At 63.0% G+C, this 112,363-nt stretch carries 116 protein-coding genes, 3 tRNA genes and 1 pseudogene (2 of these 120 running past the window's edge); 80 read left to right on the plus strand and 40 right to left on the minus strand.

Annotation, left to right across the window (positions count from 1 at the left end):
* Positions 1-2,116: the 3' portion of a serine/threonine protein kinase gene (locus tag OTERR_RS06210; RefSeq protein ID WP_054622521.1), read on the plus strand. 275 nt of this gene lie to the left of the window's left edge; 2,116 of the gene's 2,391 nt are visible here — the last part of the coding sequence; its start codon lies beyond the left edge, outside the window; the stop codon is at positions 2,114-2,116.
* Between the two features lie 23 nt (positions 2,117-2,139).
* On the opposite strand, the gene OTERR_RS06215 is transcribed toward OTERR_RS06210, so the two are convergent.
* Positions 2,140-3,036 carry a LysR family transcriptional regulator gene (locus tag OTERR_RS06215; protein WP_149425165.1) on the minus strand — a complete coding sequence of 299 codons (897 nt, stop codon included), beginning with the start codon at positions 3,034-3,036 and terminating at the stop codon, positions 2,140-2,142.
* A gap of 183 nt (positions 3,037-3,219) precedes the next feature.
* Here OTERR_RS06215 and OTERR_RS06220 point away from each other — a divergent pair, with 183 nt between their 5' ends.
* Positions 3,220-4,191, plus strand: coding sequence for a DMT family transporter (locus tag OTERR_RS06220; RefSeq protein ID WP_149425166.1), 972 nt, complete (start codon positions 3,220-3,222; stop codon positions 4,189-4,191).
* 62 nt (positions 4,192-4,253) lie between these two features.
* Positions 4,254-4,457: a tautomerase family protein gene (locus tag OTERR_RS06225; RefSeq protein ID WP_054622523.1), complete on the plus strand. Its 204-nt coding sequence runs from the start codon at positions 4,254-4,256 to the stop codon at positions 4,455-4,457.
* A 212-nt stretch (positions 4,458-4,669) separates the two neighbouring features.
* Here the strand turns inward: OTERR_RS06225 and mdtD are convergent, their stop codons facing one another.
* Both mdtD and OTERR_RS06235 read right to left on the minus strand, forming a co-directional pair.
* Complete coding sequence (mdtD, locus tag OTERR_RS06230) at positions 4,670-6,097, minus strand: multidrug transporter subunit MdtD (protein ID WP_149425167.1); 1,428 nt, start codon at positions 6,095-6,097, stop codon at positions 4,670-4,672.
* Positions 6,098-6,314: 217 nt separating this feature from the next.
* On the minus strand, positions 6,315-7,136 hold the full coding sequence (locus OTERR_RS06235; RefSeq protein ID WP_054622545.1) for an outer membrane protein assembly factor BamD: 822 nt from the start codon (positions 7,134-7,136) through the stop codon (positions 6,315-6,317).
* Positions 7,137-7,416: 280 nt separating this feature from the next.
* Between OTERR_RS06235 and rluD the strand changes: the two genes are divergently transcribed.
* The 3 genes from rluD (at position 7,417) to OTERR_RS06250 (ending at position 9,921) form a co-directional block, all read left to right on the plus strand.
* On the plus strand, positions 7,417-8,283 hold the full coding sequence (gene rluD, locus OTERR_RS06240) for a 23S rRNA pseudouridine(1911/1915/1917) synthase RluD (RefSeq protein ID WP_246154467.1): 867 nt from the start codon (positions 7,417-7,419) through the stop codon (positions 8,281-8,283).
* Positions 8,264-9,055, plus strand: coding sequence for a peptidoglycan editing factor PgeF (gene pgeF, locus OTERR_RS06245; RefSeq protein ID WP_246154360.1), 792 nt, complete (start codon positions 8,264-8,266; stop codon positions 9,053-9,055). The genes rluD and pgeF overlap by 20 nt, the downstream gene beginning before the upstream one ends.
* Positions 9,056-9,123: 68 nt before the next feature.
* Positions 9,124-9,921 carry a ZIP family metal transporter gene (locus OTERR_RS06250; RefSeq protein WP_054622525.1) on the plus strand — a complete coding sequence of 266 codons (798 nt, stop codon included), beginning with the start codon at positions 9,124-9,126 and terminating at the stop codon, positions 9,919-9,921.
* Between the two features lie 152 nt (positions 9,922-10,073).
* On the opposite strand, the gene OTERR_RS06255 is transcribed toward OTERR_RS06250, so the two are convergent.
* Positions 10,074-10,316 carry a hypothetical protein gene (locus tag OTERR_RS06255; protein ID WP_149425170.1) on the minus strand — a complete coding sequence of 81 codons (243 nt, stop codon included), beginning with the start codon at positions 10,314-10,316 and terminating at the stop codon, positions 10,074-10,076.
* Between the two features lie 286 nt (positions 10,317-10,602).
* Here OTERR_RS06255 and phaC point away from each other — a divergent pair, with 286 nt between their 5' ends.
* From phaC to OTERR_RS06285, 6 genes are all read left to right on the plus strand, one after another.
* Entirely contained in the window at positions 10,603-12,306 is a 1,704-nt protein-coding gene (gene phaC / locus OTERR_RS06260; protein ID WP_425466031.1) for a class I poly(R)-hydroxyalkanoic acid synthase, read from the plus strand.
* A 146-nt stretch (positions 12,307-12,452) separates the two neighbouring features.
* Positions 12,453-13,196, plus strand: a complete 744-nt coding sequence (phbB, locus tag OTERR_RS06265) for a beta-ketoacyl-ACP reductase (protein ID WP_149425171.1) — start codon at positions 12,453-12,455, stop codon at positions 13,194-13,196.
* A gap of 223 nt (positions 13,197-13,419) precedes the next feature.
* Positions 13,420-14,034 carry a polyhydroxyalkanoate synthesis repressor PhaR gene (gene phaR / locus OTERR_RS06270; RefSeq protein ID WP_054620537.1) on the plus strand — a complete coding sequence of 205 codons (615 nt, stop codon included), beginning with the start codon at positions 13,420-13,422 and terminating at the stop codon, positions 14,032-14,034.
* A gap of 3 nt (positions 14,035-14,037) precedes the next feature.
* Positions 14,038-15,387: a 30S ribosomal protein S12 methylthiotransferase RimO gene (gene rimO / locus OTERR_RS06275; RefSeq protein ID WP_246154365.1), complete on the plus strand. Its 1,350-nt coding sequence runs from the start codon at positions 14,038-14,040 to the stop codon at positions 15,385-15,387.
* Positions 15,388-15,599: 212 nt separating this feature from the next.
* On the plus strand, positions 15,600-16,589 hold the full coding sequence (locus OTERR_RS06280) for a patatin-like phospholipase family protein (RefSeq protein WP_149425172.1): 990 nt from the start codon (positions 15,600-15,602) through the stop codon (positions 16,587-16,589).
* A complete protein-coding gene (locus OTERR_RS06285; RefSeq protein ID WP_149425173.1) occupies positions 16,586-18,004 on the plus strand; it encodes an FAD-binding oxidoreductase in 1,419 nt (472 codons plus the stop codon). Before OTERR_RS06280 ends, OTERR_RS06285 begins: the two co-directional genes overlap by 4 nt.
* 105 nt (positions 18,005-18,109) lie before the next feature.
* Here OTERR_RS06285 and OTERR_RS06290 read toward each other — a convergent pair whose 3' ends face one another.
* Entirely contained in the window at positions 18,110-19,270 is a 1,161-nt protein-coding gene (locus OTERR_RS06290; RefSeq protein ID WP_149425174.1) for an NnrS family protein, read from the minus strand.
* Between the two features lie 246 nt (positions 19,271-19,516).
* On the opposite strand from OTERR_RS06290, the gene OTERR_RS06295 reads away from it, so the two are divergent.
* Positions 19,517-19,777, plus strand: coding sequence for a DUF2325 domain-containing protein (locus OTERR_RS06295; RefSeq protein WP_082396677.1), 261 nt, complete (start codon positions 19,517-19,519; stop codon positions 19,775-19,777).
* 124 nt (positions 19,778-19,901) lie between these two features.
* Entirely contained in the window at positions 19,902-20,156 is a 255-nt protein-coding gene (locus tag OTERR_RS06300; RefSeq protein WP_054620540.1) for a hypothetical protein, read from the plus strand.
* A gap of 15 nt (positions 20,157-20,171) precedes the next feature.
* Here the strand turns inward: OTERR_RS06300 and hslO are convergent, their stop codons facing one another.
* The 5 genes from hslO to OTERR_RS06325 all read right to left on the minus strand — a co-directional run bounded on the left by hslO (position 20,172) and on the right by OTERR_RS06325 (position 29,631).
* The gene (gene hslO, locus OTERR_RS06305; protein WP_246154368.1) at positions 20,172-21,107 is read right to left on the minus strand and encodes an Hsp33 family molecular chaperone HslO; all 936 of its coding nucleotides are present in this window, start codon (positions 21,105-21,107) and stop codon (positions 20,172-20,174) included.
* Between the two features lie 29 nt (positions 21,108-21,136).
* Entirely contained in the window at positions 21,137-21,490 is a 354-nt protein-coding gene (locus OTERR_RS06310) for an ArsC family reductase (protein ID WP_149425176.1), read from the minus strand.
* Between the two features lie 149 nt (positions 21,491-21,639).
* Positions 21,640-23,994, minus strand: a complete 2,355-nt coding sequence (locus OTERR_RS06315) for a Tex family protein (protein WP_149425177.1) — start codon at positions 23,992-23,994, stop codon at positions 21,640-21,642.
* 166 nt (positions 23,995-24,160) lie between these two features.
* A complete protein-coding gene (locus tag OTERR_RS06320) occupies positions 24,161-26,494 on the minus strand; it encodes a GGDEF/EAL domain-containing response regulator (protein WP_149425178.1) in 2,334 nt (777 codons plus the stop codon).
* Entirely contained in the window at positions 26,491-29,631 is a 3,141-nt protein-coding gene (locus tag OTERR_RS06325) for a PAS domain S-box protein (RefSeq protein ID WP_149425179.1), read from the minus strand. Before OTERR_RS06325 ends, OTERR_RS06320 begins: the two co-directional genes overlap by 4 nt.
* A gap of 158 nt (positions 29,632-29,789) precedes the next feature.
* On the opposite strand from OTERR_RS06325, the gene fliW reads away from it, so the two are divergent.
* Positions 29,790-30,224, plus strand: a complete 435-nt coding sequence (gene fliW / locus OTERR_RS06330) for a flagellar assembly protein FliW (RefSeq protein WP_149425180.1) — start codon at positions 29,790-29,792, stop codon at positions 30,222-30,224.
* A 111-nt stretch (positions 30,225-30,335) separates the two neighbouring features.
* Here the strand turns inward: fliW and OTERR_RS06335 are convergent, their stop codons facing one another.
* Both OTERR_RS06335 and gcvH read right to left on the minus strand, forming a co-directional pair.
* Complete coding sequence (locus OTERR_RS06335; RefSeq protein WP_149425181.1) at positions 30,336-30,860, minus strand: gamma carbonic anhydrase family protein; 525 nt, start codon at positions 30,858-30,860, stop codon at positions 30,336-30,338.
* Positions 30,861-30,884: 24 nt separating this feature from the next.
* Entirely contained in the window at positions 30,885-31,262 is a 378-nt protein-coding gene (gene gcvH, locus OTERR_RS06340) for a glycine cleavage system protein GcvH (protein ID WP_054620551.1), read from the minus strand.
* Between the two features lie 202 nt (positions 31,263-31,464).
* Between gcvH and OTERR_RS06345 the strand changes: the two genes are divergently transcribed.
* From OTERR_RS06345 to pnp, 16 genes are all read left to right on the plus strand, one after another.
* Positions 31,465-31,683: a (2Fe-2S)-binding protein gene (locus OTERR_RS06345; protein ID WP_246154371.1), complete on the plus strand. Its 219-nt coding sequence runs from the start codon at positions 31,465-31,467 to the stop codon at positions 31,681-31,683.
* Between the two features lie 85 nt (positions 31,684-31,768).
* Positions 31,769-32,242, plus strand: a complete 474-nt coding sequence (gene bfr, locus OTERR_RS06350; protein ID WP_054620553.1) for a bacterioferritin — start codon at positions 31,769-31,771, stop codon at positions 32,240-32,242.
* A 109-nt stretch (positions 32,243-32,351) separates the two neighbouring features.
* The gene (locus OTERR_RS06355) at positions 32,352-33,266 is read left to right on the plus strand and encodes a 3',5'-nucleoside bisphosphate phosphatase (protein ID WP_342780115.1); all 915 of its coding nucleotides are present in this window, start codon (positions 32,352-32,354) and stop codon (positions 33,264-33,266) included.
* 20 nt (positions 33,267-33,286) lie between these two features.
* Positions 33,287-33,919: an L-threonylcarbamoyladenylate synthase gene (locus OTERR_RS06360; protein ID WP_149425182.1), complete on the plus strand. Its 633-nt coding sequence runs from the start codon at positions 33,287-33,289 to the stop codon at positions 33,917-33,919.
* Positions 33,920-34,000: 81 nt separating this feature from the next.
* Positions 34,001-34,666, plus strand: coding sequence for a site-2 protease family protein (locus OTERR_RS06365; RefSeq protein ID WP_149426453.1), 666 nt, complete (start codon positions 34,001-34,003; stop codon positions 34,664-34,666).
* 35 nt (positions 34,667-34,701) lie between these two features.
* A complete protein-coding gene (locus OTERR_RS06370; RefSeq protein ID WP_149425183.1) occupies positions 34,702-35,904 on the plus strand; it encodes a tryptophan--tRNA ligase in 1,203 nt (400 codons plus the stop codon).
* A 99-nt stretch (positions 35,905-36,003) separates the two neighbouring features.
* A complete protein-coding gene (locus OTERR_RS06375; protein ID WP_149426454.1) occupies positions 36,004-36,861 on the plus strand; it encodes a segregation and condensation protein A in 858 nt (285 codons plus the stop codon).
* A complete protein-coding gene (gene scpB, locus OTERR_RS06380; protein WP_054620558.1) occupies positions 36,818-37,423 on the plus strand; it encodes an SMC-Scp complex subunit ScpB in 606 nt (201 codons plus the stop codon). The genes OTERR_RS06375 and scpB overlap by 44 nt, the downstream gene beginning before the upstream one ends.
* 340 nt (positions 37,424-37,763) lie before the next feature.
* Positions 37,764-38,801, plus strand: coding sequence for a 23S rRNA pseudouridine(2605) synthase RluB (gene rluB, locus OTERR_RS06385; RefSeq protein WP_246154376.1), 1,038 nt, complete (start codon positions 37,764-37,766; stop codon positions 38,799-38,801).
* 227 nt (positions 38,802-39,028) lie between these two features.
* Positions 39,029-39,469 (plus strand): ribosome maturation factor RimP, encoded by a 441-nt coding sequence (gene rimP / locus OTERR_RS06390; protein ID WP_054620560.1) that lies wholly within the window; start codon positions 39,029-39,031, stop codon positions 39,467-39,469.
* Positions 39,470-39,492: 23 nt separating this feature from the next.
* On the plus strand, positions 39,493-40,965 hold the full coding sequence (nusA, locus tag OTERR_RS06395) for a transcription termination factor NusA (protein WP_054620561.1): 1,473 nt from the start codon (positions 39,493-39,495) through the stop codon (positions 40,963-40,965).
* 19 nt (positions 40,966-40,984) lie between these two features.
* Complete coding sequence (gene infB, locus OTERR_RS06400; protein ID WP_149425185.1) at positions 40,985-43,822, plus strand: translation initiation factor IF-2; 2,838 nt, start codon at positions 40,985-40,987, stop codon at positions 43,820-43,822.
* Between the two features lie 105 nt (positions 43,823-43,927).
* Positions 43,928-44,326 (plus strand): 30S ribosome-binding factor RbfA, encoded by a 399-nt coding sequence (gene rbfA / locus OTERR_RS06405; protein ID WP_054620563.1) that lies wholly within the window; start codon positions 43,928-43,930, stop codon positions 44,324-44,326.
* Entirely contained in the window at positions 44,327-45,259 is a 933-nt protein-coding gene (truB, locus tag OTERR_RS06410) for a tRNA pseudouridine(55) synthase TruB (protein ID WP_054620564.1), read from the plus strand.
* A gap of 158 nt (positions 45,260-45,417) precedes the next feature.
* Entirely contained in the window at positions 45,418-45,687 is a 270-nt protein-coding gene (gene rpsO, locus OTERR_RS06415) for a 30S ribosomal protein S15 (protein ID WP_054620565.1), read from the plus strand.
* Positions 45,688-45,882: 195 nt separating this feature from the next.
* Positions 45,883-47,985 (plus strand): polyribonucleotide nucleotidyltransferase, encoded by a 2,103-nt coding sequence (gene pnp, locus OTERR_RS06420; RefSeq protein ID WP_149425186.1) that lies wholly within the window; start codon positions 45,883-45,885, stop codon positions 47,983-47,985.
* Positions 47,986-48,147: 162 nt separating this feature from the next.
* Here the strand turns inward: pnp and dksA are convergent, their stop codons facing one another.
* A complete protein-coding gene (dksA, locus tag OTERR_RS06425) occupies positions 48,148-48,573 on the minus strand; it encodes an RNA polymerase-binding protein DksA (RefSeq protein WP_054620567.1) in 426 nt (141 codons plus the stop codon).
* A 175-nt stretch (positions 48,574-48,748) separates the two neighbouring features.
* Here dksA and OTERR_RS06430 point away from each other — a divergent pair.
* From OTERR_RS06430 to OTERR_RS06440, 3 genes are all read left to right on the plus strand, one after another.
* Positions 48,749-48,825: transfer RNA gene (locus tag OTERR_RS06430), tRNA-Pro, on the plus strand.
* A gap of 22 nt (positions 48,826-48,847) precedes the next feature.
* Positions 48,848-48,924: transfer RNA gene (locus OTERR_RS06435), tRNA-Arg, on the plus strand.
* Positions 48,925-48,934: 10 nt separating this feature from the next.
* A tRNA-His gene (locus OTERR_RS06440) sits at positions 48,935-49,010 on the plus strand.
* Between the two features lie 98 nt (positions 49,011-49,108).
* On the opposite strand, the gene OTERR_RS06445 is transcribed toward OTERR_RS06440, so the two are convergent.
* The 17 genes from OTERR_RS06445 to OTERR_RS06525 form a co-directional block, all read right to left on the minus strand.
* A complete protein-coding gene (locus OTERR_RS06445; RefSeq protein WP_149425187.1) occupies positions 49,109-50,236 on the minus strand; it encodes a tyrosine-type recombinase/integrase in 1,128 nt (375 codons plus the stop codon).
* Positions 50,237-50,238: 2 nt separating this feature from the next.
* Positions 50,239-50,463, minus strand: a complete 225-nt coding sequence (locus OTERR_RS16705) for a DUF4224 domain-containing protein (RefSeq protein ID WP_223116007.1) — start codon at positions 50,461-50,463, stop codon at positions 50,239-50,241.
* A gap of 97 nt (positions 50,464-50,560) precedes the next feature.
* Entirely contained in the window at positions 50,561-51,481 is a 921-nt protein-coding gene (locus tag OTERR_RS06455) for a hypothetical protein (protein WP_149425188.1), read from the minus strand.
* On the minus strand, positions 51,481-51,720 hold the full coding sequence (locus OTERR_RS06460) for a hypothetical protein (RefSeq protein ID WP_149425189.1): 240 nt from the start codon (positions 51,718-51,720) through the stop codon (positions 51,481-51,483). The genes OTERR_RS06455 and OTERR_RS06460 overlap by 1 nt, the downstream gene beginning before the upstream one ends.
* Positions 51,717-51,953 (minus strand): hypothetical protein, encoded by a 237-nt coding sequence (locus tag OTERR_RS06465; RefSeq protein ID WP_149425190.1) that lies wholly within the window; start codon positions 51,951-51,953, stop codon positions 51,717-51,719. Before OTERR_RS06465 ends, OTERR_RS06460 begins: the two co-directional genes overlap by 4 nt.
* Entirely contained in the window at positions 51,953-52,927 is a 975-nt protein-coding gene (locus tag OTERR_RS06470; RefSeq protein ID WP_149425191.1) for a recombination-associated protein RdgC, read from the minus strand. The genes OTERR_RS06465 and OTERR_RS06470 overlap by 1 nt, the downstream gene beginning before the upstream one ends.
* A gap of 2 nt (positions 52,928-52,929) precedes the next feature.
* A complete protein-coding gene (locus tag OTERR_RS06475) occupies positions 52,930-53,340 on the minus strand; it encodes a hypothetical protein (RefSeq protein ID WP_149425192.1) in 411 nt (136 codons plus the stop codon).
* Positions 53,337-53,810, minus strand: coding sequence for a hypothetical protein (locus OTERR_RS06480; protein WP_149425193.1), 474 nt, complete (start codon positions 53,808-53,810; stop codon positions 53,337-53,339). Before OTERR_RS06480 ends, OTERR_RS06475 begins: the two co-directional genes overlap by 4 nt.
* A complete protein-coding gene (locus OTERR_RS06485; protein ID WP_149425194.1) occupies positions 53,807-54,208 on the minus strand; it encodes a hypothetical protein in 402 nt (133 codons plus the stop codon). Before OTERR_RS06485 ends, OTERR_RS06480 begins: the two co-directional genes overlap by 4 nt.
* 101 nt (positions 54,209-54,309) lie before the next feature.
* Complete coding sequence (locus OTERR_RS06490) at positions 54,310-54,609, minus strand: hypothetical protein (protein WP_149425195.1); 300 nt, start codon at positions 54,607-54,609, stop codon at positions 54,310-54,312.
* Positions 54,603-54,836, minus strand: coding sequence for a hypothetical protein (locus OTERR_RS06495; protein WP_149425196.1), 234 nt, complete (start codon positions 54,834-54,836; stop codon positions 54,603-54,605). The genes OTERR_RS06490 and OTERR_RS06495 overlap by 7 nt, the downstream gene beginning before the upstream one ends.
* Positions 54,833-55,132 carry a helix-turn-helix domain-containing protein gene (locus tag OTERR_RS06500; RefSeq protein WP_149425197.1) on the minus strand — a complete coding sequence of 100 codons (300 nt, stop codon included), beginning with the start codon at positions 55,130-55,132 and terminating at the stop codon, positions 54,833-54,835. The genes OTERR_RS06495 and OTERR_RS06500 overlap by 4 nt, the downstream gene beginning before the upstream one ends.
* Before the next feature lie 2 nt (positions 55,133-55,134).
* Positions 55,135-55,761, minus strand: coding sequence for a lambda exonuclease family protein (locus tag OTERR_RS06505; RefSeq protein ID WP_149425198.1), 627 nt, complete (start codon positions 55,759-55,761; stop codon positions 55,135-55,137).
* Positions 55,754-56,545: a phage recombination protein Bet gene (gene bet / locus OTERR_RS16640; RefSeq protein ID WP_149425199.1), complete on the minus strand. Its 792-nt coding sequence runs from the start codon at positions 56,543-56,545 to the stop codon at positions 55,754-55,756. Before bet ends, OTERR_RS06505 begins: the two co-directional genes overlap by 8 nt.
* 84 nt (positions 56,546-56,629) lie before the next feature.
* The gene (locus OTERR_RS06515; protein ID WP_149425200.1) at positions 56,630-56,887 is read right to left on the minus strand and encodes a hypothetical protein; all 258 of its coding nucleotides are present in this window, start codon (positions 56,885-56,887) and stop codon (positions 56,630-56,632) included.
* A gap of 822 nt (positions 56,888-57,709) precedes the next feature.
* Complete coding sequence (locus tag OTERR_RS06520; protein ID WP_149425201.1) at positions 57,710-58,111, minus strand: hypothetical protein; 402 nt, start codon at positions 58,109-58,111, stop codon at positions 57,710-57,712.
* Positions 58,112-58,171: 60 nt separating this feature from the next.
* Complete coding sequence (locus OTERR_RS06525; protein WP_149425202.1) at positions 58,172-58,948, minus strand: LexA family transcriptional regulator; 777 nt, start codon at positions 58,946-58,948, stop codon at positions 58,172-58,174.
* 104 nt (positions 58,949-59,052) lie between these two features.
* Here OTERR_RS06525 and OTERR_RS06530 point away from each other — a divergent pair, with 104 nt between their 5' ends.
* The 14 genes from OTERR_RS06530 to OTERR_RS06590 all read left to right on the plus strand — a co-directional run bounded on the left by OTERR_RS06530 (position 59,053) and on the right by OTERR_RS06590 (position 67,821).
* Positions 59,053-59,265 carry a helix-turn-helix domain-containing protein gene (locus OTERR_RS06530; RefSeq protein ID WP_149425203.1) on the plus strand — a complete coding sequence of 71 codons (213 nt, stop codon included), beginning with the start codon at positions 59,053-59,055 and terminating at the stop codon, positions 59,263-59,265.
* On the plus strand, positions 59,265-59,585 hold the full coding sequence (locus OTERR_RS06535; RefSeq protein WP_149425204.1) for a hypothetical protein: 321 nt from the start codon (positions 59,265-59,267) through the stop codon (positions 59,583-59,585). The genes OTERR_RS06530 and OTERR_RS06535 overlap by 1 nt, the downstream gene beginning before the upstream one ends.
* Entirely contained in the window at positions 59,566-60,024 is a 459-nt protein-coding gene (locus OTERR_RS06540; protein ID WP_223116008.1) for a RuvC family protein, read from the plus strand. Before OTERR_RS06535 ends, OTERR_RS06540 begins: the two co-directional genes overlap by 20 nt.
* Positions 60,021-61,595 (plus strand): DNA cytosine methyltransferase, encoded by a 1,575-nt coding sequence (locus OTERR_RS06545; protein WP_149425205.1) that lies wholly within the window; start codon positions 60,021-60,023, stop codon positions 61,593-61,595. The genes OTERR_RS06540 and OTERR_RS06545 overlap by 4 nt, the downstream gene beginning before the upstream one ends.
* On the plus strand, positions 61,588-62,076 hold the full coding sequence (locus tag OTERR_RS06550) for a hypothetical protein (RefSeq protein WP_149425206.1): 489 nt from the start codon (positions 61,588-61,590) through the stop codon (positions 62,074-62,076). Before OTERR_RS06545 ends, OTERR_RS06550 begins: the two co-directional genes overlap by 8 nt.
* Positions 62,073-62,594: a hypothetical protein gene (locus tag OTERR_RS06555; protein WP_149425207.1), complete on the plus strand. Its 522-nt coding sequence runs from the start codon at positions 62,073-62,075 to the stop codon at positions 62,592-62,594. The genes OTERR_RS06550 and OTERR_RS06555 overlap by 4 nt, the downstream gene beginning before the upstream one ends.
* The gene (locus OTERR_RS06560; protein WP_223116009.1) at positions 62,557-63,060 is read left to right on the plus strand and encodes a hypothetical protein; all 504 of its coding nucleotides are present in this window, start codon (positions 62,557-62,559) and stop codon (positions 63,058-63,060) included. The genes OTERR_RS06555 and OTERR_RS06560 overlap by 38 nt, the downstream gene beginning before the upstream one ends.
* A 47-nt stretch (positions 63,061-63,107) precedes the next feature.
* Complete coding sequence (locus tag OTERR_RS06565; protein ID WP_223116010.1) at positions 63,108-64,547, plus strand: DNA methyltransferase; 1,440 nt, start codon at positions 63,108-63,110, stop codon at positions 64,545-64,547.
* Positions 64,540-65,466: a hypothetical protein gene (locus OTERR_RS06570; protein ID WP_149425208.1), complete on the plus strand. Its 927-nt coding sequence runs from the start codon at positions 64,540-64,542 to the stop codon at positions 65,464-65,466. Before OTERR_RS06565 ends, OTERR_RS06570 begins: the two co-directional genes overlap by 8 nt.
* Positions 65,463-66,113 carry a DUF6475 domain-containing protein gene (locus OTERR_RS06575; protein WP_149425209.1) on the plus strand — a complete coding sequence of 217 codons (651 nt, stop codon included), beginning with the start codon at positions 65,463-65,465 and terminating at the stop codon, positions 66,111-66,113. The genes OTERR_RS06570 and OTERR_RS06575 overlap by 4 nt, the downstream gene beginning before the upstream one ends.
* Before the next feature lie 86 nt (positions 66,114-66,199).
* On the plus strand, positions 66,200-66,322 hold the full coding sequence (locus tag OTERR_RS16555) for a DUF7696 family protein (RefSeq protein WP_425466032.1): 123 nt from the start codon (positions 66,200-66,202) through the stop codon (positions 66,320-66,322).
* On the plus strand, positions 66,322-66,582 hold the full coding sequence (locus OTERR_RS06580; protein ID WP_149425210.1) for a hypothetical protein: 261 nt from the start codon (positions 66,322-66,324) through the stop codon (positions 66,580-66,582). Before OTERR_RS16555 ends, OTERR_RS06580 begins: the two co-directional genes overlap by 1 nt.
* A gap of 79 nt (positions 66,583-66,661) precedes the next feature.
* Entirely contained in the window at positions 66,662-67,546 is an 885-nt protein-coding gene (locus OTERR_RS16140) for a Gp49 family protein (RefSeq protein ID WP_223116011.1), read from the plus strand.
* Positions 67,543-67,821 (plus strand): hypothetical protein, encoded by a 279-nt coding sequence (locus OTERR_RS06590; protein ID WP_149425211.1) that lies wholly within the window; start codon positions 67,543-67,545, stop codon positions 67,819-67,821. The genes OTERR_RS16140 and OTERR_RS06590 overlap by 4 nt, the downstream gene beginning before the upstream one ends.
* Positions 67,822-67,853: 32 nt before the next feature.
* Here the strand turns inward: OTERR_RS06590 and OTERR_RS06595 are convergent, their stop codons facing one another.
* Genes OTERR_RS06595 through OTERR_RS06605 form a run of 3 tightly spaced genes read right to left on the minus strand, consistent with a single transcriptional unit; the run spans position 67,854 to position 68,736 of the window.
* On the minus strand, positions 67,854-68,051 hold the full coding sequence (locus tag OTERR_RS06595; RefSeq protein ID WP_149425212.1) for a hypothetical protein: 198 nt from the start codon (positions 68,049-68,051) through the stop codon (positions 67,854-67,856).
* 38 nt (positions 68,052-68,089) lie between these two features.
* Positions 68,090-68,353: a hypothetical protein gene (locus tag OTERR_RS06600; RefSeq protein WP_149425213.1), complete on the minus strand. Its 264-nt coding sequence runs from the start codon at positions 68,351-68,353 to the stop codon at positions 68,090-68,092.
* A 44-nt stretch (positions 68,354-68,397) separates the two neighbouring features.
* Positions 68,398-68,736, minus strand: a complete 339-nt coding sequence (locus tag OTERR_RS06605; RefSeq protein WP_149425214.1) for a hypothetical protein — start codon at positions 68,734-68,736, stop codon at positions 68,398-68,400.
* Positions 68,737-68,850: 114 nt separating this feature from the next.
* Here OTERR_RS06605 and OTERR_RS06610 point away from each other — a divergent pair, with 114 nt between their 5' ends.
* Genes OTERR_RS06610 through OTERR_RS15990 form a run of 4 tightly spaced genes read left to right on the plus strand, consistent with a single transcriptional unit; the run spans position 68,851 to position 73,738 of the window.
* Entirely contained in the window at positions 68,851-69,627 is a 777-nt protein-coding gene (locus OTERR_RS06610) for a hypothetical protein (RefSeq protein WP_223116012.1), read from the plus strand.
* A gap of 3 nt (positions 69,628-69,630) precedes the next feature.
* Positions 69,631-71,256, plus strand: a complete 1,626-nt coding sequence (locus OTERR_RS06615; protein WP_149425215.1) for a terminase — start codon at positions 69,631-69,633, stop codon at positions 71,254-71,256.
* The gene (locus tag OTERR_RS06620; RefSeq protein ID WP_223116013.1) at positions 71,253-73,565 is read left to right on the plus strand and encodes a portal protein; all 2,313 of its coding nucleotides are present in this window, start codon (positions 71,253-71,255) and stop codon (positions 73,563-73,565) included. Before OTERR_RS06615 ends, OTERR_RS06620 begins: the two co-directional genes overlap by 4 nt.
* The gene (locus OTERR_RS15990) at positions 73,562-73,738 is read left to right on the plus strand and encodes a hypothetical protein (protein WP_187775322.1); all 177 of its coding nucleotides are present in this window, start codon (positions 73,562-73,564) and stop codon (positions 73,736-73,738) included. Before OTERR_RS06620 ends, OTERR_RS15990 begins: the two co-directional genes overlap by 4 nt.
* A gap of 250 nt (positions 73,739-73,988) precedes the next feature.
* Here the strand turns inward: OTERR_RS15990 and OTERR_RS06625 are convergent, their stop codons facing one another.
* The 3 genes and pseudogenes from OTERR_RS06625 to OTERR_RS16325 all read right to left on the minus strand — a co-directional run.
* Positions 73,989-74,471: a PIN domain-containing protein gene (locus OTERR_RS06625; protein ID WP_149425216.1), complete on the minus strand. Its 483-nt coding sequence runs from the start codon at positions 74,469-74,471 to the stop codon at positions 73,989-73,991.
* Positions 74,468-74,767 carry a hypothetical protein gene (locus OTERR_RS06630; RefSeq protein WP_149425217.1) on the minus strand — a complete coding sequence of 100 codons (300 nt, stop codon included), beginning with the start codon at positions 74,765-74,767 and terminating at the stop codon, positions 74,468-74,470. The genes OTERR_RS06625 and OTERR_RS06630 overlap by 4 nt, the downstream gene beginning before the upstream one ends.
* A 316-nt stretch (positions 74,768-75,083) precedes the next feature.
* A pseudogene (locus tag OTERR_RS16325) lies at positions 75,084-75,212 on the minus strand (exodeoxyribonuclease III); the annotation flags it as partial.
* A gap of 167 nt (positions 75,213-75,379) precedes the next feature.
* On the opposite strand from OTERR_RS16325, the gene OTERR_RS06640 reads away from it, so the two are divergent.
* The 8 genes from OTERR_RS06640 (at position 75,380) to OTERR_RS06675 (ending at position 84,542) form a co-directional block, all read left to right on the plus strand.
* Positions 75,380-76,450 (plus strand): hypothetical protein, encoded by a 1,071-nt coding sequence (locus OTERR_RS06640; protein WP_149425218.1) that lies wholly within the window; start codon positions 75,380-75,382, stop codon positions 76,448-76,450.
* Between the two features lie 16 nt (positions 76,451-76,466).
* Positions 76,467-77,759 carry a phage capsid family protein gene (locus tag OTERR_RS06645; RefSeq protein WP_149425219.1) on the plus strand — a complete coding sequence of 431 codons (1,293 nt, stop codon included), beginning with the start codon at positions 76,467-76,469 and terminating at the stop codon, positions 77,757-77,759.
* 80 nt (positions 77,760-77,839) lie between these two features.
* Positions 77,840-78,316 (plus strand): hypothetical protein, encoded by a 477-nt coding sequence (locus OTERR_RS06650; RefSeq protein ID WP_149425220.1) that lies wholly within the window; start codon positions 77,840-77,842, stop codon positions 78,314-78,316.
* A gap of 73 nt (positions 78,317-78,389) precedes the next feature.
* Positions 78,390-79,211 (plus strand): RyR domain-containing protein, encoded by an 822-nt coding sequence (locus OTERR_RS06655; RefSeq protein ID WP_149425221.1) that lies wholly within the window; start codon positions 78,390-78,392, stop codon positions 79,209-79,211.
* Positions 79,208-79,876 (plus strand): phage adaptor protein, encoded by a 669-nt coding sequence (locus OTERR_RS06660; protein ID WP_149425222.1) that lies wholly within the window; start codon positions 79,208-79,210, stop codon positions 79,874-79,876. Before OTERR_RS06655 ends, OTERR_RS06660 begins: the two co-directional genes overlap by 4 nt.
* The gene (locus tag OTERR_RS06665; protein ID WP_149425223.1) at positions 79,873-81,543 is read left to right on the plus strand and encodes a hypothetical protein; all 1,671 of its coding nucleotides are present in this window, start codon (positions 79,873-79,875) and stop codon (positions 81,541-81,543) included. The genes OTERR_RS06660 and OTERR_RS06665 overlap by 4 nt, the downstream gene beginning before the upstream one ends.
* Positions 81,543-83,483, plus strand: a complete 1,941-nt coding sequence (locus tag OTERR_RS06670) for a hypothetical protein (RefSeq protein WP_149425224.1) — start codon at positions 81,543-81,545, stop codon at positions 83,481-83,483. Before OTERR_RS06665 ends, OTERR_RS06670 begins: the two co-directional genes overlap by 1 nt.
* Before the next feature lie 9 nt (positions 83,484-83,492).
* Positions 83,493-84,542, plus strand: coding sequence for a hypothetical protein (locus tag OTERR_RS06675; protein ID WP_149425225.1), 1,050 nt, complete (start codon positions 83,493-83,495; stop codon positions 84,540-84,542).
* A 1,016-nt stretch (positions 84,543-85,558) separates the two neighbouring features.
* On the opposite strand, the gene OTERR_RS06685 is transcribed toward OTERR_RS06675, so the two are convergent.
* Complete coding sequence (locus tag OTERR_RS06685; protein WP_149425226.1) at positions 85,559-87,133, minus strand: hypothetical protein; 1,575 nt, start codon at positions 87,131-87,133, stop codon at positions 85,559-85,561.
* Between the two features lie 231 nt (positions 87,134-87,364).
* Here OTERR_RS06685 and OTERR_RS06690 point away from each other — a divergent pair, with 231 nt between their 5' ends.
* The 3 genes from OTERR_RS06690 to OTERR_RS06700 all read left to right on the plus strand — a co-directional run bounded on the left by OTERR_RS06690 (position 87,365) and on the right by OTERR_RS06700 (position 89,929).
* Entirely contained in the window at positions 87,365-87,859 is a 495-nt protein-coding gene (locus OTERR_RS06690; protein ID WP_149425227.1) for a thermonuclease family protein, read from the plus strand.
* Between the two features lie 66 nt (positions 87,860-87,925).
* On the plus strand, positions 87,926-88,921 hold the full coding sequence (locus OTERR_RS06695; RefSeq protein ID WP_223116014.1) for a ParB N-terminal domain-containing protein: 996 nt from the start codon (positions 87,926-87,928) through the stop codon (positions 88,919-88,921).
* A gap of 87 nt (positions 88,922-89,008) precedes the next feature.
* Positions 89,009-89,929, plus strand: a complete 921-nt coding sequence (locus OTERR_RS06700) for a hypothetical protein (protein WP_149425228.1) — start codon at positions 89,009-89,011, stop codon at positions 89,927-89,929.
* Here OTERR_RS06700 and OTERR_RS06705 read toward each other — a convergent pair.
* A complete protein-coding gene (locus tag OTERR_RS06705) occupies positions 89,926-90,912 on the minus strand; it encodes a DNA cytosine methyltransferase (protein ID WP_342780116.1) in 987 nt (328 codons plus the stop codon). The genes OTERR_RS06700 and OTERR_RS06705 overlap by 4 nt on opposite strands.
* A gap of 248 nt (positions 90,913-91,160) precedes the next feature.
* On the opposite strand from OTERR_RS06705, the gene OTERR_RS06710 reads away from it, so the two are divergent.
* The gene (locus OTERR_RS06710; protein ID WP_149425230.1) at positions 91,161-91,523 is read left to right on the plus strand and encodes a hypothetical protein; all 363 of its coding nucleotides are present in this window, start codon (positions 91,161-91,163) and stop codon (positions 91,521-91,523) included.
* A gap of 1 nt (position 91,524) precedes the next feature.
* Here the strand turns inward: OTERR_RS06710 and OTERR_RS06715 are convergent, their stop codons facing one another.
* On the minus strand, positions 91,525-92,196 hold the full coding sequence (locus OTERR_RS06715) for an NYN domain-containing protein (protein WP_149425231.1): 672 nt from the start codon (positions 92,194-92,196) through the stop codon (positions 91,525-91,527).
* Between the two features lie 414 nt (positions 92,197-92,610).
* Here OTERR_RS06715 and OTERR_RS06720 point away from each other — a divergent pair, with 414 nt between their 5' ends.
* The 14 genes from OTERR_RS06720 to OTERR_RS06785 all read left to right on the plus strand — a co-directional run bounded on the left by OTERR_RS06720 (position 92,611) and on the right by OTERR_RS06785 (position 110,379).
* Entirely contained in the window at positions 92,611-95,397 is a 2,787-nt protein-coding gene (locus OTERR_RS06720) for a hypothetical protein (RefSeq protein WP_149425232.1), read from the plus strand.
* The gene (locus OTERR_RS06725; RefSeq protein WP_149425233.1) at positions 95,388-95,876 is read left to right on the plus strand and encodes a ferritin; all 489 of its coding nucleotides are present in this window, start codon (positions 95,388-95,390) and stop codon (positions 95,874-95,876) included. Before OTERR_RS06720 ends, OTERR_RS06725 begins: the two co-directional genes overlap by 10 nt.
* Positions 95,873-102,697 carry a PLxRFG domain-containing protein gene (locus OTERR_RS16145; protein WP_223116015.1) on the plus strand — a complete coding sequence of 2,275 codons (6,825 nt, stop codon included), beginning with the start codon at positions 95,873-95,875 and terminating at the stop codon, positions 102,695-102,697. Before OTERR_RS06725 ends, OTERR_RS16145 begins: the two co-directional genes overlap by 4 nt.
* Positions 102,698-102,750: 53 nt before the next feature.
* Positions 102,751-103,110, plus strand: a complete 360-nt coding sequence (locus OTERR_RS06735) for a hypothetical protein (RefSeq protein ID WP_149425234.1) — start codon at positions 102,751-102,753, stop codon at positions 103,108-103,110.
* On the plus strand, positions 103,103-103,579 hold the full coding sequence (locus OTERR_RS06740; RefSeq protein ID WP_149425235.1) for a hypothetical protein: 477 nt from the start codon (positions 103,103-103,105) through the stop codon (positions 103,577-103,579). The genes OTERR_RS06735 and OTERR_RS06740 overlap by 8 nt, the downstream gene beginning before the upstream one ends.
* A gap of 12 nt (positions 103,580-103,591) precedes the next feature.
* A complete protein-coding gene (locus OTERR_RS06745) occupies positions 103,592-104,197 on the plus strand; it encodes a hypothetical protein (protein WP_246154379.1) in 606 nt (201 codons plus the stop codon).
* A gap of 14 nt (positions 104,198-104,211) precedes the next feature.
* Positions 104,212-104,670 (plus strand): hypothetical protein, encoded by a 459-nt coding sequence (locus tag OTERR_RS06750; RefSeq protein ID WP_149425236.1) that lies wholly within the window; start codon positions 104,212-104,214, stop codon positions 104,668-104,670.
* 112 nt (positions 104,671-104,782) lie between these two features.
* Positions 104,783-106,927 (plus strand): SPRY domain-containing protein, encoded by a 2,145-nt coding sequence (locus OTERR_RS06755; RefSeq protein WP_149425237.1) that lies wholly within the window; start codon positions 104,783-104,785, stop codon positions 106,925-106,927.
* Positions 106,928-106,936: 9 nt separating this feature from the next.
* On the plus strand, positions 106,937-107,320 hold the full coding sequence (locus tag OTERR_RS06760) for a hypothetical protein (RefSeq protein ID WP_149425238.1): 384 nt from the start codon (positions 106,937-106,939) through the stop codon (positions 107,318-107,320).
* 3 nt (positions 107,321-107,323) lie between these two features.
* On the plus strand, positions 107,324-107,965 hold the full coding sequence (locus OTERR_RS06765; RefSeq protein WP_149425239.1) for a hypothetical protein: 642 nt from the start codon (positions 107,324-107,326) through the stop codon (positions 107,963-107,965).
* Between the two features lie 71 nt (positions 107,966-108,036).
* On the plus strand, positions 108,037-109,002 hold the full coding sequence (locus tag OTERR_RS06770; RefSeq protein ID WP_149425240.1) for a WD40 repeat domain-containing protein: 966 nt from the start codon (positions 108,037-108,039) through the stop codon (positions 109,000-109,002).
* Between the two features lie 96 nt (positions 109,003-109,098).
* Positions 109,099-109,356, plus strand: coding sequence for an HP1 family phage holin (locus tag OTERR_RS06775; RefSeq protein WP_149425241.1), 258 nt, complete (start codon positions 109,099-109,101; stop codon positions 109,354-109,356).
* Positions 109,357-109,381: 25 nt separating this feature from the next.
* A complete protein-coding gene (locus OTERR_RS06780; RefSeq protein ID WP_149425242.1) occupies positions 109,382-109,885 on the plus strand; it encodes a glycoside hydrolase family protein in 504 nt (167 codons plus the stop codon).
* Positions 109,882-110,379 carry a hypothetical protein gene (locus tag OTERR_RS06785; RefSeq protein ID WP_149425243.1) on the plus strand — a complete coding sequence of 166 codons (498 nt, stop codon included), beginning with the start codon at positions 109,882-109,884 and terminating at the stop codon, positions 110,377-110,379. Before OTERR_RS06780 ends, OTERR_RS06785 begins: the two co-directional genes overlap by 4 nt.
* Here the strand turns inward: OTERR_RS06785 and OTERR_RS06790 are convergent.
* Entirely contained in the window at positions 110,369-111,037 is a 669-nt protein-coding gene (locus OTERR_RS06790; protein WP_149425244.1) for an SOS response-associated peptidase, read from the minus strand. The genes OTERR_RS06785 and OTERR_RS06790 overlap by 11 nt on opposite strands.
* 61 nt (positions 111,038-111,098) lie before the next feature.
* Between OTERR_RS06790 and OTERR_RS06795 the strand changes: the two genes are divergently transcribed.
* Together OTERR_RS06795 and OTERR_RS06800 are read left to right on the plus strand one after the other, a co-directional pair.
* Positions 111,099-111,587: a LexA family protein gene (locus OTERR_RS06795; RefSeq protein ID WP_149425245.1), complete on the plus strand. Its 489-nt coding sequence runs from the start codon at positions 111,099-111,101 to the stop codon at positions 111,585-111,587.
* 3 nt (positions 111,588-111,590) lie between these two features.
* Positions 111,591-112,363 carry the 5' portion of a Y-family DNA polymerase gene (locus OTERR_RS06800; protein WP_149425246.1) on the plus strand. The gene runs 520 nt beyond the window's last position, so only the first 773 of its 1,293 coding nucleotides appear in the window; its start codon is at positions 111,591-111,593; the stop codon falls past the right edge of the window.

Here is a 112,363-nt window from a genome sequence, read left to right on the forward strand (position 1 = left end):
CCTGACCCGGCTGATAGCGGAAAAAGGCGCCATGTCGGCGCCCAAGGCGGCGGCCCTGATCCGCGCCGTGCTCGACGCCGTGGCCCATGCCCACGAGGCCGGGGTGATCCACCGGGATCTGAAACCGTCGAATATCCTGGTGGACGACAAGGGTACGCCCCGGGTCATGGACTTCGGCATCGCCATGCGCGCCGACGCCGCCCGCGACGGCAGCCTGAGTGGTACGCCGGCCTACATGGCGCCGGAATACATCACCGAGCGCAACGTGTCTCCAAGAGTGGACGTGTTTGCCGCCGGCCTGATTCTTTTCGAGCTGCTCACCGGCTTTCGCGCCTTCCAGGGCGTCGATCTGAACCGGGTGATGGAGCGCATCTGCCACGACGACCTGCGCCTGCCCGATAGCGTGACGGTGGATGAGCGCCTGGCCGACATCCTTTATCGGGCCACGGCGCGCAACCCGGGCGACCGCTACGAATCGGCCGCCGCCTTCCGTCAGGCCCTGGATGCCTACCTGTCGCCGGAATCGGAAGCTGCCGCCGCGGCGGATGCCAAGCAAAGCACCCTGGATTTCCTGCTGCGCCGGATGCGCCACAAGAGCGACTTTCCGGCCCTGTCCGAATCGGTGTCGGCGATCAACAAGATCGCCGATTCGGAAAAGGAAAGCGTGGCAAAGCTGTCCTCCACCATCCTCAAGGACTTCTCCCTCACCAACAAGATCCTGCGTCTGGTGAATTCGGCGGCCTACCGTACCGCCGGCGGCGGCAACATCAGCACCGTGTCGCGGGCGGTGATCGTGCTGGGCTTCGACGCGGTGCGCAACATCGCCGTCACCGTGTTGCTCTTCGAGCACCTGCAAAACAAGGCCAACGCCCAGCAGCTCAAGGAAGAATTCCTGCGCGCCAACCTGGCCGCCATCATCGCCCGGGACATCGCCCACCACCGGCCCGAAGTGGCCGGCCACAAGGAAGTGGAGCAGGCTTTCATCTGCGCCATGTTCCATAACCTGGGGCGCTTGCTCACCCAGTACTACTTCCCCGAGGAAAGCGACGAGATCAAGAAGTCCATGCAGCAGCAGGGCATTTCCGAGGAGGCGGCGTCGATCAAGGTGCTGGGCCTGTCCTACGAGGAGCTGGGCATCGGCGTGGCCCGCAACTGGGGCTTTCCCAACCTCATCGTCGGCAGCATGCGCTCCCTGCCGCCGGGCAGCGTGCGCCGGCCGAGCGCGGCGGAAGACCGGCTGCGGGTGCTCTCGGCCTATTCCAACGAAATCTGCAACGTCATTGCCGCCACGCCGCCGGAAAAGCGCCAGAGCGAGTTGCGCAAGGTGGCGGCCCGCTTCGCCGCCGGCATCGATCTGGACGACAAGGCGGTCAAGGAAACCCTGGAGCGTTCCTTCATCCAGGTGGCCGAATTCGCCTCGATCATCCGCCTCAACCTGCAGCAGACCATGTTCGGTCGCCAGATCCGCGCCTGGAGCGGCGGTACCGTCGGCAACGGCGAAACGGTCACCGAGCTGGGCACCCTGCCCGGGGCGGTGCTGGCCGACAACGCGGTGCTGCCCGACGGGGACGGGGGCGACGGCCAGGCCTACAACGCGGCCAATGCCCAGGCCATCCTCACCGCCGGCATCCAGGACATCTCCAACACCCTGGTGGAGGATTTCAAGCTCAACGACGTGCTGCGCATCATCCTGGAAACCATGTACCGGGCCATGGGCTTCAAGCGCGTCATCCTGTCGATCAAGGACGCCCGCACCGGCATGATGCAGGGCCGTTACGGTTTCGGCCCCGACGCCACCGAAGTGGCCAAGGCTTTCCGCTTCCAGGTGGGCAAGCATCCGGACATCTTCCAGGCGGCCCTGAGCAACGGCGTGGATATCCTCATCACCGATACCGAGGACCCGAAGATCGCCCCGCGCATTCCAGAATGGTTCCACAAGGCCATCTCGGCTCGCACCTTCGTCATCTTTCCCCTCAACATCCGCCACAATCCGGTGGCGATGATCTATGCCGACAAGGACCAGGCCGGCGATATCGTCATTCCGGAAAAGGAACTGTCCCTGCTGCGCACCCTGCGCAACCAGGCGGTGCTGGCGATCAAGCAGTCGGTGGGTTAAGGCGCGGGACGCTTGCCGCGGGCTCAGGCCACGGCGGCCAGCCGGGGCGCCGGAGGCGGGGCGAGCAGGGCCTCGGCCATGGCATCCACCGCCGGGTGGGGGATGCCATTGCGCCGGATCAGCACGGTGGTGCTGCGCCCCAGGTGGGGCGGCAGGGGGTGGGCCGACACGCTGTTGCCGCTGGGCAGGCTGGCCAGCAGGCTGCGCGGGGCCAGGGCGATGCCCATGCCCGAGGCGACGCAGCCGAGCATGGCGTGGTAGGACGACAGCTCCACCACCCGTTCCGGCACCACGGGCACCGGGGCTGACACCGCCAGCCATTGCTCCAGCTTTTGCCGGTAGGCGCAGCTCGGCTCGAAGGTGAGCAGGGTGCGGGTGCGCACGTCCCGGGCGTCGGCAATCGGCGGGTGGCAGGCGGCGGCCACAATCACCAATTCTTCCTCGAATACCGGCACCGCGTTGAGGCGCAGATCCTCCACCGGGCCGCTCACCAGGGCGCAGTCCAGGGTGCCGTCGAGCACCTCGGCGATCAGCCGGCCGGTGGGGCCGGTACGCAGTTCGAGCTGGACGCCGGGATGGCGGCCGTGGAAGTCGGCCAGCCGGGGCGGCAGGCGGGCGGCTGCCGTGCTTTCCATGGACCCCAGGCGCAGCCGACCCCGGGGGGTGCGGTCGCTCACCGCGGCCCGGGCTTCGCTGGCCAGGTTGAGCAGCCGTTCGGCGTAGTCCACCAGCACCTGGCCGGCGGGGGAGGGGGCCATGCGCCGTCCTTCGCGGATGAACAGATCCACCCCCAGGCTTTCTTCGAGCTGCTGGATGCGCGTGGTGACGTTGGACTGGACCCGGTGCAACTGAGTCGCCGCCCGGGTGACGCCGCCTTCGCGGACCACGGTGAGGAAGATGTTCAGGTCGTCTAGGTCCATGACGAAAATCTCAAAACGGGATAGATCTGTTCATATTAATTCATTTTACGTGAACGACAATCCCACCTAGGCTACGCACCTGACACGACCGCCAAGACGCCGTTAAGACCACTGTTCCCCGACCCCAACCCAGGTTCCGCCCCTAATCCCGGCGTGGCACCAAGCACCGACGAGAGCCCGACCATGGCCCAACCTTCCGCAACCCCCGCCGCCGGCGCCTACACCCACGCCGGGGCGTCCCACCGCGCCGGCTACCTGGCGGCCATTGGCACCGTGGCGATCTGGACCGGCTTCATCCTGGTCTCGCGCCTGGGCGGCAAGAGCGCCCTGACCGGCTTCGACATCCTGGCCCTGCGCCTGGGCACGGCGGCGCTGCTGCTGTTCCTCTTCGCCGCCCGGCTGCCGGCCGAGGCCTGGGCCAACAAGCGCCTGTGGATTCTGGCCGGCATCGGCGGCGTTGGCTTTGGCGTGCTGGCCTATTCCGGCTTCAAGAGCGTGCCGGCGGCCCACGGGGCGATCCTCATTCCCGGCATGCAGCCCTTTCTGGCGGCGGTGCTGTCCTGGTGGCTGGCCGGTGAGAAGCCCTCGGCGCCGCGCATGGCGGGCTACGCCTGCATCGCCGCCGGGGTGAGCCTGGTAGCGGTGCCGATCCTCTCGGGCAACTCGGCCAACTGGTCTCCGGCCATGCTTGCCGGCGACGGGCTGGTGTTCGCCGCGTCCCTGACCTGGGCGGTGTTCGGCATGCTGGCCAAGCGCTGGGGGTTCGAGCCCTGGCTGCTGACCCGCTTCATCGCCATCGGCTCGGCCATCCTTTACCTGCCGGTGTACGTCCTGTTCCTGCCCAAGGCCCTCGATGCGGTGCCTTGGTCCACCCTGGTGGTCCAGGCCCTCTACCAGGGGATCGGTCCGGCCATTCTGGCCATGGTGCTGTACCTGCGGGCGGTGTCGATCCTCGGTCCCTCCCGGGTGGCGGCCCTGATCGCCCTGGTGCCGGTGCTGGCCGGCCTGCTGGCGGTGCCCTTGCTCGACGAGCCGCTTACCGTCTGGCTCGCCGCCGGCCTCCTGTCCGTGTCCCTCGGCGCCTTCCTGGCCTCCCGGCCCCTGCCGACCCCCGCCCCGGTCGCCGGGACGACCCCCGCCTCGGCCCGGGCCTGAGGGGCGGGCAGCGCCCGAAATCCCTTTCTTTTTCCCACCACTCCTACCCTGCGAGAACGACCATGCCCTACGTCAATATCAAGATCACCAACGAGAACGTCACCCCGGAAAAGAAGGCGGCCCTGATTGCCGGCGCCACCAAGCTGCTGCAGGACGTGATGGGCAAGAACCCGGCCACCACGGTGGTGGTGATCGACGAGGTGAATACCGACAACTGGGGCATCGGCGGCGAGACCGTCACGGTGCGCCGGCAGCGCGGCCAGTAGTTTTCCCCTTGCCTGGGCAACAGCAACGCCCCGCATGTCGGGGCGTTGCTGTTTGTGGTGCGGCGGATTTGGGGGTTTTGTGAGGTGGGTGGCTGGAAGGCCGCGCCAGTCATAGATCTTCAAGGTGGTGTCGCCAAGATCAAGCATTGGCGCGGCTTTCCATGCGGCATGCCTGGAACTCGGCTACTGGCGCGGAGTTTGGCTCGGTGCCATTACAGATCGGCCCCCGCGTGACGATCTCCGGGGCGGCGGGCCGTGCCGGGGGCGAGTTGCCAGAAGATTGCCGCCGACAGGGTGGTCATGACGCCCATGACGACGAAGGTGGCCTGGAAGGCCTGGCGGGGTGCGTCGTGGCCCGTCGCGGCGAACAGGTCGGAGAATATGTCGAGGATGGCGCCGGCGCAGGCCACCCCCATGCTCATCGCCAGCATCATCACCATCGACAGCAGGCTGTTGCCGCTGCTCGCCAGGGTGCTGTCCAGGTCCTTGAGGGTGACCGTGTTCATGGCGGTGAACTGGGCCGAGTTGGCCATGCCGAAGATGACCAGCTGCACCAAACGCAGCCAGGTGGGCTGCTCCGGCGAAATCCAGGCGAAGCTGGCCATGGCGATGCCGAGCAGGAAGGTGTTGACCACCAGCACACGGCGATAGCCGAGGCGGTGGATGAGGGGCGTGATCAGGCGCTTGGTGAAAATGCCCGCCAGGGCGACGGGAATGAGCATCAGGCCGGACTGGCTCGGGCTGTAATCGAGGCTGATCTGGAGCAGCAGCGGCACCAGGTAGGGCATGCTGCCGCTGCCCAGCCGGGCAAACAGGTTGCCGAGCAAGCCAACGCTGAAGGTGGGCACGTGGAACAGCCGGGGGGGAAAGAGTGGCTGGGCCTGGCGGGGGGCGCGTAGCCAGTAGGTGGTGAGGGCGGCAAAACCGGCCACCAGCATTACCAGCACGGTGGCGCGGCGCATGCCCAGTTCCGACACCCCGTCCAGGGCCAGTGACACCAGCACCATGCCCAGGGCGAGCAGCAGGTAGCCGGGCAGGTCGAAGCGATCCGGCGAGCGCCCCTGGCTGTCGGGCATCACCGCCAGGGTGGCAAAAAAACCGACCAGGCCGACGGGCACGTTGATGAGAAAGATCCAGTGCCAGGACACCGCTTCGGCCAGCCAGCCGCCCAGGGGCGGGCCGAGCAAGGGGCCGATCAGGCCGGGCATGGTGACGAAGCTCATGGCCGGCAGGAAGCGCTCGCCGGGAAAGGCGCGCAGCACGGCCAGCCGGCCCACCGGCAGGAGCAAGGCCCCGCCCAGGCCCTGGATCACCCGGGCCGCCACCAATAGGGGAAGGTTCTGCGCCAGGGCGCACAGCAGCGATCCGGCCACGAACAGCACGATGGCGCCGAGAAAGGTCCGCCGCGTGCCGAAACGGTCGGCCAGCCAGCCCGAGGCGGGAATCAGCATGGCCATGGTCAGGGCGTAGGAAATCACCACCGACTGCATGCGCAGCGGGCTTTCCCCCAGGCTGACCGCCATGGCCGGCAGCGCCGTGTTGACGATGGTGGCGTCCAGGGTCTGCATGAAAAAACCGATGGCCACCAGCCAGAGGAGCAGACGCGAGGCGTGGTGAGGTGGGGTGGCGGGAGAGGTCATGGGCGGCATGGTGCGAGTGGAGATGCCCCGATGGCGGCGTGCGGTACAGGCAAGCCCGGAGGGACCGAGACGTTTCATGGGACCGTGGGGCAGGTGCCGGGTTCGACGTCTCGCGGGTCTGCAACGTCCCCAAATGAAAAATCCCCCAGGCAATGAACCGGGGGGATTGGCGTGACGCGGAGGTCGACCTAAGCCTGGAATGCCGGCTGTTGGCGGCTTACCACAGCTTCCACCAGGGTTCCTTGCGGTCCAGGCCTCGCGCGTAATAGACGCTGTTGGGGAAGTTCTTCTTCATGATCCGCTCGGCGTCGTCGCGCAGATCGTTCATGCCCATGTTGTCGTAGCCCTTGACCATTATGAACAGGGCTTCCTCGGTGATCGGTGCTTCCGGATAGTTGATCACCGCCGACTGGGCCCGGTTGACCGCCGCCAGATAAGCACCACGCTTCATGTAGTAGCGGGCGACATGGACCTCGTTGGAGGCCATGGCGTTTACCAGATAGCGCATGCGCAGCACCGCATCCTTGGAGTACTTGCTCTCGGGGAAGCGGGTGACCAGCTGGCGGTAGGTGTCGAAGGCCTCACGCATGCCCTTGGGGTCGCGCTCGGTCTCGTCCTGCATGCTGACGTAAGCCATCACGCCCAGGTCGTCGTTGAAGTTGGCTAGCCCCTTCAGGTAATACATGTAATCGACGTTGGGGTGGCTGGGGTGCAGCTTGATGAAGCGGTCGCAGGCGGCGATGGCGGATGCCTGCTCGCCGGTCTTGAAGTACGCGTAGGCGACCTCGATCTGGGCTTGCTGGGCGTAGCGGCCGTAGGGGTAGCGGGCTTCGAGCTTTTCGAACAGCTTGATGGCCTTGTCCCAGGCGCCGTCAGCCATGGAGTCCTTGGCTTCGCTATAGAGCTTGTTGGCCGACCAGCCAAGGGTTTCGTCCTTGACCTCGGGGAGCAGGCCGCAACCGGCCGTCAGGCTCGCCACGGCAACCAGGGCGATAGCCGCCATCCGGGCCAGGGGTTTTGTCGTTACACTCCGGGCCATGTGTTCCACGCGTTCCACTAAATTGAGCCTTTCCGAGAATTCCCGAGTACCGGCGACCGTCGATGCGGTCGAAACCGGCCAGCCGATTGATGATCGCGGCGATTATAGCGCAGCCAATGGCGCTGCCCCGTTCATTGCCGAGGATGACGATGATGCGCTGGAGCCGGACGATGGGGGGCTGTTCCCGCCCGTCGCCGCCGCTCGCAACCTTGCTCCGGCTGCCCCGTTGGTGATTCCGGCGGAATGCGCCGGGCTGCGTCTCGATCAAGCCTTGGCCAAGATGCTGCCCCAGCATTCCCGCGCCCGCCTGCAAGGCTGGATCCGCGATGGACTGGTCAGCCTGGACGGTGCGCCGGTGAGCGAGCCCAAGCGCAAGGTGCGCAGCGGCGAGACGGTGCTGCTGGCCGAGGTGCCTCTGCCCGAACAGCAGGCCTTTGCCGCCGAGGCGATCGCCCTCGATGTGGTGTTCGAAGACGAGCATCTGCTGGTGATCAACAAGCCGGCCGGTCTGGTGGTCCATCCCGCCGCCGGCAACTGGAGCGGCACCTTGCTCAACGCTCTGCTGTACCGCTATCCCGGCGCCGCCCTGTTGCCCCGGGCCGGGATTGTCCATCGCCTGGACAAAGACACCTCCGGATTGATGGTGGTGGCGAAAACCCTGGAGGCCCAGACCGATCTGGTGCGCCAACTGCAGGCCCGCACGGTCAAGCGCCAGTATGCCGCCTTGGCCAAGGGGGGCATCGCCGGCGGTGGCACGGTCAATGCGCCAATCGGCCGCCACCCTAGCCAGCGCATCAAGATGGCGGTGGTGCCTGGGGGAAAGCCGGCGGTGACCCATTACCGGGTGGTCGAGCAGCTCCCCGGGGCGACCTTGGTCGAGTGTTCTCTGGAAACCGGGCGGACCCACCAGATCCGCGTCCATCTGGCCCATATCGGTCATCCCCTGGTGGGAGACCCGGTTTATGGCAGCGGCCAGGGCAAGGCCGTCCTGCCGGCGGCGGCCCTGGCCTTCCCCCGTCAGGCCCTGCACGCCTGGCGCCTGGGTTTGCTCCACCCGGCCAGCGGCCAGGCCCAGGCGTGGGAAGCGCCGCTCCCCGATGATTTTTCCCAGCTGCTGGAGGCGCTTCGTGGCAACGACAAAACCTGATCTGGCAACCTCGTCTGGCGGGAATCCCCTCGATCTGCTGGTTCCGGACTGGCCCGCCCCGCCTGGCGTGCGAGCCTTTCAGACAACCCGGGAGGGTGGTGTCAGCCTGCCGCCCTTTACCAGTCTCAACCTGGGGGACCACGTGGAGGACGATCCGGCGGCGGTAGCGGCCAACCGGGGCCGGATCGAAGCCCTGCTACCGGCCAAACCCCTGTGGCTAAAGCAGGTCCATGGCATCCGCGTCGCCGATGCCGGACGCGATGTTCCCGGGTGCGAGGCGGACGCCGTGGTGGCGCGTACCCGGGAGGCGGTGGCGGTGATCATGACCGCCGATTGTCTGCCGGTACTGTTCTGCAATACCGCCGGCAGTGTGGTGGCGGCGGCCCATGCTGGCTGGCGTGGCTTGGCCGGTGGGGTGCTGGAAGCTACCCTGGCGGCCATGGCGGTGCGCCCCAGCGAGGTGTTGGCCTGGTTGGGGCCGGCCATCGGCCCCCGAGCATTTGAGGTGGGAGATGAGGTGCGAAGGGCGTTCGTTGCCCAGCATGCCCGGGCGGCTGCCGCGTTCCACCCGCTGCTCGGCAGCGACGACGCCCCTGTGCCGGGCAAATGGCTGGCCGATATCTACGCCCTGGCGCGTCTGCGCCTGGCATCCGCCGGGGTGGAGCAGGTGTTTGGCGGTGCCTGGTGCACCCATTCCCAGAGCGATCGTTTCTTTTCCTACCGGCGCGAGGCCCGCACCGGGCGCATGGGCAGCTTCATCTGGCTGACGTAAGCAGGTAAGGGTCAGAGAGCGGCAAGCATGGGGGGTATAATCGCCCCCTTTTGCTTTTGACCCCTACCATGTCTCCCCTGGGCTGGATTCTTACCCTGAGCTTTGCCGGTGGCGTTCTGTCGGTGATCGCGGCGGCTCTCATCGGCCTCGGGACGCGGGCGTCTGCGGTTCCCCACCTGATTTCCTACGCCATCGGGGCCCTGCTGGGCGCCGTTTTCCTGGAAATCCTGCCCCACGCCATCGAGAATGCGCAGAACGTGCACAATCTGGCGGCCACCGTGCTGGGCGGCATCCTGCTGTTCTTCATTCTGGAAAAACTGGTGCTGTGGCGCCATTGTCATGGCCATGCCACCGGCCACGACTGCGAGGCCCACGAGCCGGCACTCGCCTCCCACGGTCATGGCCATGACCACGGCCGTTCGGGCCTGCTGATCCTGATCGGCGACACCTTTCACAATTTCGTCGATGGCATCCTGATTGCTGCGGCTTTTCTGGAAAACCCGTCGGTAGGCCTGGTCACGGCCTTCGCCATCATCGCCCACGAGATTCCCCAGGAGCTGGGTGATTTCGTCGTGCTGATCCACTCCGGTTACAGCCGCACCAAGGCGTTGCTGTTCAACGTCCTGTCCGGGGTGGCGACCATGATCGGCGCCCTGCTTGCCTACTACGCCCTGTCGTCGGTCCAGGAGTGGGTTCCGTCCCTGCTGGCCCTGGCGGCAGCGAGCATGCTCTATGTGGCGGTGGCCGACCTCATCCCCGGCTTGCACCGTCGGCCGGAGATCAAGGCCACCGTGCAGCAGGTGCTATTGATCGGCGCGGGCATCGGTTCCATTGCCTTGGTGCGCATCTTCGTCGACCACGGCTGAGACCCGGCGGCGGGCGGGGTAGCCCTGCCCAGCGCTGCGTTGCAGACTGCTCGCCCCAAGACGCCACTGCAACATTCGCCCCACCGGCCCGCCTTCGGGCCGGTCCTTCTTTTGGTCGAGTGCAGCTGCCTGGCTGGAAAGAGGTCAGGCCCTCAGGCCCGATCCTCCGTGGTCTCGTCTGGAGTGGGGGCTTGGGCCGTCCGCTCGGCCATCATTTCCTGGTAGCGGCGGCGTTGCCGGCGTACCTTGCTGCCGGCGAAATACAGGATCAGGCCGCAGGGGAGGGCACCGAAGAGCAGGAAGGTCATGATGCCGCCAACCACGCTGGGTTCGGTGAAAGCAGCCAGGGTGGCGACGTACAGCCATCCGATGACGATGATGAGGGTGACAGGCATCCGCGGACAGTCGGTGTGATCGGTGGAAAATGAGCCCGGGACATGGGCGGGGGACGCAAGGTCGAATGGTGTGTGTGCGCCGGGCCAATGAATGATTATAGCCGCCCCGGTTGCCCCGTCCGTGGCTCCAGTTGTGGCTTCCGGCCTTTTGTCTCGTTTTCCGGACGATTCCCATTGACACGCTTCGGGGCGGCTATGCAGAATGAAAATCCTGCCCCGCACCACCGTGCGGGCCATCTGCCGGAGCGTACCGATGTTCAAAGGGCCGGAAGGTTTCTCGTTTTCCATGCCGCAGTTTCTCCAGTGGAGCCAGACGGCAACGCAGCAATTGCAGGCCCTGCTGGCGTCCCAATCGACAGGGGGGGCTGAAGGTGCGGGGGCTCCTCCCCGCTGGCCCGAGGCCGAAGCGCTGACGGCCTTGCAGAAAGAACACCTGGAACGCCACGGGCGTCTGTGGCAATCCATGCTGGCGGCTTCCGCCGGCAAACCCGAGGAAGCACCCTACCGGGTCGAGCCTGAGCCTGGCGACCGGCGCTTTGCAGCGCCCGAATGGGCGGAAAGCCCAATCTTCGATTATCTGCGCCAGGCTTATCTGCTCAATGCCCGTTATGTCCGCGAGCTGGTTGAACTGGTGCCGACCGAGGATGAGAAGGCCAAGAACAAGTTGCGTTTTCTGGCGCGCCAGTACGCCGACGCCCTGGCCCCGTCCAACTTTGCCGCCACTAATCCGGAATTCGTCAAGCAGGCGTTGGCCACCAAGGGAGCCAGCATCACCACCGGCATCCAGAACCTGATTGCCGATCTGGAGAAGGGGCGGATCTCGATGACCGACGAGTCGGTCTTCGAGGTGGGCAAGAACATCGCCACCAGCGAGGGCAGTGTCGTCTTCGAGAACGAGCTGATCCAGCTGATCCAGTACAAGCCCCTGACCGCCAAGGTGGCCAAGCGGCCCTTGCTGATCGTGCCGCCCTGCATCAACAAGTACTACATCCTCGACCTGCAGCCGGACAACTCCCTGGTGCGCTTCGCCGTCGAGCAGGGCCACACGGTCTTCCTCGTTTCCTGGCGCAATCCCAAGGCCGAGCTGGGGCACTACTCGTGGAACGACTATCTGGAGCAAGGCCCCATCGCCGCGATCGGCGCGGTGCGCGATATCGCCAAGGTGCGGGAATTCAACGTGCTCGGCTTCTGCGTCGGTGGCACCCTGCTGACGTCGGCCCTGGCCGTGCTCAAGGCCCGGGGTGAAAATCCGGCCACGTCGCTGACCCTGCTCACCACCTTCCTCGACTTCTCCGATACCGGGGACCTGGCCCACTTCGTGGACGACCGGCTGATCTCCACCTGGGAGGCCACCATCGGCCGCGGTGGCCTGCTTTCTGCCCGGGAGCTGTCCACCACCTTCTCGGCCCTGCGTCCCAACGACCTGATCTGGAACTACGTCGCCAACAACTACCTGAAGGGGCAGAAACCGGCGGCCTTCGACTTGCTCTACTGGAACAGCGATTCCACCAACCTGCCGGGTCCCATGGCCTGCTGGTACCTGCGCAACATGTACCGGGACAACGCCCTGCGCGTGCCTGGCAAGCTGGAGATGTGCGGGGTCAAGGTGGACTTGGCCAAGCTCGACATGCCGGTCTATCTCCTGGCGACCCGGGAGGATCACATCGTCCCCTGGCAGTCGGCTTTTCAGAGCACCCGCTTGCTGGCCGGGCCGAAGCGCTTCGTGTTGGGGGCGTCGGGTCACATCGCCGGGGTTGTCAACCCGGCGTCAAAAAACAAGCGTAGCTTCTGGAAGAACGACGATCTTAGCGCTGACGCTCAGGGTTGGCTGGCCGGTGCCACTGAGTACAAGGGCAGTTGGTGGCTCGACTGGGCTGCCTGGCTGGAAGACTTCAAGGGGGGCGAAAAGGCCGCACCGAAAAAGGCTGGCGGCAACGGCTACGCCGAGATCGAGCCGGCGCCTGGACGCTATGTGAAGGAAAAAGCCTAGCCGGTCGTACGGTGCGGTTCGGGCCGCTACTTGGTGGCGCCGCTGGCTTGGTGCCGGCAGGGCATGCAGTATCGAAGGTTCCCCCAAGGAGCCTGGAAAAGAAGTAACGAAGACGGGATGAACCTACAACCAAGGAAGGAAATGTAATGACGCAACGCATCGCACTTGTCACCGGCGCCATGGGCGGGATCGGCTCGGCGGTTTGCCAGGAACTGGCGAAGGCGGGCTACAAGGTGGCGGCGAACTACCACCCGCAGTTCGACAATCCGGACGAGTGGCTCAAGGAACAGGCCGAGGCCGGGTTCAAGGATTTCGTGCCGGTGGCCGGCGACGTGTCCGACTATGAGTCGTGCAAGGCCATGGTGGCCGAGGTGGAAGCCAAGCTGGGCCCGGTGGACATCCTGGTGAACAACGCCGGCATCACCCGGGACAAGTTCTTCGCCAAGATGGAAAAGGGCCAGTGGGATGCGGTGATCAACACCAACCTGAACAGCCTGTTCAACGTCACCCACCAGGTGTCGGCGAAGATGGCCGAGCGGGGCTGGGGCCGGATCATCAACATTTCCTCGGTCAATGGTGTCAAGGGCCAGGCCGGCCAGTCCAACTACTCGGCCGCCAAGGCCGGCGTGATCGGCTTCACCAAGGCCCTGGCCCAGGAACTGGCGGCCAAGGGCGTGACGGTCAATGCCATCGCCCCGGGCTACATCGCCACCAAGATGGTCATGGCCATCAAGCCGGAAATCCTCCAGACCATCGTCGATTCCGTGCCGATGAAGCGCCTGGGCAAGCCCGAGGAAATCGGCGGCCTGTGTGCCTATCTGGCCTCCGACATGGCCGGCTTCGTCACCGGCGCCACCATCAACATCAACGGCGGGCTGTACTACCAGTAAGCCTGTCGATGTGTTTTTGCTGTACCGCAAAAGTCCCGCTCCGGCGGGGCTTTTGCTTTGTGTATAATTCGTTAATCACGCTGGTCGCGCTGATCGACCTGAAAACGGTCGGCTTCCTGACGTCATCTGCCGCCTTTTGCGCGGTGGCCGCCGGAATGTCGATGGGCCTTCGCCCCGGGTTCGTCACCGCCTGATTCTTCCTCCCCCTCCCGGAGCCCGCCTAATGTCGGACCAGACTCGACTGATCAAGAAGTACCCCAACCGGCGTCTCTACGACACCAAGACCAGTGCCTACATTACCCTGGCCGACGTCAAGGATCTGGTGCTGCGCTTCGAGGAATTCAAGGTGGTGGATGCCAAGGCCGGCGACGACCTGACCCGCAGCATCCTGCTGCAGATCATCCTGGAAGAGGAAACCGGCGGTGTGCCGATCTTCTCCACCGAACTGCTGGCCCAGATGATTCGCTTCTATGGCAACTCCATGCAGGCGATGCTGAGCAAGTACCTGGAAACCAACATGAAGGCTTTTGTCGATTTCCAGGGCAAGGTGCAGGAACAGTCGCGCTCGATGTACGGCGACAACAACCAGATGCAGTCCGACATGTGGGCCCAGTTCCTCAATTTCCAGGGCCCGGCCATGCAGAGCATGATGTCGGCCTACATGGACCAGAGCAAGAAGATGTTCCACCAGATGCAGGCGCAGATCGAGAGCCAGACGCGGAACATGTTTACCGGTGGCTTTCCGTTTCCCGGCACCCCTGGTGCATCGGGTGCTCCCGCCGCCGGCAACACTCCGGGCAACAAGCCCGATGGCAAGAAAACCGAAAAAGCAGGATAGAACGTGAGCAACGAGCAGAATTCCGGCATCATCATTCCGGCCGGCGCGGCACCCCGCGTCGGCTTTGTTTCTCTTGGCTGCCCCAAGGCGGGTAGCGACGCGGAACAGATCCTTACCAAGCTGCGCGCCGAGGGCTACGAGATTGCCCCGACCTACGACGGCGCCGACCTGGTGATCGTCAACACCTGCGGCTTCATCGACGCGGCGGTGGAAGAGTCCCTGGACGCCATCGGCGAGGCCCTGTCCGAAAACGGCAAGGTGATCGTCACCGGCTGTCTCGGCGCCAAGGGCGACATCGTCCAGACCACCCACCCGTCGGTGCTGGCGGTGACCGGCCCCCACGCTGCCGACGAAGTGATGGGCCACGTGCACACCCACCTGCCCAAGCCCCACGATCCCTACGTGGATCTGGTTCCTCCGGCCGGTGTGCGCCTGACCCCGGACCACTTCGCCTACCTGAAGATTTCCGAGGGCTGCAACCACAGCTGCACCTTCTGCATCATCCCATCCCTGCGCGGCCCTCTGGTGTCGCGCCCGATCGGCGACGTGTTGAAGGAAGCCGAGGCCCTGGCCGAATCCGGGGTCAAGGAGCTGCTGATCATCTCCCAGGACACCAGCGCCTACGGCGTCGATGTGAAGTACCGCACCGGCTTCTGGGGTGGCCGCCCGGTCAAGACCCGCCTCAAGGAACTGTGCGAGGCCCTGGGCGAACTGGGCATCTGGGTACGCCTGCACTACGTGTACCCATACCCCAGCGTGGACGATCTGATTCCGCTGATGGCCGAGGGCAAGATCCTGCCCTACCTGGACATCCCCTTCCAGCATGCCAGCCCGCGCATCCTCAAGGCCATGCGCCGCCCGGCCTCGGCCGAGAACGTGCTGGAGCGCATCGCCAAGTGGCGTTCGATCTGCCCGGACATCACCATCCGCTCCACCTTCATCACCGGCTTCCCCGGCGAGACCGACGAGGACTTCGAGCAATTGCTCCAGTTCCTGGAAACCGCCCGCCTCGACCGGGTCGGCTGCTTCCCCTATTCGCCGGTGGAGGGCGCCGAGGCCAACGAGCTGGCCGGCCTGCCGCCCCTGGAAGTGCGCGAGGAGCGCCGCCAGGTGCTGATGGAAGTCCAGGCCGACATCTCCGCCGAAAAGCTGGCGGCCAAGATCGACCGGGAAATGACCGTGCTGGTGGATGCGGTGGACGACGACGGCACCCTGGCCCGCTCCGCCGGCGAGGCGCCGGAAATCGACGGCCTGGTGATCCTGGACGGCTTCCACGACGCTGAGCCCGGCGACTTCATTCAGGTGCGCATCGTCGACTCCGACGAACACGACCTGTACGCCGAGCCTATTTAAGCGGCCCCCCGCTATGGGAGTGCTCCGGTGCCTACTGCGTACCGGACATCTCCCCGAGGCACTGCCCGGAACTCCGCGCCAGTCGTGGCTTTCCGGGCAGTGCCTTTTTTTACGTCCCGATTTTTTCGAGTGCAATCGCCCGCGGGTAACGTCAGCGGTGCGCTGCCCAGATCCTCTCCCCGCCTTGCGCGAGCTGTGGCACGATGGTCGGCATGAACGCCCCGGTTTTGTCTTCCTCTGCGCCGCCCCTGGGCGACTCGCCCCGCAGCGCTACCCGGCCGCGCATCGGCGTGGCCCTGGGCTCCGGTTCCGCCCGGGGTTGGTCCCATATCGGCGTGCTGCATGCCCTGGACGAGGCCGGTCTGTCGCCCGACGTCATCTGCGGCACCTCCATCGGTGCCTTCGTCGGGGCGGCGGCAGCCTCCGGCGAGCTGGTCAAGCTCGAGCACTGGGTCCGCTCCCTGACCTGGAAGGGTGTGCTCGGCTTTTTCGATGTGTCCCTTACCGGTGGGCTGCTCAAGGGCGAGAAGATCATCCAGTTCTTCTCCGAACATTTCATCGACCGGGATATCCATACCTTGCCGGTGGCTTTCGCCTGCGTTGCCACCGACCTCGCCAACGGCCGGGAAATCTGGTTCCGCGACGGCAGCGTCGCCGATGCAGTCCGGGCCTCGATGGCCTTGCCGGGCCTGTTCGCCCCCAAGTACCACAACGGCCGCTGGCTGGTGGACGGGGGGCTGGTCAACCCGGTGCCGGTCTCCCTGTGTAGGGCTTTGGGCGCCGATATCGTCGTGGCGGTGGATCTGGGGGCGGACCGGGTCGGCCCCCAGTACCGCAACGTGATGAGCCAGCTCAGTCCCCGGGTCCCCGGCGGTTCCCTGGGCCAGCGCCTGACCACGGCGGTTCGCCAGTGGATGGGCCGGGGCGAGCGTGAGGAGTCGGACAGCCCGGTGCCAGCCTCGTCCCTGCCGCCACCCCAGCCGCCCTTGCTCGACGTGCTGTCGCTGTCGATCAACATCATGCAGTCGCGCATCGCCAGTAGCCGCCTGGCCGGCGAGCCCGCCGACCTGGTGGTGGTGCCGCGCCTGCACAACCTGGGCTTGATGGACTACCACCGCGGTGCCGAGGCCATCGACACCGGCCGCGACGCCATGCACCGCATGCTGCCGATGTTGCGCGAATCGATTGAGAGCTACGTATGAACGATCAAGACTTCCTCGCCGCCCTGGCGGCCGTCGTCGGCCCGACCCAGGTGCTCACCGACCCGGCCGACACGGCGCCTTATCTCACCGACTGGCGCGGTCGCTACACCGGGACTGCCCGGGCGGTAGTGCGCCCCGGCTCTACCGGTGAGGTCGCCGACATCGCCAAGCTGTGCACCGTCCATGGCGTGGCCATGGTGCCCCAGGGCGGCAATACCGGCCTGTGCGGTGGCGCCACGCCGGATTCGAGCGGCGCCGCCCTGGTGGTGAACCTCTCGCGCATGAACCGCATCCGCCGCATCGACCCGGCCAACCTGGCCCTGGTGGCCGAGGCCGGCTGCACCCTGGCCAGCATCCAGGAGGCGGCCCGGGAGGCGGGTTGCCTGTTCCCCCTGTCCCTAGCGTCGGAAGGTACCTGCGAGATCGGCGGCAACCTGTCCACCAACGCCGGCGGCGTCCAGGTGCTGCGCTACGGCAACACCCGTGAACTGACCCTGGGCCTGGAGGTGGTGCTGCCCGACGGGCGTATCTGGAACGGCCTGCGTGCCCTCCGCAAGGACAACACCGGTTACGACCTGAAGCACCTGTTCGTCGGCGCCGAGGGCACCCTGGGCTTCATCACCGCTGCTGCCCTCAAGCTCTTCCCCCTGCCGCGGGCTGCCGTCACCACCTGGCTGGCGGTGCCCGACCCGGCGGCGGCGGTGCGCCTTCTCTCCCGCGCCCAGCAGCGTCTGGGCGCCCGGGTGACGGCCTTCGAACTGGTGTCCCGGGTCTGCCTGGAGCTGGTACTGCGCCACATCCCCAATACCCGGGATCCCCTGGCGGAGTCCAGCTCCAGCCCCTGGTACGTGCTCCTGGAAGCCAGCGACGGCGGCAGCGAAGAGGCCCTCATGGCCGAGGTCGAGGCCCTGCTCGAAGCGGCCCTGGAGGCCGGCGAGGCCAGCGACGGGGCGATCGCCCAGAGCGGCGACCAGGCCCGCCAGCTGTGGGCCCTGCGCGAAAACATCTCGGAGGCCCAGAAAATCGACGGGATCAGCATCAAGCACGACATCTCGCTGCCGGTGTCGGCCATCCCGGGCTTTCTCGACGCCGCCGGCGAGGAACTGGCCCGGGCCTTTCCCGGGGTGCGCATCGTCGCCTTCGGCCACTTGGGGGACGGCAACCTGCACTACAACCTGTCCAAGCCCGAGGCTCAGGCCAACGCCGTGTTCATCGACAGCCAGCCCGAGGCCAACCGGCTGGTGCACGACCGGGTGGTGGCCCTGGAAGGCTCCATCTCCGCCGAGCACGGCCTGGGGCAGTTGAAGCGCGAGGAAATCCGCCGCTACAAGTCCGCGGTGGAACTGGACCTGATGCGGGCAGTGAAGGCAGCCATCGACCCGGCCGGCCTGATGAATCCGGGCAAGGTGCTCTAGCTCTGACCCATCGGGTGTGGCGGGAGGGGCGACACTCGCGGCCATCGTCGGCTCGTCTGGCCGGGCTAGCGCCCGGCTACGTGGCCGATTCCACACAATTCCGGCTCAGTGCTCCTTGCCGTCGATGCGCGGGCGGAACAGGAAGGGGACGTAGCGCCAGCCCAGCAGGGCGAAGGCGCTGGCCCAGCACAGGGCGGCCAGGTGGATCCAGTGGGCATAGGCCGCCGGGTACAGCTGGGGCGCCACCAGGCGCAGCATGAAACCGAGGATCATTACCCACAGCACGGCCTTGTCGGCCCGGGCGAACACCACCTTGCGCCCGGTGTGGCCCTGGCAGATACGCACCAGCATGGCCGGAATGATCAGGCCCATGGCGCCGAAGGTGAACACGTGCACCGACACCGTGCCGATCCAGGCTACCGGATAGGCCACGGCGACGAACTCGATGAGTAGCTGGGCGGCGATGGCCAGGTAGCCCAGGTACATCACCCCCACATCGAGGCGGCGCAACCCCAGTTGGGGTTTCCACAGGAAAAAACGGGTCAGCAGCAACGCGGCCAGGATCAGGGCGATGCCGGCGACCAGGGCCGGCGGCAGCAGGCCGGCCGCTACCAGAACGAGGCCCAGGCCCTTGATCGGCAGGTCGAGCCAGGCATGGCGCGGCAGCACGACTTGGAAGGCGCCCTTCATGAAAGCGGTCATGGTCCGTTCCAGCATCACCAGAAAGGCCATCCGGAACAGGCCCAGGGCGATGGTCACCCCGAGGGCGAAGGTGTCGGTCCCGAGCATCAGGTTCTTGGCCACCAGGAAAAGGGGCAGCACCACCAGGAAGAAACCGTTGTCCTTGTAGCTGTCGGTCTTGCGGTGGCGCACCAGGGTCGCTACCAGCATGGCGACGATGGAGACCAGGAACAGATTGTTGGCGAGCAGGAACAGGGGGCGCGGCCAGGCGCCGGCGAACCACATACCCAGTCGTTCGAACAGCCAGGCGGCCACCAGCCAGATCAGGGCGGCGCCGTGGTAGCCGCGCACATTGACCCAGTTTTTGGTCGAGGTGAGGAGAAAGCCTCCCAGCACGGCCCAGCCAAAACCGAAGAACATCTCGTGGGCGTGCCACTGGATGAGGGAAAAGGGCCCGGACGGCCCCGTCATTTCGCCGCTGAACAGGGCGGCCCAGAGCAGCGGCAGAACCACGCCGGCCAGGCAGGCCAGCGTGAAGAAGGGGCGGAAGCCAACGAGCCAGAGCGGGTGGGCGGACAACTTCATGAGGGTTCTCGACGGGCGATGACGGTGTTGGCGCTAGCTTGCCTCGATGCCCCGGACCATGGCTTTGATCTGCCCGGGTTTTCCGTGGCGGCGGAAGTGGGAGGGCATTGAGGAATCCTAGCTGCTTATACGTTGAATCGAATTTTTATAAAGGTTTAATTTCTTTCGGCGATAAACCGCCGTCACTACACTCAACCGGGTCTTCATTCGGCCATCGCGGCCCGGGCTGGGAGGCCCTTACCCGTCATGCGAGCTCTCATCGTTGGTGGTGATCATGTCGAACCGACCCGTCGTGCACTTGAGGCCCGGGGCTACCACGACATCGTGCATTGGACCGGACGTAAGACCTCGGACCTGACCCGGCCGTTTCCCGCCAGGGTCGAGCACATGGTGATCGTGCTCGACTACATCAACCACAACCTGGCCAAGCGCATGAAGAAGCTGGCCCGGGAGCACGCCATCCAGGTGGATTACGTGCGGCGCAAGGGTGTGGCAGTCACCCATTGACCGCGGGCGGCCCCGGTTTTCCGGATTGTCAGCCATCTGTCATGGCCATGTAGCACTGGCGGGTAACAGTATGACCCATCCCCGGTGCACCGTTCAGGTCGCCGGGCTTTTTGGGGAGAGCACCATGATGGCAGCCGCGTGCAGTGCCAAGGGCATGTTGGGCGAAGGATGCGAGGAATGCGTGGATAACTATCTGACCCGGGTCGGGGCCTCCCGCATCGGGCTGGAAACCGGGCGGGCCTTCCATTGCATCGTCCATGAGCTCGACGAAATCGAGCGGGAAGCCAGCCGGTTCTATCGGCGCACCGGCTGGATGGCCCTGTGGGTGGTGGCCGGCGTGTTGTCGGTAGGGCTGCTGGGCGCCACCGGCAACCTCTGAGACCGGCAACCGGGGTCAGTGACGGGGCGCCTGGCCGGCCGCGTCGAACAGGGCGGCCACGTCGTCGGCGGTGAAGGTATAGGTGTGGTTGCAGATGTCGTCGTGGATTTCCACCACGCCGTGGCTGGCCAGCACTGCTTCCACCTCGTCCCGGCCCAGGCCGAGCAGCATATCGGCGACCTTGTCCCGGTTGTAGGGGCAGTAGTAGGTCACGCCCCGGGGCGGATAGACCCGCACCGTCTCCTCGGCGAACAGGCGGCCGAGCAGCACTTCGGGAGCCAGGCCGAGCAGCTCGTCGTCACGCACCGTGGACGCCAGGTGGGTGACCCGGTCCCAGCCATCCGCATCGATGTTTTCCCGGGCCACCCCGCCCTCGCTGGGCATGCGCTGGAGGAAGAGCAGGGCGCAGGCGCCGTCATTGACCGCCAGCCACAGGCGGGTCGGCTGCTGGTCGGATTGGGCGATGAAGTGCTCGAATACCTGGGTCAGGGTATCGCCTTCCAGGGGAACCAGGCTCTGGTAGGGATGGCGGGCGGTCTCCAGATCCAGGGAGAGCAGGATCTGGCCGTCGCCCAACTGGGCCGGCACCGGCCCGGCAGGAACCTCGCCCTCGCTGCGTGCCATGCCCTTGAGGCGTAGTTGATCGTCGCAATCCACCACCAGCATCGAGACCGGGCCGTCGCCGCGCATCTGCAAGGTCAGCCGACCCATCTGCTTGAGCTGGGAGGCGATCAAGGTGGTGACCAGGGTGACCTGGCCGAGCAGCAGGGAAACCGGTTCGCTGTAGTTGCGCTGGATCTGCAGGGCCTGCCAGGCGGGCCCCAGGTGGATCAACGCCCCACGGATATCGAGGTGGTCGAAGAGAAAACGGACGATGTAATCGCTATCCAGGCTGCCGACGCTGCCTGCAGGCACGGCAGGAGTATCGGGGCGGTGGTCGGACGTGGTCACGGAGTTTCCTTTCAGGGACGTCATCGACGTTAGTTGCCGGGAGCGAAGGTGCGGGCATAGACCTCGGGGTCGAAGCCTACCAACAGCTCGCCACCCACTTCGACCACCGGGCGCTTGATCATGCTCGGCTGTTCGGCCATCAGGGCCAGGGCGGCAGCCTCGTCCACGTCGGCGCGGCGCTCTTCCGGCAGCTTCTTCCAGGTCAGGCCCTTGCGGTTGAGCAGGGTTTCCCAACCGGCTTTGGCCGCCCATTCAGGCAGGCGGCCTGCAGCCACGCCGGCCTTCTTGTAATCGACGAATTCGTAATCGACCCCATGGTCGGTCAGCCAGGTCATGGCCTTCTTCATGGTGTCGCAGTTCTTGATGCCGTAAACCTTGATCATGGCGGTGCTCGCAGTGCGGTGCCGGCCGGGGCCGGGGAAGGAGGGCGATGATAGCAGGGCGGCCTGCCGCCGGCACGGGCGGCAAGGCTATGAAAAAGCCCACGGGCTGGCGGGGCCAGGCCGTGGGCTGGGGGAGGGGCGTTGCCGGATCAGCGCTTGAGCTTGGCGAAGGCGGCGGCCATGGCGGAGCCGCCCAGGTCGGTCCCTCCGGAACTCCGCGCCCCTTGGGCGTTTCCACGATGGCTGCCCTGAGAGCCGCGCGGATTCTGGCTTCCACGGGGGGCATCGCTGCGCGCCCCGTCCCGCTTGCCTTCCCGGGGCAGCTCGTCGTCCATGCGCATGGTGAGGGCGATACGTTGGCGCTGGATGTCGACTTCGAGCACCTTCACCTTGACGATGTCGCCGGCCTTGACCACCTCCCGCGGGTCCTTGACGAACTTGTTGGAGAGGGCCGAGACGTGCACCAGGCCGTCCTGGTGTACGCCGATGTCCACGAAGGCGCCGAAGGCGGCCACGTTGGTCACCACGCCTTCGAGGATCATGCCCGGACGCAGGTCCTTCAGGTCTTCCACGCCGTCGGCGAAGCTGGCGGTCTTGAACTCGGGGCGCGGGTCGCGGCCGGGTTTTTCCAGTTCCTTGAGGATGTCCTGGACAGTGGGCAGGCCGAATTTCTCGTCGGTGTACTTGGTCGGGGAGAGGCCCTTCACCACTTGGGAATTGCCCACCACCTCCTTGATGCCGCGCTTGATGTCGGCCAGGATCTTTTCCACCACCGGATAGGCTTCCGGGTGCACCGCCGAAGCATCCAGGGGGTTGGCGCCGTTCATGATGCGCAGGAAACCGGCGGCCTGCTCGAAGGTCTTTTCGCCTAAACGCGGCACTTCCAACAGGGCCTTGCGGTCGCTGAAGGCGCCGTGGCTGTCCCGGTAGGAGACGATGTTGGCGGCCAGGGCCGCGTTGAGGCCGGAGATGCGGGTGAGCAGGGGCACCGAGGCGGTGTTCACGTCCACGCCCACGGCGTTCACGCAGTCTTCCACCACCGCGTCCAGGCTCCTGGCCAGCTTGCTTTGCGACACGTCGTGCTGGTACTGGCCGACACCGATGGACTTGGGCTCGATCTTGACCAGCTCGGCCAGGGGATCCTGCAGGCGGCGGGCGATGGATACGGCGCCGCGCAGGGAGACGTCCAGATCGGGGAATTCCCGGGCGGCGAATTCGGAGGCGGAATACACCGAGGCGCCGGCTTCGGACACCACGATCTTGGTCAGCTTGAGTTCCGGGGCCAGCTTCATCAGGTCGGCCACCAACTTGTCGGTTTCGCGGCTGGCGGTGCCGTTGCCGATGGCCACTACCTCGATCTTGCAGCGCTGGCAGATGGCGCCCAGGGTGGCCAGGCTGCCGTTCCAGTCGCGGCGCGGCTCGTGGGGGTAGATGGTGGCGGTTTCCAGCAGCTTGCCAGTGGCGTCCACCGCGGCGACCTTGACCCCGGTGCGGATGCCCGGGTCCAGGCCCAGGGTGGCGCGGGGGCCGGCGGGGGCGGCGAGCAGCAGGTCCTTGAGGTTCTGGGCGAAGACGCGGATGGCTTCTTCCTCGGCCCGTTCGCGCAGCTCGTTCATCAACTCCAGTTCCAGGTGCAGGAAGATCTTGATCTTCCAGGCCCAGCGTACCGTGTCGAGCAACCACTTGTCGGCGGCGCGGCCCTGGTCCTTGACGTTGAAGCGCAGGGCGATGCGGCCCTCGCAGGGGTTGCCGGTGGCGGGCTTCTCTTCGTCGAGCTCGGTGTCGAGCTTGAGCGCTACCTGCAGCACACCCTCGTTGCGACCGCGAAACAGGGCCAGGGCACGGTGCGAGGGCACGGCGGCAATCGGCTCGGAGTAGTCGAAGTAGTCGCGGAACTTGGCGCCCTCGGTTTCCTTGCCTTCGACCACGGTGGAAACGACCACGCCGTGGTCGTTCAGGTATTCGCGCAACTGGCCGAGCAGGGCGGCGTCTTCGGCGAACTGCTCCATGAGGATCTGCCGGGCGCCGTCGAGCGCCGCCTTGGTGTCGGCAACGCCGGCCTCGGCGTTGAGATACTTGGCAGCCTCGGTTTCCGGCGTCAGGGTCGGGTCGGCCAGCAGGGCGTCGGCCAGGGGCTGAAGGCCCGCTTCCCGGGCGATCTGGGCCTTGGTGCGGCGCTTGGGCTTGTAGGGCAGGTAGAGGTCTTCGAGGCGCTGCTTGGTCTCGGCGGCGAGCACCTCGGCCTTCAGTTCCGGGGTCAGTTTCCCCTGCTCGTCGATGGAGGCGACGATCGCGGTGCGGCGCTCTTCCAGCTCGCGCAGGTAGCCCAAGCGCTCTTCCAGCGTGCGCAGCTGGGTGTCGTCGAGCCCGCCGGTGACTTCCTTACGGTAGCGGGCGATGAAGGGCACGGTGGCGCCTTCGTCGAGCAGGTTGACGGCGGAGATGACCTGGGCGGCCTTGACGCCGAGTTCCTCGGCAATGCGGTGTTCGATGGCAGGCAGCATGTATGACGGAAAAGAGTGGGGGCAAATGCAAAACGGAGGCGGCACTATGGCCAAAACTCGCCGCCGGGGCAAGTCGGGCCGCGTCCCGCCCGGTGGCGGGCAGGACGCGGCAGTGCCGTTGGAATGGGCGGCAGGGCGGGCTGACTCGGCGGGCGGCGCCCGTCACTCAGCGCTGTGCGACCCAGGCGGCGAAGTCGCCTTCGGGCATGGGGCGGCCGTAGAGATAGCCTTGGGCTTCGTCGCAGCCCAGGTTTTGCAAACAGGTCTGCTGCTCGGCGGTTTCCACCCCCTCGGCGATCACCGCCAGGGACAAGGTATGCCCCAGACGCACGATCATTTCGGCAATGGAGCTGCCGGCGCTTTCCTGTTGCAGCTGGGTGGCCAGGTCACGGACGAAGGAGCGGTCGATCTTGAGCCGGTCCAGGGGCAGGCGATGCAGGTGAGCCAGGGACGAGAAGCCGGTGCCGAAGTCGTCCAGGGCAATGCACAGGCCCCGATTTTTGCAGCGGGCCAGGGCTTCCCGGGCTAGGTCAACTTCCTGCATGGCCACGCTCTCGGTGATCTCCAGCTCGATGCGTTCGGGGGCGATGCGGTACTGCTCCAGGCATTCGCGCAGGAAGGGCAAAAAGGCCGGGTGGCGCAGCTGGGGCAGGGAAATGTTGATGGCGATCCGCGGCAGGTCGATGCCTTGGTCTTCCCAGCGCCGGAATTGGGCCAATGCCTGGTCCACCACCCAGTTGCCCAGGGGAATGATCAGGCCGGAGCGCTCGGCCAGGGAGATGAAGCGATCCGGCGGAATACGGCTGCCGTCGGTACGTTGCCAGCGGATCAGGGCTTCGGCGCCCGTGAGGCGGCCATCCACCATCGACAGCTGGGGTTGGTAGTGCAGGGAAAGCCCCAGGCCCTGCTGTTCCAGTGCGCCACGCAGGTCGGAGAGCAGCAGCAGCCGTTCCCGGGCGGCGGAGGACATGTCGCTGCGGTAGAGGTGGTAGCCTCCGCGCTGCTCGGTCTTGGCCCGATTGAGGGCGATGTTGGTGTTCTTGATCGCTTCCAGACCGCTGGCCCCGGCTTCGGCCAGGTCGGCTACGCCCAAGGTGCACGACACCAGGAAGGGGGTTTCGCCGAGCTGGAAGGGCTGGGTGAACAGGCCCAGGGTGCGCTCTGGTTCGAGTAGGGGGGCCGGGCCGAGCAGGGCGAAGACGTCGCCGGAGACCCGGGCCACGGTCACTTCGGTAGGCAGGGTGGCCAGCCGTTGGGCAACGGCGAGGAGAAGTTGATCCCCTTCCTGATGGCCCAGGGCGTCGTTGATTTCGGAGAAGCCGTCGATGTCGAGCAGCACCACCGAACGGGGCTGTTTGTCTTGATGCTGGGCGCGTAGCGCGTCATCGATGGCCCGGACGAAGGCGACCCGGTTGGGTAGCCGCGTCAGGGTATCGGCGTAGGCGTAGAAGTTGAGGTCGTTGAACAGGCCGACGTTTTCCAGACCGACCGCGATGTTGACGCAGAACACTTCGAGAAGGGTACGGTCGGTTTCCGACAGGGCGATGCCGGTTTCCAGGTACACCGCCGCATCCCGGCCGTGAGGGCAGGGGAAGAACAGCACCGTGTGGTCGTCGCCGAACTGATGGCGCTGTTCGGCCAGGGCGCGGCGGATCAGAGCGACGATGCGGGGGTCGTGCAGGCTGTCCAGGGGGGTGTCGATGCAGGGGGCGTAGCGGCCGGCGGCGGCGACGATCAGCAGCTCGTCGACCGGTGGCATGGTTGCACTGCTGGCACAGGGTTCGTGCTGGGCGCACAGCAGGCCTTCGGGACGCAGGCCGAGCAGGGCGGCGATCTGGGTCAGCACGCCTTCGGCAAAGCCTTTGAGCACGCGGCGCGAGAACAGGTCAGCAGCCGAGCGGACGATCAGGTCCAGACCGCGGCGGCTGGCGTTGATGGTGCGGATCTGTTCGAAGGAGCGCAGGGCCGTGGTCAGGGTGGTGACCAGGCGGGTGCGGGTCAGCTCGGACTTGGTCTTATAGTCGTTGATGTCGTAGTCGCGGATCACCGACAGTTCCGGCGCATAGCCGGGCTGGCCTGTGCGCAGGACGATGCGCACGTCGTAGAGCCCCAGCTCCTGGCGAATGTGGTGCACCAGACGCAGGCCGGCCTGCTCGTTTTCCATCACCACGTCGAGCAGGATTACGGCGACGTCGGGTTCCTCGCGCAGGACTGTTTCGGCATCTGCGGCGGAATAGGCGTGGCGAAATTCCAGGGAGCGGCCGAGGAGGGCGGTGCCTTCCAGGGCGAACAGGGTAGCGTGGTGGACTTCCGGGTCATCATCGACCACCAGAATTTTCCAGGCGTCCCGCCGGGGAGACTCTTGTTCTACGGCGGGTGTCTCATCTTCGATGATGTCGAGCGTGTCGTCCGATGCTTCCATGATGCTGATGAACTCTCCCTGTTGGTTCTCTTGCGGGTCCGTCGGTACCGCCAGTGCGCGCTCGATGGGGGTGGTCATTGGTTCTGAGGCGCGGCGGCAGCCGTGACAGACTCATGGTTATTTATTTTCAATGGCATTTTAATCACGAAGGTCGTGCCACTGCCAATTGGAGATAACCCGGAGGTCGCATCGTCAGCCTGGATGCTCTCGACCACGATACGGCCACCGAGAATCTGGGTGACGATGTTGTGCACGATGTTCAGGCCCAGCCCGCTACCGCCCTTGCCGAGCTTGGTGGTGAAGAAGGGGTCGAAGATGCGTTCGCGTAGATGGGGCGGGATGCCGACCCCGTCGTCGGCCACCCTGATCTCCAGCTCGTTGGGACCGGGCAGAGTCGCGGAAACGTGCAGGGTGCCATGCTCCCGTCCCTCGAAGGCATGGGTCAGGGCGTTGGTGGTGAAGTTGGTCAAAACTTGGCCGAGGGGGCCCGGAAAACTGTCCACCAGGATGTCGGGTGCAACGTCGATCACGACTTGGTAGGGGGTTTTCTTGAGCATCGGCTGCAGGGTGGCGAATACCTCGTCCACCACATGGCGCAGGTTGAATTGGCGACGCTGGCTGCTGGTCTGGTCCACCGCGACCTGTTTGAAGCTGGTGACCAGCTCGCGGGCCTGGGCCAGGTTCTTCATCAGCAGGTCGCAGGCGGTGCGCGAGCTATCCAGGTAGGCGTTCAAGGTCGAGCGCTTGAGGGCGCCTGATTCCACCTGGGCGATAAATTCCCGGGTCCGTTCGTCCAGGGTGCTGGCCACGGTGACGCCGTTACCGATCGGCGTGTTGAGCTCGTGGGCGACCCCGGCCACCAGGGAGCCCAGGGCTGCAAGTTTTTCCGAGCGGACCAGTTCTGCCTGGGTCTGCTGCAGGGTGAGGAGGGCTTCGCCCAATTCGTTGTTGGCCTGTTCCAGTTCGGCGGTGCGTACCCGGACACGGGCCTCCAGGCTTTCGTTGAGCTCTTCGATGCGGTGTTGGAAGGCGCGTTGCTCGGTGATGTCCACCGTGCTCCAGATGATGCAGGGGGCATCGCCGAGGCGAATCAGGTGGCCGGAAAGTAGGGTGCTGAGTGCTTGGTGCTGCCGGTTGTAGATGGTGATCTCGAAGTTCTCGGCGTGTCCATGCTCGGCGAGAGCTTCCAGGGCGGCGCGCAGTACCTCGGGATTTGCGACGACGCCGAGGTCGTGGGCCGTATGGCCGACTACCTGTTCCAGGGTCAGGCCGTGGAGCCGCTCCCAGGCCGTATTGACGTCGAGATAGGCGCCGGTCTCGGCATGACTCAAGGCCAGGGGTAGGGGCGAGACGCGGAACAGGTTGGCGAATTTTTCTTCGCTTTCGGCCAGGGCCCGGCGCTGCCGCTCCTGTTCGGTCACGTCCCGGGCGACCATAAGGAGGTAGCGTTCGCCGCGCAGTTCGATCTGGCTGGAAGACAGCTCGGCCAGGAAGGGGGTGCCATCCTTGCGTCGCAGGTGTACCCGCTGATTGCGTACCGAAAGGTCCGTCATCAGCTTGTTCACCAATTCGCGCCGCTCTTCGGTGTGGATCCAGATTCCCAGGTCGTAGGTGCTCTTGCCCAGGGCTTCTTCACGGGTATAGCCGAACAGGCCTTCCCAGCTGCCGTTCATGTCGAGAAAGCGGCCATCCTCGATACTGCTGATGGTGACCACGTCAGGCAGCAGGTAGAACATGCGGTAGAAACGTTCTTCACTTTCCTGCAGGGCGAGTTGTGCCTGTTTGCGGCCAGTGACGTCCTCTACGGTGCCGACGAAGCCGCCGTGTCGGCCTTCTTCCAACAAGGGGGCCGCATGAACCTGGATCCAGCGGGATGAGCCGTCGGGCATGGTCAGCTGGCTCTCGCCGGTGAATGCCTTGCCCGCGACGAGGGCTGCTGCCCATTGGGCTTCAACGGACGTCCGCGCCGAGGGGGCGACCCGTTCCCGCCAACCGCCCTTGAGGGCTTGTTGCCGGTCGAGCTGCATGATTTCCAGGTAGCGGTCGTTGAAGAAGACCGGGCGCATTTCTCCGTTGGTGACGAACACCCCGAGAGTGGTTCCTTGGGCAAGCGCATTAAAGCGCTGATGGGATGCCGCTAATTCCGCTTCGAGATGGCGCAGTGAGGATAGATCGAGATCGATGCAGTAGATCTCAGGTTCGCCATTGGCCCCGGCGATGAGCACCTGGGTCGAATAGATGGCCCGGATGCTCCCGTCCTTGCAGCAGGCCTCAAATTCACCCGGTGCGGGCGGATGGCCGCTTTCCACCGCGGCATCGCAGGCGGCGGCGAAGGCGGCGTACTCGTCGGGCCGAAGAATCAGTTGCTCGATGGGTTGTCCCAGGGCTTCTTCCGCCGTATAGCCGTAGAAGGCCTTGCTGGCCCGATTCCAGTAGATGACTTGTCGGTTTCGGTTGAAGCCCTGTACGGCAATGTTGTCCACCGCTTCGAAAATACGCCGGAAGCGGCTCTCGCTCTCGCGCAGGGCCGATTCTGCCTCGCTGCGGCGTAAGGATTCGGTATGGAGTTGGGCCGCATTTCGGGCGGCCTGCAGGCGCTGCTCCTGCTCGGCGAGCAAGATCAAGACAATGCCGATACAGAAGGTCAGGGCGGCAGTGAGCAGGTAACCGTAGGGGGCGAGGTCTGGCTGCAGGCGTACGTAAGGGGCGTCCATGACGTGGATGCCGTAGAGAACGAACAGCCCTCCCGCCACGCGAGCCAGTCGGTCGTCACGTACTCGGGCGCTGCGCCAGAATAGGCGGCCGATTTCGATCAGGACGCCCCCGGCGAGGAGAACGATCGGCAGGGTGCGGGCGACGAAACCCAGGTGAAGCAACTCACTCACGACGGCCCAGGCTACCGTCAGGCCGGGCAGGGCGACTATCGGCATGGGGCGCAGCGGGCGGTTGGCGTACTGGCGGGAACCGATCCAGAAAAAAGTGGTGGCCAGGGCGAAAGCCAGTGAGATCAGTCCGATGATCAGGCCGTCATGGCGTTGGAGGGTGTCCTGAACGAACTGAATCCCCAGGCGCAGCATGTTCACCAGGAAGGCTGTTCCCCACCAAGCCAGGTAGCGCCGCTGCCGATCCCGGGACCAGAGGTAGAAGAAGCAGCTGGCGAGGATGGAGGTGTTGATGATCGTCGCGACGATGGCTGTGGGCAGGGAGAACGCCATAGGCGGATGTCCGGTGGAATGCGGTGGGAGGGGCAAGGAGTCGTGGGCATTTTCGGTAGCTTTGATGCAAAATGAAAGCTTTCCCGACCCAGATTCCTCCCGTGGTGGATCTTGGGGGATGGGTTTTAGCCCTTTACCTTTGCTTCAGGAGAGTTTTCATGCAGGTTGCCACCCATCTGTTCGGCACCGTGGACGTCAATCCCGACACCATTCTCCAGTTTCCCCAAGGGCTGCTGGGGTTCGAAGAGAACCATCGTTTCCAGCTGATTCACGAGGAGTCTGCCGGCTCCCCTCCAGCGACTTTCACGCTGCAATCCCTGGACGATCCCGAAGTTGCGTTCCAGATCATTGACCCTACCGCGCTGGGATTCGAATACGAAGTGGAACTATCCGACGAGGAAACCGAAGCCTTGAAGCTTGCCTCCCTGGCGGACGTGGCGGTGATGGTGGTGCTGTTCAAGGAAGAGGGCAAGGTCGGGGTGGGCACCCGCTCGCCCTTGCTGATCAATGTTCGAGAGCGTCTCGGTATGCAGAAGGTGTTGCCCCAGATCAAGCCTAAGGTGATGCTGACCAGTCTGAGTACAGGCGTGTGAGTCTTTGCTGGCCTCGGCTTGGTTCTGTGGCTGGTTAAATAAAAACGACAACGGGCACCTCGTGGTGCCCGTTGTCGTTTTGGGTCGTGCTTGGCCGATAGGCCAGGTTGGTCAGGCGAGCTCGGTCAGTCCCTGTGCGTAGCGCTGGGCATTATCCACATAGTGGTCGGCACTGTGCGCCAGCCGGGCGATCTCCGCATCATCCAGTTGCCGCACCACCTTGCCCGGACTACCGAGGATGAGAACACCGTCCGGATAAACCTTGCCTTCCGGAATCAGGGTGTTGGCCCCGACGATACTGTTTCGCCCAATGACGGCCCGATTGAGCACGACTGCCCCGATGCCGATCAGTGAATTGTCGCCGACCGTGCAGCCGTGCAGCATCACCAGATGCCCGACCGTGACGTTGCGGCCCAGCGTTAGGGGAACCCCCTCGTCGGTGTGCAGCACCGAGCCGTCCTGGATATTGCTGTTGTCACCGATGGTGATGGGATCGTTATCGCCGCGCAGTACGGCGTTCCACCACACGCTGGCGCCGTCGCCAAGGCGCACGTCACCGATGATCGTGGCGTTTGGAGCGACCCAGGACGATGCGGCGAGCTGGGGTGTCTTTCCGGGCAGGCTGTAAGTCGGCATGGGGATTCCCTAATCAGTGGATGCTTACAGGCTGGCCCGATAGGTGGCGGCATCCATCAGCGTGGCGATTTCCGCTGGGTCGGTGGGGCGCAGCTTGAATAGCCAGGTCCCGTAGGGATCGCTGTTGACCGATTCGGGGGCGTCGGCGGCAGCCGCATTTACTTCGATAACCGTACCGGCCACCGGCGCGTGGGCGTCGGCGGCGGACTTCACCGATTCCACCACGGCAACCGGGTCACCGGCGGCCACCACTTTGCCCACTTCAGGCAGACCGACGAAGACCATGTCGCCAAGCAAATCCTGGCCGTGGTCAGACACTCCGACCACCACGGTGCCATCGGATTCGGAACGGGCCCACTCGTGGCCAGGGGCGTAGCGCAGATCGTCGGGGATATGGGTCATGGAATTCTCCTGAGCGGCCCTTGGGGTTGCGGCCTGTATTGATGGACTGGCCTGGGACTATACCGGACCCTCCCCATTCCCGGAACGGCGGGAGAGGGCGGGCCAGATACAAAATGTTCACACAATGAAGATAAGAATTACTTGCATTGAACTGTTTGTTTGATAATAATTCTCAAAACGACACCCGGTTCCGGGTCTTCACTTGAGAGTAGCCGCCGCCATGTACGTTTGTGTCTGCCATGCCGTGACCAGCCGTGATATCTCCCGGGAAATCTCCCAGGGGGCCACGACCTACCGCGAATTGCGTGAGAACCTGTGCGTCGGCACCTGCTGCGGCAAGTGCTGCAAGGACGTAAAGGCCCAGTTACGCGAAGAGACCGCCGGTGCCTTCTCCCTGCCTGGTCTGCTGCAACCCGCCTGAGTCGGGGCTCCGGAGTACTCCCGCTTTCGCCTGGCGGGGCCTGTGCTAACCTTGAGGAAATCCTTAAATTCAGGAGTTCCGGGTTATGAAGGGCGACAAGAAGGTTATCCAGCACCTCAACAAAATCCTCACCGGCGAACTGACGGCCATCAACCAGTACTTTCTGCATGCTCGCATGTTCAAGAACTGGGGGCTAAAACGGCTCAACGATAAGGAGTATCGCTCCTCCATCGACGAGATGAAGTTTGCCGACAAGATCATCGAACGGGTGCTGTTCCTCGAAGGTCTGCCTAACCTGCAGCAGCTCGGCAAACTCTACATCGGCGAAAATCCCCGTGAAATGCTGGAATGCGACCTCAAGCTCCAGCATCACCTGCTGCCGTTGCTCAAGGACGGAATCGCCTATTGCGAATCGGTGGCTGACTACGTTACCCGCGAGTTGCTCGAAGACATCCTGGAGGAAGAGGAAGAGCGGGTCGATTGGCTGGAAACCCAGTTCACCCTGATCGAGCAAGTAGGCCTGGAGAATTACCTCCAGGCTCAGATGAACGACGACTGACCTCTCGTCGGGCGTGCTCCAGCGGGCCGGTCGAACCGGCCCGCTGTGTTATGATCGGTTCTGTTTTTTCCTTGATTGGCGGGTGTTTCCGCCATTGCAAAGCGTGTGTGTGACCGCTTTGACCGTGCCTGCCCGCATCAGTGGCTCTGATGCGACGTCTTGTCAGGCCTGCCGCCGCTACCGGCAGATTGCATCCATGAACTGCGATTTCCACTGTCACTCCACCTGTTCCGATGGCCTATTGCCGCCGGCAGACGTCGTGCGTCGCGCTCACGCCAACGGGGTAACCTGGCTGGCCTTGACCGATCACGACGAGTTGGCCGGAATCCCCGAAGCCCAGGCTACCGCCGAGGAGTTGGGAGTGCGCTTTGCCCCGGGCGTGGAAATTTCCATCGAATGGGCCGATACCCCCATCCATATGGTTGGTCTGGCGGTTGATCCGACCAGTGCCGATCTGGTGGCCGGTCTGACCGCTATACGCAATGGTCGGGAAGATCGAGCGCGGCGAATGGCAGCGGAACTGGAGCGCATTGGCATCCGCGGTACGTTCGAAGGTGCCATGGGGTACTGCGAGAATCCAAGCCTTATCTCGCGTGCGCATTTTGCTCGCTATCTGGTGCAGATCGGCATTGCCAAGGATGTGAAGAGCGTCTTCGACGATTACCTGGTGCCCGGCAAGCCCGGCTACGTGCCGCACCGCTGGGTGACCTTGGAGGAGGCCTTGGCCTGGGTGCATGGCGCTGGCGGGCTTGCCGTCGTGGCGCACCCGGGACGTTACAAGCTATCCAACAAGCACTTGGGGTTTTTCTTCGAAGCCTTCAAGGACTGTGGTGGCGATGCCATCGAGGTGGTGTCCGGCAGCCACGGCCCCGACGAGGTAGCCAAGTTTGCTCACGTGGCGCGCAAGTTCGGTTTTCTCGCCTCGCGCGGGTCCGATTTTCACGGACCGGGCGAGAGCTACTCTGACCTGGGGCGTATTGCCTCCCTTCCCGACGGGCTGACCCCGGTCTGGGAAAAAATGTAGTTCGTTTTCTCCTATTTTTTATGGCCGAGTATTTTTCTGTCCACCCGCAGAATCCCCAGCCCCGCTTGCTTGCCAAAGCGGCTGAACTGATCCGTGGGGGGGGTATCGTCGTTTTTCCCACCGACTCCTGCTATGCCTTGGGCTGCCATCTGGGTGACAAGGATGCCCTGGAACGGATCCGCACGATTCGCGGCGTGGACGAGCGCCATCACTTCACCCTGATGTGTCGCGATCTTTCCGAGATCGCCCACTATGCCCGGGTGGACAACGCCCAGTACCGGCTGCTCAAAAACACCACCCCAGGCAGCTATACCTTCATTCTTGAGGGCACCAAGGAATTGCCGCGGCGGGTGCTTCATCCCAAGCGCAAGACCATTGGCCTGCGCGTACCGGATAACGTAATTGCCCAGGCCTTGCTGGCCGAGTTGGGCGAACCGCTGCTTACCTCGACCTTGCTTCTGCCCGGTGAGGATCTGCCCCTGAACGATGGCGAGGAAATCCGTGAGCGCCTCGATGCACAGGTGGACTTGGTGGTCGATGGTGGCGGTTGCGGCGTCGAGCCGACCACAGTGATTGACCTGACCGGTGGGCGCCCTGAACTGATCCGGGCCGGCCGCGGCGATCCGTCCCCTTTCGGGCTGGAACGGCCCTGAACCGCCGTTTCGTGCCTACCTCAAGCGTCGCCTGGCGGCTTTGCTAGAATCCGGGGCCGCCTTCATTCGCCTATCATGGATATCAACAGCCTGATTCAAACCATCGCCATCGTCGCGCTGCCGGTGATCTTTGCCATCACCTTGCACGAGGCTGCCCATGGTTACGTGGCGCGCTATTTTGGCGATCCTACCGCCTGGCAAGCGGGGCGGATCAGCCTCAATCCCTTGCGCCACATCGATCCGGTGGGCACGCTGCTGGTGCCGGGGCTGATCTTGTTTACCAGCTACGCTCTGGGTGGCGACGCCATTCTGTTTGGCTGGGCCAAACCGGTGCCCGTGGATTTCAGCCGCCTGCGCAATCCCAAGAAGGATATGTTGTGGGTAGCAGCCGCCGGGCCGGCGGCCAACGTGGTGATGGCCTGCATCTGGGCGCTGTGTCTCAAGCTGGCCTGGGAGATGCCGCTCAATCCCTACAGCCTGCCCCTGGCGGAAATGAGCAAGGCGGGTATCAACATCAACCTGGTGTTGATGGCCCTCAATCTGCTGCCTCTGCCGCCCCTTGATGGCGGGCGCATCGCTGTTAGTCTGCTGCCGCACCGCGCGGCCTGTAAGTTTGCCCAGCTTGAGCGCTGGGGCTTTCCAATTTTGCTGCTGCTGCTGTTTACCGGGGTGCTCAGCATGGTGCTGGTGCCCATCGTTAGCCTGGCTCAGGCGTTGCTGGTCGCCTTGTTTCAGCTTCCTGGCTAATCCTCGTTTTCCGGCCTTTTTTTCTCGGAACCATCATGTACGTCGAACGCATCGTTTCTGGCATGCGCCCCACGGGGGCGCTCCACCTTGGTCACTACCATGGTGTGCTCAAGAACTGGGTCAAGCTCCAGCATGAGTACCCTTGCCTGTTCTTTGTGGCCGACTGGCATGCGCTCACGACCAACTACGACAGCCCCCAGATCATCGAGGATTCGGTGTGGGACATGGTGATCGACTGGCTGGCTGCCGGGGTGGATCCTTCCCAGGCTTCGATCTTCATCCAGTCCAAGGTGCCCGAGCACGCCGAGCTGCATCTTTTGCTGTCGATGATGACGCCTCTGGGCTGGCTGGAACGGGTGCCGACCTACAAGGATCAGCAGGAAAAGCTCTCGCACAAGGACTTGTCCACCTACGGCTTCCTTGGCTACCCGCTGCTGATGAGTGCCGACATCCTCATCTACCGGGCCAAGTACGTGCCGGTGGGCGAAGACCAGATTCCCCACATCGAGTTTTCCCGGGAGCTGGTGCGCCGTTTCAACCACCTCTATGGCCGCGAGCCGGGCTTTGCCGAAAAGGCCCAGGAAGCGGTGAAGAAGCTGGGCAGCAAGAAGGCCAAGCTCTACGAGGAACTGCGCACCCGCTACCAGCAGGAGGGTGACGCTGCTGCCATTGGCCAGGCCCAGGCCCTGCTCGATGAAGTCCAGCACCTGTCCAACGTGGACCGGGAGCGTCTGTTCGGCTACCTGGAGGGAACCGGCAAGATGATTCTGCAGGAGCCCGAGGCCTTGCTTACCGAAGCTTCCAAGATGCCTGGCCTGGACGGGGGCAAGATGTCCAAGTCCTACGGCAACACCATCACGCTGCGCGAGGACGAAGAATCCGTGCGCAACAAGATCAAAAAGATGCCTACCGACCCGCAGCGGGTGCGCCGCACCGACCCGGGCGATCCCGAAAAGTGCCCGGTGTGGCAGCTGCACCAGGTTTATTCCGGCAGTGAGGTCAAGGAGTGGGTGCAGAAGGGTTGCAAGAGCGCCGGCATCGGCTGCCTGGAGTGCAAGCAGCCGGTGATCGACGGCATCCTCAAGGAGCAGGCGCCGATGCGCGAGCGGGCCCAGATGTACCTGGACGATCCCCAGCTGGTACGTAACATCGTCGCCGACGGCAACGAAAAAGCGCGCAAGCTCGCCCAGGAAACCATGCGCGACGTGCGCGAGGCCATAGGCCTGGGCTACAACTGACACCCAAAGGGCGACCCGGTGAATCCTCAGGCCCCCGCTACGCCTCCGGCGCCAGACGCGTCCGACGCGCCGGACATCCTCGACACCGCCCCGGAAGGAATGGTGGAGGCGGCGGCCGAGCAGGCGGCTCTGGCCATCGAGTCCATTGATGCGGTGGCACGCATCTACGGCTCGCCGATGACCGAGGTGCCTCAGGATTTGTATATCCCGCCGGATGCCCTGGAGGTGTTTCTCGACGCCTTCGAAGGTCCTTTGGACTTGTTGCTGTATCTGATCCGCAAGGCCAATATCAACATCCTCGACATTCCGATGGCGCCACTGACTGTCCAGTACCTGGAGTACGTGGAGGCAATGCGCACCACCAACCTGGAACTGGCGGCGGATTACTTGGTGATGGCGGCGATGCTCATCGAGATCAAGAGCCGCATGCTGCTGCCCCGGGCCAAGACCGAGGACAGCGACGAGGTTGAGGATCCCCGGGCCGAATTGGTGCGCCGCCTGATCGAGTACGAGCAGATGAAGCGCGCCGCTTTCGCCTTGGATGAACTGCCTCAGGCTGACAGGGATTTCCACTGGGCCGAGGTGTGGGCCGAGAAGAGCGAGGCCCTGCGCTACCCGGATGTGAATCCGGAAGACCTGAAGCGGGCGTGGCAGGTGATCCTGCGTCAGGCCAAGCTGACCAAGGCCCACACCATCCGCCGCGAAGAACTGTCAGTACGCGAACACATGGGCATCATTTTGCGCGAGTTGCGCGACCGGGGCGGCTTCGTCGAATTCACCCACCTGTTCGACACCACTCAGGGGGTGTCGGTACTGGTGGTGCACTTCCTCGCCATGCTCGAGTTGGCGCGAGAAAAGCTGATTGCTCTGAGCCAGACCGAGGCGTTCCAGCCCATTTACGTGAGGTTGTCCGATGGCCAATCCAGCAGCGAAGTCGTCGAACAGTCGGTCGAGTAAGACCGGGCCGAGCAATACGGCCGAGCTCAAGCGCATCCTGGAAGCCGCCTTATTGTGCACCCAGGAGCCCTTGACGCTGAATGAACTCAAGCGCATGTTTGACGAGGACTATGGCAACGACCTGTTGCGCAAGCTCCTCGACGATCTGCGCATCGAATGGGAAGGGCGCTCCGTCGAATTGGTGCAACTGGCCTCCGGCTGGCGCTTCCGTACCAAGGCCGAATATGTCTCCTATGTGGAGCGTATCCATCCGGAAAAGCCGCCGCGCTATTCTCGGGCGGTGATGGAAACCCTGGCGATCATCGCCTACCGCCAGCCGGTCACCCGGGGCGATATCGAAGAAATCCGTGGGGTGGCTGTGGCCACCCAAGTCATCAAGGCCCTGGAAGAGCGGGGCTGGGTAGACGTGGTGGGCTACCGTGAAACGCCGGGGCGTCCCGGCCTCTATGCCACCACCAAGAAATTCCTGGACGATCTGGGGCTGCGCAGCCTGACCGAGCTGCCGCCCCTGGAAGACATCAACCCGAATCTGGATCTAGCCGATGCCTTACAACAAATCTAAGAGCCCCAAGAACAGCGCCCCCCGTGACGGCCAGGAAGGCGCCGCCGGCGGCCGTCCGGAAGGCCGCAAGGGACCGCGCCGTCCGTTCCGTAACCGCCCGCCCCGTGGCGAAGGTCAGGGGGGAAGTGAGCGCAGTGCGCAAGCAGGAGCGGGCGGCGACGTTCGCCCCCCCCGCCAGTCCGGTGAAGGACGCCCTCCTCGTAATGGCAATGGACCGGAAGGCTCCCGTGGTCCGCGTCCACCGCGCCCCGAAGGTGCAGGTGGTTCGGGCGGTGGCAAGTCGTTTGGCCGCGGTGGCCGCCGCCGTCCGGATGGTGAAAGTCGGGAGGTAAACGGCAACGTGGCGGAACGCCAGGAACGGCGCGGATCTTCCGATGGTGGCCGTGGCGAGGGGCGCCCTGAGCGGCGTTTCGAAGGGGAGGGTTCCCAGCCCAAGCGGGGGCCCGTCCGCCGGGCCAAGCGGATTGCCGCTCCCGGCGAAGAAAAGCGCGGTCCTGGCAAAGGGGCGCCCCGCGGCAAGATCAAGGGGCCGGTCGAGCCGACCAAGCCCGAGCGTCTGCATAAAGTGCTGGCCCAGGCAGGTGTCGGCTCGCGCCGGGAGATGGAGGAATGGATTCTCTCCGGCCGGGTCAGCGTCAATGGCTTGCCTGCCGAAGTGGGGCAGCTGGTGGGGCCGACGGACCGGGTCAAGGTCAATGGCAAACTGCTCAACCTGAAATTCGCCAACCGGGTGCCGCGCGTGATCATGTATCACAAGCCGGAAGGCCAGATCGTTTCCCGAGACGACCCGGATGGCCGTGAAACCGTCTTTGAGGCCTTGCCGGTCCTGCGGGGTGGGCGTTGGATCGCCGTTGGCCGCCTCGACTTCAATACCAGCGGTCTGCTGCTGTTCACGACCTCGGGCGAACTGGCTAACCGGCTGATGCACCCGCGCTACAACATCATCCGCGAGTACGCGGTACGGGTGCTGGGGGATTTGACCGACGAAGCCCAGGATCAACTGGTGGACGGCATCGAGCTCGAAGATGGTCCGGCACGCTTCTCGACCCTGGAAGACGCAGGTGGGGAAGGGGCGAACCGCTGGTATCACGTGACCTTGTCCGAGGGGCGTAACCGGGAAGTGCGGCGTATGTTCGAAGCGGTGGGCGTGACCGTCAGCCGTCTGATGCGGGTTCGCTACGGTCCTCTGATCATGCCCAGCCGCCTCAAGCGTGGGCAATGGATGGAACTGCCCGAGCACGATGTGGCGGCACTCTTTCAGGCAGTCGGTATGTCGGTGCCGGGGACTGGCAACAACGCCTTCCGGCGCGGCATGACCGGGGTGTATACCGGGAATGACAACTCGTCCCAAGGTCGTCCGCCGCGTGGGATGCGTTAACCGCGTCCTGTCGGCCTTTCAGGCCAGAAATCATCTGGAAAGCTCGCTGCGGTGCCTTTTTGCGGCACTGCAGCGATTGATGGGGGGCTGGTTTCCGGATATAATTCAAAGGCTTTGTATGTAGGCTGCTATCGTGCTTTGCCGTCGTGACGGCGAAAGCGGCATGAGTAGCCGGTTAAATCATCTTTTTTTGGATGGGCGTTTCGCCCATTTTTTATTTGTAGCGCATGGATCTGCGAGAACTGCTGGATACAACGGTTACGGGCCTCGGTTACGAGCTCGTACTACTCGAGTTGTCGCCCAAAGGGCGGCTGCTGCGGGTGTTCATTGACAAACCTGAGAAGGAAGGTGGGGTCAATGTGGACGACTGCGTCACCGTCAGCAATCAGCTGACACGGGTGCTGATGGTTGAAAACATCGACTACGACCGCTTGGAAGTTTCCTCTCCGGGGCTGGACCGTCCCTTGGTCAAAGAGGCCGATTACGCGCGCTTCGCTGGTCAGGAAGTGCAGATCCGCTTGCGTGTGGCGAAGGAAAATCGCCGAAATTTCAATGGCATCCTGCTCGGCCTGCAGGGTGGCAAGGTAAGCCTGCGAACGGAAACCGGCGATGTGGAACTGGATTACGACCACATTGAAAAAGCCCGGCTGGTTCCCAAGTTCGACTGACCGGCGATAGAGGAGGTGCAAGAATGAGCCGCGAGATGTTGCTGCTGGTAGATGCGCTGGCGCGCGAAAAGAACGTCACCAAGGAAATCGTTTTCGGTGCCCTGGAATTGGCGCTGGCTTCGGCTACGAAGAAGAAGATCGCCGAAGAATCGGATGTGCGGGTGACGATCGATCGCACGACCGGTAATTTCGATTCCTTCCGTCGCTGGGAAGTTGTGGAAGACGAGGCGCTGGAAGACGAGGCGCTGCAGATTTCCCTGGAAAAAGCCAGAGAGATTGATCCGGACATCGAACTGGGTGGTTTCATTGAAGAGCCCCTCGAACCGGTGGACTTTGGCCGGATTGGTGCCCAGGCTGCCAAGCAGGTGATTCTGCAAAAGATCCGTGATGCCGAACGGGAACAGGTGCTGACCGACTTCCTGGCGCGCAAGGAACACCTGGTGACGGGCACCATCAAGCGCATCGAGCGCGGTAACGCCATCATCGAATCCGGCAAGATCGAGGCCCTGCTGCCCCGCGATCAGATGATTCCCAAGGAAAACCTGCGGGTTGGCGACCGGGTCAAGGCCTATTTGCTGCGCATCGACCGCAATGCCCGCGGTCCCCAGATCATCCTGTCGCGTACCGCTCCTGAGTTCATCATCAAGCTGTTCGAGCTGGAAGTCCCTGAGATCGATGACGGTCTCATGGAAATCAAGGCGGCTGCCCGGGACCCCGGTGTGCGCGCCAAGATCGCGGTCAAATCCAACGACCAGCGCGTCGATCCGATTGGTACCTGCATCGGCATGCGCGGTGCGCGCGTCAATGCGGTGACCAACGAACTGGGCGGTGAGCGCGTGGACATCATCAACTGGTCGGCTGATCCGGCCCAGTTTGTGGTGGGCGCCCTGGCGCCGGCCGAGGTTCTGTCCATCGTGGTGGACGAAGATCGGCACACCATGGATGTGGTGGTGAACGAAGAAAACCTGGCGATCGCTATCGGCCGTGGCGGCCAGAACGTCCGCCTGGCTTCGGAGCTCGCGGGCTGGAACATCAACCTCATGACTGAGGAAGAATCCGAGAAGAAAGCCGAGGCTGAACAGGCCGCCACCCGGCTGCTCTTCATGGAAAAGCTGGATGTGGACGAGGACGTGGCCAACGTGCTGATCGAGGAAGGCTTCTCCTCCCTCGAAGAAGTGGCTTATGTGCCCTTGGCCGAAATGCTCGAAATCGAAGCCTTCGACGAAGCTTCGGTGCACGAGCTGCGGGAGCGTGCCCGCAACATCCTGCTCACCGAGGCCATCGTCACCGAAGAGCAGCTGGAGCAGGTCTCCGACGATCTGCTGTCCCTCGATGGCATGGACAAGCAACTGGCGGCCAAACTCGCCCAGAACGGTGTGAAGGCGCGCGATGACCTGGCTGACCTGGCCATCGACGAACTCACCGATATGACCGGCATCGATCCGGAACGGGCCAAGGCTCTCATCACTACGGCCCGGGCCCACTGGTTCGAGTAAGCACGGAGGACAGTAAAGAATGGCGCAAACGAGCGTAGACCAGTTTGCCAGCGAGCTGAAAATGCCCGCAGCGGTGCTGCTCGAACAGTTGAAGAAGGCCGGTGTTGAGAAGCATGCGGCAGGTGACTTGCTCTCCGAGCAGGACAAGAACCGGCTGCTTGATTATCTGCGGCGGTCCCATGGGGACGCCGACAAGACCAAGATCACCCTGACCCGTAAGCAGACCTCCGAAATCAAGGCTCAGGACTCCCACGGCAAGACGCGGACGGTCCAGGTCGAAGTACGCAAGAAGCGCGTACTGGTAAAGCGCGATGCCAACGATACGGCGGTTGAATTGCCCTCTGGTGAAGCAGAGGCTGCGCTGGTCGAGGTGGCCGAGACTCCCGTGCCTCAAGAGGTGGTTGCCCCTCAGGCCCACGAAGCGGTGGTGGAAGAGGTCGTTGCTGCTCCCGAGCCTGTTGCGGCTCCGGTAGCAGAACCGGAACCGGAACCCGTTGTTGAGCCGGAACCGGTAGTGGCCGTTGAGCCGGAACCCGAGCCGAAGCCGGCTCCGGAACCCAAGGCTGAGCCGGTCGCTGCGCAGAAAGATGCCGAGCCGGCTGCTTCTGCTCCCGCTCCCGCGGCTAAGGCAACCGTGACGGTACGCAAGAAGCCGATCCTCGACGAGGCGGAAGTCCGCCTGCGTGAGGAAGAGGCGCGCCGTGCCGCGACCCTGGCCGAAATTCAGGCCCGCGAATTCCGTGAAAAGCAGGAGCGGGAAGCCGAGTTGGCCCGCATGCGCAAGCAGGCGGAAGAAAAGGCGGCCGCCCTGAAGGTTGCCGAGGCCGCCAAGCAGGCTGCTGCCGCCCAGACCAAGGCGGCTCCGGAAGAGGCGCCCAAGGCCCGTGACGACAAGTCCGCTGCCCGTACCCCCGGTCGTCCTGGTGAAAACCGGGATCGCCGTGCCGGCGAGGCGCCGGGCAAGGGGCGTCCCGGTGTCAAAACCCGCGGTGCCGGGCCGACTTCCGGCTGGAAAGATCCGCGTGGCGGCGGTGGTCGCCGCGGCCGTGGTGATCGCCATTCCAGCGAAGAATCCCACTCGTTCCAGGCGCCGACCGAGCCGGTGGTGCGTGAGGTGCATGTTCCCGAAACCATCACCGTGGCCGATCTTGCACACAAGATGGCGGTGAAGGCGACCGAAGTGATCAAGGTGCTCATGAAGATGGGCTCCATGGTCACCATCAACCAGGTGCTAGACCAGGAAACGGCGATGATCATCGTCGAAGAAATGGGTCACAAGGCATTGGCAGCCAAGCTCGACGACCCGGAAGCCTTCCTTGAAGGTACCGAGGCTCCCGAAGCACCGGTGTTGCCGCGTCCCCCGGTTGTGACGGTGATGGGCCACGTGGACCACGGCAAGACCTCGCTGCTCGACTACATCCGTCGTGCCAAGGTGGCTGCCGGCGAAGCGGGCGGCATTACCCAGCATATCGGTGCCTACCATGTGGAAACCGAGCGCGGTGTGATCACCTTCCTCGACACCCCGGGTCACGAGGCCTTTACGGCCATGCGTGCCCGCGGCGCCAAGGCGACCGACATCGTCATTCTGGTGGTGGCTGCCGATGACGGCGTGATGCCCCAGACAAAGGAAGCGATCCACCACGCCAAGGCCGCCAACGTGCCCATCGTGGTAGCGATCAACAAGATCGACAAACCCGAAGCCAATCCGGACCGGGTGACCCAGGAGCTGATCGCCGAAGGCGTGGTGCCCGAGAGCTACGGCGGCGATTCGCCGTTCATTCCGGTTTCCGCCAAGAAGGGTACCGGCATCGACGAACTGCTCGAACAGGTGCTGCTGCAGGCCGAAGTGCTGGAACTGACAGCCCAACACGACACCCACGCCAAGGGCATCATCATCGAAGCCCGCCTCGACAAGGGGAAGGGCCCGGTGGCCACCATGCTGGTTCAATCCGGTACCCTCAAGCGTGGCGATGTGCTGTTGGCTGGCCAGACCTTTGGTCGCATCCGCGCCATGCTCGACGAGAATGGCAAGCCGATCCAGGAAGCCGGCCCGTCGATCCCGGTGGAAATCCAGGGCCTCTCCGACGTGCCGTCCGCAGGCGACGAAGCGATGGTCATCGCCGACGAGAAAAAGGCACGGGAAATCGCCCTGTTCCGTCAAGGCAAGTTCCGCGAGGTCAAGCTGGCCAAGCAGCAGGCTGCCAAGCTGGAATCTATGTTCGAGCAGATGGCCGAGGGCGAGGTCAAGTCCCTGCCCCTGATCATCAAGGCGGACGTACAGGGTTCTCAGGAAGCACTGGTTCAGTCGCTGAACAAGCTGTCCACCGACGAGGTCAAGGTGCAGGTGATCCACGCCGCTGTGGGTGCCATCTCCGAAACCGACGTCAACCTGGCTTCCGCCTCCAAGGCAGTGATCATCGGCTTCAATACTCGTGCCGATGCCAATGCCCGCAAGGCTGCCGAGAACTTCGGTGTGGATATCCGCTACTACACCATCATCTACGAGGCTGTGGATGAGGTGAAGGCTGCCCTTTCCGGCATGTTGTCGCCGGAAAAGAAGGAGCAGATCATCGGCCAGGTGGAAATCCGCCAGGTGTTCGTGGCCTCCAAGATCGGCACCATTGCCGGCTGCTACGTGCTCGAAGGTGTGGTGCGTCGCAACTCCCGCGTCCGCGTCCTGCGCAACAACGTGGTGGTCCACGACGGCGAACTGGAATCCCTGAAACGCTTCAAGGATGACGTCAAGGAAGTGAAGTCGAACTACGAGTGCGGTATTCAGTTCAAGAACTTCAACGACATCAAAGAAGGCGATCAGCTCGAAGTCTACGAAATCCTCGAGGTCGCCCGGACGCTGTAACCGGAGCACGACCGCGAGGCGCGGGGAGAAGGGGGTAACCCCTTCGACCCGCGCCTTTTTCATTGGCACGGCGCCAGGCGCCGCGCCTGTCTGGAAGGAAACGCCATGAAAAGCTTTAGCCGGGCGGATCGCGTCGTCGAACAAATCCGCCGTGAACTCGCCGAGTTGCTGCATAGCGAGGTCAAGGACCCGCGCATCGGCATGATCACCCTGACCGCCGTGGAAATCTCACCGGATTACGCTCACGCCAAGGTGTTCTTCACCACCATGCTGGGGGCCGAGCGGGTACCGGAAATCCTCGTCGGCCTGAAAAAAGCTTCCGGGTTCCTGCGCCGAGAGATCGGCCGCCGGGTGCGCATTCACACCACGCCGGAACTGCACTTCGTCTACGACGATTCCATCGACCGGGGCGCCAATCTCTCCAAGCTGATCGACGAGGCCGTGGCCGTTACCCGCGAATCCGAAGCGCGTGACGGTGCGCACAACGACGAAGGACAGGGCTAAGTGCAGAAAAAGCGTTGGCAGCGGGTCGACGGGGTGTTGTTGCTCGATAAGCCCCAGGGGCTTTCTTCGAATACGGCACTCCAGCAAGCACGCCGCCTGGTGTCGGCGGCAAAGGCGGGTCATACCGGTACGCTGGATCCTATGGCCACTGGCTTGCTGCCCCTCTGCTTTGGCGAAGCGACCAAGTTCTCCGCCGACCTGCTTGACGCAGACAAGACCTACGAAGCCGAGGTCTGTTTCGGCGCCACTACCGATACCGGCGATGCGGAAGGCGAGGTGCGCGAGCAACGCCCGGTGACCGTCGGCGAAGCTGATCTTGTTGCGCTATTGCCGCGCTTTACCGGGTCCATCACCCAGGTTCCTCCCATGTATTCGGCCCTCAAGCGCGATGGCAAGCCTCTCTACGAGCTGGCCCGCCAGGGGGTGGAGGTCGAGCGCCAGCCGCGGGCCGTGACCATACATGCACTGGAATTGCTCGGGGTCGATGTCGATAGTCGTGGCATGCTCACGCGGGCCCGCCTAGCGGTCACCTGCAGCAAGGGCACCTACATCCGCGTCTTGGCCGAGGACATCGGTGCGGCCTTGGGCTGTGGTGCGCATCTGACTGCCCTGCGCCGTACCCGTGTTGGCAGCTTGAGCTTGGCTGATGCCTTGACCCTGTCAGAGCTGGAATCCGTGGTGGAAACCGAGCGTGTCGGACGCCTGGCGCCGGTCGACGCGCTGCTGTCCACGTTGCCGCGCATCGATCTGACCGCGGAACAGCAGGGGCCAATCAGTCACGGCAATCCGGTGCGGCGCGCAGCCATTGGGGATATCGGCAAGGTACGGATTTACGCGGACAACGTGCTCTTGGGGGTAGGTGAACAAGGGGCCGATGGCTGGTTGCGCCCCAAGCGCTTGGTGCAAGCCCAAGAATGTGGTGGCACTTCTTGATGCTGCCGACTTGCGATTGTAATCAGGGCCGAGGGCCCGTATAATATCGCGCTCTTCATGTCGCCTTGCGGGGTGAAGGTCGTTCGGGGTGCCGGCTCTCTCAAACCGGGGTGGCGCCATAGTCCGAGTCTGAGGTTTGACGATAGAAAGGTAACAACATGGCTGTCTCCACCGAACAAAAGGCCAAGATCGTTGGCGATTTCCAGCGCGTCGCTGGCGATACCGGTTCCTCCGAAGTGCAGATCGCGCTGCTGACCGCGCGTATCAACGACCTGACCGGTCACTTCAAGATCAACGCCAAGGATCACCACTCCCGTCGCGGCCTGCTGCGCATGGTTTCCCGTCGCCGCAAGCTGCTGGACTACCTGAAGCGCACCGATGTGGAGAAGTATCGCTCCGTGATCGAACGCCTGGGCCTGCGCAAGTAATCTGTTTCTTCAGGATTTGCGCACCAGTGAAAAAAGCGGGCGGCCCTCTGGGCCGTGCCGCTTTTTTTATTTTTATCCCGTTGTTTTTAGGTGCTTCAGCCGACGGTTGGCGAAGTGACTTCAGGGTAAAATCCGGCCTGCACCAAGACGATATAACTGCTGAAAAAAACTGTAAAAGCGAGAAAGGAAAGTTTCGTGTTCAACATTGCTAAGCAAACTTTTGCCTACGGCACCCATCAGGTGACCATCGAGACCGGCGAAATCGCCCGTCAAGCCTCCGGTGCCGTCATGGTGTCTATGGACGACACCGTCGTCCTCGTCTCTGTTGTCGCTGCCAAGGATGCTAAACCCGGCCAGGATTTCTTCCCCCTGACCGTCGATTACCAAGAAAAGTCCTACGCTGCCGGCAAGATCCCCGGCGGCTTCTTCAAGCGTGAAGGCCGTCCCTCCGAAAAGGAAATCCTCACCTCGCGCTTGATCGACCGCCCGATCCGCCCGCTGTTCCCCGAAGGCTTCTACAACGAAGTCCAGGTCGTGGCCACGGTCATGTCTCTGAATCCGGAAGTGGATGCGGACATCCCCGCGATGATCGGTGCCTCCGCCGCCCTGTCCATCGCCGGTATTCCCTTCCAGGGGCCGATCGGTGCTGCCCGCGTCGGTTACATCGACGGTCAGTACGTGCTCTGCGCCAATGCTTCGGAGATGAAAAACTCCAAGCTGGACCTGGTGGTTGCCGGTACCGAGACCGCTGTGCTGATGGTGGAATCCGAAGCTCAGGAACTGTCCGAAGAAGTCATGCTTGGCGCCGTGGTGTTCGGCCATGAGCAAATGCAGGCCGCCATCAATGCCATCAACGCCCTGGTTGAAGAAGCCGGTAAGCCCGAGTGGAACTGGCAGGCGCCGGCCCGCGACGAAGTCCTCGTTGCCAAGCTGGAAGGCGTGATCAAGGCCAAGCTGGAAGAAGCCTATAGCATCACCAGCAAGCAGACCCGCAGCCAACGTGTCAAGGAGCTGAAGGCCGAGGCCATCGCTGCTCTGTGTGAAGGCGAGGGCGCTGCCGACGAAGGTGTCGTGGCCGACCTGTTCTTCGCGCTGGAAGCGTCCATCGTGCGTGGCCGCATCCTGGCTGGTCAGCCCCGTATCGACGGCCGCGATACCCGTACCGTGCGTCCGATCTCCGTGCGTAACAGCGTGCTGCCCCGTACCCACGGTTCCGCCCTGTTCACCCGTGGCGAAACCCAGGCCCTGGTGGTGGCGACCCTCGGCACTGGCCGCGACGAGCAGATCATCGACGCCCTGGCCGGTGAGTACCGCGACCGCTTCATGATGCACTACAACATGCCCCCGTACGCCACCGGCGAAACCGGTCGCGTCGGCAGCCCGAAGCGCCGTGAAATCGGCCACGGCCGCCTGGCCAAGCGCGCCCTGCTGGCCGTGCTGCCGCCGGCGGACGAGTTCGGCTATTCCCTGCGTGTGGTGTCCGAGATCACCGAATCCAACGGCTCTTCTTCCATGGCCTCCGTGTGTGGCGGCTGCCTGGCGCTGATGGACGCTGGTGTGCCCCTCAAGGCCCATGTGGCCGGCATCGCCATGGGTCTGATCAAGGAAGGCAACCGCTTCGCTGTGCTGTCCGACATCCTGGGTGACGAAGATCACCTCGGCGACATGGACTTCAAGGTGGCCGGTACCGACAACGGCGTGACCGCCCTGCAGATGGACATCAAGATCACCGGCATCACCAAGGAGATCATGCAGGTCGCTCTGGCCCAGGCCAAAGAAGGCCGGATGCACATCCTCGGCATCATGAAGGGGGCTGTCGAAGGTCACCGTACCGAGATGTCCGAGTTTGCTCCGCGCCTCTACACCATGAAGATCAATCCGGAGAAGATCCGCGACGTGATCGGCAAGGGCGGCGCCGTGATCCGCGCCATCACTGAAGAAACCGGTACCACCATCGACATCCAGGATGACGGCACCATCACTATCGCCTCCGTCAATGGTGAGGCGGCCCAGGCTGCCAAGAAGCGCATTGAGGACATCACCGCCGAGGTGGAAGTCGGTGCCATCTACGAAGGCACCGTGCTGAAGATTCTCGACTTCGGTGCCATCGTCAGCGTGTTGCCGGGCAAGGATGGTCTGCTGCACATCTCCCAGATCGCCAACGAACGCGTCAATGCCGTGACCGACTACCTCAAGGAAGGTCAGCAAGTGCGCGTCAAGGTACTGGAAACCGACGAGAAGGGCCGTATCCGTCTGTCCATGAAGGCTGTGGCTGCGGAAGAGGGTGCTGCCCAGTAGCAACCGCAGCAGTAAGGGCGGTTACCTTGAAAAAGGCACCTGCGGGTGCCTTTTTTTATTGTTGTCCTGGGCGGGTCGTGCCAACGAAATGAAATGCCAACAAAAAACGGGCAGCCCCGGTAGGGCTGCCCGTTTTTTGGTTGAGGCGCGGAAAAAGGGGGCTTACTTGGCGACCTGCTTTTCCTTGATCTCTTCCAGGGTCTTGCAATCGATGCACAGCGTGGCAGTAGGGCGGGCTTCCAGGCGCTTCAGCCCGATTTCCACGCCGCAGTTGTCGCAGTAGCCGTAATCGCCGCTGTTGATGCGGTTCACCGTCTCATCGATCTTCTTGATCAGCTTGCGTTCCCGATCCCGGTTACGCAGTTCCAGGGCCATATCGGTTTCCTGGCTGGCGCGATCGTTAGGGTCGGCGAAGACCGTGGCTTCATCTTGCATGGTGTGTACCGTGCGCTCGATGTCTTCCACGAGTTCTTGTTTGAGCGTCTCGAGCATCTTGCGGAAATGCTCAAGCTGCTTGGAGTTCATGTACTCCTCGCCCTTCTTCGGTACGTAGGGCGGGAATTGTTTATGCAGCAGATCTTGGGCCATGATCGAAGACCGTCGTTGGTAAAAAAGTACGCTTTAATAGCATATTGGAAAGTATGCCGCAAGTTTGTCGTGAGAGGTGAAGTTTTCCAGTGTGCGGCCGTACAGCTAAAAAGTGAACAAAAGTTGTAGAAATCTATTGACCGCAGTAGGGGGGCTCTCTATAATTCGCGGCTCTCGGGGTGTAGCGCAGCCTGGTAGCGCATCTGCTTTGGGAGCAGAGGGTCGCGAGTTCGAATCCCGCCGCCCCGACCAGGTATTCCCCGTGCCCTGCAAGGCGCCTGTAGCTCAACTGGATAGAGCAACGGCCTTCTAAGCCGTAGGTTGTGAGTTCGAGCCTCGCCGGGCGCGCCAAGTTTCAATGGCGGCATTAGCTCAGTTGGTAGAGCACTGGATTGTGATTCCAGGTGTCACCGGTTCGATCCCGGTATGTCGCCCCAGTATTTGAGCGGGTTAGGATGTAGATACGCGAAGTCGCGGTGTTCTACAAAATTCAGCCCGTTCTACAAAAAAGGCCAGCCTTCGGGCTGGCCTTTTTTTATTTCACCGGCGCGACTTTCAACCCTCGGCGCTTTCTTCGGTAGTGCTCAGTCATACCTTCCGTGGTGTGGCCGAGAAGAAGTTGTGCCTTTTTGAGCGATTCTATGTCGCTCGCGGCTTTTGCTCGTAAATCTCTAAATTGGATCGCCCGAATACGCTCTGCCATTGGGGCATTGTCTGCTGCTTTTGCTGCAGCCTCTCTTGCTTTGTCGAAGCGATAACGTAACGCATGCTTTCCCATGGGTTGCCCCTTTTCGTTGCAAACCAGCGCCAGCGATCGCACACCCTTGATAGTTGCCTTCCTCGCCTTGATTCGGTCGATCAATTCGGCGAGTGCACCTACAACCTCAACCCGAAGCTTGGCCCCGGTTTTGTCTTGTTCTAGCTCGATCGTTCCATTCCGGATGTCCGTCTCCATGATCTGGCGGAGGTCGCTCGGACGCTGTGCGGTCAAATAGGCAAGATCAATGGCCTCCTGGAGCGGTTCGTCAGCATGGACCAGGATTAGGGCGAGTTCGTCGTCTTCGACGTAGATATCCCGCCCTTTTTCCTTATGGCGCTTGATACCGACAGTGGGATTGAGAGCCTTCGTTATTCCTCGATCACGGGCCCAATTCCAGGCGGCAGAAAGCCAGGCAATTTCCCGGTTCGCTCTGGCATGGCCTTCTCGACCAGTTGATGCCAGCGGCGGCTTCCCTTCTTTCGCACGCGCGGAATTCTTCTCCTGTTTTTCCTTTACAGCTTCGGATACGCGCCAGTCCAGGTATTGCCGGATATGCACGGGATCAACCTGGTCAAGTGGCGCTGGGGGCTCTCCAAAGAATTTTAGGAGAGGGGGCAGGGCGTAACGGATGTCGTCAACCGTTCCTTTCGGGCGGCCTGGCGCTGTTTCAGTGCTCCATCGTTTCAGCAATTCAGGCACGGTCACTGCCGGGCCTTTGGCTGTTTCCACTTTGGAAGCGTAGGAACGAAGCGCCTCATAGAAGTCGGAACCTAGCGGCCCCCATCGTCGCTTCCCATCTTGGCCTTGGCCATGGTCAAGGTAAAACCAGGTTTTCCCCTTGGCTCCTTTCTTGATCCGCATTCCCGGAGGCAAGTGCAGATTCACAGTTGGCTTGCGCCCCATCGCTATCTCCGTTCGACAGCTTTTGGCTGCCAGCTTTTGGTTGCTGCGGGTAGGTGATGGCCCGCTCCAGTTACTGCCTGTCGGGTAACTACCGGATGCCCGATGGCATTTACATGAAACGGGATCATCATCCGGCGCAAAGCTTCAATCTGCAATCGGCGAAGCCGGCGACCGGTGAGGGTGGATATTTCCTCTGCAGTGAGGAACAGTGGTTGGGGTTCCATCATTTAGCCTCTTGGCCTTCCTTCGCAAACTCGATCCCCCACACCCAGGGGTTGGCCTCCCGCGCCATGCACATCACGTCTTTACGGCTGATGGTTGCCATCACGCGCCCTCCCGGCTGGCGGCAATGGCAGCGTCAGGTAGGTACATCCAGACGCAATCCCACGTTACAAAGCTGCCGAACGGAGGCGTCATTGCTTTGAATCCGCCGCCGGTATGCTTACCGAGATAGACCTTCCCAGCGTGGCAGAACAGCACCGGCTCCCCAATGTTCGGAAGGTATCGCGCCTGAGTCTTATTGTTCGGGTTGATCCATCCAGCATCCTTCGCCACTGCATCAGCAGGCGCGGCCCCAATCGCCGCCCGCAGCGCGGATAGATTTTCATTTGCCTTCTTGATGCGCTCCGCCTCCTTCTCTGGCGTCACCTCGAACTCATACAGGCGCTGGGCAGCACCGATAACTGTGCTCCACGCAATGCCCACGCCGAATCGTGTACAACCAACCTTGGCAGGCTTATCAAGCCTTGGTGTTGCATCAGCAGGCGCGGCGGGCGCGGCGGAGAGCATGAATCCGGCGTAGTAGAGGATGTGGTGAATCGCCCAGGTTGGGTCTTCAGCAGCTTCACCGCCAGCCTCTTCCACAGCGTCAATGCACGGGGAGTAATCGCCTGCGATTTTGGCTGCCTTCTCCACAGCTTCAAGGTAGCCAACCGGCACCAGCTTCCACCCCTCCGGCACTCCGGCAGGCGCGGCAACGACGGGGCGGGTGTAGAGAGGCCCCACTTTCACTAAACGCGGGTTGTTAGCTTCAAACCCCCATTCAACTTGCTTAACATCCACGCACATTGTTTGTCCGGTATCTTCGTGCTGGAACAGGTAAGCCACCGGCTCCTGCCCCTTCGCCAGTTCCTGGGCAACCAGATCGGCCACGGCGCGTAGTCCGGCCAGGTGTGCCCCGTCAGGGCTTCCCCGGTAGGAGTCGGCGAAGGCCTTGGCAAGCACGTCGTCGCTGATCGTGAACATCACCGGCCCTCCCGGGTAATGATTTCCCACACCGTTCCGGTATAGCGGATCTTCCCGGTCTGACGCAGGACCTGGAGTCTGCGGGCGATGACTTCCCACTCGTTGGTGCTCGGGTCGCAATACGGCTTCGCCATCGCAAGCAGCGGTTTGTGGATTTCGAGCTTCATCAAGCGATTGCGGCCGGCTTTGATCTGCGCAAGCAGCTCGGCGTCAAACGCGGTGTAGTCGTGCTTGCTCATTTCTTGGCTTCCTTCTTCTTGAACTCGTTGCAGCTGCCCATCTTCTTGACTGCGAAGCCGCCGATCCCGCAGCGCATGTTTCCCTCTCTTGCATAGTTTTTCTCGTAGTCAGGGTCGCCCTTTGCCCAGGCAGGGGTGATGGTTTCGCTTTCAAACTGCCGGCAGTTCCCGCAGTTGTTCAGCAGCTTGGCCGTATAGCCCTGGTCCTTCTTCGCTTCGGATTGCTTGCTCATCACGCGACCTCCTTGCAGGCTTCGACGGTTTCGCGGATTTCGCCACCCAGGGCTTCCAGAAGGTCGGGGAGGAAGCGTTGCAGTTCGCCGCTCATCAGGGCGAATTCGGCGTCGAACAGTTCGTCGCCGTTGGCGCCATTGGCTTCGCTGGCTTCTTCTTCCTTGGTGTCCAGGTGGGTGAGGCGCTTGATTTCGAGCTTTTCGGTGAGCACAAAGGACAGCCGGTCGCCCCAGGTGAGGGCCAGGCGGGTGGGCAGCTTGCCGGCCGCTAGGTGCTCACGGACCTGGGCCCTGGCCTCGTCGGAATCGAGGGCGTGGCGCACGTAGCGGACAGCGGACTTTTCGTCGGAAACCGACTTGAGTTCGCAGTCCCGATCCACGGTGAAGCCTGCCGGGGCTTCGCCGGCGGCGAGCCAGTCGGCCATGGCCGAGGTTGGGGAACGCTCGGTCTTAACCGGCTGCACCGGAAATTCGTCTAGGGACTTGGCCAGCAGTTCCAGGGCGTCATCGGCCTTGCCGCGGCTGGCGGCGTCCACCGCCAGCCAGCCGTTGACCGGGTCGAGCCACAACCAGGTGGTGGAGCGGCGGGTGAAGGCCCGGGGCAGCAGTTCTTCGGTGACCCGTTCCTTGAGTTCGCGCAATTGCTTGCGGCCGGGGCGGGAGCCCTGCTGGGCTTCCAGTTCGTCGGCCCGGTCGGTGGCGACCTGGTTGACCACCGACGAGGGCAGCAGGCGGTGCTCGGTGGCCATGGCGATCAACCACTGGCCGCCGACGGAATGGACCAGGGGCAGAGCCGCACAGGCGGCGTCCTTGTCGGCCTTCTCCAGCTTGCCCCGGGGCGGGACCCAGCCCCGGGATTGCTTGTCCTGGCTGCCGCAGCGGGTGAACACCACCCGGCCGAGCTGCTCTTCGAGCTGGGCCAGGGTCAGGGAGAAGGGGGCAGGGAGGCGGTAAATTTGGAGGTTCTTGAACATGGTCAGCCTGCACGGACAAGTTGAGGGAAGAAGTTGGCGCCCGGGGTGGCCTGGCGCAGGCGGTCCTGCAAACCGGCGATGTGTTTCTCCATCGCGTAGATCAGGTCCACCGTGGTCTTGGCGTCGTAGAAGGACATCAGGTCTTGCACTGGCTCTGGCACGGTGGCGAGAAGCAGTGCGCATGCAGCCTTGCCCGGGATTTCGTCGCCCTCTGCAGCCTGAATTACGGCCTCGCGCTCCAGGTGGCGAGCCACGCCGCGAGAACCGATTACGCCGTCGGCGGCGTTGAGCCGGCGCCAGGTGGGCATGCTTCCGGTGGGCATGGACGCCAGCGCGTTGAAAATGATCCGGTGGGCAGCTTTCAGCTCGGCCAGCGCGGGGTCGGCCTGGCCTGCTTGTACGGCGGCGCTCATCGCTTGCTCCTATCCAGCAGTTGTTGAGCCGTTGCACCCTCGCGGATCATTTGAGGAATCACGAAGGCTTTGGGGAAATAGGGCCTCACTGTGACCAGGAATGCTTCGTCGGCATTGGTCAGGCTGTAGCGCTTGGGATCTGCCTTCTCCACGGCAAGCCCGCTCTCATGTACCAGCTTCCAGGGGTCGCCGTGCATCGTCACCGAAAGGCCCATCAAGTCGTGGACTACGCAATGCACATAAAGGGCTTGTGAGGCGTTTGCGGCGGCAGGTTGATAGGCTTTCACCCATCCATTTCCACCGCAGGCCTTGCAGTCTGTGTCTGCTCCGCAGCAATGGCATTCATCTCCTATGCCGCTTCCGTTGCAGGCAGTACATTCCACTCGTACTTCGCCTTCCTCGGTGCCTTCCAGGGCCGCTACGTCGGCCAGTACGCCGGCCTTCCATTCTTCGTAGGTAGCGATCTTCACGCGGTTGCCTCCGTAATCTTCTCCAGCTCCCAGCCGATCTTTGCGTCGCGCAGCAGGCCCTTGGCCTGGCCGAGCGTCAGCGTGGTGGCGTGGCGCTTGAGTGTGTCAATGCAGACCCGGGCAGACGCCAGGTCGTTTTCCAGTAGAGGGCTGTCCAGGTCGAGCTTGCGGTGCAGCCGCTCCAGCGGCGCCAAGTCGATGCCCCAGCCGAAGCGCCCGGCCGCGATGCGGTGGAAATCGATGATTCCTTGCAGGGCCTCGGCCACTTCGTACCAGCCACCGCGGCTGTCCTCGCGGAACACCGGGCGGCCCTTGGCGGTATCCACGGTCCCATCGATGTCGATACGGGACAGGACGCGCTCAAGTGGGGCAAAGACCGCATCGATCTTCCAGGGCATGACGGCCAGCCTCACGCCGTCCGGGTCGGCCTTTGGCTTGCGCACAGGGGCCACAAGCGCCCGGCGTGTGGCCCGGGCCATGGCTCGATCGATAGCCCGGCTCAAAGCACTGCCCCATACCGCACGTTGTCTTTGCGCCCCGTCCGGTACAGCTTCCCTGCTGTGACGAGTCCAGGGAGGCGGTTTTTGAGCGCCATCACTTCCACTTCCAGTTCGTCCGCAATTTCCATGGACGACACCGGGTGACCTAGGGTGGCCACGACCTTGACGATTTCCTCGTTGGTCACGGTTCGGGTGGTCTTGGGCCTGGGGGCGCCTTCCCCCATCACCCGGTGCACCCGGCCGAGGCCCTCGGGCACCGGTGGCGGGGTGAACGTGAAGAGGGCGGCGAGGGTCAGCATGCGATGGCCTCCCGGTGGGCGAAGACGCAACCGGACAGGCGAGCCCAGCCCTGGGGGAACTGGGAGGGCTTGAACAGGCCGACCCGGCCGGGCGCCGTGCCCACCACCAACCCCCGCGCCTTGGCACATTGGTCCAGATCCGCCAGTTCAACATCAGCGAAGTGGCAAGCCGGAGCGAAGAACGCGGTTACCGGACCGGGGGGGAGAATTGCGGCCGCGGTGGTCATTGCGCGGCCTTCGCTGCCTTGGCGGCATCCTTGGCCAGTTCCTTGTAGAGCTTGGGGTTGGCTTCCTTGAGCTGCTTGGCCACGGCCACGTCCTTGCCGGTCACGCCGGCGAGGTCGATTCCTTCGACGTGGACCAAGCGAACCAGGGTAGCCACGGGCTCGGGAATATCCCGGCCGGTTTCGTAGCGCGATCCGCAGCTTTGGGTGACGTGGACGGCACTCCAGAATTTGCCCTGGTTCAGACCCTTGCGTTGGCGCAGGTCGCGGCAGAATTCGCCATTGATTTGGTTTTCCATGGTCAAGCCACCTTCCTAGTAATCTGTTCAATCAGTTCTTGTGCGGTCGATTCGGCCTGAAGCACTGCCTCTTCCAGCCGTTGAATGAACGCCTCGTCGCGTTCAACTCGGATCAACAGCAGGCGGTGGCTTTCGGGCATTCGCGGGTCGTAGCTGACGAAATCCCACCACTGGCGCCCCGTCACCCACATGCAGCCCTGGATTTGTGGGATGTACTCTTCGGGGACGCCATTCAGGAACCGCTCGAGGTGAATGGCCGAGTTCTTCGGGCACTTCATTTCCAGGCCGCCAACCTCGCCGATCAGCCCGTCCGGCGAGCAGCCAGCGAAGGGATGGGTCGGGTGGGGAATGAATCCCGATTCAACGACCACGTGTCCGCTCTCAAGCTCGTAGGCCTCACGAGCGTAGGGCTCCACGTCCTGACCCCATTGCAGGGCAAATCCGCTAGGGCCTTCCACCGCCTGGCCGGTCATGCGCTCCACGACCACCTGCCAGATCAGGTCGTGGTAGGCCTTGAGCGGCTCCCCGGTGCGCTTGTTGCGGGCCAGCACGTCCACAAACCGGCTGCCAGTGAATTTCCCGGCGCGTTCGGCGTGCCAGGCGTCGGTGCGTTGAAGTTCTTCACTCATTGCCGGCCTCCGCACGCTCAACGGTGGCGGTTACGGTGATGCTGTCTGCCACCTTCTTTAGGCGCTCGTGCTCATCGGCACCGATCATCTTGCGCTGCGCAGACGAGAGGCGGCCCCAGGCTTCGGCATAGGCGGCAATTCCCTGCTCGCTGGCGACGATTTCAAGGTCGGCGACCAGGTTGGTGCGCTCTTCCGAATCGGCAGGCGCTGCCACCGCGCGTGCGGCCTCGGCTGCCTGGGTGCCGGTCTGTCGGGCTTGGCGGGGGTTGATCTCAACTTCGGCGATGCGCTCGGCTTCGTCCTGGTCGTAGATTCCGGTGTATCCGAAGGCCAGGCGGGCACACTGGATCATGGCCTTGTGGCGAAGCATCCGCTTGGGGTGGGAAGTCCATGGTCCGACATTCGGTCGCCTGCACTCGCTCATGTACTCCGTCACAACAATCGGGCGGCCACGATCCTTGCGGTACATCCGGCAGGTGCAGGACTCGCTATCCTGTTCGAAGTCCATCCCGTCGAATTGCGGGTGGTTGTTGATGATCCGCGACCAGCCATCCACGCCGACCACCGGGACGATCCCGTTGTTCTTGTCCGGGAACGCGTAGATTTCCTTGGTCCAGGGGTTAAGGCCGTACTGGTTCGCCACGACCAGCAGGGCGGTCATCTGGGCATCGGATACCTGCCCCTTGAAGGCCGTATCCTTGAGGGTGTTTACCAGGTCGCCGCCTTCGCCCATATCCAGACGGGCGGCGAGCTTCGTGGTGAGTTCAACGATTGCGGTGGTCATGCTTCTTCCTTTCTGCCGCGACTCTGGCGGCGTAGAGGGATGGACTTCAAAAGGTGATGCGGGCCAACCGCCATGACTTACGCATCACGCAGCTTCGGCTACCAGCCCAAGAGTTGTGGCCAGCGAGACCTTGATCTCCATCTCTTCGGTGGGCATGTAGTCGTCGCTGTCAAAGCAGATGTCGGTGGCGAGGCTCACGGCATCACGGCTGGAAATCGCCTTGACGGTCATCTGGACGACCACGCCGCTGGACTTGATGCAGACGTTGAAGCGGCGGTCGGATGCTTTTCCCAGGGCAAACGGTGCAATCGCCTCGCGGAGAATCGGATGGACGTTGTTCATGGTTCGCTCCTGGTGTTCGTTTGCGGCCCGTCTTGTCTACCGGCGCGGGCCGCTTAACCGTGCTGCGTTCCGGCTGACTTGCCGCCGGTAGCGTCTAAGAGGTGCCGGGTTCCGATACCCACCCCGGCGGCAGTTTTAAACTTCCCGTCATTTGCCCGTGACGGGACGCCATCGGATGGCGCAGAGCCGGGTCATGCAATCGACAGTTCCAACACGGAGGCGGGCCGGGCTTGATACCGGCTAGGCTTACCCGTTAGGGCCGTGTCTCAGTCCCCGCTTTAAATGCGCGAAGAGTTGCGTGTCCTATCCACGCCGCCGCCTCAGTGTTGGAACTGCTGGCGGGCTTCCACCGCCTCCCTGTCTCTCCAGTGCCACGGGGCTTTCGTTCTCCCGTTACGCCAGCCGATTCGGCGCTGGTCCCTGTTCGGTTACGGTTCCGACTCGCGCTGCCGGCCCATGCCTGGGCAAGCCATGCGACGATTTCCTGCCATGCCTCCCTCAAAAAAACGGGGCCTGTACTAGCGCCCCCCAAGGTCTTGCGGAGGGAGATGCATGTGCTGCTCTTGCCTGATCCCGTGGCGCCTTTCCGCAGATCCGCGCCTTCACTGTGCCCATCAGGTCTTGAGCGACTTCCGCTACTCGCCGGTACCGCTCTATCCGTCTTTCGCTGCGCCCTGGGCTGCCGGGTTTAACTAGCCGAAGTAGTTGCGGCATGGACGAATACTAGCGCCGCTATTTCTCTATTGTCAATAGCGCCGCTAGTTCGTCGGAAAATAAAAAGCCGCCCGAAGGCGGCTTTCGCTTGCGCTAGTTGCTCTGGTTTTACTGGCTCTGCCCGGTTCCGTTCATGGCCTCGGTGAACTTTTCAACTACGACATACTCGCATCCACGCCCATCCAAAGAGATGACTTCAGAATTAGTTTTGTTATCAATTAATGTAATGTCGTAGAACAGGGCAGGGGAGAAGTTAGAGATGCAGGTGTCGTACTGATGCCACTTCAGGATCAGTTCATAACGCGTATGGAACGTGTCGTATTGCTCAAGTCGCGTGTTATCTCCCAGTCTGCCCTCGGTCACCCGCGGCCCTCCCCGAACTGCCATTTTCCAGCCGGATTTAGACAAAGCCTCCTTGATCTTGCCTGTTAGGCCACTTGAACCAGGGGGGACAGTCACGGACTTTTCGTTTTGGTCGACTGCGCCATATGTATGAAGGTTGTAGGACATACAGCCACTCAGAGTGAGGGCAGTAATTAGCGCAAGAACAGCAGTTTTCATCATTTCCTCTTAAATACCACCACTGATAGCAACGACTCGGCCAATCACTTGTAGGTGCTCTAGTTGTTCTGGTCCTACGTCCCAGTCGGGGTAGCGGATCTTGTCGGGGTTGTCGCTGACGATGCGCACCCCTCCACCGACGCGTTTAAACAGACGCTTTACGAACACCTCGTTCTCGTAGGCGATTGCGTAGACCTTCCCATCATTGATGCCGGTCTGTGTGTGGTCGATGACCAAACTGTCGCCGTCGCAAATGCGCTCTTCCATGGAGTCGCCACTTGCAACGATGGTTGCGCACTTCTCGGGATTGATGCCCAGGCGGTCCGCCCAACTCCGGCGGAATGCGTTGCGCTGTCCCTTCTCTTCTACGTGCCAGGCTACCCGGCCATTCCCGCACGACGCCTCAACTGTCAAACGCGGAATGAACACGTACTGGTCTTCTGGAAGTTCACTTTCATGCTCCCAGGATAACACCGGCCGTGCACTCGATCCTATGTTGCTGCGATCTGGTGGTGTGGTTCCGACGATCCTCTCAGCCTCTTCGGCAAGTCTAGAACTGAACTCACCAACAGAGCAGCCAAGTCCACGGGCGAACTTGCTGGCCGCCTCCAGATTGAGAGGGCTGCGCGCATTGAGGTACTGCCAGACCATCCCCTGGCTGCCAATCTCGAACTTGGCGCCAAAGGCTTCTTGAGACATGCCGGCCCGGTTTTTGAAGAGTTCCCGGAGCTTCTCTGCCTCTTCGCGGTGAACGTCTTCAATCTTCGATTTCTTGGATTTTTCCATTATTGAATTATGAGTTGCGCTAATAACTATGCAACAAGCGCCGCTATTGACCTCTAACAACTAGCGGCGCTAGTATTCTGGGCGTCACAACCCGGAAGAAGAACATGCGACTCGACGAATACCTCGCACAAAACAAGCTCAGCCAAGCTGAGTTCGGCGAGAAGCTCCACCCCTCTGTTACGCAGGGCCTTGTCAGCCAATGGTGCCGCGGCGACACCCGCATCACGCTGGACAACGCTATCCAGATTGAAGAGCTGACCGCCGGCCAAGTCACGGTTCGTGACTGCCATGCGATGTACAGCAGGGAGGCCGCGTAATGCCTTGGTACAACCCTCTCTCCTGGTTCTGGCGCCGCAAGCCGGTCGCCGAGCCCCAGGTGCGCATGTCCCGCCGCGCTGTTGATTCCAGCGACCTCCCGTTCGAAGGCCAGTTCTCGATGCGCCTTCCGAGCGACATCCGAGAGGATGGCGGCCGTGTTGCCCGGGCCCGTGGGTTCAGTTCCCTCGCCGAGTTCATGCGGTTTCTCTTGAATGCTGAGATTCGGAAGCACTTTGACCATGTGGACAGAGTATTCGATGAGTCGCCGGCGAATGTGGTGCAAATGGGCGAGGGCGGCAATGCTGACCATCGGTATTGATCCGGGCGCCTCGGGCGCCATCGTTGTGCTGGATGAAAAGCACAACCTGATCGAGTGGGAACTGATGCCCACCATGGCGGTTGGTTCCGCAACCCGGGTGAATGCCGCGGCCCTTGCCGCGTTCCTGCGGACTTTCGACGCACCCCGGGCCTTCCTTGAGAACGTGGGCGCCATGCCCGGGCAAGGCGTGACCAGCATGTTCGCTTTCGGCCACGCCGCTGGTGTTGCCTCTGGCGTCCTGGCCGCGCTGGAAATCCCGACCACCCTTGTCACCCCCCAGTCCTGGAAGAAGCGTGCCGGCCTGATCGGCTCCGAGAAGGATGCGGCCCGTACCCGGGCCATCCAGCTGTGGCCCGGGTGGCGGGACCTGGACAAGAAGGGGAGGGGCCAGGCCCTGGCCGATGCCGCCCTGATTGCGCGGTTCGGAGCCCAGCAATGATCTACGGATCAGTGTGCAGCGGCATTGAGGCTGCCACCGTTGCGTGGCATGGCCTGGGATGGGCGCCGGCATGGTTCAGCGAGATCGAGCCCTTCCCGGCTGCCGTACTCGCGCACCACTACCCCCATGTGCCCAACCTGGGCGACATGACCAAGATTGCCGTGCAGGTGCTGCGCGGCGAAGTCGAGGCCCCCGACATTCTGGTGGGCGGAACCCCTTGTCAGGCATTCAGCGTTGCCGGGCTACGCAACAGCCTGGACGACGAGCGCGGAAACCTGACCCTTCGTTACGTGGAACTGGCTGATGCAATTGACCATGTTCGAGTTTCCAAAGGACGACCCCCCTGCGTTGCCGTGTGGGAAAACGTCCCCGGTGTCCTCAGCACCAAGGACAACGCCTTCGGGTGCTTTCTGGCAGGGCTTGCCGGTGAAAATGAGCCGTTACGAGCTCCAGGGGGAAAGTGGTCAAACGCTGGTGCTGTGTATGGACCCCGGCGTGCAGTCGCATGGCGGACCTTGGACGCCCAATATTTCGGACTGGCCCAACGACGCCGCCGTGTGTTCGTTGTCGCAAGTGCTAGAGAAGGGTTCGATCCCGCCCAGGTTCTTTTTGAGTGGGACGGCCTGCGCCGGGATATTGCGCCGAGCCGAGGCCAGGGGAAAGAACCTACCGCCGGCACTCTACGAAGCTCTGACGGCGGTAGTGACATTGACCACGCAAGAGCCCACCACCTCCAGCCAGTAACCAGCGCACTGGACGCCAGCTATGGCCGGCTGCACGGTGCATCCCACCAGGATGCAAACCACGGGCACAGCCATCTTGTGCCGGTGGCCTTCGGTGGAAACAACACCGCGGGACCAATCGAAGTAGCAACAGCCCGCAATGCTTGCTCCAGCGCCAGTGGGCGGATGGACTTCGAGAGCGAAACGTTTCTGCTGCACCCGGCCATGGCCGTGCATGGCACCCAAAACCCGGACGTACGCATCGAGCAGGCGCATACCCTGGGCCGAAACAGCGGGCAGGAAAATGCGGTGCTGGCCTTCGACACCACTCAGGTGACGAGTGCGGCGAACTACAGCAACCCGAAGCCCGGCGACCCGTGCCACCCGCTAGCTGCAGGCGCACACGCACCGGCCATCGCATTCTCCTGCAAAGACCACGGCGGCGATGCGGGGCTGGTGTCGCCGACCCTGAGAGCTATGGGGCATGGAGCGAGTCACGCAAATGCCGGTGGGCAGGTGGCGGTGGCCTATACCACCAAGCTGCACAACACGGGCAGCAACAACGCCGGCAAGATTTTCGAGGAACGCACCACTTGCCTCGATGCCAACAGCCCTCCGCCAGCGCTGCTGACGGGCACGCAGGTGAGACGACTCATTCCTACTGAATGCGAACGTCTCCAGGGATTCCCCGATGGCTATACAGCCATCCCGTGGCGCAACAAGCCGGCAGACGAGTGCCCCGACGGCCCGCGCTACAAGGCCCTGGGCAACAGCATGGCAGTGCCGTGCATGCGCTGGATTGGCAGGCGCATTCAGCAGCTGGTGAACCGCGGAGGTCGTCATGGCTGATCAACTCCTTCGTGCCCACTGGCCCTCCCAGGCTGTGGCCGGTCCGAACTTCTCGTCGGTGATCGCCCCCTGGTGCAAGTCCATGTGGGAGGCCGGCCACAAGCTGGAGATTGAGATCCGGCTGCATGAGGACGCCAAGACCGACAAGCAGCGCCGGTTCTACCACGGGGTGGTGCTCAAGCAGATTGCGCTACAGGCCCGGCCGAATGGCCAGACGCATGCCCTGGCGGTGTGGAAAGAGTATTTCCGTGACCACTTCATCGGCTTCAAGACCGTCACCTACAAAGACCCAATGACCGGGAAGAAGACCCGGCGCCGGGTGCGGCAGAGCACCGAGGACTTGGGGGTGAAGGGCTACAGCAAGCTGATCGACCAGGTGACGGCCTTCGCCGTGACCGAGCTTGGGGTGCGGTTCCCGGTGGACTGGGCGACCTTCGAGGCCCGGGAGATCGACATGGAAACCGGGGAGATCCTCGGATGATCCGCCGATCCCCGCTCAAGCGTACCGGCTTCAAGCGGCGCGAGCTGCCGAAGCCACGGGCGAAGGCCCTGTGCATTGCCCCCGGGCAGTGGCGCGCCGGCGCCGCTTCTTCACCGGTGGCGAACCCAGCCCAGCCGAAGCATTCCTATGTGCGCAGCAAGAAGCTGCGCGAAGCCTACCGGCTGATCCCCTGCCAGCACTGCGGCTGCGCCGACGGCACCGTGTGCTGCGCCCATAGCAACTGGGCCACCCACGGCAAAGGCGCCGGCATCAAGGCCGACGACAGCCGCGGCGCCAGCCTGTGCGCTGCCTGCCATGTCCCGCTGCTCGATCAGGGGGCAGCCCTGACCCGGGCCCAGCGCCGCGCCCTCTGGTGGGCCGCACATATCAAGAGCGTTCGCCTTCTCGTAGAGATCGGGGCATGGCCCAAGGCCATCCCCGTGCCCGACACCTCGACTTTCCCCTGGGGGGAGCAAGACGATGACAACAAAGAAATCAACAACCCTCCTCGTTTTTGAGGCCGTGCAGGACCTGCACGCCATGGAGCAGGTCGTGACGCGGGAGACGCTGGCCGAGCACACCGGCCTCAAGCTGACCGTGATCGACGACCGTATCGCGATCCTGGTCGATGACGGCGCCGTGCTCCGCGTTCAGCGCGGCGTGTTCGTGCCTGCCCCGGAGCATCCGCCGGCACGGCCGATCAGCAAGACGATCCTCCCCGGCGGCGCCGTGAAGATCGAGATAGGCGACGACGTGCTGACGCTCACCCCGCGGGAGAGCCGCATGCTCGGCGAACTGACGGCCGGGGCAGGCCAGCAGTACGCCGCCGTGGAAGCCGGCCACCAGGCCGCGGTCGTGAATGCTGAACTTGCTCTGAAAGTGAAGCAGCTCCAGCGCCGGCTTGTTCTGCTTGAAGGCGGCGGGCCGCCTGAGCAGCTGGGGCTGCTCGATGTGACCCAAGGAGCGCCGGGGGGGGCAAATTGAGCCAGTTTCAGATTCATACAGGTGATTGCCTTGATGCGCTTCGCGGCATGGCCGATTCCTCCGTTGATTCGGTCGTCACCGACCCCCCTTATGGACTTTCCGACCATAAGCCTGCCGATGTAGTTGCCTGCCTCACTGCCTGGCTCGCCGGCGAAGAGTACCGGCCGAAGAAGAAAGGCTTTATGGGCCGCAGCTGGGACGCCTGGGTACCTGGCCCCGAGGTGTGGCGCGAGGTGTTCAGGGTGCTCAAGCCCGGCGGCCATGTCGTCGCCTTCGCCGGCAGCCGCACGCACGACCTGATGAGCATCGCGCTGCGCCTGGCCGGTTTCGAGTGCCGGGACACAATAATGGACCTGTACGCCACGAGCCCAGTGGCCCGCCAGTTCATCGACAGCCTGACCGAAGATCAGCGCATGACCCTGGCCGCCGCGCTCCCCGCCGACCTGGGGGTGCTATGGATCTATGGGTCCGGATTCCCGAAGTCCATGAACGTGGGCAAGGCCATGGCCAAGCTGCCTATGGAGGATTTACCGGAGGGGGTGGAGTGTCAGGCCGACCGTGACCGCTGGATTGCCGACTGGTCAGACTGGGGAACTGCCCTCAAGCCAGCGTTCGAGCCGGCACTGCTGTTCCGAAAGCCGCTGATCGGTACCGTTGCGCAGAACGTCCTGCAACACGGTACTGGGGCGCTCAACATCGACGGATGCCGGGTGACCCTGACCGGCGAGGTAAACCCAAGCATTACGCGCCGGCAGGGCACGATAAATCACCTGTCTGACAGACCTTCCGCAGCGAGTGAGGCCGAGGGCCGCATGGTCAGCCGCCAGTCGCCGGAGGCATACCGGGCGGAGCGTGCGGGCGAGGCGCTAGGCCGCTGGCCCGCCAACTTGATCCACGACGGCAGCGACGAGGTGGTGGCGCACTTTCCCGATAGTGCGGGGAGCGGCGGAAGCGTGCCGAATGTGAAGGTCACCGGCTACGGCGGCGGAATCGGAACGGGCGAAAGCAAGTACCTTGGCGGCGAGCGCACCAAGGTCGATGCCGGGTCGGGCAGCGCCGCCCGCTTCTTCTACTGCGCGAAGGCGAGCCGGAAAGACCGCAACGATGGTTGCGACGAACTGCCCCAGCGTATTGGCGGCATGGTGAGCAACACGTCAGGTCAGCACATCACCCGGCGCGATGAAGGCTATGAAGCGAAGCCCCAAGGCAACCATCACCCAACCGTCAAGCCAACCGACCTGATGCGGTACCTGTGCCGGCTGGTTACCCCGCCGGGGGGCGTGGTCCTGGACCCCTTCACCGGAAGCGGAAGCACCGGGAAGGCGGCAACCCTGGAGGGCTTCCGCTTCGTCGGCTGCGAGCTGACCGAAGAGTATGCGGCCATAGCCGAGGCCAGGATTCGGCACGCGACGGAGCAGGGCCATGAAAATCGCGGAGCTGTTGCTTCGCAGGTTCAGCATGACCTGTTCGAGGTGGCCCATGCGTGACTACGGCAAGGTCTTCACCTCCTTCTGGACGAGCGAGACGACCCGCGACCTTTCGGACAAGGCCCGACTGCTGGCGCTCTACCTGCTCTCCAGCCCGCACACGAACATGATCGGCTGCTTCCGCCTGCCAGACGGGTACGTAGCCGAAGACCTGAATTGGGGTATGGAAACGGTTGCGGAAGCCTTTGCCGAACTGTTCGAAAAGGGTTTCGCAACCCGGGATTCCGGCTCGAAATGGGTGTTCATCCATGCGTTCCTGAGTTGGAACGAGATCGAGAACCCGAACCAGGGAATTTCGGCGATCAAGCTGGTTGATCAGGTACCCGATTCATTTCCTGCAAAACCCGCTCTGGTGCTTCGTTTGCACGATTCCATAGCGAGGTTTTCGGACAAGTTCAGGGCTGAAATCTGGAACGGTTTCGCAACCCTTGTGAAACGGTTCCGAAACCAGGAACAGGAACAGGAACAGGAACAGGAACAGGAACAGGAGAAACCCCTTGTTGGCCCCGCAGCGGACCCGGAAGCCCCGGGCCCTGACATGCAGCAGCCCCAGGGGGAGACGCCTACCGGCGCCAAGGCGCCGGCCACCACAGACGGCACCCAACCATCCCGGCGCGGAACCCGGCTGCCTGCCGACTGGCAGCTGCCCAGGGCCTGGGGGGAATGGGCACTGGCGGAGTTTCCGGGCTGGACGGCAGAAACCGTGCGGGCCGAGGCCGAGAAGTTCGGTGACCACTGGCGCGCCAAAGCAGGCCGTGATGCCGTGAAGCTGGATTGGCCAGCGACCTGGCGCAACTGGTGCCGGAACGCCCGGCCCGGGCCTGCACCGGTGGCTGCGGGTGGCGACAACCGGCTGTCCAGCGCCGGCCGGCAGACGGCCGAGGCGGTCAAGCGGCTGATGGAAGGGATGCCGTCATGATCCGGGAGGACTTCATCCGCTTTGGCGAGGCCCTGGCGGGGCTGGCCGACTACTACGGCAAGCCCCTGTCAGACGGGGTGATCAACCTCTACTGGCAGGGCCTGCAGGCCTTCGAGATCGACCAGGTGGAGCGTGCCATCTGGCAGCACCTGCAGAACCCCGACAACGGGCAATGGATGCCAAGGATTGCTGACCTGGTGCGCGCCCTGGAGGGATCGAGCCAGGATGCGGCGGCCCTGGCCTGGGGGAACGTGATGCAGGCGGTGAGCCGGGTAGGGATGCACCAGTCCATCGCCTTCGACGATCCGATCATCCACCTGGTGATCGACGACCTTGGCGGCTGGCCCGGGCTTTGCCAGACACCGGAGCGGGAGCAGCCGTTCATGGCCAAGCGCTTCGAGGCGGCCTACCGGGCCTACCGGCAGCGGGGCGCAGCCCTGCCGCCGCACCCCCGCCACCTGGCCGGGGTGTCCGAGATCGCTAACGCCGGTCGCGGCTACACCTCCGACCCGCCCCGGTTGGTGGGTGACCCCGAGGCGGCGCGCCGGGTGATGCTGGCCGGTACCAATTCCCCCCGGCTTCAAGTCTCGCTCGCGAAGCCGGCGGCCGCGGTTCGGCTGGTCCACAACACCACGGCAGCGGCCTGATGTGCGGGAGGGAGCCATGCAACAAACCGAACTGCACCTGGGGAGAGGCACACCGGCTGGAGGGCGAGGCCCGGGCCGTGGCCGCGATGTCGGCCGAGGCGCGTACCGAGTACCACGCCCTGGTGGTGAAGAAGCGAGGGGAGGTCGCGGGTCAGGAGCTGATCAGGGCGGTGCGCGAGCTGTGGAAGCACAAGCCGGGGGCGAAGTGATGCTAGGCCCTGACCGGACTGCCCTGGCCATCCGCCCGGTGCTCCGTGGCTACATCGACACCGGTGCCCGGGTGGAGTGCATCTACGACTACCAGGTGACCGCCGGCGGCGAGGTGGTGGGCTACTGGCTCAAGGAGGAACTGAACGAAAAGGGGATCGGCTACGCCCTGGCCGACAGCCGGCGCCGGCTGGTTGGGGCAGGGCCGGTGTACTCGGTGTCACCTGCGGCACTGCTGGAGGCCTTCCGGCTGGCCGCCTGAATTCGTACCAAGGCGCCCGGCCAGCCGGCCCCGGGCACCCTGCACCACAAGACCGGTAGTTTCTACCAGGGAAAACCCCATGAACGACCAAGCAATCGAGCAGGAAATCCAGGCCAAGGGCCTGACCGCGCCGCGCATCACGCCGGAGGACATCGAGACGAACATCGCCAGCGAGCACTACTTCACGGCAGCGGATGGGGCGAGGATGTCCACGCATGGAAACCACCCCATCTATAACCTGGACACCGGAAGCCTTGGACTTTTGACCTTCTGCGTCCTGGTGCTGAAGAACGGCTTCACCGTCACCGGCGAGTCGGCCTGTGCCAGCCCGGATAACTTCGACGCTGAGATGGGTCGCAAGATCGCCCGCGAGAACGCCATCAACAAGGTGTGGTCGCTGATGGGCTACGCGCTTAAGGATCGGCTCGCCAACGCGCTGCCCACCGGCCCGGTCCTACACACCCCGAGCGGTGCCGTGTTCGACGAGGTGATCGCTGCCGTCGAGCTGGCCGATATTGTCGCGCTCACGCCGAAGCCCAGCCAAGGCGCCACCGACGGCCGCAGCCACTCGCCGGAGGGCATCGTACAGGGGCGGACATACGCGCCCGAGGCCATTGAGGCCATGGAGAAGTTGCTGCAGCAGCCCATGCCGCTGGTTCTGGCCGAGCCCGAACTGTCGGCCGCCGCCCAGGACGTGCTGGACGAGCGCCGGCGGCAGATCGAGGACGAAGGCTGGCCGCCGGAGGATGACGACCGCTACATCAAGCGGGAGCTATCCGCTGCCGCCGAGTGCTACGTTGGGGCCGCCAGCGCACGCGATGAATGTCCGGCGATTTGGCCTTGGGCCCGTGAGTGGTGGAAGCCGAGCGATTACCGCCGCAACCTGGTTAAGGCTGGAGCCCTGATCCTGGCCGAGATTGAGCGCCTGGACCGCGCAGAGGCCAAGAAGGGCGGTGCTGCATGAAAACCATCGCTCTCCTGTTCACCTGGGTTCCCCTAATCTTGGTTTTCAACCCGCGCACCAGCGCCGACGTGGATTACATATTCGGCACCATGCTGCTGCTCTGGCTGGCGGTGGAATTCTGCACTGACGCGTACCGCGAGGCTTGCTCGATCAGCTTTGATGCAATCCGCGCGGAGCACGAACAGCGCTACGAGCGCGCCATGGCGGTGAATGACTTCGACGCGGCCATGGAGAGCATCATGGCCCATCGGCTCTTCATTACGCGTGGGGGTTAAGGACTGAACACAGGAAAGACCCGGGGCGAAGGCTACAGCTTCATTCCGGTTTTCACCTTCGGCGGAGGAGGCGTGACATCCTCAGTATTGATGCATCCGAACTTCTCGGCGCAATCATTGGGCTCCCCGCCTTTTTCGACACAACGGCGAAAAGAGATTGCGTCTTCGGTGGTGTCGAAGTGGTAGATGAAGTTGCCAACCTGAACAGCAGTATCGGAAACGAAATGCATTGGGGTGCCTATTGGTCGTTGGAACGCAGTAGGTAATGCTACCCGAATAGCCCTGCAATCAGATCCTGCTCAAACGCATAGTTCCAGGAAGTCCCATTCCCGGCGGCGTAATTCCGGTGGGCCCCGGTTCCCGTCCGGGTGACCAGAACCTGGCGATCGACAGGCCCCACGCCCGGGCCTTCCGGGAATTTCTCATGCACCTGAATTACAAAATCGGTGGGTTTGAGATCACGCTTTGCACATGCAGAGATGAAATCCTCCTGCTCATCGTCTTTAAGGGAATCGAAATCGCTTGTAGACATGGTGCTTCCTCCAGAAGAAGAGAAACGCCCGGCACTCGGTAGTGTTATGAGTCCGAGGAGAGATCACCGATACGAGCAAAAAGCTCATTTACGGAGATAAGCGGGAAATTGTCAGGTTCCGGAGTGCGACCACGTTCTGCCGGAGCAAGGCCCATGCGGAAACCAAGCTGCATCGCCTCCTGGAAAGATCCGGAACGGATGTTCTCAAGCATCTGGCTAAGGGTCCACGATTCCCAGGAATCGGGTGCTCGACCATCGATATTGAACTGAGCCGTAAGCTGGCTTGCAAGTTGCAAAGCTTTAGATCTGAACGTTTCCTGCGACCAAGTGGAAAACTCAGGAATCTGGTAGCAGGGCAAAGAAATGATGTCGGAGAAAGGCATTTTCGACCCCGGGCAAAATCAAAATTCTACCTTTATGGCATGAATCAAGTCGAAAATGGGGCCGACACCCTCTAGGGTTCGACTATCTCGGCCCCTGCCGCAAGACTTCCGGGCATGGAACAGAAGCCCGGGGCGAAGAAGCCCACCACCACGTCTCCCGTAGCGCCATCAAAAGGTGCGCTGGCTGCTACTGCCTCGCCTGACTGGGAACGCATTGAACTGGACTACCGGGCAGGCATCAAGACGCTGCGCCAGATAGCCAGTGAGCACGGCATCACCCACGGTGCCGTCAATAAGCGGGCAAAGGCCAATGGGTGGGAGCGTGACCTGTCCGCCAAGATTCAGCAGAAGGCGGATTCCCTGGTATCCAAGAGCCTGGTATCCAGCCCGGTATCCACGGAAACCAGAATTGCAGAACGCCAGGTTGTCGAAGCCAACGCCCAGGCTGTAGCCGACATCCGCCTCGCCCACCGCAAGGACATCCAGCGCACACGGACCATCACCATGTCCCTGCTTTGTGAGCTTGAGCAGCAGACGGGCAGCGATGCGGTTGCCTTACTGCAAGAGCTTGGGGTTCTGATGCGCGCCGAGGATAAGAACGGCCAGGACAAGCTGAACGACCTGTACCACAAGATCATCAGCCTCCCGGGCAGGGCCAAGACCATGAAGGACCTGGGCGAGTCGCTGCGGGTGCTGGTGGCCCTGGAGCGGCAGGCGTTCGGCCTGGACGACAAGGACAACGCCCAGGTAGATCCGCTCACGGCCCTGCTGCACGGCATCGCCAAGAGCAGCGGTAACGCTTTCCGGCCGATTGCTGACGATCCTGAGCACGGCGAGGCGCCGGCCGGCGGGTTCCAGCCAGTCGCTGACCCGGAAGAGGAAGAGGACTGACCCGTGGCCGGGCGCTACGAGCAGCCATTACTGCCGCTCCCCACGGATGCGGCCGAGCTTGCGCGCTGCCTGGCCGATCCTGAATGGCGCCTGTTCTCCGGGTGCCTGTACAAGATCATGGTCAAGGGTGACGACAAGATCGGCCCGGATGGCCAGATTGAGGAAGGCGACAGCTACGTGTTGCCCTTCCTACCCAACCGGGCGCAGCGGCGCTTTCTCAAGCGCCTGTGGCACCGAAACCTGATCCTCAAGGCTCGGCAGTTGGGTTTCACGACCCTGATCGCCGTTCTGTGGCTTGACCACGCCCTGTTCAACGCCGACCAGCGTTGCGGCATCATCGCCCAGGATCGGGACTCCGCGAAGGTGATCTTCCGCGACAAGGTGCGATTCGCCTACGAGAACCTGCCCGAGCAAATCAGGGAGCGGTTCCCGACCCGCGAAGAGAACGCCGATGAACTGGTGTTCGCGCACAACAACTCCAGCATCCGCGTGGCCACGTCCATGCGCTCCGGCACGATCCACCGGCTGCACGTCTCCGAATTCGGCAAGATTTGCGCGAAGTTCCCTGACAAGGCCCATGAAGTGGTGACCGGCTCGATCCCGGCTGTGCCCACCAACGGCATTCTGGTGATCGAGTCCACCGCCGAGGGCCGCGAGGGCGAATTCTTCAAGATGGTGCAGATCGCTGAGGCGAACCACGCCAGCCGCAAGAAGCTGACGCCCCGGGATTACCGCATCCACTTCTACGCCTGGTGGCAAGAGCCGAAGTATCGGCTGGACTCTCGTACTGTCCCCATCAGCCAAGAGGAGCATGCCTACTTCGACATGGTGGAGGTGGTGGCCAAGGCCAGCATGGGCCTGGACATCAAGATAGACCCGGACCAGCGGGCCTGGTACGTGGCCACCAAGCGAGCCGACTTCTCCGGCGCCGAAGAGAAGATGTGGCAGGAGTACCCCAGCTTCCCCGCCGAGGCCTTCCAGATCAGCACGGAGGGAAACTGGTACGCGAAGGACATGATCGCCCTGCGTAAGCGCGGCGGTGTAGGCCGGGTGCCAGCCCTGGATCTGCCGGTGAACACCTTTTGGGACATCGGAAACTCGGACGGCTGCGCCATCTGGTTCCACCAGGAAATGCGCGGCGAGGACCGCTTCATTGGCTACTACGAGGCTCACGGCGAGGACCTGCGCCACTACGTGGCCGAGCTGCGCGCCAAAGGCTACGTGTTCGGCACGCACTTCCTGCCGCACGACGCCGCCCACAAGCGCCTATCCGACTTCAACAGGAGCACCCAGGAGATGCTCCAGGACTTGCTGCCCGGGGAGCACTTCGTGATCGTGCCGCTCATCACCGAGTTGGTTACCGGCATCCAGCAGGTACGAAAGCACATGAAGAGCGCTTTTCTGGATGAGACGGCATGCGCGAAGGGTATTCAGCGCCTGGAGGGGTACCGGAAGCGCTTCAACCGGGCCGACAACCGGTTCACCAACCAGCCAGACAAGGCCAACGGATGCAGTGAGGGCGCAGACGCCTTCCGCCAGTGGGCTCAGGCCAAGGAGCTGGGCATGCTGGATTCGGTCACCCGCAAGACAACCTACGAGGAAGCGCCGCCGCCCGATTGGCGCACGTGAGGACCACGACTATGGACGACATCTACACCATCCCCTCCGGTGACCAGGCCTTGAGCCAGGTCGAGTACATGGAGATCCACAAGGAAATCGAGCAGCAGCCGACCTGGCGCCGTGTCGCGGACAAGGAAATGGACTACGCCGACGGCAACCAGCTGGACAGCGAGCTCCTGCTCAAGCAGAAGGAATTGGGCATCCCGCCGGCCGTCGAGGACCTGATCGGCCCGGCGCTGCTCTCCATCCAGGGATACGAGGCCACGATCCGCACGGACTGGCGCGTGACGCCGAACGGACAGCCCGGTGGTCAGGACGTGGCCGACGCCCTGAACTTCAAGCTCAACCAAGCCGAGCGGGAGAGCAAAGCCGACAGTGCGTGCAGCAAAGCCTTTCGTGGGCAGATCGGCTGCGGTATTGGCTGGGTGGAGGTATCGAAGGAGTCGGACCCGTTCAATTACCCCTATCGGTGCTTGGCCATTCACCGGAACGAGATCCATTGGGACATGAAGGCCAAGAAGGCGGACCTGTCCGACGCCCGGTGGCTGCGCCGCCAGCTCTGGCTGACGAAGGAGCGCATCGCCCTGACGTTCCCCGAGCATGCCGAGATGGTGATGATGTGCGGCACACATGGTCCGCTGTGGTGGGCCGACCGGACCCTGAGCATCGACGGCGGCGTGAGCACGGGCCTACAGAACGCATGGAACGACTTCCGGGCCTGGACGATGCAGGAGGACCGCTGGTTCAACCCCTACACGAAGGAGCTGTGTGTCGCCGAGGTGTGGTACCGGCGCTGGGTGCGCGTGCCGATTATCAGGACGCCAGATGGCCGGGTGGTGGAGTTCGACGAGAACAACATGGCCCACAACGTGGCCGTGGCCAGCGGCATGGCCCGGGTGGAGCACGCCACGGTGACCCGGGTTCGCCGGTCTTACTGGCTGGGGCCGACCATGCTCCACGATGGCCCGACGCCCTACAGCCATCGCCACTTCCCCTACGTCCCCTTCTTTGGCTTCCGCGAGGACAACACCGCCGTTCCCTATGGCTACGTGCGCGGGATGAAGTACGCCCAGGACAGCCTGAACAGCGGGAACTCCAAGCTGCGGTGGGGGATGAGCGTTAGTCGGGTGGAGCGCACCAAGGGAGCCGTGGATATGACCGACGCCCAGTTGCGCCGCCAGGTCGCTCGGCCCGATGCGGACATCGTGCTCAACGCCGAAGCCATGGCGAAGCCCGGCGCCCGGTTTGAGGTGAAGCGCGACTATCAACTCACGGACCAGCATTACCAGATGCTGAACGATAACCGGGCCACCATCGAGCGGGTGTCGAACATCACCTCGGGATTCATGGGGCGCAAGGGCAATGCCGCGTCCGGGGTGCAGGAACAGACCCAGGTGGAGCAGAGCAACCAGAGCCTGGCCCACATCATGGATCACTTCCGTCAGGCGCGAACCCAGGTTGGAGAGCTACTGCTTGCGATGATCGTGGCCGATATGGGAACGGAGCGGCATGAGATTGTGATCGAGGGCGACGCCGTTACCGCAGACCGCACGGTGGTGATCAATGGCCCTGAGAAGGATCCGGAGACAGGCATCGCCTACCTGTCCAATGACCTGCAGCGCACCCGGCTCAAGGTCGCTCTGGACGACGTGCCCAGCACCAACAGCTACCGTGGCCAGCAGCTGAACGCCATGAGCGAAGCGGTGAAGTCGATGCCCCAGCAGTACCAGGCTGCCATCCTGCCGTTCCTGGTATCCCTCATGGACGTGCCGTTCAAGCGCGACGTGGTGGAGGCCATCCGCAAGGTGGACCAGCAGCAGACCCCCGAACAGATCAAGCAGCAGATCGACCAGGCGGTTCAGGAAGCCCTGGCCAAGGCCGGCAACGACATCAAGCTGCGCGAACTGGAGCTGAAAGAGCGGAGAGCCGACAGCGAGATCAGGGGGCTGGATGCCAAGGCCGTGCAGATCGGGGTCCAGGCGGCCTACAGCGCAATGCAGGCCGGAGCCCAAATCGCGCAGATGCCCATGATCGCCCCGGTGGCCGATGCGGTCATGCAGGGCGCCGGCTACCAGCGCCCGGCCGGTGGGCAGGACCCGAATTTCCCGGTAGCCTCGCAAACCGCCGCCATGAACATCAAGAGCCCCTACCTCCAGGGCCAGGACCCTGCCGCCGAGGAAGCAGCAGAAGCCGGCGCCCAGGTCCGCGAGAACACGCACCCGGCCTATCCGCCCGTGCCGCGTGACTCGGCCACCGGTGAGAGGGGAATCGAGACGGCGCGCACCAGCGACAACCTTCCGACCGAGGCACCACAATGACCGACATCGACCCACGCGAGGCCTGCAAGCCCCTGGGATACCCACGAACCCTGTCCGAAGAGGATTACCAGCGCGCCGTGGCCGCGCTGGCCGACCGCGAAGGCCTGACCAACGCCCAGCGCAAGCGCGCCCGGGAATGGCTCGACCGGCAGCGGAACCCCACGAGCGGGTGAATCAACGTCATCCAGCAGAGCAAGAGACGACCCATTGCGGTCGGTCGTGATGTCGAGTTGACCGCCCGAAATCAGACGCTCTGAGCTAAATCAGGCGAGCGACAGGCCGTACCTCTGCTGCCCTTGATGCGTGCCGCTCGGAGTCACCGAGTGGACGAGGACGCCGTCCGCTCGTCGTCGAAATGTGGTCGCTTAGCGCAATGGCCTCAGGGCGCGCTCGGCACCGAGAGTTCGCTAGGACACATGGACCTCACCTTGAGAGCGAGCTGACTGGAAGGTAAGGGATTACGTTTTCCCCACCAACTTTATAAAGCGGCCCGAGCATTCTTTTGTCATTTGTAAGAACGTCAAATTTCTCCGAAAGCTGGATGATTGAGCCATCGGTCAGGCCGAAATCAATGTAGAAGTCGTTCTCACAGTCCTTAGCGATCGACGAATCGACTTGCTTGAGCATAGAAAAAACCTCCTTGGCAATACCATATGCCTTGACGCCGGCCTCTCCATGCAAGTCAATTAAATTCGAAACTTCGGCAGCAATATAGGGAGTGATCCAAACCTCATCATATAAATCAAAGATTTTCCATAGTTTGTCGTAGTCCTTAAGAGAATACGATCCCAAGCGCTTCGATTTGGCGATGTACTTACCCTCTTCAACGGCGCCGATTATCATGACAAGCCAAAGGTTGGTGTCAATCAATAATCGCTGACATTCCCGACGTTTGGCCTTCGTCATTCTTTGTAGGCTCTGAATCCGCGGAAGGCGAAAGTGTTTTTATCAACCAGGAACACTTTGTACTCTCGTCGTGAAGTCATCATTGCCGCAAGCAAGCCTAGGGTTTCCTTCTTGCTGCGCTGGGAAAGCTCAAGTGGACTTTGACCGGAAATATAATAGCTAAGGGTTACTTCGTAGTCTTTACCCGAAATGACTACGCCCTCCAACTTCAAATCGGATAGCCCGGGCAACAGTTCCCTGGCACTTTCCTCAGCAACTTGAATTGCTTTTCCGAAACCTGCTGCTGCAACGCTCATATGTCGGCTCCATCCGTGTAAGTGGCTTTTAGATAAGGACGAGTGTAAACCAGACCCGGAGCATGGCGAAGTTGTGGGCGAGAGTTCCGACTTCGACTGCCGGAGACTAGTCCATTCAACCGAATCTCGCTGATGGGCCGGTATCTGAACTCGCACGCTTACTGTGATCGTTACGGCTGGGGTCGGCGACGGGCGTCACACTCTGGCTGACACTGAGCGTTCGGGCTTCCCCATGTGCGAGAAGCGACAACAGCTTCCCAGCCTCCCAGAGATCGCTTCTGGCCGAGAGGTGACCTATGCCTAGATCGACAATTACTCACAAGCCCCGATCGTAATCGACCGTCAACAGTGCGTGATCGCTGAATCTCTGATCTTTGAACACGCTCGCTTGTAACGCTTTAGCGGCAATACCACCCGAGGCGATCTGGTAGTCGATAAGCGCACCAGCAACACCCTAGGCCCTACAGGTTCCCCCCTGTAGGGTTTCTTTTTTCGCCCCCCTGAATCCCACACTGCAACGCAAGCCAAGCGCGACGGCGCCAGGCGATGCGCGGAGCAATCCGCTTGCTGATGACCCCAGCGGCCACGGCGATATGTGGCGGGACAACAGGCATGACGATCACCAACCAACAAAACGAGTTCATCCAGTCGCATGACGGCGTAATGACCCCGGAACTGGCGGCCCAACTCCTTGAGATGGGCATGCAGGGCGATACCGGCGCACCGTCGCCGGAAAGCGTGGCGCAGCCCGGCGCCGCGGCCGAAGCAGGGACACAAGCCAACAGCGACACGGCCCAACCGAACGCATCGAACAGCGAATCTACGGCCCCCGGCCAGCAAGCGCCCGCCACTACCGGCGCGCCGGAGCTGACCCCGGATAACACCGTGATTCTCGCCAAGGACGGCAAGCACACCATCGACTTCGAGAAGTTGGTGGAAGCCCGCCAGGCGGCACAGGACTGGAGAGCCAAAGCGGAAGCGGCACAGGCCCAGCTTGCAGATTTGCAGGCACTGGCCCAGCAGCGCGCCGAGGCCGGTCAGGCGCCGACCCAGGTCGACAACCAGGTCGCAGCGGCCCAGGCCGCAATTGATCAGGGGTTCGATCCGGCCATCTTCGGGGATTTCTCCGAGGAATCGCTGGCGAATGGCATCCAGACGCTGGTTGCCCAGCAGGTCGCAGCCCATGTGGGAAAGGCCCTTGAGCCGATCCAGAGCAAGCAGGCACAGGACGCCACCCAAGCCCACATCGAAGCGATTTACGCCAAGCACCCCGATGCCGAGTCACTGGTGGAAAGCCAGGAGCTGGCCAAGTGGATTGGTGACCAGCCGTCCTTTGTCGCCGATGCCTGCAAGGCAGTGCTCGAAAAGGGCACCGCCCAGCAGGTCATCGAGTTGTTCGACCGCTTCAAACAGGCCACGGGCGCAACTCAAGCGGCCCCGGCACAAACGCCCCCGGCACAGATGCCTACCCCGGAGGACGTGAAAGCCGCGGCCAAGGCCGCCATCAACAGCGCCCCTAGCAAGGTGCCCGCCAGCCTCTCGGATTTTCCGGGCGGCAGGCCCTCGGCGATGACGCTGGACGAACAGCTGGCGGGGATGACTGGACCGGGAATGCTCGATGCCATAGTCGGCGCGAATATGACCCCGGAGCAGATCGAGCGCTACCTGAACCGCAATATTTAATTGAGAGGAACGCAGCATGACTGCCGCCAAGACTTACGCCGCCTATGGCGATAAGACCAATATGGTCCAACAGGCCGTTGGCCTGTTCGCTACCCACATGCAGCGCAACTCGGTGCTCAACCGCCTGACCGGCAAGATGCCGGCCGGCACCGCCGGCGCCGAGGCCACGCTGCGCAAGCAGACCACCCAGCACATGCCCATCGTCCGCTGCCAGGACTTGAGCAAGGGCAAGGGCGACGAGGTGACCTTCCACCTGCTGAACCCCATCGGCGCCAAGCCCATCATGGGCTCGAAGTACGCCGAAGGCCGTGGCACTGGCATGTCGATCACCCAGGACCGCCTGCACGTCAATCAGGCCCGCTTCCCGCTGGACCTGGGAGACGCCATGAGCTCCATCCGCAGTCCGGTGGAGTTCCGCAAGCTGGGGCGCCCTGCTGCGCAGGATCTGATGGACCGCTATGTTGACCAGACCCTGCTGGTGCACATGGCCGGTGACCGCGGATTTCACAACAACATCGAGTGGGTTGTTCCGACCGCGGCTGACCCCGATTTTGCCGAGATCATGGTGAACCGCGTCAAAGCGCCGACCCGCAACCGGCATTTCGTCGCTGACGGCTCCGGTGTGGGGAAAGTGGTGGACAACGCTGGGGAACTGGATATCACGTCCTCCGACTTCTTCAAGATGGACACGGTGGATTCCATGCGGACGGTTCTCGATCAGATCCCGCTCCCCCCGCCCATCGTGCAGTTCGAGGGTGACAAGGCCGCCACGGATTCGCCTCTGCGCGTGTGGCTGTTGTCCCCGGCCCAGTACAACAAGTTCGCCGCCGATCCGGCATTCCGCCAGTTCCAGGCGTCTGCCATGGCCCGGGCCAACCAGGCCAACCAGCATCCCCTGTTCCTGGGCGAGGCCGGTCTGTGGAACGGGTTCCTGCTGATCAAGATGCCCAAGCCCATCCGCTTTTACGCCGGTGATCCGATCAACTATTGCCCCAACCTGGATAACGAAACGGAATCCCAGGTTCGGGTGCCGGCCAGCTTCACGGACAAGTTCGCAATCGACCGCTCGATCATCCTTGGCGGCCAGGCGATTGCCGAAGCGCTGGCGGCGTCCGACAAGTCGGGCATTCCCTTCTTCTGGTCCGAGAAGGAACTGGACCACGGCGATAAGGTGGAGCTGCTGATCGGCTCTATCCGGGGCGTGTCGAAGGTCCGCTTTGAAGTGGATACGGGCATGGGCAAGGAAATCACCGATTACGGCGTCACCGTGCTGGATACCACGGTACCCATCATCGGCGCCCGCAATTAAGAGAAGGGGCCGGTTCATTCCGGCCCCTGCGCTATCTCGCTGACCCCCCCCCGAATTCGAAGTCTTTCTAGGAGGCCAACATGGCTACCGTCAAAGTGAATCAGTACCAGAGCCGCCAGTTCGGCGGCTTCTCCCCCTTCGGCAACGTCACCTCCCTGAGCTTTGCCCTGGCGACTGCCGCCAACGGCGGCGCGCTCAACGCCGACAATGCCACCCCCCTGGCTGTTGGCACCGTGGTGGAGCTTGGGTTGCTTCCCCCGGGCATGCGCCTGGAGGACGCCAGTTTGTTCGTCACCACGCCCATGACCGCCAGCGTGACCGGATCCCTGGGCTTCAAGTACGCCGACGGCGTGGACGATGCCGGCGTGCCGCAGGATGCGTCCTACTTCGGCGCCGGGATCGACCTGGCCGCCGCCGGACGCAAGCGCGCCACCGGTTCCAAGCTGGTGGTTCTGCCGAAGGCGGCCACCCTGACCCTGACCATTGCCGGCGCGGCCAACGCCAAGGCCAGCGACATCAAGGCCCTGGTCACCGGCGAGCTGACCGGCGCTCGCTAACCGGCGCCTCACCGACAGATAGGCCGGCCTCGGTCGGCCTATCCCTTCATACCCAATACCGGAGCTGGAGCCCATGAAACGCGCACTGATCGCCGCGATCGCCCACACCATCAACGCCGCCTACTGCGCTTCCCTGGGCGACGCCTCCCAACCCACCTGGGACGATGCGCCCGAGTGGCAGAAGAATTCCGCCCTGGCCGGCGTGGACATGCACATCGCCAACCCCGACGCTACGCCCGAGCAGTCCCATGAATCCTGGCTGGCTCAGAAGTTGGCCGATGGCTGGCAGTACGGGCCCGAGAAGGACCCGGAGAAGAAACTGCACCCCTGCTGCGTTCCCTATGCTGACCTGCCGGTCGAGCAGAAGACCAAGGACTACCTGTTCCGCGCCACCGTCCATGCGCTCAAGGACATCCCGGACGCCGACGAGGCGGTGGCCCAAGCCCTGACCAAGCTCCCCATGGTGACCGGAACCGTCAAGGCTCAAGGCGAGCCCGACGGCTTGGACGCCGTGCGCTATATCGGCAAGCGCGACGAGTGGTTCGATCGTGTTTACAACTCCGGCTTGGTTTTCTTTCCCCGGCAGGTACGGCGTATCCCGCCCGAACTGGCTCGGAAACTTCTCAAGCACTCCGACCTGTTTGAGCCTGCAGGAGACGGGGAGGACTCTGGCGACACCGCCCAGGTGCTGGCCCAGGCCAAGGGCGAGCAGACCCAGAAATCCCGAGAGCTGGAAGAAATCCAGGCCCTTTACGACCAGGTGGATCGCATGGACAAGGCGGCCCTGGTCGAGTTCGCCAAGGTGAACTACCGTCAGGACCTGGATAAGCGCAAGAGCGCTGGGGCTCTGCAAACCCAGGTCAAGCAGATGATCGATCAATTCGGTGTCGTATGACCCTGGCCGAGCTGATCGCCCGCTACCGGCTTGAGGCTAAGGACCAGGTGGCCCCGTTCTTCGTCAGCGATGACGAGGTGCGGGGCTTCCTGAACGAGGCCCAGCGGGAGGCGTGCATCCGCGCCCGGCTGATCCACGAGAACAGCAACACCAGCGTGTGCAACATCTCGGTCAGCGTAGGAAAGGGCACGTACAAGCACCACCCGGCGCTGTACGAGATCACCCATAGCGGCTTCAAGTTGGCCGGTGAACCGGTGCGGCGGCCTGTTTCCCTGGTGTCCTCCGAATGGCTGGACGCCAATGTGCGTGACTGGCGCGACGCTTCCGGGACGCCCATCTACGCCATCCAGAAGGACCGAGCGTTGCGCCTGGTGCCGACGCCTAGCGCGCCCGGAACGTTGCTGTTGGAGGGATTCCGCACCCAGCTGGACGACCTGGAGGCCAAGGACGACGAGCCCGAGATCAACGCCATCCACCACCTGCACCTGGTTCAGTGGGTGCTGTTCCGGGCATTCAGCATTCCCGATGCCGATATCTTCGACGGGAAGCGCGCCGCCGTGGCCGAGTCGGCCTTTACGGACTATTTCGGCCTACGCCCGGATGCGGACTTGCGGCGCAGCACCCGGGAGGATGTCCCGCAGCACGTACAAGGGTTCTGGGTGTGATCGACCCCATCAAGCTCGGCCCCTTCAAGGGCATCAACAACCGCCTGCCGGCAACGCAACTCGTGGGCGAGGAGGGGGCGTTCTTGGCAGATGCGGTGAACGTGGATATCACGGCCGCCGGTACGCTGAAACGCCGGGCCGGGTTTGGCCTGATAACCCCTCTGCCCGGGGCGCATTCCCTTTGGGGCGATGAGCAAGCCGCATTCGTGGCGGACGCGGACACCCTACACCGGATCGACCCGCTGACCCTGGCGCTGACCCCGTTGTTCACCGGGCTGGCCAGCGCTCGATTGTCCTACGCCCGCATCAACGACGACGTGGTGTGGACGGACGGGGACCGGGTGCGGCGCGTCACCGCGGCCGGGCAGGATCGGGCCAACTGGCTTGATGCCCCCTCGACAGCACCCGTCCCCCTTCGGGTTCCTGGTGGTGGAAGCATCCCGGCTGGGCAATACCGCTTCATGGTGGCCTGGGCCGAGGCCGACGGCGCCGAATCCCCGGGCACCTACCCTGTAGCCCTTGATGTTCAGGCCGGAGACGCCATCCAGCTCACCGGCCTGAGCACCGTTGCCCCGCCCGAGGCAGCAGTGCTCAACATCTTCATGACCGAACCGAACGGCGCCCAGTTCTACTTGGCTGCCTCGCTGCTGGTCTCCGTGCTGATGCCGGTCTTCGAACTGCGCGACTTGCCGGCGCTCTCCCGGGCGCCTACCTCCTGGCAACGCGCTACGCTGCCTGGCGGACAGATCATCCGTGGGTACAACGGTCGGGTGCTGGTGGCCCGGGGGGCCATGCTCTACTACACCGAGCCCTACCACCGTGGCCTGCTCGACCCGACCAAGGGCTACATCCCGTTCGACGCGGACATCACGCTCATGGAACCCTGCCAAAACGGGGTCTACGTGGCGGCCGGCGACACCACATGGTGGCTGCAGGGGGCCGATATCGCCCAGGCAGAGATGATGCCGGTATTGCCCTACGGGGCCGTGCTAGGCACTGGCTGCACCATGCCGAACAGCAACGACGTGTGGTGGTACTCGCCCAGGGGCATGGTGATCGGATCCCAGGACGGCCTCGCCAAGAACGTGCAGGAGGCCAACGTGATTACGGGTGGCGCCGGCTATGGGGCGTCAGTGGTGCGGGAGCAGGGCGGAATGCGGACCCTGATCACCTCCGTGTTCGATAGCGCTGCGGCTGTCGGCGGAGATCCCGTCACGACCTGGGCCTTTGCGCTGGAGACGGGAGCGACCGCCAGGTACGACAAATTCCGCTTGAACAGCTTCGCCAATATCCTCGGGAAGTGCTACGGGGCCACCGGTGACGGGGTCCACCTGCTGGAGGGCGATACCGACGCAGGGGCCGCCATCGAGGCGGTGGTGGACTTCGGGTCTTCCGACTTCGGCACATCTCGGCTCAAGAGCCTTGCCACGGCGTATCTGGGGGTACAGGCCACCGGTGACGTGGCGTTGCGGATCACGGTCAACGGAGCAGACCAGTACACCTACAAGACCCGGCGCACCGATGCCTTTACCCGAAGCCAGCGGGTCGATACTGGGCGCGGCCTACGGGCCAATTACCTGAAATTCGAACTGATCAACCCGGGCGGCGCAGATTTCGAACTGGATCGGCTGGAGCTGACGGCCATCCCGTTGTCGCGGAGGATCTGATGTCCTGGGACGACCTGTTTCCATCCCGATTCGGGGGGATCAACAAGGCCGAAGAGCGGTCGATGCTTGCGCCGATCGACACAACCGGGTTCAGGACGATTCAGCGAATCAACGCCGACGGCTCCACAACCCTGATTAAGACGCGGGGCGGGGCGATCAGCATCGTCCACGAGCGCATCGAGGCGGCCGTCGAAAGCATGCTGTGCTTCTTCTACTCCTGGGCCCTGTATTTGGGAGGCAACTACTCACCCACGCCGCAGGCTCCGACTTCGACCAGATCGAGCACGGTTAAACGGCTTGTGGTGGCAGATGGCGTCCTGGATTTCTGGCAGTCGAAAACAACCAGTATTACCGGTGTTGAGCGAGCCAAGTACGCCAAGGTGATCACCTATGAAGGCCAGGACGTGGCGGAAATGTGGCACCCCGGGGGGAGAGACAACAATTTCTATTTTCCCGGAATTCTGGATGGTGGCACCTTCTATGCGGGTACTACCATGCACGGGAAGATCAGCAGCCGGCTTTCGAATGTGAGCGGGCTGGATATCGTTACCGATGACGGGAGCACCTTCGCATTCCCGAATCTCCAGCACATCTCGCTGCCCTACACCTACTTGGCCAAGCTCTCCAAGGATGGGCAGGCGCTGCCGGCCCCTGGGACCGTGCCAGGCCGCTCCGTGAAGCCCTATGCTGTCCTGTTCGGCGAAATGCGGTCGTATGACCTCCCATCTGGTCTTCGGCTCAACAACACGCAGCCATATGAAGCGGAAGACGGTGAGCGGTTCAGCATTACCGTTAATGCCTATACCGGGACAACCGACCTAAGTTCCGTGACCAGTGGGGCGATCTCACTCAACATCCGGGCCGAAAGGACGCGGCCGAGGGCGAATTACCCGGAAGGGGAGGGAATCCTCAACGTTTCCTTGCCCTTCTCGCGCTGGACCGACTCCCTTAATCGGTACTGCACCTGGCATGTGACCTCGTCCCCTGACGGCAAGAAGGCGTGCGTCATCCTCTTCGGGATACCCACCAATCCAATGCCGGGTCCATCCCTGGACGTGCGCATGTCCCAGGAGGCCTTTGGAATCTGGGAGGTGACCTTTGCCGGAGGATCACGAACGGAACTCCCAACAGCCACGGTGAGAACGGTTTCCTCTGCCGCCGATTACTCCGATACGAAAAGTTGGGCGCCTGGGCTCTGCATTGGGTACTACGCCAACACCTGGTTGCCCAGCGCGTATTGGGATACGAACTACAACGCCTATGTTTCGTTGATGTGGACGGGGGGAGGAGGTGTGCGGCAGCCGGATGGAAGCTACCGATACAAGGCCGGCTACGTGTCGCCAGTAACCCCCAAGCAGATCCTGCTCGATGTTGGGCAACGCACCAGGCGCTATCCCGTTTTTGCCGGGTACGACGCCGCCAACAACCTACAGGTCATGACCTGCGAGTTGATCGATGCCGTTGAAGGAGACTCGACGCAGACAACGAATTTCGACCAAGACCATACGTGCGAGTGGGTGGTATCGGCTGCCGGGGCCACGACCTGGATTAAGCGCCTCCCGGACCTGAGCTGGACCGTCAATTACGAGCGACGGGCATCGCGCACGATTCGCATCCTGAGAAACAACGAGAAGGTTGCTGAGCATGTTGATAGGTGGGGGGAGGTGGCCACAACCTGGTGGACCGCCACGAGCCTTGGTTACGGCTGGGTCCTGCACGAGAACGAAGGCGTGGTTTGGGCAAACGAGCCAACCACAAAGCCCACCCTGATGGCCAGCAACAACGTAGTGCTGCTTGCCCACCGGGATGTGGTGACCCTGAATGGCCATCTTGTCTCCCTGCCTGCCGAACCGGCACGCGACAAAAAGAATCGCTTCTGGGTGTCCTGGCACCCCGTCACCGACCAATACACCACGGTTCCCGGCGAGACGTGGTGCTAGGAGAGCTAAATGAGTACCTTGATTCCTACCGTTACCATCCCCCTGCCTGCGGGCATCGACGCCAACCCGGCCAGCGCCTTCACGTCGGGGGCCCTCAAGAGCGTCATCGAGACCGCCTGGAATTCCGGGTCCGTGGTCGGCAACGTCTACATGGACAAGATGGCCGCCATCAATGGCGCCGGCGGATACCTCGATACCGTAGGGACGCCCACGGTCTCTGCCGGGACGGTTGGGGCCCCGACCCTGAACGAGCCCGCGGTGAACATCCCGAGCACCGTGGACACCAGCGGAATCTATGGGGAGTACAAGACCCAATATCTGGAACTGGTAGCCCTGCTGTCCGATAAATACACGGCATTCCAGGCCAGCTATTTCCCCAACGACAGCGCCGACTACACGGCGGTGCAATCTTGGCTTGAGGCTGCGGTCGCAAACCCGAACGCCGGGGTACCCCTGGCCGTGCAGCAGCAGATGCTCGAAGACGACCGGGGCCGCATCCTGGCCGATGCCACCCGAGCGACCGAGGAGGTGCTGGGCAGCTTCGCCGCCAGGCGCTATCCGCTTCCCCCGGGAGCCGCCGCCACGGCCGTGCTGCAGATCCAGCAGAAAGCCCAGGATGGGATCGCCGAGAGCAGCCGGAAGATCGCCATCATGTCGGTCGAGCAGATGAAGTTCGCCGTTGAGAAGTTGCTCAACTGCCGGCAGATGGCCATGACCAGCGCCATGGAGTACATCAAGGCCCTGGCCTCAGGCCCTGACATGGCCGGCCGGCTGGTGAACATCGGCTACGACGCTCAATCCAAGCTGATCTCGTCCGCATCGCAGTTCTACAACAGCCGGATTTCCGCCCAGGAGCTGGCCGCCAAGGTCAGCCAATTCAACGTTTCCACCGGCCTGGAAGCGGCAGCAAAGAATCAGGCAGCAGAGCTGTCCTTGGTGGAGCAACGGATCAAGTCGCTGCTGTCCGAGGCCCAGGTTCTGGCAACGATCACCGCGAGCCTGTTCAACAACGTGCACGCCTCGGCGGGCACCGGCTACAACGCCAGCGTGGCCGCCTGATCGCTACGGGGGCCACAAAAAAGCCCGCACGGGGCGGGCTTCTTATCTCACCTTATCATTCGGCCTGTCGCCAGGATGATCAAGAAGATGAGGAGAAGGGTGTAGTTATCCATTGGGGCCTCCTTCCCACGCGCTGTAGGAAGGGGGGATGGGGATGACAACCGGTGGTGCATCAACAAAGTTCATGCGTGATCTTCCTCAGATAGGCGACCATTTTTCACTACGCTAGCAACTAGTATGTTGACTCTAGTGTCGTGAAACGTGGAGAATCGCCCTATAGAAAAACCAGCCAGGGTGTGCTTTGCGAGGGCCTCCCCTTAGCTGGGACTTTGAACGAACACTACGATCCCCATCACAGCGGAGCTGAGGTGGGGATTTTTTATTGCGAGTCGTAGTGTCAGTTCAGTGATGAATCTACTACATGTAGTGCATGCTGCCCAAGTCTTGACTAAATACAGGATTTTCTCGCTGTGAAGTCGATCCGGTTAAAGAGCATTGCCCCTGTTAGCTTTCGGGCTGTTCCCTCCGGAAAATGAGGCCAACGTCAGACGATTACGACGGAGTGATGTGGTAGATTTCATGCCTTCTGAGTACGGGGTAGGCATGAGCACCAAAATCTCACACACGTCCCTGCTGCTGCTCTTCGTTGCAGCCCCAGCAATGGCCGGCGGCAACTACGCCACCTGCCTCCTAGACAAGCTCCCAGGCGTAGCCAACGACGTGGCTGCAAACGCCATCGTGCAGACGTGCACTGCCAAGTTCCCAGGTGGGTTCCAGACCGTAGGCCTGGGCTCAGGACGGGGGGATTGGTTCGGGTTCAAGAGTGGCGCCGAGTGCACGGCGAAGAAAGCGGCCGACACCCGGAGTGAGCGGGCTGCACTCATGATCGGGGCAGCGTGCCGGCGACTGTACGAAGACCCCGCTTCACCAGGTGCGAAGGCAGTGACAGTGGACGAATTCTTGAAGGATGCTCCACCTACGCAGAAAAGGCCTAACTACTTTGACCAATTCGATGATCATCCTCGTAGGTGAAGTGATGATGCTCCATCGCCATATTTTTGATCAAATTCAGCTGCCAAACTTGGGTTCTTCTTGAGGGCTTCGATCGCTGCCGGCGGTGGGGGAGAACGCGAGAAATCTTTCCCTTGTTCAACGAACTTCCCCGTCTGATTGTTGAGCACCCGAGCCGGCCTGGTCACCAGCTGATTGCTGGTCGGATCAATCTCCTGGCCACCAGGTACCACGGTGAACCGGTTGGCGTGGTCCTGCTTCCCAGACAGGTCGCGGATCTGCTGCGCGATGGCAGCGCGTTCCTCCGGCGTTGTGGCGGCCTCGTACTTCTGGGAAAGGGCTTCCTGGCGTAGTGCGGCCCGGGTCTGGAATCCTTGTGCCGCTCTCTTGAGATCCAGTTCGTCGCGATGCAGGGCGTTGGTGGCATTGGCCTGGGAATAGCGAAGTGCCAATTCAGCATTGCGCACTTGCGCCGCGGCCGCTGTGGCATCTGTCTGGTTGAACGCCCCTTGGCCCTGGACCATGGCGTGCTGGAGGAAGCCGAGGCGATGGTCGAACCCGTGATTGCGCTCGGCCCGGGCGGCCAATCCGTTGGGGTCGCGGGCGGAGCGGTTCATGATGCTTTCCGTGCCGAAGTTGGCCCAGTCCTGGGCTTTCTTCAGTGCATCGTATTCGGCTTGGACGTTGAATGTCGCCGCCGGGCCATGGGTGGCACTAAACCCCCGTGCCCCGCCGCCGATCGCCGATTCACGAATGGCGTTCTGTTGTGCCCGGGCCTCGTTGTCGGCGCGCATGTTGAACCCGCTCCCAACGACCGGAGCACCAAGCCCAGGGCCGGAGGCTGCCGGCATGCCAGGCGCCGGCGCATCGCCCGGGGTGCCCTGGGGGATGGACGGGGCCGGCTGGGTGCCCAAAGTCTGAGTCTGCCAAGGCTTTGCCCCAAGCCCTTTCATCTGCTCAACGGCTTGGCCCGGGTCCGTGTTGGTATATAGCGGAGAGGATCCGCCGGTGACCTTGGTGATGCCTCCGCCCATATCACGCGCTTTGAACCCGTCGGGAAGGGCAAGGGCGCTCGGGGGGGCGCTGGGGGAAGGCGCAGTGGGCAAGCTGGCCGACGGGGAGGCAGTGGATGGCGCGGAGGCAGCAGCCGGTGCGCTGCCCCCCACAGGCGCAGAGGGGGCCGAAGTCTCACCCGAGGTATCCAGGCCTTCCCGAGATTTCGCAAGGGCATTATCGGCGCGGCCGGATGGGGTCATCTCATTGAACAGATCACCCAGGGACTTGGGGGTCGGGACATCGCGTTCGGAAGGAAGCAGGGAGCCCGGGTTGCTCCCGCGGAGCGTTACCCCGCCGTCGGCGAAGAACATGCCGGGCTTGAAGCCAGCGGCTACGCCTTGGGTGGTGGGAGTATGGGTTGCATCCTTCAGCTTGGTGAGCGCCTTAACCCCAGCGGCATAGACCTCTTCCGGGGGAAACTGGTACTCTCCGTTGCTGAGATGCACAGGTACGCCGGGCTTGAAACCTCGGCCCAGTTCGGCCAGGGTCTCCTCGCCGAGTTGCTTCGTGGAGTCGGCAGGCATGATGAAGCTGCCTTCCGGGACCACGGCCTTGATGGAGTCTGACGTACCGGAGCCCGGGCCACGGATGGGACCGCCACGAAGAACGGGGAAGCCGAGGCCGGGGCCCGTAACTCCACCATCAGCAAATTTTTTGCACCCAGGCTTGATCCCACGCATGATGCTACCTCACAGAATGGTTTGCCCCATTCTGGGCAGCCAAGGCTTGCAGGGGAAACACTACAAGGGGTCTTGATGCGGCTTGTTCCGTTTCATCCGGCAGCGTTGGCTTTCGGTATGTTCGCGGTGATGCCCTTGTGCGCTAATGCTGGCATTTTCTGCCGTATAGTTGGAGTCACCGACGGGGATACCCTCACAGCCCTGTGCCTAGGCGATGAACGCGTAAAGGTCCGCCTTGCTGAAATTGATGCCCCCGAGAAGAAGCAGCCTTTCGGCGCCCGGGCGAAGGAGTCGCTCTCTGACATGTGTTTCGGCAAGGATGCCGAGATCGTCCCACAGGCCAAGGACCGCTACGGGCGCACCGTGGCCCGGGTGATCTGCGCCGGCGTGGATGCGAACGTCGTGCAGGTCCGCAGGGGGATGGCATGGGTCTATGACCGGTATGTCACTGATCGGTCGTTGTATCAGGTGCAGGACGAGGCTCGGGGCGCCCGGGCGGGGCTGTGGGCAGAGCCTGATCCTGTGCGGCCGTGGGAGTGGCGGAAGGCTCTTCGATCAAGAAGACGCTAGCGATCTATACATCATCACGCCGGGTAAAATTGCTCACAATTTCGATCAGGCCCATTGGAACTTATGATGACCAAGCCACCTGTTGTTAAGCGGATAGCGTCAAAGGAACTTTCCTTTGATCCCCAGAACCCTCGTTTTTATCGGCTTAGCCAAAATCCCAGTGACGAAGATGTCATCGAAGAGATGCTTGATGACGAAGGAGTTCAGGATCTAATTGCTTCGATTGGTCAAAAGGGCTATTTCGAAGGCGAGCCCCTGCTGGTGACCCGCGAACATGGAATTCTCATTGTAGTTGAAGGCAACCGTCGCCTGGCTGCTGTCAAGCTGCTCAACAGAGAACTAGAACCACCTCCCCGTCGCAAAACAAGTGTCGAACAACTGCGCGATGAAGCCGAAGTAGTGCCACCAACCGTACTTCCATGCATCGAATACCCTACGCGCCGAGATGTGATGCGCTACTTGGGTTATCGGCACATCACTGGCATTAAAGAGTGGGATTCACTATCGAAAGCCAAGTACTTGGCGAGTATTCGTCAAGAGTTCTACGCAGACCTCGATCACTCCACTCAATTGAAGTCCCTAGCGAAGGACATTGGCAGCCGATCTGATTATGTCGGCCAGCTACTGACAGCACTGGGGCTTTATATCGCCGCCGATAATCAAAATTTTTTCCATCTCCCAATGACGGCGAAGGATGTCGAGTTTTCGTACCTGACCACTGCGCTCAACTATCGAAAGATTACCGACTGGCTCGGGCTTGAAGGTAGGACCGACATCGACATGCCGGACCTCAAAATAGATAACCTGAAACGAGTCTTCAGCTGGATGTTCCCACGTGATCAGCAGGGAAGGACGATCGTCGGCGAGTCTCGGAACATCGATAAACTGTCCGAAATCGTCAGCAGCGATGCAGCCATTGAGATTCTTGAAAAAACTTCTAGGCTGAGCGAGGCCTATCTATACAGCGAAGGCCCTCAGCAAGCCCTCATTACTGCATTTACCCAAGCCCAGGAGCGCATATCCAAACGATATGGAACATGCTCCCCACAACCAATCCATTAACCATGCAGCACCTCGAACTGTCCGAAAAGCTTGCTGACGACACAAGAATGATCAGGGGTTACTTGCGCGATAAGCTGGAGGACTGAAATGCTGCTGGCCATGGAAACTCCACCGTCAGCGGCAGATCCCCTTTTCTGGGCAGACTTTGTGGAGCTGCATGCATTGGTTCATCCGGACCACTGCTATTCGCGAGGCGACCTTTCTACCCTGCTCCGACGAAACCGCGACACGGCGATCAACCGTACAGCTGATGAGGAAACCCGGTGGCGCGACATTGCAATTTTTGCCGCGACGCGTTCCAGCGAGTTCGGCGCAGCCTACCCTTACAGGGTTTCAGATGATGGCGACACGCTGGAGTTAATTGCTGACCTAACGGCAGAGAATGAGGCCTACCTGAAGTTACTGCTCGCATCGCTAATGCGTCACGCGCCGCGAAATCGGCGTGCAGAACTTGGCCGATTCTTTGAGCAAGCATGTCATTTAGTTTTCTGCAAGCTGATGCCAACTGGAAGCACGGTCTACCCAACCTGGGCGAGTGGGGGAGAAGCTGCGCACTACCAGGGCACGCTTTTCGAGAAAATGACAAAGCTGGCAAGCGATATTCGCTGCACTGCCAACTTCAAGGAACGAGACTTCAAAGCAAACGATACGGGAGACGGAGGAATCGACATCGTGGCCTGGCATCCCATGGCCGACGTCCGCGACGGAATGCCGATGGCCTTTGCCCAATGCGGTTGCTCAAAGGAGGATTGGTCGTTTAAGCATCTTGAGGCATCACCTTCCAAGCATTTCCGGCACTTCCCGGTGATGCACCGCTGGGCAACCTATTACTTTATGCCGCTAGACTTGCGCCATGCAGATGGTGACTGGGCCTATAAATCCGATATAGGCGAGGCGATCATTGTCGACCGTCTTCGTCTGCTCAGACTCTCGACGCAGTATGACCTGCTTGACGACTTCCCTGAGCTCCCACTTCTGGACGATATTAGAGCCCTTGCCGCAGCTTAGTCCCACACCGCGGGAAGCGCCCGAGCTACTGCCTCGAACAGCGGTGGAGGGACGGCGTTCCCGGCAACCTTATAGCGCATGTCTAGGCTGCTGCGCTCGGTGTCCGGGAATATAAAGTTACGAGCAAAGCCTTGTAGCCGTGCCGCCTCACGGTAGCTAAATCGCCGAGCCGGGGCGTCCGTCTCAAATCGCCAAACGTTATGTTCCAGCTTTTTGAGCGGCGGGCTCATCGGGTGAAGGGGCATGTGCCGAGGGTTGGCCACAATCGTTTTTGAAGCCTCACCCCAGTCACGGCGCCGGTCTCGGCTCAGATAGTACCAATGGAAGTCGCGAGCATAGAACTCACCTTCCGGCCATTCGGGCAGGTCACCGATGGCGTCGCGAATGGTGAGATGGGCCGCTCCACGCCCTTCCCCATGGGTAGGCTCTGGAAACTCATATTCCACCCCTAGATCATCACGCAAGCCAACGATGAAGATACGCTTGCGCTCTTGGGCCACGCCGTAATCGACGGCATTCAGCACCTGCGCCTTGACACGGTATCCCGCTTCCTGAAACACCTTGAACTGATCTTGCAGGAGATGCGCAAAATTCTTGCGCACCATGCCCGAGACGTTTTCGACAATGAAGGCCTTGGGTCGAATGGCCCGCAAGGCTCTGGCAAATTCCAGATACAGGGTATTAATTTTGCGCGACGGGTCCCGCAACCCGCCTTGGCTAAACCCCTGGCAGGGGTAGCACCCTACTAACAACTCCGCTGCGGGGAAGGCCTCGACCTTGGTCACGTCTTTGACTTGGTAATCCGTTTCAGGGTGATTGGCGAGGTACACGTCTCGAGCATAGGGAAGGAGGTCATTAGCCATCACAACTTCAAAACCAGCAGCTATCACCCCTGCGTCAGACCCTCCACACCCGGAAAACAACGATACAACTCTTGTCATAGCCCATCTCCTCTGTGGCGCGAATTGTAATGGAGCCGCCATGAACGGTCATCCACCGGCCTGTCAGCCAAGGCAATTCAGCCCGCCCTGAGCGGCTTTTTGCGCTCATCCAGAAAAAATGATCGGTAAAAAACCGCGGTTTAACTACGCGAATTCTGTGCGCTAGTCGCACATCCTTGCCCCCACTTACCAATAACGCGGGGCTTCCCATGCGCACCATCCTGTTCATCACACTCTTTCTCACCCTGACTCTTACCCCATGCCCGGCCTGGTGATCCGGCCAAGGGGAGGTGCTGGGGCGGGAGGATGCCCAGGGCCGGGCCGCCGGCGCCGAGCGCATCCGTCAGGCCTATGACCGGTCCGCCGAGGTTGCGGCGGTGGCGGCCTGTACGGTGTTCGAGGCCCTGCTTCGGGGTGACGACGCCAGCCGCCAAGGCCGGTGGCGGTTCGGCCTGGGGATGCCTGATCGGGAGGGGAGCGCTAAGCCCTGGGCCATGACCATCGGCAACCGGGATATGGTCGTCTCGATGGAAGAGCTTCCGCGCCGGCTGCTGGAGCCCAACGGGATGATGCCCAGCAACAAGGAACTGGCCTCGGCCTGTAACCAGCGCCTGGCCCAGCGGATGGCCTACGGGGCCAGCAGGGCGACTTGATTTAGGCAGGGAGGCCAGCCGGCAGCGCAGACTGCTGGCTGGCCCTAGGAAGGGCTGGGTTGATGTCGATGACAACGTCGGCATGCTCGTACATGCCTTCGCGGATTCCATGACCAAGAGGCACAAGGAACAACTGGGCTCCCTCACGTCGCGCAAACTTCATAGCGGGGATGAAGTCGCTATCACCCGTGACGAGCACGATCACCTTGATGTGGTGCTTGAGGGTAAGCGCCGCAATATCAAGGCCGATCCGCATATCAACCCCCTTTTGCTCAATATTTGGGCGCAGGTTGTCGCTGGTGATCGAAACTTCAGGGGCGTCTACCTTGAGGGCCTGTGAGCCAATGTCCCAGCCTCGGAACGCCAACTCGCCAAGCCGTAGGGAAAAGAAGGGTATGCGGGCCAACTCTGTAAAAAGCTGCCGGCTTCGCTGGACGATAGCCTGAGCACCAAAGTTCAACTTTCCGCCCTGCAACGGTTTATCAACAGCCTCGGTCAGTGGCGATGCGTCGTAGTAGTAGACGCGGTGAAGCTGGTGGTCCCTTAAATATGGAGAAGCGCAGACCTGATCTACCAATCGCACCAAGTCTGATGCCTTCATTGGCTCGGCGCGAGAGCCCAACTTGCGCTTGACGAAGCCACCGTCGATCAGGATGGAGAACGAGGTGTGCATGTGCGGGGGGAAAGGTAGGGGGGATGGCGTCGGGCAGGCGGGGACGAATCCCACTTGGATGGTAGCCCGCCGTCGGCCAGTCTTCTATGTGCGCCCATTGTAGTAGTACTTCAAGCCTTTGATCAAATTTGATCAAAGGCTGAGACGATTGGCACGAGGTGCGTTCATTCCGGTAGTCGCGCCTTCCCCCTGTAGGGTGTGCTTCCTCCCTCATTCCTCTAGAGACTGGCCGCCTTGTGGCAGGGATTCTTGGGGAAAAGGATGGCTAACTACTTTGATCGGTTCGAAGCCGACAGGGAGCAGAAAACGCCGGGTAAGGCTGCGACTCAAACGCAGAATTATTTTGATCGGTTCGATGAGGGGGTAGCTGATCCCGGCGGCCTCGTCGCCTCCGCCAAGCAGTCCATCGGCTCCGTGATCAAGGGCGCCGGCCAGGCGGCAGCCGACTTCGTACCCGGGGTAAGCCAGGACAACGCTCTGAAGCAGTACGGCCAGAGCGTGATCGACGCCAACCCGACGGCGGTCACCTCCCTGGGCGACATTGCCGACAAGCCGGGTACGGCGGTCAAGGAGGCGGTGGGCAATGCAGCGGGGTCGATGGGCGGCATGCTGGGCGCCCGGGTGCTGGGCCAGGCGATCACCGCCGCGGCGCCGCTGACCGGGCCGTTTGCGCCGGCAACGGCCATTGTGGGCCAGGGGGTTTCCTGGCTGGGCCCGGCGGCCGTGGCGGCGTTGCCTTCGTTTGGCGGTATCCGCGAACAGCAGATCAAGGACGACCCGAGCCGCGAGAACGACCTGGGGGCGAAAGCCCGGGCCGCTGTGGGTGCCGCCGCCGTGGGGGCTGTCGAAAGCAAGTTCGGCCCCCAAGAGTGGGCTATGTCTGCCCTCACGAAAGAGGGCCGAAAGAAGGTCACCGAGAAGTTTGCGGCGAAGACCCTGGCGGGGTCGGTGGGCAAGGGCCTGGCGAAAGGCGCGGCGGTCGAGGGCGCTGAGGAACTGGCGCAGAACCCGATTGAGCAGGTGGCGGCCTACCAAGATCCCACGACCGCCGAGAAAGTGAAGGACACGGCGTTCGGCGGGGCCATGGGGGCCATTGGCGGCGGGGTGATGGGTGGTGGCTTCGGTGCTGCCTCACGCCTTGCGCAGCCTTCGGAGAAGCAGGCTACGCCCCAGCAGGCCCAGCCCCTTCTGGGCTATAAGCCGGACCCGCTGGTGGCATTCCCTGATGGAACCGTAGGCCGGCAGGCAGACGTCGACGCCTATATCAATGGCCTGCCCGAATCGCAGCGGACTGCCGCACGAGCAAAGCTGTATGGCCAAGGCGCGCAGCCGGTGGATGTTCCCGGGAACCAGGTAGGGGCCGGCGAAGCCCGGCAAGCCAACTACGAGGCCCGGGTACGCGCCGCCGAGCTTGCACAGCAGGAAGCCGGCGAGACGGCCGTTCCTCAGACCACGCCCCCCGACGGCGCCGCCATACTTTCCGCCAAGGCCGCCGAGCAAGAGCGCGCCCGGTTGGCGGAGCAGGAAGCTAACCGCTCCGTCTCCACCCCGGATGACGAGATTTACCAGTCGGTGGGGATCGACAACCGCAGCGCGTCCCAACGCCTGGGCCTGGACCCGGCAGCCGGCCCAATGTCCAGCGCGGCTGCCCTGGCGGTGGACTCCGGGGCCGCCGATCACGTTGCCCAGCAGTCCGCCATCGCACAGGCTGCGGAGGTAGCCCAGGGCCAGGGTAAGGAAAGCCCTGGCGAGAAGATCGGCAGCAGCACCGGTGAGATTACCCAGGGCGAAGAGGCGACTACCGATCCGGAGGCGGAGCTGGTCACCCGCATGGAGGATGTGCGCAGCCAGGCCCGGGTCAGTGGCTGGAATCAGACCCTGGTGTTTGAGCGCAACCGCATTCAGTCGGAGTTGGCGAAGTTGCGGAGCGCCCGCGTCCAGGCGGAGGCCGCAAAGGCTCAGGAGCCTTTTGGCCAGAGTGGCTCCGGTATCGATCTGTCCGGCCGCACCGATGCCCAGCTCCAATACCTGACCACCAATGGCCAGGCCGGCTACCGGGAGGCTGCCGCGGCAGAATTGGCCCGAAGGCAGGGGAAGAGTCCGGCCGGTGATCAGGCGCCTGCCAGCAATGAAGGGACTGCCGTTGCCGGGGCGCCGGATGAGGCCCCGCCGGCGAGCGTGAAGGAAGGGATTCAGCGAGTCCGGGCGAAGAAAGCAGCCAATGCTCAGGTGACTGCGCCGGCGGCGCCGCTTCCCGCTCTACCTGCGGCCACTGCGGATTCTGCCGAGGTGGCCGGGCTGCGCGCCAAGCTGCGCGAGGTGGAGGGCAAGGTGTTGGCCGCCGCGCCCGCGGCGATGGGGCAGGGGGGTGGCGACATCGAGGCTGCCCTGAAAAGCCGCAAGGTGCCGGTCACCCTGAAAGCCCAGCACAAGAAGCTCCGGGACCAATTGCACGCCGCCATCCAGGCACAGGGCGATGCCGCTCCGTCCACCGATGCGCAGGTGGCTCCGGCCACCGCGCCCAAGGAACCCGCCATCGAGGGCAAGGACCTGGGCGACGGTTGGGCCGAGTTCCACAAGGACACCGGAACGGTGGGCATCCCACGCGCCGAAATGCCGCAGATCAGGGCCGAGCACCGCGGCGCCATGACCAACTTCATGAACGCCCGGGGGGTACAGCACCAGGAGGAAACGGTGCCGGCCGCAAGCCTCAAGCCGACCCAGGCCGAGTTCTCCCGCGACAAGGTGGCCCGGGCCAAGGCCCACGAGGGCGGCGACCGCTCCATCCTGATTTCCAGCGATGGCCATGTGCTCGATGGGCATCACCAATGGCTGGCTGCGCGCGAGGCCGGTGCGGACGTGAAGGCCATCCGCCTGGATGCCCCGATCCGCGACCTGGTGAAGCTGGCACATGAATTCCCCAGCTCGACCACCTCCACTGCCAGTGAAGCCGCCGTTCCGGCCAAGGCTGACGCCACCCAGGCCCAGCCCTCCGAACTGGAATCCCTGTTCGAGCGCCTGGGCGCCAAGGGGCGCATGCGCAAGGTGGCCGAGAAAGAAGCCGCCGACCACCCCCGGGCCGAGCAGATCAAGACCGTTACAACGGACTTCCACGACATCCTGATCGCCTTGATGGATGCCGGGAAGCTGGAGGTCAACGGCCACAACTCCCTCACTGAGGACAACAAGGCATGCCTGTGAAATCTCTCCTGACTAGCAACGAGAAGACCCTGCTCAACCGTGCAGTTGAGGCGGAACTGTACGCCTCGAACTTCTACCGCCACCTGGCCAACCAGTGCCAGCGCCTGGGTTACTTCGGTGCCCAGAAGTATTTCCAGGCCGAGGCCGGGCACGAGGTCGAGCACTACCAGGCACTGGCCTCCTTCATCAACGACCGCGGCGACGTGGCCACCGTTCCCACCATCGAGGCGCCCGAGGACGAGATCACCAGCCTGCGCGATGCCATCGAGGCGGCCTTCGACACGGAACTGCAGCTTGAACGGGACTACTCCGACTGGTACCGGCGCTGCGATAGCGAGGTCACCCGGCAGTTTCTGCTGCAGTTCCTGGAGATCCAGCGCAAAGCCGTGGGTGAGTTCGGCGACCTGATCGCCCGGCTTGACCGAGCCGGCGACGATCCGTGCGGACTCCTGTTGATCGACAAGGAGCTGGGCGAATGACCTGCACCTACAAGATCACCGGCGCCGACGGCAAGGCCGTCACCCTGACCGGCCAGAACGCCATGAAGGCCTATCTTGCTGAGGGCGGCCTGCAGGAGTTGCTGCCCGGGTGGGGCGGCAGCGCTTCGGAAATCCTCTCGGATGAGCAGGTAGCTGCGCAGAAACCTGCTCCCGTGATGGCCGCCAAAGGGGCGATCACCGACTTCGGCGAGAAGATCGGCGGTGCCCGCAAGGACAAGGCAACGTCTGGCGCCAAGCGTGCTTCCAAGCCCACAGATGAACGCCCTGCCTGGGCCCGCCGCTTCGAAATAAGCCAAGTGGTCTCCAGCAACCGGCTAGGCGAGGTGGGGCGGTGGGTGATCCGCGACACTCGCAAGACGGATTTCCTTGGCCAGGCCAAGAAGATGCCCGGCGACTACTCGACTCGCGAAGAGGCCGAGAAGGCATTGCCCCTGCTGGCAGTGGCACAGAAGCACCGCGTTGTCTCTGCCGGCAAGGATGGCGGCTGGGAAATCTGGCGCGATGTGACAGACCGCAAGCGCGTGAAGGTGGTTGAGCAGACGTTCCCCTCCCGTGATGAAGCCCTGCGCTACATGGCCGACAACGCCGAGGCCATCATCAACACCAGCACGACGTTTGGGGAAACCGACTTGCCACGGCCGCAATCTACCCAGCGAGAAGGCGTTGAGCGCCGCACTGGGCCGGCCAAGGACACTGATTTCACCGATACCTTCGGCTTCCGGGGGGTCGAGTTCGGCAACTGGAACAACCAGGAGGAACGCCAGCAACTGCTGGATGACGCCTACGACGGCCTTTTGGACCTGGCCGAGGTAATGGGCATCCCGCCCCGTGCAATGAGCCTAAACGGCGAACTGGCCTTGGCCTTTGGCGCCCGTGGTCATGGCTTGAGCGGCGCTCGGGCTCACTATGAGCCGAACAAGGCCGTTATCAATCTGACCAAAATGAACGGCGCCGGCTCCCTGGCCCATGAATGGTTCCATGCCTTGGACCACTATTTCGGCCGCCAGGACGGAAAATCCTCGACCGAATGGGTGACGGACAAGGACGGTACCCGTTCCCTCAAGGCTTCCAACTCCTTCGAGAACGACGCCGCTAGCAGCGGATTCCGGCGCACCAACTCTGGCGTGCGCGAAGAGGTCCGAGGGGCCTATCAGGCTCTGATGAAGACCATGACCCTCAAGGCCGAGCAGTACGTGGAGGACACGGCCAGGGCCGATAGATTCGTGGCCGGCGCCCGTCAGAACGTCGCCGACCAACTGCAACGCATGCGCCAGGACCTAGCCGAGCAGAAGGACCCGCAATACTGGAAGCGAAACAACAAGCCGGCCACGGCGGAACAACTGGCCCAGTTCGATACGGTAGCGCAACAGATCATTGAGGGCACCGCCCTGGAGGCCGAACTGCGCTCCAGCGTCAAGGAAGGTACCCGTGTTTCCAGTCGCTCGATCATGAGCGGGGCACGCTGGACAAACGATGCTCTGGAGGCATTGAGCGCCATCAACAAGGCCGTACGCGGGCGTTCCGGTTTCACGTCCGACCAGGCAGGAATCCTGGACCGGCTGCGTGACAGCATGAGCACCTACTCGGCCCGCCTCAAGATGCTGGCCGATGCCCAATCCGGTTCCGAGAAGACCAAGCAGGTACCGACCAGCTTTGCCATGGACGCCAAGGAACTGGACCAGGGGCGGGGATCTGATTACTGGACCACGCCGCACGAAATGGCAGCCCGCGCATTCCAGGGCTATGTCGAGGACAAGATCGCGGCTGGTGGAGGGAAAAGCCCATTCCTTAACCACGCCCCGGAACGTGCGGTTATCGAAACCCCCTGGGGCTGGAAGCGCCCCTATCCCCATGGCGCCGAGCGCAAGGCCATCAATGCCGCGTTCGACAAACTGGTGGCCACGATCCAGGTGAAGGACGGGGAAAATGGTAACAAGGTGCTTTTTTCCTTCGCCGGCCGCAAGGCCCAAGGCGCGGACCTGCATGCCCTGAATACCGCCCAGCAGCGGCTGGCCCGAGGCGAGGACGCCGAGGCCGTACGCCAGGCAACCGGCTGGCACCGGGGCGCCGATGGCAAATGGCGGTTCGAGATCAGCGACCACCAGGCCAGCATCGCCGTGGGCGGGCTGACCGCTGGCGACGTGATCGACTTGGCCCGGGTGGTGGCCATGGCCGACGGGCGCAACCAGGTCGCCGTGGGCGATGTGCTGGCGCACGACCGGCTATTTGCCGCCTACCCGCACCTGGCCGACATCCCGGTGTCGGTGATGCCGTCGGGCGAGCGTTCCACCGCCAAGCTGCGCAACCGGGGTGGAAAGCTCACCCTGGAGGTGAAAGCAGGCGTTCCCCGCGCAGAGCTTCCGTCCGTGCTGATGCACGAGTTGCAGCACGCCATCCAGCTCAAGGAGGGGTTCGCCCTGGGCGGCACGGCCAAGCCGCTGGCCGGCGGCGCCGTCAGTGCCCTGGACCAGGCCGGCGCGATCACCTACCGGCGCCTGGCCGGCGAAGTCGAGGCCCGCAACACTCAGGCTCGCATGAACATGAGCCCCCGGGCGCGCATGGACATTGCGCCGGAGGAAAGTGCTGACATCCCGGCCAGCCAGGTGCTGGTGACCTTCAATGGCCGCGACTTGGCCGACCTGCCCGGGCCCCGCAACGCCAGCGGCGCGCCGATGACCGAGCGTGCCCTGGTGCGCGCCTTCGATCGTCAATTCCCGAACCTGGGCAAGGCCCTGCGCACCATGCTGGCCCGGGGCCGCGCCGGGAAGCGCGGCGGGGTTGTGCTGCTGGACGATGCGGATCCGCTCCATATCGCCCGGGCCTTCACGTCGAAGACCGGGACGGCGCTATCCAAGTCAGTACAGCTCTTCTCCGATGCCGGCCAGGTCAACGGGTTCTTTGACCCGAAGAGCGGTATGACCTTCCTCGTGGGCCCGAACCTGAACCCGGTGACCGGCCCGGCGGTGCTGCTGCACGAGATGAGCCATGGCCAGCAGCGCACGGCGCTGGACCGACGCGCCCTGGAGATGCTGACGACCCGGGGAAGCGTGAAGAACGCCGAATTGCGCGCCTTCCTCGATCGGGTGGCGGCCCGCATGGGCAGCGTCGGCGAGTCCGGCAACGCGGCCGAGGCCACGGCCTACATCGTGGAGCAGGCAGTGATGGAGGGGCGCAGCCAGGGATTCACGGTGGCAGATGGCCGTTTCCTCTCCTGGGTGGACCAGAACCTGGGGCAGCGGGTCGGCGACTTCCTGCGCAGCGCGCTGGCCATGGTCCGCGCTTTCATGCTGCGCCACGGCATGGGCGTTGGCGAGGTAACCGTGGACGACCTGGTGGGCTACGCCATGGTGGGCATGGAGCGGGCGGCCCGTGGGGCGGTGGGTGGCGTGGAGCCGGCATTCAGCCGCAGTGCGATGAAGTCCGTGGAGGCCAACGTCTCCCGGGGCCGGGAGGCGATGTCCAATGCGCTCAACGACCGCAATTCAGTTCATCGTGCGATGTTCCGCAACGGCCTGGGCTGGGTGGACTTCGTGTGGGGAGATGAAAAGAAGGGAATTGCGCACATCATCGCGCGCCGCATCGCTGCCGATCACATGACCCGCTCCGATGTTGAGCGGATGCTTACCGAGTCGGTTGTCGAAACCATTGCTCGCGGGAGCGAATTGCGCCGCAACGAGTTCGGCGGTGCTGTGCGGTTGGTGCTCACGCACAACCAGAATGAGGCAATTCTGATCCGGAAGCCCGGCAGCAACGCATGGATGCTGACGAGCTTCAATGTTAAGCCCGGCGCGGAGGCGGGGGGTGCGACCCAATCCTCCGCTACGCAAGACGCCCCTATACGTTCTCGTGGCGCCCAGGGAGCGGGCAAGTCCATTGTGGACCAAGACGGTGACATGAACAACGCCCCGGGCATCAAATTCAGCCGTTCCGGCCTGCGAGAAGTCGCCAGCCTGGCTACGGCCGAGCTGGACAAGGCGTTCAGCGCCCCGGGGGGGCTGTCCTGGTGGCACAAGACCGTGGGCACCATGTACAACCTGGCGCAGCGCTCGCCGGCGTTCAAGCCGGTGTTCGAGGCAGCCCAGGGCTTTGTGGACGACGTGAGCCACTACGCCAACGACGCCGCGGACCTGGCACCCAAGCTGCTGCCCAAGTTGGATGGCTGGCGCGACATCATGAAGTCGCCGGTCAGCGCCGAGGACAACAAGGTCTTGGCCGTTCCGGTGTTTGAGGGCTCCTTGTCTTGGACCCGGGACGAGTCCGGCAAGCCGGTGCGCGTGGACGATGTTGCGGCCGAGGCGGCCCGCATGACCACCGAGCAGAAAGCGGAGGACCTGCGCCGGCGCGACAAGCTGCCCGAGGGCATGCTGCGCGCCTGGCAGGCGCTGCCGCCGGAGCAGTTCGCCAAGATGATCGACAGCCGCTACGAATCGCAGCTGCTCAAGCCAGGGGTGGTCTGGACCGATGCCGAACTGCGCGACATGTTTAAGCTGAACGACGGCCAGGTGGCCCTGTACCGGGAGTTCCGCGCCGCGGTGGATCGCAGCCTGGACACCATGGCTCGGGCCGACATGCTGCGATTTGGCGGCGAGGACGTGAAGGCGTTGCGCCAGCAGGTGATGGATACGCCGAGCGTTCAGGACGCCGCCCTCCTGTTGCGTGACCACCTGTCCGATACCGCCGACGCCTGGCCAGGCCGGGCCACGGATCTGCTGAATGTGGCCAACGGGATCATGGAGCGAGCCGAGAAGGTGACCCAGCTCCAGGCCGAGGGCTATGCTCCGCTGTCCCGCTTCGGCAAGTACTCGGTGGATGTGGTGGACCAGACCGGTGAGCGCCAATACTTCGGCCTATTCGAGACGAAGCGCGAGGCCAACCAAATGGCCGAGCAGATGCGCGCCGCCTTCCCGGGCGCTGAGGTTTCCCAGGGCACGATGTCGGAGGAAGCCTACAAGCTCTTCTCCGGTGTCACGCCGGAAACCCTGGAGCTGTTCGGCAACGCCTTGGGCTTCAACTCCACCGGCGACAGTGCCCAGGACCGAGCTTTCCAGCAGTACCTGCGTCTGACCAAGACCAACCGCAGTGCCATGAAGCGGCTGATCCACCGCCAGGGCATCGCCGGCTACAGCGAGGATGTGGGCCGGGTGCTGGCTGCCTTCGTCTATTCCAACGCGCGGCAGACGGCCGCCGGCTTGAACCTGGGCGACCTGACCGAGGCGGTGGACGCGATACCGAAGGAGCAGGGCGAGCTGAAAGACGCCGCGGTGCGTCTGGCTGAGTACATCAAGAACCCCCAGGAGGAAGCCCAGGCCGTGCGCGGGCTGCTGTTTGCCCAGTACCTGGGGGGCTCGATCGCTTCGGCGTTCGTGAACATGACCCAGCCGGTGGCCGTGACCTTCCCCTGGTTGAGCCAGTACGGCGGAGCCAAGAAGGCGGCGGCAGAGATTGGCCGGGCAGCCAAGGAGATGGCGGCCAAGGGCCACAAGTACGAGGACGACCTGGCCAGGGCCCTACACGAGGCCGAGGAAGACGGTACGGTGTCGCCCCAAGAGGTCCACCAGCTTATGGCCCAGGCCCAGGGCCGCGGATCGCTGCGCTCCGGTGATGGCACTAAGCAGGGGGAGGCCCTGGCCACCGCGGCCAATGGCCTCAAGCGCCTGGCCTTTGCCTGGGGCAAGGTGTTCGGCCTGGCCGAACAAGCGAACCGCCGGGTGACCTTCATCGCCGCCTACAGGATGGGCAAGGAGCAGGGCATGGCGGACCCGGCCGGGTTCGCCCGCCAGGCGGTCAAGGAGACCCAGTTCGTTTACTCCAAGGCCAGCAAGATGCAGTGGGGGCGGGGCGCCGTCGGCGGAACGCTGATGACGTTCAAGACCTATTCCATTGCCTACCTGGAGCTGCTGCACCGCATGTACACCCAGGGCGGGCCGGAGGGAAAGCGGGCTGCCCTGCTGGCCCTGGGTGTGCTGATGCTCATGGGCGGCGCCGGCGGTCTGCCGTTCGCCGACGACGCTGCCGATGCAGCTGACGCCCTGGCCCAGTTGCTGGGCTACAACATCAGCACCAAGGCGGCACGCCAGGAATTGCTGGAGCAGGCCTTTGGCCGCGGTATCGCCGGGTTCATCGAGAAGGGCATCACCGGCCTGCCCGGGGCGCCGATCGATGTGTCTGGCCGCCTTGGCCTGGGCAACCTGATTCCGGGCACGGGCCTGCTGCAGAGCAAGACGAGCCATACCAGCGACGTGCTGGAGATCGTTGGCCCGGCTGGTGACTTCGCCAAGCGTATCGGCGAGGGGGCTGCCCAAGTACTACACGGCAACATCGCCAGCGGCCTGCTCACCATGGCCCCCCAGGCAGTGCGCAATGCGGCCAAGGGGGCCGACATGGCTGCCACCGGGATGTACCGGGACGCCAAGGGGTACAAGGTTCTCGATACCAACCCGCTTGAAGCAGCGGCGAAGGCGATCGGCTTCCAGCCCCAGAGCGTTGCACGCATCCAGGAGGCCAACGCCGAGGCCCAGCAGGCAAAGAACTTCTACAACCTACGGGCCCAGGAGATCCGGGCAAAGTGGGCGCAGGGCATTTTCGAGAATGACCCGGGCAAGGTGAAGGAGGCCCGGGAGGAAATCGCAGACTGGAATGCCAAGAATCCGGATCAGCGGATGCTGATCACCGTCCCCTCGGTGATGAAGCGGGTTAAGGAGATGCGCAAGTCCAAGGATCAGCGGATTGCCGACACCGCACCCAAGGCGATGCGTGCCCAGATCCGGGCGGATCTGGCCCAGGCCAGGGAGGCACCGTAACGGACCCCTTGTAGGGTTGGTCTTGGCCGGCGGCATTGGCAACACTGATTGCCATGAAGCCGGCCAAGACGAAACTCACCATTTTCCAGGGCGCCACATTCCGGAAGCGCTTTACCTGGTACAGCCCCGGAGGGACGCAGCCCATTGATCTGACGGGCTGCACGGCGCGCATGCAGGTTCGCCTGGAGATAGATGATCCCGCCGTGCTTCTGGATCTGACCACGGAGAACGGCGGAATCACGCTTGGCGGGGTGGCCGGCACCGTGGACCTGCTCGTGTCCGATACGGACACCTCCCATATTTCCTGGGACACCGGGGTTTTTGACCTGGAAATCAAGTTCGCCAATGGCGACGTTGTTCGCATGGTCTACGGCCCCGTCGTTGTCTCGCCCGAGGTGACACGCAGTGCCTGACCTGATCGTCACCAATGAGGAATTGGTCGTCCTCGAAACGGAGGAAGTGATCAGCCTGATCGCCTCAGCCGAGCAGGGCCCCCCGGGACCACCAGGGCTGGCTGGTCTACCGGGCGGTTCTTCACTCACGTACCCGGCCGGCACCGCCCTTGGCGGCCACCGCATGGTGCTGCTGGATGCCACCGGCAGCGCGGTCTATGCCGACGCGACCGACCCGTCGCACGCCCTGAAAGTGCTCGGTATGACGGTCGGCGCCGCCGTGGCCGGTTACCCGGTCGACATCCAGACCGGCGGTGAGATCACCGAGCCGACCTGGAGCTGGGACGTGTCCCTGCCGGTTTTCCTTGGTGCAAACGGACTTCTGACCCAGGTCGTGCCCGCCGCACCCTCCGCCTTCTCGTTGGTCGTGGGAATCCCGCTCTCGCCGACCACGCTTTACGTCAGCCTGCGGGAACCCATCCTCATCTAAGGAGAACCTTCCATGGGCACCGCTTCCGCCAAGAAGTTCATCAAGAACAATGCTGGGCAGCTGACCGAAGAGGCCGCGCTCACCACGTCCGCTGGCGCTGCTGACGCGGACAAGATTCCTGCGCTCAACGCCTCCGGCGTGCTGGACGCGACCATCGTCAACGCCAAGAACGCCTCTGCCGGGGCCGCCGATGCGGGCAAGGTCGTGCAGCTCGACTCCACCGGTCGCATCGACAACTCGATGATGCCCGTGGGTATTGGTGCTGACACCGCGATCATCCCGGCGTCCGAAGCGCTGGCAGCCGGCGACTACGTGAACATCTGGAACAACGCGGGCTCATTCAACGTCCGCAAAGCCGACGCCACCACCGCCGGCAAGGAAGCTCACGGCTTCGTTCTGGCCGCTGTGTCCAACGGCGCCAACGCCACGGTGTACTTCGAAGGCAGCAACACCCAGGTGACCGGGCAGGCCGCGGGCAACGTGTTCCTATCCACCACCCCTGGGCTCGGCTCGGCCACTGCGCCGACCGGCAGCGGCAACGTCGTGCAGCGGATCGGCTTCGCTACCAGCGCCACTGCGGTGAACTTCCAGTCTCAGACCCCGGTGGTCCTGGCCTAAGCGGGTAGCCAGTCATGGCCGACGTAATCCCGCTCAAGGCAAAGCGCAGCGGCGCGGACGTAGTTGCCCTGGCCGAGTTCGGCACGGGCGACACGATCCCAGCCGCCGTGCTTCCGGCCGTTGCCGCGCGCACCGACGTGTCGAAGACCTTCAAGGCGCAGCAGGTCCCGTATGCAGGGGCGCTCACCGACGGCGCCACCATCGCCTGGGATGGCGACGCGAACGGCCAAGTCGTGAGTGTGACGACCGCGGCCGCCCGAACCTTCGGTGCGCCGACCAACATCAAGCAGAACGCGCTCTACGTCCTGATCTTGACCACTGGTGGTTTCACGCCCTCGTGGAATACCGCGTTCAAGTGGCCTTCGGGCGGAGCGCCGTCGCCTCTGGTCAGCGGCGTCTACGTGTTCACCTTTGTCGGCGGGGCGAGTAACACCCTGATCCCCACCGGCCCGGGCTACCTCACCGGAGCTTGATGTGTTTCCGCCCATCCCCTCCGGCAGCCCTGGGACGTACTCCGTCCCAAACTCGCTCCGCTTCCGGTACGCCGCGCAGTCGTACCTGAGCCGCACGCTCGCAGCGACTTCGATGAGCGGGACGATTCGCACGATCAGCTTCTGGGTGAAGCGGGGGGCTCTCGCGCCGTCCGGCATCCACAATCTCTTCTACGAAGGGAACGTGGGTGCGTCGGCGAACATGGTGAACATCGACTTCATCAACGACCAGCTCCGCGTCACGTTCGACACTGCGGTGACGTACCGGCTCGTCACCAGCGCGTACTTTCGGGACCCCGGCGCGCACATGCACATCTGCGTGGGGATCGACACGACCCAGGCGACCGCGGCGAATCGGGTGACGCTTGAGATCAACGGCGTGCCCGTGACTTCGTTCGCCACGGCCGCTTACCCGCCGCAGAACCACACGTTCCTCACGGCCTCCGGCAACGTCCAGTATTGGGGCGGGTACACCACCTCTATCCCGTCCGAGTCCTACCTGAGTGAGTGCCGCTTCATCGACGGCATGAAGCTGCCCGCGAGTAGCTTCGGGCAGTTCGACGCGGCAACCGGAGTGTGGGTGCCTAAAGCATGGGCCGGGACGTATGGCACGAACGGCTGCTACCTGGACTTCAAGGATGGGAGCAGCTTAGCCAACCTGTGTCTGGACCGCTCGGGTAATGGGAATAACTTCACTGCGAACAGCATCAGCCTCACCGCGGGGGCGGCGTACGACTGGTCGTCGGATACCCCATCGAACAACTTCTGTACGCTGAACCCACTCAACGGCTTGGCCGCGGTGTCGCTCGGCTGGGGCGCCCTCAACATCCTCGCGTCCACGACGACCGGACATCGTTACGGCACCATGGCTCTGCCGACGCAGGGCAAGTGGTATTGGGAGCTGGCAGTCACTAGCGGCACTGGCGGCGTAGGGGTAGGAGTCATTGGCGATACGACGGACGGCACCACCTACAGCACGTCCCGCATGTACACCAACGACGGGCAGAAGTATCTGGGGACTACCGCGAGTGCGTATGCCGCCACGTGGACGACCAACGATGTCATCAGCGTCCTGTTCGACGCCGATGCAGGCACGCTCGCGTTCTGGAAGAACGGCACTTCCCAGGGCACCGCGTTCACCGGACTTACCGGAACGTGGTATCCGCTGTTCCGCATCGCCGGTACGTCGATCGCTGGTTGGATCAACTTCGGGCAGCGGCCATTCACCTACACCCCTACGACGGGGTTCAAGGCCCTGTGCACGGCCAACTTGCCCGACCCCGCTATCAAGAAGCCAAACCAGCACTTCGACGTGAAGCTGGATACCGGGGCGAATATCAAAGCGACTGCCGAGGCGGTGTTTAGCGGCGCCGCATTCCTGGAGTGGATCAAGGACCGCGCGAACGCGACCAACTGGCAGCAGGTCGACACGGTACGTGGCACGTCCGCCGTCTTGCAGTCGAACACCACCAACGCGGAGACGACGTTCTCGACTCCTTCGGGGAGCAGCGTCGCGGCGGTGTGGAAGGCCGGCGGGGCCGCAGCGGCGAATACTTCGGGTAGCACCACCGCGCAGGTCAGCCCGAATACTTCGAGCGGGTTCAGTGTCGCAACTTATACCGGCACTGGCGCCAACGCCACTGTTGGGCACGGCCTCGGCGTCGCGCCCAAGTTGGTGATCGTGAAGTCTCGGACCGACAGTTCCAACAACTGGATGGTCTACCACGCGTCGCTCGGTGCAGGGAACTATCTGCTACTCAACCTCTCCGCGGTCTCTTCTGCCGCAGCGACGGTTTGGAACAGCACCGCGCCTACAGCATCCGTGTTCTCGATCGGTTCGGCAAACGGCTCCAACCAGAACGGCATGAGCTATGTCGCGTACTGTTTTGCTGAGGTTGACGGCTTTTCGAGGATTGGTAACTACACCGGCAATGGCTCCGCAGACGGTACGTTCGTTTGGTGTGGCTTCCGCCCTCGGTGGATTCTGATCAAACGTGTCACCGGCGCCTCTGACTGGATGCTCCTCGACACTGCGCGCAGCCCTAACAACGCAGCGGCGCTGCTGGTGTATCCGTCTCTCGCCAACGTAGAGGGCGACGGCTCTGGGGCCGGGCAGGCCGTAGACATCCTGTCCAACGGATTCAAGTTGCGCGGTAGTAACGCGGCCCTCAACGGCGCTGAGAGCTACATCTTCGCGGCCTTCGCCGAGTTTCCGTTCAAGTACGCCAATGCGCGCTAAGGACAACCAATGACAATCTTCGTTCGCAATGGCCGCCGCTTCAATATCCATGCTCCGCAGGAGATCGACGGCGTGCTCTATCCCAGCTTCGTCGACCCGGAGCTGCGCGCTGCGCTCGGCATCCTGGAGGTCGACGTGCCGGAGCGCGAGTCGGAGGAGACGCACTTCGTCCAAGAGCTGGATGAGGCGCCCTTTGTCATCAACACCCCAAAGCCAGCGGACATGGTCTTCCAGTCGAAGACCAGCAAGGTGCAGGCGCAGCGCGCGGCCGCATACCGTGAGGAGGCGGACCCGCTGTTCTTCAAGGCCCAGCGTGGCGACGCCACGATGGATGATTGGCTGGCGAAGGTCGCAGAGATCAAGGCCCGCTTCCCCGATCCTCTGCCGGAGTAAGCCATGCGCCGTCGTCCACTTGTCGTCGTCGGTGGAGCGGTCGGAGAACTTCCGATTGGCGACACGCTGTCGAACACCAACGTCCCTGTTTACGACGCTGCGGGCACGCTACACCTGCTCCTGCTGACCTCGGACGGGAAGGTGCCGTTCATCATCGCTGACGGTACGACACACAGCGACGTGCCTTTGGTGGAGGGTGATTCGAGCCCGGGTCTTGGCGACCTCGCATACCAGATGGCGAACGCCGTCTCCATCACTGGAGGCACCGTCGGCGGCAAGGACGTGACGGCGCTCGTCGATACGTCGACCGCGCAGACGCTCAGCAACAAGAGCATCCGGCAGTCGATCAACGCGCAGACCGGCACGACCTTCACCCCGGCGCTCTCCGACGCCGGCAAGCTCGTCACCCTGAACAACGCCGCTGCGATCGCGCTCACCATCCCGCCGAACAGCAGCGTTGCTTTCGGCGTTGGGGACTCCGTGGACTTCGCCCAGATCGGAGCAGGGCAGGTGACCGTGTCGCCCGGCTCTGGAGTGACGCTCATCGCCACGCCCGGCCTGAAGTTCCGTGCTCAAGGCTCGGCGGCAACGGCAGTGAAGATCGCCACCGACACGTGGCTCCTGGTCGGAGACCTGTCGGCATGAGGCGGGTAGGCTTCTTCGGCGGGGCGGTGGTCGGACCACCCGGGCTACCCGAGTCGTATCTGGCCGTCAGCATGGTCTCCTCGGAAGACGTGCCTTCTATCGGCATCTACAGGCGTGATGGTGATGCGCTGATCAGATTGAGTGGGCCAATACCGGCGCCAACACTAGAGCCGAAAGGGCTCGCCTTCTCACCCGACGGAACGCACCTCGCTGTCGGCCTGGGCACTGGTTCAGCGGCCGCCAGCTTTGCTGTCTACGACCGCGTCGGAGATACGTTCACAAAGACGGCACAGAACCTATCCGGTTATACCACCGACCCAATAGCCTATTCTCCGGACGGCTCGCACTTGCTGCTTGGTGGCGCCACGAAGGGCAGCATGCCGGTGCTCAAACGGTCCGGCGCAACCTATAGCGCGCTCAGTGCGATTGCGTTTCCCGAGAGTACAGCCAGTTTTAGGGCGGCGGCGTACACGGCGAACGGTAGTCTTCTCATCGTCGCCACGCTCACCAGCAGGGAAGTACCAGATGGAGGCCAGCTGCACGTATATACACGCTCGGGCGATGCGTATGCCCGGGCGAGCACGATCACACTGCCAGGGACGTACTCACCACGAGCTGTGGCCGTCGCCCCCAATGGCGTACATGTGGCTGTCGCTTCCGACGACACGGTACGAATCTACAAGCTCTCGGGCACTACGCTGACCCTTTTAACGTCGCTCACGTCGTGGCCGTCAGGTGTCGCGTTCTCGCCAGACAGCGGCTATTTGGCAGTTGGGACGTATCCCAACATCTCGTTATTCAAGCGTAGCGGGGACACATTCACGTCGCTGCCGGCGCCATCGGCCGGAGCCACGAACATGGTCTTCTCAGGCGACGGAAACTACCTGTCGTTCCTGACAGTGAGCGATTCCGGCACAACCTCGGTAACCACGTGCAAGCGTGTCGGTGACACGTTCACGATCTTGCCACCTCCTGCTGTTCAGCCGGAGCCTTATGTCTGGGGGTTGGCCGGGTATCCGCTCGCGCTATACGGGTAGCTCCATGCCCTTTAAACCCCCCCTGTAGGGGTCGCGCCACTCGCGCCGGATCAGCAAAGTCCGTTCCTGGAATATCGAAACCCAGGAGCCCCTTCGATGGAAGGAAAAATGCCGACGACAGTGAGTTATTCCGGCGCGGCGGCGTCGATTCTGTCGTCTTTGACGCTCACGGAGTGGGGGATCGTTGTTGGCATCATCACTGCCATCGCGACCTTCGCGTTCAACATTTACTACCAGATGCGCCGGGATAGCCGGGAGCAGGCCCAGTTCGAGGAAAGCATGCAACGCCTCAAGGGCGGCCGGCGGCCGGACGCCTGCTTTGAATGCGCTGGGGGCGAAGATGAACGGGGGTAGCCCAGGGGGCGGGAAGCTAGCCCGCATGCTGATCCTGGGCCTTTCGCTGTCTGCGGCTGGCCTGGTGGCCACCGTCTCCAACGAGGGGTACACCGATACCGCGGTGATCCCGGTCAAGGGCGATGTCCCGACAAATGGGTTCGGCTCTACACGACGGGAGGATGGATCCCCGGTGCAGCTCGGTGATCGAACCACACCGCCCAGGGCAATCAGGCGGGCCATGCGCGACATGCGGGAGTTCGAGGGCTCCTTGAAGAAGTGCATGGGCGACGTTGAATTGTTCCAGCACGAGTACGACGCCTACGTTGACCTGGCCTACAACGTCGGCGGCGCGGCCGTCTGCAAGTCGAGCATCCCACGCAAGCTCCAGGCGGAACAGTACGAGGCCGCTTGCCGCACCATCCTGGATTTCAGGAAAGCTCAGGGGCGGGATTGCTCTCTGCCCGAAAACCGCCGGATTTGCGGTGGCATCTGGACGCGCCGCCAGGAAATGGCCCATCTGTGCCTGACCGGGGAGTACCCATCGTGAGCTACAGAATACTGGCAGCTTTGGTGGCAGGCCTTAGCCTCACTGTCGCCGGATATATCTTTGGCCTACATGTTGCCTCCGGTGAGCAGGCCAAACGAGATTTGGCCGCATCGGAAGCGCAACGCCAGCAGGCAGTTGCCTATGCAGGCGAAATCCTACGTCGTCAGGCCACGGCCGATGGCCTGGCGGCAGATCTTGAGTCTGCCCGTTCCGCCCAGGCATCGAACAACCGCATCATCTATCGGGACGTGATCCGCTATGAAACCCTTACCCCTGCTGCTGCTCGTGTCGTGCTTGATGGCCGGTGGCGCCTGCTCCACGACGCCGCTGCCACCGGCACCCCCACCGACGCCGCCGGCTTGGCTACTGGTGCCGCCGACCCCGTTGAAGACGCTTCCGCCATCGAAGTCGTCAGCGACAACTACGAAGCCTGCCGAGGGTGGCGAGCAGCCCTGATTGGGTGGCAGGAGTGGTGGGAAATGTTCAAGCGATAGCCGGGGTAAGCAGATCTGGACCTTGATTCCGCACATTCCCAACATCTTTTCCAACCGGGTATTTCGCTATCCAATCTGCAGGGCAGGGCACAAGAAGCTGGTGAACAAGGTCCTGCTCCGTCTCTCCTGACAGCCATAGTCCATAGTCCTCTGGCGCCAGAATAACGGGCATTCGCTCATGGATATCGGTCATGGCGGTGTTCGCCTCGGTCGTGACAATGGTAAAAGTATCCAGCGGGTCGGCATCTGGAAGCGTCCAGCGCTCCCAAAGCCCGGCAAAGCCGATCAGTTCGGTACTGGCTGGGTGGACGTAGTAGGGCTGCTTTTCTTTTCCCTCAGTCTTCCACTCATAGAACCCGCTAGCTGGGACGATGCAGCGACGCCGCTTATATGCGCTTCGAAAGCTCGGCTTCTCGGCCAGGGTTTCGCTCCTGGCATTGATCAGCTTAGGGGCTATCGATGTGTCCTTCGCCCAGGACGGCACAAGACCCCAGCGGAGAAAGTGGGCAACACGCTCACCGGTTGGACGCTGCCGTACTACCAGGGAAGGCTGCATCGGGGCGATGTTGTAGCGTGGCGTAACCTCTGGGCACTCGCTCAACTCAAACGCGCTGACCAACGTTTGCCGGTCGGCGTGAAGGGCGTACCGTCCGCACATTTTTGCTCGTCCTCTCTGAGTGCTGTATAAAATTACAGTGTCTCGGATGTTTGGATGTGCCATGACTGTACTCTCCCTGCCGGTTGGCCAGTGCGCCACCAGGCTCGGCGGCCCGGAGGATTCGCCCGGAGTGCTGCTGCCAGCCCTCGATCCCCCCACCTGCTTTATTCCCCTCGGGGCTGTTAAGGTCTCCGCCGGATTTCCGTCGCCGGCGGCGGACTACGAAGAAGACCGCCTCGACATCAATGATTACCTGGTGCGCAGCCCCATCAGCACCTTCTTTTTCCCTGTGCAGGGCGACTCGATGGAGGGGGCCGAGATCTTCGACGGCGACATCCTGGTGGTGGACAAGGCGGTTGCACCGCGGCACGGCCACATAGTCGTGGCCTTTGTGAATGGAGAACGCCTGGTCAAACGGCTCCACAATCGCCACGGCCAAGTTGCCCTGATCGCTGAGAATCCGGCCTACCCGCCCCTGGTGATCCAGGATGGGGCGGAGCTGGTGGTCTGGGGCGTGGTAGTCGGCAAGTTCAAGCGCTTCGCGGTCTGAGCTATGTCGACCTTCGCCCTGGTGGACGTGAACAACTTCTACGCCTCATGCGAGAAGGTGTTCGACCCGGCCCTGGCCAGCAAGCCGGTGGTGGTGCTCTCGAATAACGACGGTTGCGTGGTGGCCAGGAGCGCCGAGGCCAAGGCCATGGGGGTGCCCATGGGGGTGCCCTGGTTCAAGATCCGAGCCACATTCGAGCGTGCCGGCGGCGTGGCCATGTCCAGCAATTACGCCCTCTACGCCGACATGAGCAACCGGGTCATGACCCTGCTCGGCAATATGGCCCCGGGTCAAGAGATCTACTCCATCGACGAGAGCTTCCTTGATCTGACCGGGCTCCCCAATCCGGTGGCCATCGGCCGCAAGATACGGCACGAGGTGCTGCGGCATACCGGCCTGGTTGTCTGCGTCGGAATTGGGCCATCCAAGACTTTGGCTAAGCTGGCCAACCACGTGGCGAAGAAGGCCGTGCACGATCGGAGTGGGGTTTGCGACTTGGGGGCCATGACGCAGGCGGATCTGGAGGGGCTGCTGCGGCACATCGACGTGGGCGAGGTCTGGGGGGTCGGACGCCGGCACACTGAATCCCTGGCTAGGTACGGCATTCGCACGGCCTGGGATCTGCGCCAAGCCGATCCGGAAACTTTGCGCCGTCGATTCTCGGTGGTAATGGAGCGCACCGTCCGTGAGTTGCGAGGCACCTCCTGCTTGCAGCTGGAGGAGGTCGTTCCGGCAAAGCAGCAGATCATTTCATCCCGATCATTCGGCGCACCGGT

This window comes from Oryzomicrobium terrae (genome assembly GCF_008274805.1).
Lineage (GTDB): Bacteria > Pseudomonadota > Gammaproteobacteria > Burkholderiales > Rhodocyclaceae > Oryzomicrobium > Oryzomicrobium terrae.

Coding starts and splice junctions, on each gene's coding strand:
- OTERR_RS06215 (WP_149425165.1), bottom strand. CDS start 3,036: ATGGACCTAGACGACCTGAACATCTTCCTCACCGTGGTCCGCGAAGGC.
- OTERR_RS06220 (WP_149425166.1), top strand. CDS start 3,220: ATGGCCCAACCTTCCGCAACCCCCGCCGCCGGCGCCTACACCCACGCC.
- OTERR_RS06225 (WP_054622523.1), top strand. CDS start 4,254: ATGCCCTACGTCAATATCAAGATCACCAACGAGAACGTCACCCCGGAA.
- mdtD (WP_149425167.1), bottom strand. CDS start 6,097: ATGACCTCTCCCGCCACCCCACCTCACCACGCCTCGCGTCTGCTCCTC.
- OTERR_RS06235 (WP_054622545.1), bottom strand. CDS start 7,136: ATGGCCCGGAGTGTAACGACAAAACCCCTGGCCCGGATGGCGGCTATC.
- rluD (WP_246154467.1), top strand. CDS start 7,417: ATGCTGCCCCAGCATTCCCGCGCCCGCCTGCAAGGCTGGATCCGCGAT.
- OTERR_RS06250 (WP_054622525.1), top strand. CDS start 9,124: ATGTCTCCCCTGGGCTGGATTCTTACCCTGAGCTTTGCCGGTGGCGTT.
- OTERR_RS06255 (WP_149425170.1), bottom strand. CDS start 10,316: ATGCCTGTCACCCTCATCATCGTCATCGGATGGCTGTACGTCGCCACC.
- phaC (WP_425466031.1), top strand. CDS start 10,603: ATGCCGCAGTTTCTCCAGTGGAGCCAGACGGCAACGCAGCAATTGCAG.
- phbB (WP_149425171.1), top strand. CDS start 12,453: ATGACGCAACGCATCGCACTTGTCACCGGCGCCATGGGCGGGATCGGC.
- phaR (WP_054620537.1), top strand. CDS start 13,420: ATGTCGGACCAGACTCGACTGATCAAGAAGTACCCCAACCGGCGTCTC.
- OTERR_RS06280 (WP_149425172.1), top strand. CDS start 15,600: ATGAACGCCCCGGTTTTGTCTTCCTCTGCGCCGCCCCTGGGCGACTCG.
- OTERR_RS06285 (WP_149425173.1), top strand. CDS start 16,586: ATGAACGATCAAGACTTCCTCGCCGCCCTGGCGGCCGTCGTCGGCCCG.
- OTERR_RS06290 (WP_149425174.1), bottom strand. CDS start 19,270: ATGAAGTTGTCCGCCCACCCGCTCTGGCTCGTTGGCTTCCGCCCCTTC.
- OTERR_RS06295 (WP_082396677.1), top strand. CDS start 19,517: ATGCGAGCTCTCATCGTTGGTGGTGATCATGTCGAACCGACCCGTCGT.
- OTERR_RS06300 (WP_054620540.1), top strand. CDS start 19,902: ATGATGGCAGCCGCGTGCAGTGCCAAGGGCATGTTGGGCGAAGGATGC.
- OTERR_RS06310 (WP_149425176.1), bottom strand. CDS start 21,490: ATGATCAAGGTTTACGGCATCAAGAACTGCGACACCATGAAGAAGGCC.
- OTERR_RS06315 (WP_149425177.1), bottom strand. CDS start 23,994: ATGCTGCCTGCCATCGAACACCGCATTGCCGAGGAACTCGGCGTCAAG.
- OTERR_RS06320 (WP_149425178.1), bottom strand. CDS start 26,494: ATGACCACCCCCATCGAGCGCGCACTGGCGGTACCGACGGACCCGCAA.
- OTERR_RS06325 (WP_149425179.1), bottom strand. CDS start 29,631: ATGGCGTTCTCCCTGCCCACAGCCATCGTCGCGACGATCATCAACACC.
- fliW (WP_149425180.1), top strand. CDS start 29,790: ATGCAGGTTGCCACCCATCTGTTCGGCACCGTGGACGTCAATCCCGAC.
- OTERR_RS06335 (WP_149425181.1), bottom strand. CDS start 30,860: ATGCCGACTTACAGCCTGCCCGGAAAGACACCCCAGCTCGCCGCATCG.
- gcvH (WP_054620551.1), bottom strand. CDS start 31,262: ATGACCCATATCCCCGACGATCTGCGCTACGCCCCTGGCCACGAGTGG.
- bfr (WP_054620553.1), top strand. CDS start 31,769: ATGAAGGGCGACAAGAAGGTTATCCAGCACCTCAACAAAATCCTCACC.
- OTERR_RS06360 (WP_149425182.1), top strand. CDS start 33,287: ATGGCCGAGTATTTTTCTGTCCACCCGCAGAATCCCCAGCCCCGCTTG.
- OTERR_RS06370 (WP_149425183.1), top strand. CDS start 34,702: ATGTACGTCGAACGCATCGTTTCTGGCATGCGCCCCACGGGGGCGCTC.
- OTERR_RS06375 (WP_149426454.1), top strand. CDS start 36,004: ATGGTGGAGGCGGCGGCCGAGCAGGCGGCTCTGGCCATCGAGTCCATT.
- scpB (WP_054620558.1), top strand. CDS start 36,818: ATGGCCAATCCAGCAGCGAAGTCGTCGAACAGTCGGTCGAGTAAGACC.
- rimP (WP_054620560.1), top strand. CDS start 39,029: ATGGATCTGCGAGAACTGCTGGATACAACGGTTACGGGCCTCGGTTAC.
- nusA (WP_054620561.1), top strand. CDS start 39,493: ATGAGCCGCGAGATGTTGCTGCTGGTAGATGCGCTGGCGCGCGAAAAG.
- infB (WP_149425185.1), top strand. CDS start 40,985: ATGGCGCAAACGAGCGTAGACCAGTTTGCCAGCGAGCTGAAAATGCCC.
- rbfA (WP_054620563.1), top strand. CDS start 43,928: ATGAAAAGCTTTAGCCGGGCGGATCGCGTCGTCGAACAAATCCGCCGT.
- rpsO (WP_054620565.1), top strand. CDS start 45,418: ATGGCTGTCTCCACCGAACAAAAGGCCAAGATCGTTGGCGATTTCCAG.
- dksA (WP_054620567.1), bottom strand. CDS start 48,573: ATGGCCCAAGATCTGCTGCATAAACAATTCCCGCCCTACGTACCGAAG.
- OTERR_RS06445 (WP_149425187.1), bottom strand. CDS start 50,236: ATGGGGCGCAAGCCAACTGTGAATCTGCACTTGCCTCCGGGAATGCGG.
- OTERR_RS16705 (WP_223116007.1), bottom strand. CDS start 50,463: ATGATGGAACCCCAACCACTGTTCCTCACTGCAGAGGAAATATCCACC.
- OTERR_RS06455 (WP_149425188.1), bottom strand. CDS start 51,481: ATGTTCACGATCAGCGACGACGTGCTTGCCAAGGCCTTCGCCGACTCC.
- OTERR_RS06460 (WP_149425189.1), bottom strand. CDS start 51,720: ATGAGCAAGCACGACTACACCGCGTTTGACGCCGAGCTGCTTGCGCAG.
- OTERR_RS06465 (WP_149425190.1), bottom strand. CDS start 51,953: ATGAGCAAGCAATCCGAAGCGAAGAAGGACCAGGGCTATACGGCCAAG.
- OTERR_RS06470 (WP_149425191.1), bottom strand. CDS start 52,927: ATGTTCAAGAACCTCCAAATTTACCGCCTCCCTGCCCCCTTCTCCCTG.
- OTERR_RS06475 (WP_149425192.1), bottom strand. CDS start 53,340: ATGAGCGCCGCCGTACAAGCAGGCCAGGCCGACCCCGCGCTGGCCGAG.
- OTERR_RS06485 (WP_149425194.1), bottom strand. CDS start 54,208: ATGCCCTGGAAGATCGATGCGGTCTTTGCCCCACTTGAGCGCGTCCTG.
- OTERR_RS06490 (WP_149425195.1), bottom strand. CDS start 54,609: ATGCTGACCCTCGCCGCCCTCTTCACGTTCACCCCGCCACCGGTGCCC.
- OTERR_RS06495 (WP_149425196.1), bottom strand. CDS start 54,836: ATGACCACCGCGGCCGCAATTCTCCCCCCCGGTCCGGTAACCGCGTTC.
- OTERR_RS06500 (WP_149425197.1), bottom strand. CDS start 55,132: ATGGAAAACCAAATCAATGGCGAATTCTGCCGCGACCTGCGCCAACGC.
- OTERR_RS06505 (WP_149425198.1), bottom strand. CDS start 55,761: ATGAGTGAAGAACTTCAACGCACCGACGCCTGGCACGCCGAACGCGCC.
- bet (WP_149425199.1), bottom strand. CDS start 56,545: ATGACCACCGCAATCGTTGAACTCACCACGAAGCTCGCCGCCCGTCTG.
- OTERR_RS06515 (WP_149425200.1), bottom strand. CDS start 56,887: ATGAACAACGTCCATCCGATTCTCCGCGAGGCGATTGCACCGTTTGCC.
- OTERR_RS06520 (WP_149425201.1), bottom strand. CDS start 58,111: ATGTCCTACAACCTTCATACATATGGCGCAGTCGACCAAAACGAAAAG.
- OTERR_RS06525 (WP_149425202.1), bottom strand. CDS start 58,948: ATGGAAAAATCCAAGAAATCGAAGATTGAAGACGTTCACCGCGAAGAG.
- OTERR_RS06530 (WP_149425203.1), top strand. CDS start 59,053: ATGCGACTCGACGAATACCTCGCACAAAACAAGCTCAGCCAAGCTGAG.
- OTERR_RS06535 (WP_149425204.1), top strand. CDS start 59,265: ATGCCTTGGTACAACCCTCTCTCCTGGTTCTGGCGCCGCAAGCCGGTC.
- OTERR_RS06540 (WP_223116008.1), top strand. CDS start 59,566: ATGCTGACCATCGGTATTGATCCGGGCGCCTCGGGCGCCATCGTTGTG.
- OTERR_RS06545 (WP_149425205.1), top strand. CDS start 60,021: ATGATCTACGGATCAGTGTGCAGCGGCATTGAGGCTGCCACCGTTGCG.
- OTERR_RS06550 (WP_149425206.1), top strand. CDS start 61,588: ATGGCTGATCAACTCCTTCGTGCCCACTGGCCCTCCCAGGCTGTGGCC.
- OTERR_RS06555 (WP_149425207.1), top strand. CDS start 62,073: ATGATCCGCCGATCCCCGCTCAAGCGTACCGGCTTCAAGCGGCGCGAG.
- OTERR_RS06560 (WP_223116009.1), top strand. CDS start 62,557: ATGACAACAAAGAAATCAACAACCCTCCTCGTTTTTGAGGCCGTGCAG.
- OTERR_RS06565 (WP_223116010.1), top strand. CDS start 63,108: ATGGCCGATTCCTCCGTTGATTCGGTCGTCACCGACCCCCCTTATGGA.
- OTERR_RS06570 (WP_149425208.1), top strand. CDS start 64,540: ATGCGTGACTACGGCAAGGTCTTCACCTCCTTCTGGACGAGCGAGACG.
- OTERR_RS06575 (WP_149425209.1), top strand. CDS start 65,463: ATGATCCGGGAGGACTTCATCCGCTTTGGCGAGGCCCTGGCGGGGCTG.
- OTERR_RS16555 (WP_425466032.1), top strand. CDS start 66,200: ATGTCGGCCGAGGCGCGTACCGAGTACCACGCCCTGGTGGTGAAGAAG.
- OTERR_RS06580 (WP_149425210.1), top strand. CDS start 66,322: ATGCTAGGCCCTGACCGGACTGCCCTGGCCATCCGCCCGGTGCTCCGT.
- OTERR_RS16140 (WP_223116011.1), top strand. CDS start 66,662: ATGAACGACCAAGCAATCGAGCAGGAAATCCAGGCCAAGGGCCTGACC.
- OTERR_RS06590 (WP_149425211.1), top strand. CDS start 67,543: ATGAAAACCATCGCTCTCCTGTTCACCTGGGTTCCCCTAATCTTGGTT.
- OTERR_RS06595 (WP_149425212.1), bottom strand. CDS start 68,051: ATGCATTTCGTTTCCGATACTGCTGTTCAGGTTGGCAACTTCATCTAC.
- OTERR_RS06600 (WP_149425213.1), bottom strand. CDS start 68,353: ATGTCTACAAGCGATTTCGATTCCCTTAAAGACGATGAGCAGGAGGAT.
- OTERR_RS06605 (WP_149425214.1), bottom strand. CDS start 68,736: ATGCCTTTCTCCGACATCATTTCTTTGCCCTGCTACCAGATTCCTGAG.
- OTERR_RS06610 (WP_223116012.1), top strand. CDS start 68,851: ATGGAACAGAAGCCCGGGGCGAAGAAGCCCACCACCACGTCTCCCGTA.
- OTERR_RS15990 (WP_187775322.1), top strand. CDS start 73,562: ATGACCGACATCGACCCACGCGAGGCCTGCAAGCCCCTGGGATACCCA.
- OTERR_RS06625 (WP_149425216.1), bottom strand. CDS start 74,471: ATGACGAAGGCCAAACGTCGGGAATGTCAGCGATTATTGATTGACACC.
- OTERR_RS06630 (WP_149425217.1), bottom strand. CDS start 74,767: ATGAGCGTTGCAGCAGCAGGTTTCGGAAAAGCAATTCAAGTTGCTGAG.
- OTERR_RS06640 (WP_149425218.1), top strand. CDS start 75,380: ATGACGATCACCAACCAACAAAACGAGTTCATCCAGTCGCATGACGGC.
- OTERR_RS06645 (WP_149425219.1), top strand. CDS start 76,467: ATGACTGCCGCCAAGACTTACGCCGCCTATGGCGATAAGACCAATATG.
- OTERR_RS06650 (WP_149425220.1), top strand. CDS start 77,840: ATGGCTACCGTCAAAGTGAATCAGTACCAGAGCCGCCAGTTCGGCGGC.
- OTERR_RS06655 (WP_149425221.1), top strand. CDS start 78,390: ATGAAACGCGCACTGATCGCCGCGATCGCCCACACCATCAACGCCGCC.
- OTERR_RS06660 (WP_149425222.1), top strand. CDS start 79,208: ATGACCCTGGCCGAGCTGATCGCCCGCTACCGGCTTGAGGCTAAGGAC.
- OTERR_RS06670 (WP_149425224.1), top strand. CDS start 81,543: ATGTCCTGGGACGACCTGTTTCCATCCCGATTCGGGGGGATCAACAAG.
- OTERR_RS06675 (WP_149425225.1), top strand. CDS start 83,493: ATGAGTACCTTGATTCCTACCGTTACCATCCCCCTGCCTGCGGGCATC.
- OTERR_RS06685 (WP_149425226.1), bottom strand. CDS start 87,133: ATGCCTGCCGACTCCACGAAGCAACTCGGCGAGGAGACCCTGGCCGAA.
- OTERR_RS06690 (WP_149425227.1), top strand. CDS start 87,365: ATGCGGCTTGTTCCGTTTCATCCGGCAGCGTTGGCTTTCGGTATGTTC.
- OTERR_RS06695 (WP_223116014.1), top strand. CDS start 87,926: ATGACCAAGCCACCTGTTGTTAAGCGGATAGCGTCAAAGGAACTTTCC.
- OTERR_RS06700 (WP_149425228.1), top strand. CDS start 89,009: ATGCTGCTGGCCATGGAAACTCCACCGTCAGCGGCAGATCCCCTTTTC.
- OTERR_RS06705 (WP_342780116.1), bottom strand. CDS start 90,912: ATGGCGGCTCCATTACAATTCGCGCCACAGAGGAGATGGGCTATGACA.
- OTERR_RS06715 (WP_149425231.1), bottom strand. CDS start 92,196: ATGCACACCTCGTTCTCCATCCTGATCGACGGTGGCTTCGTCAAGCGC.
- OTERR_RS06725 (WP_149425233.1), top strand. CDS start 95,388: ATGCCTGTGAAATCTCTCCTGACTAGCAACGAGAAGACCCTGCTCAAC.
- OTERR_RS16145 (WP_223116015.1), top strand. CDS start 95,873: ATGACCTGCACCTACAAGATCACCGGCGCCGACGGCAAGGCCGTCACC.
- OTERR_RS06735 (WP_149425234.1), top strand. CDS start 102,751: ATGAAGCCGGCCAAGACGAAACTCACCATTTTCCAGGGCGCCACATTC.
- OTERR_RS06745 (WP_246154379.1), top strand. CDS start 103,592: ATGGGCACCGCTTCCGCCAAGAAGTTCATCAAGAACAATGCTGGGCAG.
- OTERR_RS06750 (WP_149425236.1), top strand. CDS start 104,212: ATGGCCGACGTAATCCCGCTCAAGGCAAAGCGCAGCGGCGCGGACGTA.
- OTERR_RS06755 (WP_149425237.1), top strand. CDS start 104,783: ATGAGCGGGACGATTCGCACGATCAGCTTCTGGGTGAAGCGGGGGGCT.
- OTERR_RS06760 (WP_149425238.1), top strand. CDS start 106,937: ATGACAATCTTCGTTCGCAATGGCCGCCGCTTCAATATCCATGCTCCG.
- OTERR_RS06765 (WP_149425239.1), top strand. CDS start 107,324: ATGCGCCGTCGTCCACTTGTCGTCGTCGGTGGAGCGGTCGGAGAACTT.
- OTERR_RS06770 (WP_149425240.1), top strand. CDS start 108,037: ATGGTCTCCTCGGAAGACGTGCCTTCTATCGGCATCTACAGGCGTGAT.
- OTERR_RS06775 (WP_149425241.1), top strand. CDS start 109,099: ATGGAAGGAAAAATGCCGACGACAGTGAGTTATTCCGGCGCGGCGGCG.
- OTERR_RS06780 (WP_149425242.1), top strand. CDS start 109,382: ATGCTGATCCTGGGCCTTTCGCTGTCTGCGGCTGGCCTGGTGGCCACC.
- OTERR_RS06790 (WP_149425244.1), bottom strand. CDS start 111,037: ATGTGCGGACGGTACGCCCTTCACGCCGACCGGCAAACGTTGGTCAGC.
- OTERR_RS06795 (WP_149425245.1), top strand. CDS start 111,099: ATGACTGTACTCTCCCTGCCGGTTGGCCAGTGCGCCACCAGGCTCGGC.